This window comes from Hydrotalea sandarakina, from assembly GCF_003254115.1.
Taxonomy (GTDB): Bacteria; Bacteroidota; Bacteroidia; order Chitinophagales; family Chitinophagaceae; genus Hydrotalea; species Hydrotalea sandarakina.
Map to the genome: position 1 here is coordinate 2,501 of NZ_QKZV01000009.1, position 115,343 is coordinate 117,843.

Annotated in this window: 105 protein-coding genes and 1 riboswitch (1 of these 106 cut by a window edge); of the genes, 46 read left to right on the forward strand and 59 right to left on the reverse strand. The window is 36.8% G+C overall.

What is annotated here, in order from left to right:
* On the reverse strand, positions 1-1,327 hold the 5' portion of the coding sequence (locus tag LX80_RS12080; RefSeq protein ID WP_111296814.1) for a Gfo/Idh/MocA family protein. The gene continues 41 nt to the left of window position 1, outside the view; 1,327 of the gene's 1,368 nt are visible here — the first part of the coding sequence; it begins with the start codon at positions 1,325-1,327; its stop codon lies off the left edge, out of view.
* A 144-nt stretch (positions 1,328-1,471) separates the two neighbouring features.
* Between LX80_RS12080 and LX80_RS12085 the strand changes: the two genes are divergently transcribed.
* Both LX80_RS12085 and LX80_RS12090 read left to right on the forward strand, forming a co-directional pair.
* Positions 1,472-2,077 carry a superoxide dismutase gene (locus LX80_RS12085; protein ID WP_111296816.1) on the forward strand — a complete coding sequence of 202 codons (606 nt, stop codon included), beginning with the start codon at positions 1,472-1,474 and terminating at the stop codon, positions 2,075-2,077.
* A 476-nt stretch (positions 2,078-2,553) separates the two neighbouring features.
* On the forward strand, positions 2,554-3,507 hold the full coding sequence (locus LX80_RS12090) for a serine hydrolase (protein WP_111296818.1): 954 nt from the start codon (positions 2,554-2,556) through the stop codon (positions 3,505-3,507).
* Here LX80_RS12090 and feoB read toward each other — a convergent pair.
* The gene (feoB, locus tag LX80_RS12095; RefSeq protein ID WP_111296820.1) at positions 3,504-5,630 is read right to left on the reverse strand and encodes a ferrous iron transport protein B; all 2,127 of its coding nucleotides are present in this window, start codon (positions 5,628-5,630) and stop codon (positions 3,504-3,506) included. The two genes, LX80_RS12090 and feoB, sit on opposite strands and share 4 nt — an antisense overlap.
* Before the next feature lie 120 nt (positions 5,631-5,750).
* Between feoB and LX80_RS12100 the strand changes: the two genes are divergently transcribed.
* The 3 genes from LX80_RS12100 to LX80_RS12110 are packed head-to-tail and all read left to right on the forward strand — an operon-like array spanning position 5,751 to position 7,731.
* Complete coding sequence (locus LX80_RS12100) at positions 5,751-7,025, forward strand: PA domain-containing protein (RefSeq protein ID WP_111296822.1); 1,275 nt, start codon at positions 5,751-5,753, stop codon at positions 7,023-7,025.
* A 22-nt stretch (positions 7,026-7,047) separates the two neighbouring features.
* Positions 7,048-7,485 carry an IPExxxVDY family protein gene (locus tag LX80_RS12105; protein ID WP_111296824.1) on the forward strand — a complete coding sequence of 146 codons (438 nt, stop codon included), beginning with the start codon at positions 7,048-7,050 and terminating at the stop codon, positions 7,483-7,485.
* Between the two features lie 9 nt (positions 7,486-7,494).
* The gene (locus LX80_RS12110; protein ID WP_111296826.1) at positions 7,495-7,731 is read left to right on the forward strand and encodes a 4a-hydroxytetrahydrobiopterin dehydratase; all 237 of its coding nucleotides are present in this window, start codon (positions 7,495-7,497) and stop codon (positions 7,729-7,731) included.
* A gap of 102 nt (positions 7,732-7,833) precedes the next feature.
* Here LX80_RS12110 and LX80_RS12115 read toward each other — a convergent pair whose 3' ends face one another.
* From LX80_RS12115 to carB, 3 genes are all read right to left on the reverse strand, one after another.
* Positions 7,834-8,856, reverse strand: coding sequence for a transketolase family protein (locus tag LX80_RS12115; protein WP_245898058.1), 1,023 nt, complete (start codon positions 8,854-8,856; stop codon positions 7,834-7,836).
* A 90-nt stretch (positions 8,857-8,946) separates the two neighbouring features.
* On the reverse strand, positions 8,947-12,357 hold the full coding sequence (locus tag LX80_RS12120; protein ID WP_111296828.1) for a glycosyltransferase: 3,411 nt from the start codon (positions 12,355-12,357) through the stop codon (positions 8,947-8,949).
* Positions 12,358-12,478: 121 nt separating this feature from the next.
* A complete protein-coding gene (gene carB, locus LX80_RS12125) occupies positions 12,479-14,125 on the reverse strand; it encodes a carbamoyl-phosphate synthase large subunit (protein WP_111296830.1) in 1,647 nt (548 codons plus the stop codon).
* Positions 14,126-14,263: 138 nt separating this feature from the next.
* On the opposite strand from carB, the gene bcp reads away from it, so the two are divergent.
* From bcp to LX80_RS12140, 3 genes are all read left to right on the forward strand, one after another.
* The gene (bcp, locus tag LX80_RS12130) at positions 14,264-14,788 is read left to right on the forward strand and encodes a thioredoxin-dependent thiol peroxidase (protein ID WP_245898059.1); all 525 of its coding nucleotides are present in this window, start codon (positions 14,264-14,266) and stop codon (positions 14,786-14,788) included.
* Between the two features lie 76 nt (positions 14,789-14,864).
* A complete protein-coding gene (locus LX80_RS12135) occupies positions 14,865-15,119 on the forward strand; it encodes a SemiSWEET transporter (protein ID WP_111296832.1) in 255 nt (84 codons plus the stop codon).
* A gap of 272 nt (positions 15,120-15,391) precedes the next feature.
* The gene (locus LX80_RS12140; RefSeq protein ID WP_111296997.1) at positions 15,392-16,093 is read left to right on the forward strand and encodes a GDSL-type esterase/lipase family protein; all 702 of its coding nucleotides are present in this window, start codon (positions 15,392-15,394) and stop codon (positions 16,091-16,093) included.
* Positions 16,094-16,163: 70 nt separating this feature from the next.
* Here LX80_RS12140 and LX80_RS12145 read toward each other — a convergent pair whose 3' ends face one another.
* The 4 genes from LX80_RS12145 to LX80_RS12160 form a co-directional block, all read right to left on the reverse strand.
* The gene (locus LX80_RS12145; protein WP_111296834.1) at positions 16,164-18,785 is read right to left on the reverse strand and encodes an MGH1-like glycoside hydrolase domain-containing protein; all 2,622 of its coding nucleotides are present in this window, start codon (positions 18,783-18,785) and stop codon (positions 16,164-16,166) included.
* Positions 18,786-18,805: 20 nt separating this feature from the next.
* The gene (locus LX80_RS12150) at positions 18,806-19,615 is read right to left on the reverse strand and encodes a glucose 1-dehydrogenase (protein WP_111296836.1); all 810 of its coding nucleotides are present in this window, start codon (positions 19,613-19,615) and stop codon (positions 18,806-18,808) included.
* Between the two features lie 201 nt (positions 19,616-19,816).
* Positions 19,817-21,124, reverse strand: a complete 1,308-nt coding sequence (gene murA, locus LX80_RS12155) for a UDP-N-acetylglucosamine 1-carboxyvinyltransferase (RefSeq protein WP_111296838.1) — start codon at positions 21,122-21,124, stop codon at positions 19,817-19,819.
* Positions 21,125-21,211: 87 nt separating this feature from the next.
* Complete coding sequence (locus LX80_RS12160; RefSeq protein ID WP_111296840.1) at positions 21,212-21,940, reverse strand: DUF4290 domain-containing protein; 729 nt, start codon at positions 21,938-21,940, stop codon at positions 21,212-21,214.
* A gap of 136 nt (positions 21,941-22,076) precedes the next feature.
* Here LX80_RS12160 and pheS point away from each other — a divergent pair, with 136 nt between their 5' ends.
* Positions 22,077-23,105, forward strand: coding sequence for a phenylalanine--tRNA ligase subunit alpha (pheS, locus tag LX80_RS12165; RefSeq protein ID WP_111296999.1), 1,029 nt, complete (start codon positions 22,077-22,079; stop codon positions 23,103-23,105).
* Positions 23,106-23,158: 53 nt separating this feature from the next.
* Complete coding sequence (gene recO, locus LX80_RS12170; RefSeq protein ID WP_111296842.1) at positions 23,159-23,905, forward strand: DNA repair protein RecO; 747 nt, start codon at positions 23,159-23,161, stop codon at positions 23,903-23,905.
* A gap of 9 nt (positions 23,906-23,914) precedes the next feature.
* Here the strand turns inward: recO and LX80_RS12175 are convergent, their stop codons facing one another.
* The gene (locus LX80_RS12175; RefSeq protein WP_111296844.1) at positions 23,915-25,087 is read right to left on the reverse strand and encodes an amidohydrolase family protein; all 1,173 of its coding nucleotides are present in this window, start codon (positions 25,085-25,087) and stop codon (positions 23,915-23,917) included.
* 216 nt (positions 25,088-25,303) lie between these two features.
* Here LX80_RS12175 and LX80_RS12180 point away from each other — a divergent pair, with 216 nt between their 5' ends.
* The 7 genes from LX80_RS12180 to LX80_RS12210 all read left to right on the forward strand — a co-directional run bounded on the left by LX80_RS12180 (position 25,304) and on the right by LX80_RS12210 (position 33,292).
* Positions 25,304-27,532, forward strand: coding sequence for a M28 family metallopeptidase (locus LX80_RS12180; protein ID WP_111297001.1), 2,229 nt, complete (start codon positions 25,304-25,306; stop codon positions 27,530-27,532).
* Positions 27,533-27,968: 436 nt separating this feature from the next.
* Positions 27,969-29,486 carry a hypothetical protein gene (locus LX80_RS12185; protein WP_146250508.1) on the forward strand — a complete coding sequence of 506 codons (1,518 nt, stop codon included), beginning with the start codon at positions 27,969-27,971 and terminating at the stop codon, positions 29,484-29,486.
* A 19-nt stretch (positions 29,487-29,505) separates the two neighbouring features.
* Positions 29,506-30,159: a hypothetical protein gene (locus LX80_RS12190; protein ID WP_111296848.1), complete on the forward strand. Its 654-nt coding sequence runs from the start codon at positions 29,506-29,508 to the stop codon at positions 30,157-30,159.
* Positions 30,160-30,728: 569 nt separating this feature from the next.
* On the forward strand, positions 30,729-31,055 hold the full coding sequence (locus tag LX80_RS12195; protein ID WP_111296850.1) for a hypothetical protein: 327 nt from the start codon (positions 30,729-30,731) through the stop codon (positions 31,053-31,055).
* Position 31,056: 1 nt separating this feature from the next.
* A complete protein-coding gene (locus LX80_RS12200) occupies positions 31,057-31,713 on the forward strand; it encodes a hypothetical protein (RefSeq protein WP_111296852.1) in 657 nt (218 codons plus the stop codon).
* Between the two features lie 9 nt (positions 31,714-31,722).
* Positions 31,723-32,202, forward strand: a complete 480-nt coding sequence (locus tag LX80_RS12205; protein ID WP_111296854.1) for a hypothetical protein — start codon at positions 31,723-31,725, stop codon at positions 32,200-32,202.
* 208 nt (positions 32,203-32,410) lie between these two features.
* Complete coding sequence (locus LX80_RS12210; protein WP_111296856.1) at positions 32,411-33,292, forward strand: hypothetical protein; 882 nt, start codon at positions 32,411-32,413, stop codon at positions 33,290-33,292.
* 524 nt (positions 33,293-33,816) lie between these two features.
* On the opposite strand, the gene LX80_RS12215 is transcribed toward LX80_RS12210, so the two are convergent.
* The 5 genes from LX80_RS12215 to LX80_RS12235 all read right to left on the reverse strand — a co-directional run bounded on the left by LX80_RS12215 (position 33,817) and on the right by LX80_RS12235 (position 40,177).
* On the reverse strand, positions 33,817-34,020 hold the full coding sequence (locus tag LX80_RS12215; RefSeq protein ID WP_111296858.1) for a YgaP family membrane protein: 204 nt from the start codon (positions 34,018-34,020) through the stop codon (positions 33,817-33,819).
* Between the two features lie 26 nt (positions 34,021-34,046).
* Complete coding sequence (locus LX80_RS12220) at positions 34,047-34,355, reverse strand: hypothetical protein (protein ID WP_111296860.1); 309 nt, start codon at positions 34,353-34,355, stop codon at positions 34,047-34,049.
* A gap of 21 nt (positions 34,356-34,376) precedes the next feature.
* Positions 34,377-37,619: an efflux RND transporter permease subunit gene (locus tag LX80_RS12225; protein WP_111296862.1), complete on the reverse strand. Its 3,243-nt coding sequence runs from the start codon at positions 37,617-37,619 to the stop codon at positions 34,377-34,379.
* A 46-nt stretch (positions 37,620-37,665) separates the two neighbouring features.
* Positions 37,666-38,778 carry an efflux RND transporter periplasmic adaptor subunit gene (locus tag LX80_RS12230; protein WP_245898060.1) on the reverse strand — a complete coding sequence of 371 codons (1,113 nt, stop codon included), beginning with the start codon at positions 38,776-38,778 and terminating at the stop codon, positions 37,666-37,668.
* A gap of 61 nt (positions 38,779-38,839) precedes the next feature.
* On the reverse strand, positions 38,840-40,177 hold the full coding sequence (locus LX80_RS12235) for a TolC family protein (protein ID WP_111296866.1): 1,338 nt from the start codon (positions 40,175-40,177) through the stop codon (positions 38,840-38,842).
* Between the two features lie 183 nt (positions 40,178-40,360).
* On the opposite strand from LX80_RS12235, the gene trxA reads away from it, so the two are divergent.
* From trxA to LX80_RS12275, 7 genes are all read left to right on the forward strand, one after another.
* The gene (gene trxA, locus LX80_RS12240) at positions 40,361-40,735 is read left to right on the forward strand and encodes a thioredoxin (RefSeq protein ID WP_111296868.1); all 375 of its coding nucleotides are present in this window, start codon (positions 40,361-40,363) and stop codon (positions 40,733-40,735) included.
* Positions 40,736-40,814: 79 nt separating this feature from the next.
* Positions 40,815-41,414, forward strand: a complete 600-nt coding sequence (locus LX80_RS12245; protein WP_211307766.1) for a class I SAM-dependent methyltransferase — start codon at positions 40,815-40,817, stop codon at positions 41,412-41,414.
* 68 nt (positions 41,415-41,482) lie between these two features.
* Positions 41,483-42,088 carry a hypothetical protein gene (locus tag LX80_RS12250; protein WP_111296870.1) on the forward strand — a complete coding sequence of 202 codons (606 nt, stop codon included), beginning with the start codon at positions 41,483-41,485 and terminating at the stop codon, positions 42,086-42,088.
* A gap of 216 nt (positions 42,089-42,304) precedes the next feature.
* Positions 42,305-42,492: riboswitch (cobalamin riboswitch) on the forward strand.
* A gap of 109 nt (positions 42,493-42,601) precedes the next feature.
* Positions 42,602-43,576, forward strand: coding sequence for a ribonucleoside-diphosphate reductase small subunit (locus tag LX80_RS12255; protein ID WP_111296871.1), 975 nt, complete (start codon positions 42,602-42,604; stop codon positions 43,574-43,576).
* A gap of 33 nt (positions 43,577-43,609) precedes the next feature.
* Positions 43,610-45,994 carry a ribonucleoside-diphosphate reductase subunit alpha gene (locus LX80_RS12260; RefSeq protein ID WP_111296873.1) on the forward strand — a complete coding sequence of 795 codons (2,385 nt, stop codon included), beginning with the start codon at positions 43,610-43,612 and terminating at the stop codon, positions 45,992-45,994.
* 166 nt (positions 45,995-46,160) lie between these two features.
* Positions 46,161-46,637 carry a PAS domain-containing protein gene (locus LX80_RS12270; protein ID WP_111296877.1) on the forward strand — a complete coding sequence of 159 codons (477 nt, stop codon included), beginning with the start codon at positions 46,161-46,163 and terminating at the stop codon, positions 46,635-46,637.
* A 53-nt stretch (positions 46,638-46,690) separates the two neighbouring features.
* Positions 46,691-47,305: an HAD family hydrolase gene (locus LX80_RS12275; RefSeq protein ID WP_111296879.1), complete on the forward strand. Its 615-nt coding sequence runs from the start codon at positions 46,691-46,693 to the stop codon at positions 47,303-47,305.
* Here the strand turns inward: LX80_RS12275 and LX80_RS12280 are convergent.
* Together LX80_RS12280 and LX80_RS12285 are read right to left on the reverse strand one after the other, a co-directional pair.
* Complete coding sequence (locus tag LX80_RS12280; RefSeq protein ID WP_111296881.1) at positions 47,300-49,042, reverse strand: glycoside hydrolase family 13 protein; 1,743 nt, start codon at positions 49,040-49,042, stop codon at positions 47,300-47,302. The genes LX80_RS12275 and LX80_RS12280 overlap by 6 nt on opposite strands.
* A 60-nt stretch (positions 49,043-49,102) precedes the next feature.
* Positions 49,103-49,333, reverse strand: a complete 231-nt coding sequence (locus LX80_RS12285) for a hypothetical protein (protein ID WP_111296883.1) — start codon at positions 49,331-49,333, stop codon at positions 49,103-49,105.
* A gap of 169 nt (positions 49,334-49,502) precedes the next feature.
* Between LX80_RS12285 and LX80_RS12290 the strand changes: the two genes are divergently transcribed.
* From LX80_RS12290 to LX80_RS12320, 7 genes are all read left to right on the forward strand, one after another.
* Positions 49,503-49,973, forward strand: a complete 471-nt coding sequence (locus LX80_RS12290; RefSeq protein WP_111296885.1) for an LSm family protein — start codon at positions 49,503-49,505, stop codon at positions 49,971-49,973.
* A 53-nt stretch (positions 49,974-50,026) separates the two neighbouring features.
* Positions 50,027-51,274, forward strand: coding sequence for a transcription termination factor NusA (nusA, locus tag LX80_RS12295; protein ID WP_111296887.1), 1,248 nt, complete (start codon positions 50,027-50,029; stop codon positions 51,272-51,274).
* A gap of 150 nt (positions 51,275-51,424) precedes the next feature.
* Positions 51,425-54,517 carry a translation initiation factor IF-2 gene (gene infB, locus LX80_RS12300; RefSeq protein ID WP_111296889.1) on the forward strand — a complete coding sequence of 1,031 codons (3,093 nt, stop codon included), beginning with the start codon at positions 51,425-51,427 and terminating at the stop codon, positions 54,515-54,517.
* Positions 54,518-54,715: 198 nt separating this feature from the next.
* The gene (locus LX80_RS12305) at positions 54,716-56,086 is read left to right on the forward strand and encodes a peptidylprolyl isomerase (RefSeq protein WP_111296891.1); all 1,371 of its coding nucleotides are present in this window, start codon (positions 54,716-54,718) and stop codon (positions 56,084-56,086) included.
* Positions 56,087-56,420: 334 nt separating this feature from the next.
* Positions 56,421-57,320: a methylisocitrate lyase gene (prpB, locus tag LX80_RS12310; RefSeq protein WP_111296893.1), complete on the forward strand. Its 900-nt coding sequence runs from the start codon at positions 56,421-56,423 to the stop codon at positions 57,318-57,320.
* Positions 57,317-58,468, forward strand: coding sequence for a bifunctional 2-methylcitrate synthase/citrate synthase (prpC, locus tag LX80_RS12315; RefSeq protein WP_111296894.1), 1,152 nt, complete (start codon positions 57,317-57,319; stop codon positions 58,466-58,468). The genes prpB and prpC overlap by 4 nt, the downstream gene beginning before the upstream one ends.
* Before the next feature lie 31 nt (positions 58,469-58,499).
* Positions 58,500-59,951, forward strand: coding sequence for a bifunctional 2-methylcitrate dehydratase/aconitate hydratase (locus tag LX80_RS12320; RefSeq protein ID WP_111296896.1), 1,452 nt, complete (start codon positions 58,500-58,502; stop codon positions 59,949-59,951).
* A 179-nt stretch (positions 59,952-60,130) separates the two neighbouring features.
* Here LX80_RS12320 and LX80_RS12325 read toward each other — a convergent pair whose 3' ends face one another.
* The 7 genes from LX80_RS12325 to sufB are packed head-to-tail and all read right to left on the reverse strand — an operon-like array spanning position 60,131 to position 66,266.
* Complete coding sequence (locus LX80_RS12325) at positions 60,131-60,619, reverse strand: RrF2 family transcriptional regulator (protein WP_111296898.1); 489 nt, start codon at positions 60,617-60,619, stop codon at positions 60,131-60,133.
* 55 nt (positions 60,620-60,674) lie between these two features.
* Complete coding sequence (locus LX80_RS12330; RefSeq protein WP_111296900.1) at positions 60,675-60,986, reverse strand: iron-sulfur cluster assembly protein; 312 nt, start codon at positions 60,984-60,986, stop codon at positions 60,675-60,677.
* A 12-nt stretch (positions 60,987-60,998) separates the two neighbouring features.
* The gene (locus LX80_RS12335; protein ID WP_111297005.1) at positions 60,999-61,433 is read right to left on the reverse strand and encodes a SufE family protein; all 435 of its coding nucleotides are present in this window, start codon (positions 61,431-61,433) and stop codon (positions 60,999-61,001) included.
* Position 61,434: 1 nt separating this feature from the next.
* Positions 61,435-62,685 carry a cysteine desulfurase gene (locus LX80_RS12340; protein WP_317046484.1) on the reverse strand — a complete coding sequence of 417 codons (1,251 nt, stop codon included), beginning with the start codon at positions 62,683-62,685 and terminating at the stop codon, positions 61,435-61,437.
* A 1-nt stretch (position 62,686) separates the two neighbouring features.
* The gene (gene sufD / locus LX80_RS12345) at positions 62,687-64,000 is read right to left on the reverse strand and encodes a Fe-S cluster assembly protein SufD (protein ID WP_111296902.1); all 1,314 of its coding nucleotides are present in this window, start codon (positions 63,998-64,000) and stop codon (positions 62,687-62,689) included.
* Positions 64,001-64,026: 26 nt separating this feature from the next.
* Complete coding sequence (sufC, locus tag LX80_RS12350; RefSeq protein WP_111296904.1) at positions 64,027-64,788, reverse strand: Fe-S cluster assembly ATPase SufC; 762 nt, start codon at positions 64,786-64,788, stop codon at positions 64,027-64,029.
* A gap of 32 nt (positions 64,789-64,820) precedes the next feature.
* Positions 64,821-66,266: a Fe-S cluster assembly protein SufB gene (gene sufB, locus LX80_RS12355; protein WP_111296906.1), complete on the reverse strand. Its 1,446-nt coding sequence runs from the start codon at positions 66,264-66,266 to the stop codon at positions 64,821-64,823.
* Between the two features lie 186 nt (positions 66,267-66,452).
* Here sufB and LX80_RS12360 point away from each other — a divergent pair, with 186 nt between their 5' ends.
* The 7 genes from LX80_RS12360 to LX80_RS12390 all read left to right on the forward strand — a co-directional run bounded on the left by LX80_RS12360 (position 66,453) and on the right by LX80_RS12390 (position 72,233).
* On the forward strand, positions 66,453-66,911 hold the full coding sequence (locus LX80_RS12360) for a MarR family winged helix-turn-helix transcriptional regulator (protein WP_170120456.1): 459 nt from the start codon (positions 66,453-66,455) through the stop codon (positions 66,909-66,911).
* Positions 66,912-66,963: 52 nt separating this feature from the next.
* The gene (locus tag LX80_RS12365) at positions 66,964-67,677 is read left to right on the forward strand and encodes a pirin family protein (RefSeq protein ID WP_111296910.1); all 714 of its coding nucleotides are present in this window, start codon (positions 66,964-66,966) and stop codon (positions 67,675-67,677) included.
* 10 nt (positions 67,678-67,687) lie between these two features.
* The gene (locus tag LX80_RS12370) at positions 67,688-68,560 is read left to right on the forward strand and encodes a pirin family protein (protein WP_111296912.1); all 873 of its coding nucleotides are present in this window, start codon (positions 67,688-67,690) and stop codon (positions 68,558-68,560) included.
* 38 nt (positions 68,561-68,598) lie between these two features.
* Positions 68,599-69,126, forward strand: a complete 528-nt coding sequence (locus tag LX80_RS12375; RefSeq protein ID WP_111296913.1) for a YceI family protein — start codon at positions 68,599-68,601, stop codon at positions 69,124-69,126.
* A gap of 122 nt (positions 69,127-69,248) precedes the next feature.
* A complete protein-coding gene (locus LX80_RS12380) occupies positions 69,249-69,812 on the forward strand; it encodes an NADPH-dependent FMN reductase (protein ID WP_111297009.1) in 564 nt (187 codons plus the stop codon).
* 55 nt (positions 69,813-69,867) lie between these two features.
* Positions 69,868-71,715: an amidophosphoribosyltransferase gene (locus LX80_RS12385; RefSeq protein WP_111296915.1), complete on the forward strand. Its 1,848-nt coding sequence runs from the start codon at positions 69,868-69,870 to the stop codon at positions 71,713-71,715.
* Between the two features lie 14 nt (positions 71,716-71,729).
* Positions 71,730-72,233, forward strand: a complete 504-nt coding sequence (locus tag LX80_RS12390; RefSeq protein ID WP_111296917.1) for a SixA phosphatase family protein — start codon at positions 71,730-71,732, stop codon at positions 72,231-72,233.
* On the opposite strand, the gene LX80_RS12395 is transcribed toward LX80_RS12390, so the two are convergent.
* Positions 72,193-73,128, reverse strand: a complete 936-nt coding sequence (locus tag LX80_RS12395; RefSeq protein ID WP_111296919.1) for a DMT family transporter — start codon at positions 73,126-73,128, stop codon at positions 72,193-72,195. The two genes, LX80_RS12390 and LX80_RS12395, sit on opposite strands and share 41 nt — an antisense overlap.
* Before the next feature lie 36 nt (positions 73,129-73,164).
* Positions 73,165-74,223, reverse strand: coding sequence for a glycosyltransferase family protein (locus LX80_RS12400; RefSeq protein WP_170120457.1), 1,059 nt, complete (start codon positions 74,221-74,223; stop codon positions 73,165-73,167).
* A gap of 264 nt (positions 74,224-74,487) precedes the next feature.
* Here LX80_RS12400 and LX80_RS12405 point away from each other — a divergent pair, with 264 nt between their 5' ends.
* On the forward strand, positions 74,488-74,736 hold the full coding sequence (locus LX80_RS12405) for a hypothetical protein (RefSeq protein WP_111296923.1): 249 nt from the start codon (positions 74,488-74,490) through the stop codon (positions 74,734-74,736).
* Between the two features lie 104 nt (positions 74,737-74,840).
* Here the strand turns inward: LX80_RS12405 and LX80_RS12410 are convergent, their stop codons facing one another.
* Positions 74,841-76,100, reverse strand: a complete 1,260-nt coding sequence (locus tag LX80_RS12410) for a pyridoxal phosphate-dependent aminotransferase (protein WP_111296925.1) — start codon at positions 76,098-76,100, stop codon at positions 74,841-74,843.
* A 116-nt stretch (positions 76,101-76,216) separates the two neighbouring features.
* Entirely contained in the window at positions 76,217-76,681 is a 465-nt protein-coding gene (gene msrB / locus LX80_RS12415; protein WP_245898061.1) for a peptide-methionine (R)-S-oxide reductase MsrB, read from the reverse strand.
* A gap of 282 nt (positions 76,682-76,963) precedes the next feature.
* Here msrB and LX80_RS12420 point away from each other — a divergent pair, with 282 nt between their 5' ends.
* From LX80_RS12420 to LX80_RS12430, 3 genes are all read left to right on the forward strand, one after another.
* Positions 76,964-77,542 (forward strand): adenylate kinase, encoded by a 579-nt coding sequence (locus LX80_RS12420; RefSeq protein WP_111296927.1) that lies wholly within the window; start codon positions 76,964-76,966, stop codon positions 77,540-77,542.
* A gap of 163 nt (positions 77,543-77,705) precedes the next feature.
* Positions 77,706-79,754, forward strand: coding sequence for a phenylacetic acid degradation bifunctional protein PaaZ (gene paaZ, locus LX80_RS12425; RefSeq protein WP_111296929.1), 2,049 nt, complete (start codon positions 77,706-77,708; stop codon positions 79,752-79,754).
* Positions 79,755-79,764: 10 nt separating this feature from the next.
* Positions 79,765-80,535: an enoyl-CoA hydratase/isomerase family protein gene (locus LX80_RS12430; RefSeq protein WP_111296931.1), complete on the forward strand. Its 771-nt coding sequence runs from the start codon at positions 79,765-79,767 to the stop codon at positions 80,533-80,535.
* A 5-nt stretch (positions 80,536-80,540) separates the two neighbouring features.
* Here the strand turns inward: LX80_RS12430 and LX80_RS12435 are convergent, their stop codons facing one another.
* The 12 genes from LX80_RS12435 to LX80_RS12490 form a co-directional block, all read right to left on the reverse strand.
* A complete protein-coding gene (locus LX80_RS12435) occupies positions 80,541-81,884 on the reverse strand; it encodes a TolC family protein (protein WP_170120458.1) in 1,344 nt (447 codons plus the stop codon).
* Positions 81,885-81,970: 86 nt separating this feature from the next.
* A complete protein-coding gene (locus tag LX80_RS12440) occupies positions 81,971-83,332 on the reverse strand; it encodes an HlyD family secretion protein (protein WP_211307768.1) in 1,362 nt (453 codons plus the stop codon).
* A complete protein-coding gene (locus LX80_RS12445; RefSeq protein ID WP_111296935.1) occupies positions 83,329-85,011 on the reverse strand; it encodes an ATP-binding cassette domain-containing protein in 1,683 nt (560 codons plus the stop codon). The genes LX80_RS12440 and LX80_RS12445 overlap by 4 nt, the downstream gene beginning before the upstream one ends.
* Before the next feature lie 15 nt (positions 85,012-85,026).
* Positions 85,027-85,659, reverse strand: a complete 633-nt coding sequence (gene can, locus LX80_RS12450) for a carbonate dehydratase (protein WP_111296937.1) — start codon at positions 85,657-85,659, stop codon at positions 85,027-85,029.
* Between the two features lie 139 nt (positions 85,660-85,798).
* Positions 85,799-87,373: a SulP family inorganic anion transporter gene (locus LX80_RS12455; RefSeq protein ID WP_111296939.1), complete on the reverse strand. Its 1,575-nt coding sequence runs from the start codon at positions 87,371-87,373 to the stop codon at positions 85,799-85,801.
* Between the two features lie 128 nt (positions 87,374-87,501).
* Positions 87,502-87,798, reverse strand: a complete 297-nt coding sequence (locus LX80_RS12460) for a hypothetical protein (RefSeq protein ID WP_111296941.1) — start codon at positions 87,796-87,798, stop codon at positions 87,502-87,504.
* 93 nt (positions 87,799-87,891) lie between these two features.
* Positions 87,892-88,647 carry a 3-oxoacyl-[acyl-carrier-protein] reductase gene (gene fabG, locus LX80_RS12465; protein ID WP_111296943.1) on the reverse strand — a complete coding sequence of 252 codons (756 nt, stop codon included), beginning with the start codon at positions 88,645-88,647 and terminating at the stop codon, positions 87,892-87,894.
* An 83-nt stretch (positions 88,648-88,730) separates the two neighbouring features.
* Positions 88,731-90,254: a GH3 auxin-responsive promoter family protein gene (locus LX80_RS12470; protein ID WP_111296945.1), complete on the reverse strand. Its 1,524-nt coding sequence runs from the start codon at positions 90,252-90,254 to the stop codon at positions 88,731-88,733.
* A 49-nt stretch (positions 90,255-90,303) separates the two neighbouring features.
* The gene (gene lptB / locus LX80_RS12475; protein WP_211307769.1) at positions 90,304-91,116 is read right to left on the reverse strand and encodes an LPS export ABC transporter ATP-binding protein; all 813 of its coding nucleotides are present in this window, start codon (positions 91,114-91,116) and stop codon (positions 90,304-90,306) included.
* A 142-nt stretch (positions 91,117-91,258) separates the two neighbouring features.
* Positions 91,259-91,633, reverse strand: coding sequence for a DoxX family protein (locus LX80_RS12480; RefSeq protein ID WP_111296947.1), 375 nt, complete (start codon positions 91,631-91,633; stop codon positions 91,259-91,261).
* Positions 91,634-91,750: 117 nt separating this feature from the next.
* Positions 91,751-93,271, reverse strand: a complete 1,521-nt coding sequence (gene lysS / locus LX80_RS12485; protein WP_111296949.1) for a lysine--tRNA ligase — start codon at positions 93,269-93,271, stop codon at positions 91,751-91,753.
* Positions 93,272-93,491: 220 nt separating this feature from the next.
* A complete protein-coding gene (locus LX80_RS12490) occupies positions 93,492-94,085 on the reverse strand; it encodes a pseudouridine synthase (RefSeq protein WP_111296951.1) in 594 nt (197 codons plus the stop codon).
* Positions 94,086-94,573: 488 nt separating this feature from the next.
* On the opposite strand from LX80_RS12490, the gene LX80_RS12495 reads away from it, so the two are divergent.
* Positions 94,574-95,521, forward strand: coding sequence for a UDP-3-O-(3-hydroxymyristoyl)glucosamine N-acyltransferase (locus LX80_RS12495; protein WP_111297014.1), 948 nt, complete (start codon positions 94,574-94,576; stop codon positions 95,519-95,521).
* On the opposite strand, the gene LX80_RS12500 is transcribed toward LX80_RS12495, so the two are convergent.
* From LX80_RS12500 to LX80_RS12565, 14 genes are all read right to left on the reverse strand, one after another.
* Positions 95,522-96,496, reverse strand: a complete 975-nt coding sequence (locus tag LX80_RS12500; protein ID WP_111296953.1) for an NAD-dependent epimerase/dehydratase family protein — start codon at positions 96,494-96,496, stop codon at positions 95,522-95,524. It abuts the gene before it with no gap.
* Positions 96,497-96,574: 78 nt separating this feature from the next.
* Positions 96,575-98,020 (reverse strand): hypothetical protein, encoded by a 1,446-nt coding sequence (locus LX80_RS12505; RefSeq protein WP_146250510.1) that lies wholly within the window; start codon positions 98,018-98,020, stop codon positions 96,575-96,577.
* Between the two features lie 35 nt (positions 98,021-98,055).
* A complete protein-coding gene (locus LX80_RS12510) occupies positions 98,056-98,409 on the reverse strand; it encodes a DsrE family protein (RefSeq protein ID WP_111296957.1) in 354 nt (117 codons plus the stop codon).
* Between the two features lie 39 nt (positions 98,410-98,448).
* Positions 98,449-98,634: a hypothetical protein gene (locus tag LX80_RS12515; RefSeq protein ID WP_211307770.1), complete on the reverse strand. Its 186-nt coding sequence runs from the start codon at positions 98,632-98,634 to the stop codon at positions 98,449-98,451.
* An 11-nt stretch (positions 98,635-98,645) separates the two neighbouring features.
* A complete protein-coding gene (locus tag LX80_RS12520) occupies positions 98,646-98,906 on the reverse strand; it encodes a heavy-metal-associated domain-containing protein (RefSeq protein ID WP_111296959.1) in 261 nt (86 codons plus the stop codon).
* A 38-nt stretch (positions 98,907-98,944) separates the two neighbouring features.
* Entirely contained in the window at positions 98,945-99,157 is a 213-nt protein-coding gene (locus tag LX80_RS12525) for a DUF6132 family protein (RefSeq protein ID WP_111296961.1), read from the reverse strand.
* Positions 99,132-99,389 carry a hypothetical protein gene (locus LX80_RS12530; protein WP_111296963.1) on the reverse strand — a complete coding sequence of 86 codons (258 nt, stop codon included), beginning with the start codon at positions 99,387-99,389 and terminating at the stop codon, positions 99,132-99,134. Before LX80_RS12530 ends, LX80_RS12525 begins: the two co-directional genes overlap by 26 nt.
* Positions 99,390-99,408: 19 nt before the next feature.
* Positions 99,409-99,717 carry a rhodanese-like domain-containing protein gene (locus tag LX80_RS12535; RefSeq protein WP_111296965.1) on the reverse strand — a complete coding sequence of 103 codons (309 nt, stop codon included), beginning with the start codon at positions 99,715-99,717 and terminating at the stop codon, positions 99,409-99,411.
* A 10-nt stretch (positions 99,718-99,727) separates the two neighbouring features.
* On the reverse strand, positions 99,728-100,009 hold the full coding sequence (locus tag LX80_RS12540) for a rhodanese-like domain-containing protein (RefSeq protein ID WP_111296967.1): 282 nt from the start codon (positions 100,007-100,009) through the stop codon (positions 99,728-99,730).
* A gap of 23 nt (positions 100,010-100,032) precedes the next feature.
* Positions 100,033-101,451 carry an MBL fold metallo-hydrolase gene (locus LX80_RS12545; protein WP_111296969.1) on the reverse strand — a complete coding sequence of 473 codons (1,419 nt, stop codon included), beginning with the start codon at positions 101,449-101,451 and terminating at the stop codon, positions 100,033-100,035.
* An 81-nt stretch (positions 101,452-101,532) separates the two neighbouring features.
* Entirely contained in the window at positions 101,533-102,336 is an 804-nt protein-coding gene (locus LX80_RS12550; RefSeq protein WP_211307771.1) for a sulfite exporter TauE/SafE family protein, read from the reverse strand.
* Between the two features lie 169 nt (positions 102,337-102,505).
* Positions 102,506-103,702: an NAD(P)/FAD-dependent oxidoreductase gene (locus LX80_RS12555; RefSeq protein ID WP_111296973.1), complete on the reverse strand. Its 1,197-nt coding sequence runs from the start codon at positions 103,700-103,702 to the stop codon at positions 102,506-102,508.
* A gap of 125 nt (positions 103,703-103,827) precedes the next feature.
* Positions 103,828-104,862 carry a cytochrome d ubiquinol oxidase subunit II gene (gene cydB, locus LX80_RS12560; protein WP_111296975.1) on the reverse strand — a complete coding sequence of 345 codons (1,035 nt, stop codon included), beginning with the start codon at positions 104,860-104,862 and terminating at the stop codon, positions 103,828-103,830.
* Position 104,863: 1 nt separating this feature from the next.
* Positions 104,864-106,243: a cytochrome ubiquinol oxidase subunit I gene (locus tag LX80_RS12565; protein ID WP_111296977.1), complete on the reverse strand. Its 1,380-nt coding sequence runs from the start codon at positions 106,241-106,243 to the stop codon at positions 104,864-104,866.
* Positions 106,244-106,637: 394 nt separating this feature from the next.
* Between LX80_RS12565 and sqr the strand changes: the two genes are divergently transcribed.
* Genes sqr through LX80_RS12580 form a run of 3 tightly spaced genes read left to right on the forward strand, consistent with a single transcriptional unit; the run spans position 106,638 to position 108,712 of the window.
* The gene (gene sqr, locus LX80_RS12570; protein ID WP_111296979.1) at positions 106,638-107,873 is read left to right on the forward strand and encodes a type III sulfide quinone reductase, selenoprotein subtype; all 1,236 of its coding nucleotides are present in this window, start codon (positions 106,638-106,640) and stop codon (positions 107,871-107,873) included.
* Positions 107,874-107,903: 30 nt separating this feature from the next.
* On the forward strand, positions 107,904-108,212 hold the full coding sequence (locus tag LX80_RS12575) for a TusE/DsrC/DsvC family sulfur relay protein (RefSeq protein WP_111296981.1): 309 nt from the start codon (positions 107,904-107,906) through the stop codon (positions 108,210-108,212).
* A 17-nt stretch (positions 108,213-108,229) separates the two neighbouring features.
* Positions 108,230-108,712: a DsrE/DsrF/DrsH-like family protein gene (locus tag LX80_RS12580; RefSeq protein WP_111297016.1), complete on the forward strand. Its 483-nt coding sequence runs from the start codon at positions 108,230-108,232 to the stop codon at positions 108,710-108,712.
* 142 nt (positions 108,713-108,854) lie between these two features.
* Here the strand turns inward: LX80_RS12580 and LX80_RS12585 are convergent, their stop codons facing one another.
* From LX80_RS12585 to LX80_RS12605, 5 genes are all read right to left on the reverse strand, one after another.
* Entirely contained in the window at positions 108,855-110,123 is a 1,269-nt protein-coding gene (locus LX80_RS12585) for a cystathionine gamma-synthase family protein (RefSeq protein ID WP_111296983.1), read from the reverse strand.
* A gap of 84 nt (positions 110,124-110,207) precedes the next feature.
* Positions 110,208-110,903, reverse strand: coding sequence for a GDSL-type esterase/lipase family protein (locus LX80_RS12590; RefSeq protein ID WP_111296985.1), 696 nt, complete (start codon positions 110,901-110,903; stop codon positions 110,208-110,210).
* A gap of 385 nt (positions 110,904-111,288) precedes the next feature.
* The gene (locus tag LX80_RS12595; protein WP_111296987.1) at positions 111,289-111,861 is read right to left on the reverse strand and encodes a YceI family protein; all 573 of its coding nucleotides are present in this window, start codon (positions 111,859-111,861) and stop codon (positions 111,289-111,291) included.
* 192 nt (positions 111,862-112,053) lie between these two features.
* Positions 112,054-112,635, reverse strand: a complete 582-nt coding sequence (locus tag LX80_RS12600) for a Crp/Fnr family transcriptional regulator (RefSeq protein WP_111296989.1) — start codon at positions 112,633-112,635, stop codon at positions 112,054-112,056.
* A 242-nt stretch (positions 112,636-112,877) separates the two neighbouring features.
* On the reverse strand, positions 112,878-114,827 hold the full coding sequence (locus LX80_RS12605; RefSeq protein WP_111296991.1) for a M1 family metallopeptidase: 1,950 nt from the start codon (positions 114,825-114,827) through the stop codon (positions 112,878-112,880).
* Positions 114,828-115,343: the final 516 nt, after the last annotated feature.

Below are 115,343 nucleotides of genomic sequence, written 5' to 3' on the forward strand. Positions count from 1 at the left end.
TTGTTTGTTTAAAATAACTGTCGTTACATAAAAGGGCAGGTGCTGCAGCCCGGTAACCAAATAATGCATCTTCGCGTGAAGTGGTTCCGTTGCGTATGTCCTGAAAGAAATTATAAAAGTGGTCGAAATGAGCCCCCTTATACCCCTCCTCAGCTTTGTACACTATTGTATCGGGGGGTAACATTTTTTTGCGGTCGTAGCCGGAAATATTGGCTGCATTAATTTTTGTTTTCAACAAAGGGTCATCGGCAGGAGCATAACTTTTATTAGTGGTTAGGGTAACTTTATCCCATTCAACAATCATTGAACCTTCATTGCCCACCATTCTTAAATACGTATTATCAGCAGTTCCATCAACAAAATTTACCCTTAAAGAAAGATTAAAAGCGGGATGAGCTGCTGTTTCCGGATAATCAAACATCCCCAACAAAATATCGGGTACTTCTCTTCCGTCTTTCCAATAACGTAATCCGCCGGTTGCCATTACTTTGGTTGGTCCCATTGAATTGGTGATATAATGCAGGCTGGAAAATAAATGCACAAACAAATCGCCGGAAACACCTGTACCGTAATCGCGATAACAACGCCAGCGGAAAAAGCGAAGAGGATCAAAAGGCCGGTCACTATAATTGTGTAAGAAAGTTTTCCAATCAACTGTTTTAGGAGATGCATCGGCAGGTATATCATATTGCCATGCCCCGAAAGGAGAGTTACGTGCCCAAAAACCTTCCGCATAATTCAATTTTCCAATAGCACCGGCAGCCAATAATTCCTTGGCTTTTTCATTCCCTAATGAACTCATCCCTTGGCTTCCAACCTGAAATACAACTTTATTGGCATTTTGAGCCGCCACAACAGCTGCACCTTCTGTAACATCGTGTACCATTGGTTTTTCGCAATACACATGCTTTCCTTTATTCATGGCATCTACTGATATGGTTTTATGCCAATGGTCGGGTGTTGCAACAATTACGGCATCTACATCTTTTCTGTTAATAATTTCCCGATAATCGCGGGTAGTGAAAATATCATTCCCATAATGTTTTTTGGCATCAGCCAAACGACCATCATACAAATCGCAAGCAGCAATTAATTTAATGCCCGGCACTGTTATGGCTGTGTTAGCATCGGCAGTACCCATACCGCCGGCACCAATTAGTGCTATTTGAATATGATCATTAGCACTATATTTTCGTTTAGGCAAAAATGCCATGCGATTATTGGCAGCCCAACCACTTACCGAAGGTAAGAACGCAGCAGCGGCAGCCCCTTTCGTCATTTTTTCAATAAAAATTCTTCGCGATGACATGGTCATGTTTTTTTTCATACAGCTTTAATTATCGAATGAAGGAAATATTATAGCATTCAATTTAAAAAAAATAACCCTTAACACAAAATTTAAGTATTAACCACATTTAATGATTAATTTTGATATCCTATTTCAATTGTTCACCTATTAAATAGTTTAGTTATGTCATTTACATTACCCGCATTACCTTATGCTTACGATGCGTTAGAACCTTATTTTGATACTACTACCATGCAAATTCACCATGGTAAACACCATCAAGCTTATGTTGATAATTTGAATAAAGCCATTGCCGGCACACCTAATGAAGGCAAATCATTAGAGGCTTTGGTGGCTGTTGCCGGAAGTATTTCACCTGCTGTTCGCAATAATGGTGGCGGGCATTGGAACCATAGTTTCTTTTGGGAAATATTAGCCCCCAATGCCGGTGGTGCTCCTACCGGTGCATTAGCTGATGCCATTAATGCTACTTTTGGCTCATTTGATGCTTTTAAAGAAAAATTCAATAACGCCGGCATGACGCGCTTTGGAAGTGGTTGGGCTTGGTTAATTGTAAAGGATGGCAAATTAGAAATTACTTCAACACCGAATCAAGATAATCCTTTAATGGATGTTGCTGAAGTAAAAGGTCAGCCTATTTTGGGCGTTGATGTTTGGGAACATGCTTATTATTTAAAATACCAAAACCGCAGGGCAGAGTTTCTGTCTGCTTTTTGGAATGTTGTTAACTGGCAAAAGGTTGCTGAGCATTACAGCAAGGCAAAATAATACTTTAAAATAAAAGTATTTATAACAGAAAAGTCGGCTATTTCAGCCGACTTTTTTTATTGAAAAAAATTCTTATAAAAGCTTTTCTACAGCAATACCTTGTCGTTATATTCCTACAAGAAGTTGACAGATTATTCTATTGTTGTAAGTTGATGCATTGTTTAGTTTTACATCAGATTCAATATCCATTTTAAACCATGCAATATCCTATAACCATGTTTACCAATTATTTCATTAAGGATGTATTCGTTTGAAGGTGCGAATCATCCTTTTTTTATTACCTATGGATGCACTTGGATATTTAAAATAAAAGGGAAGCCTGTACCAAATCATTTTTTCAGGCAGGGTGAATAGTATAGAACGGCTGATATTTTTATCTGGCCGTTCCTTTTTTTATCCCTCTTCTAACCTAATATTATTGGAATTATTTCCTGTCTTCTGTATTTTTAAGCAGTTATTCACCGCAAAACCAACTTATGCTGCAACAACCCTTTTCATCTGCCTTTCCTTACCAAATACCTTACTTTTTTGCATCGTCTAAAAGTATTCGTTTCTTTTTTCGGTTATTCATAATAGCGATAGTGGTTTCTACTTGCTTTATCAACACTGCTATAGGGCAATCTTTTTCAACCGACAAGAAATTAACCGCAGAATTACAATCCTATTTAAAAAAGTTTCATGGGCAAGCCGGCATTTATGTATATAGCTTTCAACAACACAAACAAGTAGCCATAGCAGCCGACACCGTTTTCCCAACTGCCAGCATGGTAAAAGTGCCTATTTTAATTGCTTTAATGGATAAAATAAAGGCGGGGGAATTGCAGTACCATCAAACTTTTACTTATTACGATTCATTAGCTTACCCCGGGGTGGATATTTTAGCTTCCTTTAAAAATGGTGAAAAAATTGAACTGAGCAAACTAATACTTTTGATGCTTTCATTGAGTGATAATACCGCCAGTTTATGGCTGCAAGCCATTGCCGGTGGTGGCACTCGCATAAACAACCTAATGGACAGTTTAGGCTTTACTCAAACCCGTGTCAATAGCCGAACACCCGGAAGAGAGGCGATTAGATTGCAATATGGATGGGGACAAACAACCCCTTACGAAATGGCTATGATACTGAAAAGAATTGCATCGGGCACCTTATTAGGCCAACCCTACGACGATAAAATGTTAAGACTATTAAGCAGAAATTATTGGGATGAAGAAGCGCTTTCACAAATTCCGGCTAATGTATTTGTAGCCAGCAAAAATGGCGCGGTTGATGCCAGCCGCAGTGAAGTACTTTATGTAAATGGCAAAAAGGGAAGCTATGTGTTTTGCCTTTGTACCAACCATAATACCGACCAAAGTTGGGAAACAAACAATGAAGCGTGGGCGTTGTCACGCAACATATCCAAATTACTTTGGGAATATTATCATTAAAAAATATGATACACAATTAAGCTCATTACATAAGCCAATCCTGTCATATATACAAACTGAATAGCCGGCCATTTCCAACTACGGGTTTCCCGTTTTACCACTGCTAATGTACTCATACATTGCATGGCCAACACATAAAATACCATTAACGACAAACCGGTGGGTAAAGTGTATACTTTACTGCCATCGGCATATTTGGCCTGTTGCATTTTTTCACGAAGTGAAATATCTTCATTTCCCTCTTCAACAGAATACAAAGTGGCCATAGTACCCACAAATACTTCACGGGCTGCAAATGAAGTAATTAAGGCAATACCAATTTTCCAGTCAAAGCCCAATGGTTTTATTACCGGTTCAATTGTTTTACCTAAAATACCGGCATAAGAATGTTGCAGTTTTTGCGAAGCCAACTCACGTTGTAACGCTACTGATTCTGAAGGTTGCTGTTGTATTAATTGTTGGTATTTTGTTTCTATTTGTTGCATTTCTTTACCCGGACCATAGCTGCTTAAAAACCACAGCAACAAGCTAATAACCATAATTACTTTACCGGCATCACGCACAAAAATCTTTGCTTTTTCCACCATGGTAATGCCCACATTTTTCCAACGCGGTGCTCTGTAAATGGGTAATTCCAAAATGAAGAAACTTTTTTCGTTCACTTTTACAAATCGCTTCATTACCGTGCTCACAATTAAGGCCATTACCAACCCCAATAAATACAGCCCCATCATTACCAAACCCTGTAAGCTAAGAAAACCCAGGTAATAAGTATTTTTTATAACCAATGAAATAAGAATGGTGTACACCGGTAATCGTGCACTGCAACTCATTAGGGGAGTAACCATTATGGTCAATAATCGCTCTTTTTTATTTTCAATGTTGCGGGTACTCATTATAGCCGGCACAGCACAAGCAAATCCGCTAATCATGGGCATTACACTTTTGCCGTTCAACCCCACTTTACGCATTAATTTATCGCTTAAGAAGCTAATGCGTGCCATATATCCTGAATCTTCTAAAATGGTAATTAAACCAAATAAAATCATGATTTGCGGTACAAATACCATAATACCGCTCAGCCCTGCCACTAATCCATTTATGAGCAAATTACTCCACCAGGCTTCCGGTAAATTGTTACTTAAAAAATTAGAAAGTTGAGTAAATATCCATTCAATACCATCCATAGGATAACTGGCCAGCCAAAAAATACTTTGAAAAAGAATAAACAATACTGCCAACAAAATAATATACCCCCAAAAACGATGAAGTAAAATATTATCTAACTGATTGGTGAATAATTTCTGCTCCAGCGGATCGGGTTCTACCACATTTTTCTGCAATATTTGGTGTATACGTCGGTAACGATGCAGAATTTCTTCGGCCTGTGTTTTAGTAGGATTAAAATTATTTTCTATTTCTATATTTTCAATAGCAGTTTGTTGCTGCGGCGTTAAAGGAAAGTTTTCATGATTAATTAAGTAATGTATGGCAGCATAATCACTTAACTGCGGAAAAATTTGCTGAACAGATTCAATGGCTTTGGGTGCTACGCTTTTATTATCAACAAAATCGCGTAAAGGAACGGAATTTTGTTTTTTGGCCACCATGCCAATTACCTTTCGCAAATGGGCTAAGCCTTTATTTTTACGAGGATTGACCGGCACTACCGGCACACCTAAATCGGCTTCAATACCTGCCACATCTATTTTAATACCCTTTTTAATAGCCAAGTCGTTCATGGTTAAAGCCACCACTACAGGCCGCTTCAAATCGAGTATTTGTGAGCAAAACAAAAAATTGCGCTTTAAATTACTTGCATCGGCAACCAAAACAATTAAATCAGCATCCACATCTTTATCCGCATTCATCAACACTTTATAAGCTACCCATTCATCTGCTCTGCGCGGATATAATGAATACGTTCCAGGCAAATCAATCAATTCAGCCTTTAAAGTTTCATCAATAGCCAAAATACCGGTTTTTTTATCAACCGTAACGCCGGGAAAATTACCTACTTTTTGATTTAAGCCGGTTAAAGCATTAAACAAAGAGGTTTTTCCGCTATTGGGATTTCCTACTAAAGCTATGCGTAATAATTTTTTTTTGGGCTCCACGTGCATGTATATAAGTGCAAATGTACTATACCCACATTCTACTACAATTACGAGGTTGGGAAAACAATATTTATTCACTTCGGTACGATAATTGAATCGGCCATCTATTTTTGTATAATAAATAATATGATAGCGAATTTAACTATACCCGGGAGCTCTGTTTCAGTAGCCAAGTTGAAAGGGGGTTGCAATAAAACAAGCTTTACCTTACTATGCCTGTTGTTAACCGGTTTGCTATTACAAAGCCATTCAGTATTGAATGCTCAATCAAAAAGAAAAAAAGCCAAAGCCGAAAAAGCAGCCTTAGCCAAACTGAAAGGCGATATTGGTCATCATTTAACCCAACTACACGCTATTGAGCATGAAAATGTTCCTGCTTATTTTCAAATGTTTTTGCAAAAGAACAATATAAGCCCATTAGTTAATGATAGTTTTGTTGATAGTTTTGAAGTAGATGAAGGTTACGATTTTAGGAATAATAACACCAATGTTTCCCTAAACGGCATTCAACTAACTGCCGGAACAGATTTTTATCCATTTTCATTTAGCGGCAATGCCCAAATTAGTGGTGAAGCTGCCCCTGCCTTAAATGAAAAGGGCGCTCCGTGGTTTTATAATTTGGGTGATGTTTGGCATGATCATGCAAAAGACAGTTCGTTTAATTTAACCGATTACTGCTTACAAAAAGCCAAAAGAGCAGCATCCAAAGGTGCTACCGCTGTATTGTTCTATAACTTACAAAACGATATTCCTTCCGAATATATTTTTAGCCCTTTGCATAGAAAAGATAGTTGTTTAATACCCATCGTTTATGTTACCAAGGCCGGATGGAAAAAGTGCAATGCCGATGAAGTAAGCACCATGGATATAGATGTATCCATCAATATTCAGCCGAAAAAATTAAATGGCATTAACTATGCAGGCTTTATTAATCACAGGGCAGATACGACACTTGTATTGTACAGTAAGGTTCCTGTTGAAGGCTTGGCTACCTTACTAAGCATGGCACCAAACCTACATAAGCTTACTCACTTAAACTATGCCATTGTTTACCAACCTCAATCAAACTATTCACTAACACAAAGCAGCTTATTGACACAAATACAAAATATTCATCCGCAGCACTACATTTTGGGAGTTGAAATTTTAGCAGACACTACCCAACAATTGGTCAATACTGATAAGCCAATGCCCTTTCAATTTCGGTTGAATGTTGAAAGTACCAAAAGCAATAATAGCGAAAATAGTTACATACCTTTGTTTAGCACACTTCAATATGTTTTAAACAACACCTGGAGCAATGCTACCATTGAAGAACAAACGAATGCCATTGAAGCATTAATAGAACATTTACAAACTTTACTGGACAATCCTAATCATTATTTGAATACACATCCATAAAAAAGCCCCCGCTGAAATAAACATGATAAAACAAAAGTTAGATATCAGCCAAATGAGTCATGATTATTTTGATGAGACTTTCATCATGGGGATTATAGCACCTATTAAAAATTACTATTTTGTATGGATGTTGAATAATTTTTTGGATCTTGATTTTGCATTATCTACCGAATCGAATATTGTGCTGCACAAAAAAAATCGTATTTATCATTTCAACTTATACAAAGCATTACAACCTGAATTGAATTTAGTGCATTTATTGTTTCATAACCAATGCGATGGCGAACCCTTATTACCCGAATTAAAACATTTTGATTTTATTTGGCTAATGAAGGGCAACGGTATGCAGAACGAACTTGGGGTTGCTATTGCAGAAAAAATAAAACCGCTTAATCAGGTGCAATTGGTTACGGAAATTATTCCCGACCAAATAAAAAACATCAGCAATTTAATTATTTAAATTTTTTTTATGTGGGTAGAAACCAATCATCAGTTATATAAAAAATTTGTTTTTAATGATTTTTCCGAAGCATTTGCCTTTATGGTTAGAGTTGCTTTAATAGCAGAAGGCATGAATCATCATCCGAAATGGACCAATGTTTGGAATACTGTTGAAATATGGTTAAGCACACACGATGCCGGCGATGTGGTTACCGACAAAGATGTACAACTATCTCAAAAAATTGATGCACTTATTTTGCACTAACCCCTAGATTTACAATAAGCATTTATGTAACAGTATAAATTTATTTTCAAGCATAAAAAAGCCCCTTACTGTGTTAAGGGGCTTTTTGTATTGTAGTACTTACTAACCTTTTTTTCTTTGCATTACTTTTTCTACCGCTTCAAAAATATGAGGGGCATCCAAACCATATTTCTGCAACAATTCCATGGGTGTACCACTTTCACCAAAAGTATCTTTGGTTCCTACATATTCAATAGGAATGGGCAAATGCTTAGCGGCAACTTGTGCTATTGAATCGCCTAAACCACCTATAATATTGTGTTCTTCAACAGTAACGGCGCATTTTGTTTTGGAAATTGACTGTAATACAGCAGCTTCATCTAATGGCTTAATGGTGTGTATGTTAATTAATTCAACACTTATGCCTTTATCTTCCAACATTCTGCCGGCTTCAATGGCTTTCCAAACCATGTGGCCGCAAGCAAAAATGGAAACATCGGTTCCTTCACTTAATTTTTGCGCTTTTCCAATTACAAAATCACTGCCATCTACTGAAGTGAAGTTGGGCCATTTAGGACGACCAAAACGTAAATAAACAGGACCCTGGTAATTAGCAATAGCTTTTGTAGCGGCTTTGGTTTGATTAAAATCGCAGGGTACAATAACCGTCATACCGGGCAACATTTTCATTAAACCAATATCTTCTAAAATTTGGTGGGTAGCGCCATCTTCACCCAGAGTTAAACCGGCATGCGAAGCGCAAATTTTTACGTTTTTATTACTGTAAGCCACACTTTGGCGTATTTGGTCGTAAACCCTACCGGTACTAAAGTTGGCAAATGTAGTTGTATAAGGAATTTTACCACCAATGGTTAAACCTGCAGCAATACCAATCATATTCGCTTCAGCAATACCGCATTGAACAAATCGGTCGGGAAAATCTTTTATAAAAGAAGCTATTTTCATGGAACCGGCCAAATCGGCAGTTAAAACAACAATATTTTCATTGGCCTTTCCTGCTTCATAAATACCTTCTCCAAACCCAGCCCTTGTTTCCTTTTCATTCTGAACCTGAATGTCTTTCAATTTCATCGCTTCCTGATTTTGTGTAGTATAAAAATAATTTAACGCTCTCTGCTTATCCATTTTGTGCAACGCAATTTAGTACAATTGCGGGAAGCCATAAAATGAAAAATTTGTCAATATTATTTAATAAGTATAAAAACATTTGTTGCATTATGTTGCATTGGTAACAACAATATCTTTTACATTGCCTGTACGTTTAAGTACACCCCATTGTTGTAATTCGCCTTTTAGCGCTTTTTTAAACGCTCTGAATAAAATAACCAACATAATCCACCTATAAATAAGTCGTTGCGGAATAATCCATAACAGCTTAATGGGTTTTTCTTTTTCAAATGCAAATGCCATGAAGGCAATTAAGGCATCTACCACTAAGAAAATGAGATAATACACGGCAATTTTTCCTCTATTTTCTGACAACAAGCCTAATAACATAAACAAATCACCCAAAGGCGAAAAGAAAGGAACAATGTATTTAAATACCAAAATATCGGGTAATGCTATCCACCCCAACCCTTTATAGCTCACATTGAATAAAGCATCTTTGTTTTTCCAAAATGTTTGCATTACACCAAACGTCCAACGAAAGCGTTGTTTTGAAAATTCTTTCAAAGTTTCCGGGGCTTCGGTTAAAGCAACCGCATTGGCTTCATTTTCAACAATATACCCTGCTCGTAAAATACGAATGGTTAAATCGCAATCTTCGGCTAAAGTATCGGTAGTAAAACCTCCGGCATCTTCAATTGCTTTTTTTCTAAAAGCACCAATTGCACCGGGAACAACGGTTATGGCATTGACGTAGGAGAAAGCTCTTCTATCAAAGTTTTGACTGGTGATATATTCTATGCTTTGCCACTTGGTTAACAAATTAATGGTGTTACCCACTTTAACCGAACCGGCTACGGCACCTACCTTTTCATTGACAAAATGCCACATGAGTTTAGATACCGCATCAGGTAATAATTTGGTGTCCGCATCAATACATACCACAAAGTCAGCATTGGTATTTGCTATTCCAAAATTTAAAGCAGAAGCTTTACCACCATTGGGTTTGGTAAAAATCTTCAATCGTTCATTATTTTGAAATGCATCTACTACTTTTTGATAAGTGCTGTCGGCACTTCCATCATCAACAAACACAATATCAAAATTGGGATAATCGCATTGCAATAAATTTTTCAGTGAACTCACTACGTTTACTTCTTCATTGTATGCAGGAACAACTATTGATACATGGGGACAAAACTGTGTTGATGCAATGGCTCGCTTTTCTTTTTTGCGTTCTAAAATTGTTAGTATAAATAATATTAATAAACGTAAAGCGCCCAATATTAAGAATGTTAAAAACAATATATACAAAATTTGACCTATAATAAAGCCGGCCTCAGCCAAAAAGTAATTAAACTGAATAAGCCTGTAACCGCTACCTTTTGGAACACGAGGCATTAAATCGGAATGGGTTTTATGTAACAGGTCGGCAATAGTTGTAAATGTGTAGCCCCTTGCCTGAAAATAACGAATGATCATTCCAACTGCTTTTACAGTGGCACTTCTATCCCCACCCGCATCATGCAATAAAATAATATTCGAGCTGTCACCATTGGCTATGTGCTGATTGTAAATAGAAACTACCCGATTAAAAATAGTATCCGCATTAAAATGTGGTATTTCTCCCGCCTGCCAGTCTTCAGGGTCAATGCTTTCCCCAACAGTAATATAGTTACGTGTTCTGCTTAATGCCACCGGCGCCATTTCTTCGTATTTTTCGGGATCGCTATCGGCATTAAAAGGGGCTCTGAATAATATGGTACTATGCCCCGTAATACATTCTAACAATAAACGAGTGGCATCCATTTCCAAATACGCTCTTTTCTTACTAACCTCGGCAATGTTGGGATGCGTAAACGTATGGTTGCCAATTTCATGCCCCTCTCTAAATACTCTTTTCACTAAGGGTATATTATTTTCCATGTTAATGCCAATCATGAAAAATGCGGCAGGTACATGGTAATGCGCCAAAGTATCTAAAATTTCCGGCGTGTATTTTGAATCGGGGCCATCATCAAAAGTCAATACTAATTTTTTATCAGATGATTGACCATATTTTCGAACAACATAAGTAGAAGGTAATTTATCATATTGTTCTTCACTGATAAGCATTGCCGAAGAATCTATTTCCGGTGTTATATGGCCATCGGTAGGCGTTGAAACCATGTCTAAAATTTCACCATTCCCAATAAAGTCGGGGGTTGCCATAGAGGGCACATCAGACAAAGCTTTAAAGTCGAAATTTTGTAAAGCAGCCTTCGTCATGGGCTTATCATAAAATTCCCATACACGGCTATCCTCACTACCCAATCGCCAAAGGGCAGTACCGGCTAAACCATACTCCGTTGCAAAACGTAAGGAATTGAAGTTGGTGGCTGCATCGGTAAAATACACTTCATGCAATCGATTTTTTTCGTCGTAATAGCTGTAATTAAGGTTATAAGTATCATTATTATAATCAATGGTAGCATCACTTTCACGGGCAATGGCCAAGGCCTCCTGATAGGTAACGGGAATGGCTTTGCCTTTCTTAGTCCAGTCATATCCAAATGCGGCCAGGTTTAATACAATTTTGGAAGGATCTACTTTTTTTGCTAGGTCATCTACTGCCGACTCTATCCATTTTTGTGAGCAAATAGGCCCCGGTTTCGTATTATCATTGTACTCATCATAAGCCATTAAAAATATATAATCATTATAGTTGGCTAATCCGGCATAATCATAATCTTCATTAAAGGGCGAAACATTTTGTGTTACCACTAAGTTTAAATCGTGCAGCGTTGTATATAGCTTTTTTTCAAAATTGGTGAGTACTTCATTGTTTTTTTCCTTCAAATCTTCAAAGTCAACATTAATACCCGATAAATTGTATTTCACCAAAAAGCGGGCAACGTCTTGTACCAGTCGGTCAGACTTAGCGGGGTCATTTAAAATTCTATGCAAGGCATTACCGGTAAATACACCATTGTAGTTGTTCGATAACATGGGAACAACTTTTACACCCGATGCTTTTATTAGGTCTAATACCCTTGGCTCCATTACCGAAAAAAGCGTATCTGCATTGGGATCAATGAATAGCCATTCCGGCAATATGAGGTTAACTTTTGAAATATTTTTTTTCAGTGAATAGAATGATTGCGCATCCCAGTTTACGAAAAACGCTGCACGAATGCCGAGGCTATCACTAAAGTCGTTGTTTTTAGATAAGTTTAAGGTACTATCGGTTTGCCCGCAACCTCGGCCTTGCGACCACTTTACGTTAATGAGTGACCGGAATCCCTGGTATTTCTTGGCCAACTTACTTTGTTTAAAAGCGGGTGCTTCTCCGGCAAGCACTTTTTTAACAGCTCTACCCTCTAAAGGAATGGTGGGATTTTGTTTACTGATAACGTGAACAGCTATTGAAAAAATAAGGGTTAATATAATGATGATAAACAGCAATAAGCGCCCCAGCCATTTAAAGCGTTGCCAGCGGTATTTATTAGTGGTTTGAAAAACTTGTGCATTTCCTGCCATACAATGTAAATAACAATCGAAAAAAAATTGAAGTACGAAGTTCCTACTAAATCAGCAAAAAAGGTTACTTCGTTAAAAGTAACCTTGAATATATAGAAAATTTTAAGGAAATATAAACGTATTACCCTTCAAAGGTAGAATAGAAGTAGGGCGTTTTTGCTTCAAACTCAGCACTACAGGTATCCACTATTTTATAACTACGGGTAATGCCTAATGCTTTACGTTTTTCATAAACAGCATCATCGGTTGTATTACCTTGTAAAATTTTAGCAATTTGGGCATCACTAAAACCTTCTTTTTTGGCCATACGCAATAAACTTTCCGGCAAGGTTTCCAAATCATAATTGGCTATTTCCTTTTCAATTTTGCATATTTCAGCAATCTGATAAATAAACCAACGATCAATACCTGTAGCCTGTGCAATGGTTTTTACGGTTACCCCTTGCATTAAAGCATCTTTAATTCTAAAAATCCTGTCCCATTTCGGGGTTTTAATGTATTCAATAATTTCCTCGCTTTTCATTAGGCTTTTGCCGTAATAACCAAGCCCAACTGCTTCATTTTCCAAACTTTGACAAGCTTTTTGTATGGCTTCATTAAAACTACGGCCAATGCCCATTACTTCGCCCACACTTTTCATTTGCAAGCCCAATGTATCATTAGCACCTTTAAACTTATCAAAATTCCAACGAGGAATTTTTACAATTACATAGTCTAATGCCGGCTCAAAATAAGCGGAAGTAGTTTTGGTAATTTGGTTTTTTAATTCATCTAATGAGTAACCAATGGCCAACTTAGCAGCAATTTTAGCAATAGGATAACCGGTTGCTTTTGAAGCCAATGCTGAAGAGCGGCTTACCCTGGGATTGATTTCAACGGCAATGATTTCTTCATTATGCGGGTTTAATGCAAACTGCACGTTACAACCACCTGCAAAATTGCCCAAACTACGCATCATTAATATTGCCTGATTACGCATTTCTTGGAAAGCCGTATCGCTTAAAGTCATGGCCGGGGCAACTGTAATGGAATCACCGGTATGCACCCCCATTGGGTCAACGTTTTCAACCGTACAAATAATTACTACATTATCATTTTTATCGCGCAGCAATTCCAACTCATATTCTTTCCAACCCAATACTGCTTTCTCCACCAATACTTCGTGAATGGGCGATGCTTTCAACCCACGTTCCAATGCAGCATCCAATTCATCTTTCGTGTGTACAAAGCTTCCGCCGGTACCGCCTAAAGTAAATGAAGGACGAATTACCAGAGGGAACCCAATTTGTTGGGCATATTCTTTTCCTTCTAAAAAGCTATTGGCTACATGGCTGGGCGCCACTTTAATGCCAATACGACCCATCAACTGCCTGAATTTCTCCCTATCTTCAGCCGTATCAATGGCTGCAACATCCACGCCAATTAGTTTCACACCAAATTTTTCCCATACACCCAACTCATCTGCTTCTTTACACAAATTCAAAGCTGTTTGGCCACCCATGGTTGGCAGTACTGCATCAATTTTATTTTCCGATAAAATTTGCTCAATACTTTCCACAGTCAGTGGCAACAAATAAACCTTATCAGCCATCATGGGGTCAGTCATAATGGTAGCCGGGTTACTATTCACAAGTACCACTTTTATGCCCTCCTCGCGAAGGCTGCGGGCTGCTTGTGAGCCGGAATAATCGAATTCGCAGGCCTGGCCAATAATAATGGGACCAGAACCAATAATTAACACGGTTTGAATAGAGGTATCTTTTGGCATGGTAAAAACAAATTGCGCAAATGTAAGGCATTCAAACCATGCGGTAGTTTAAAATTTGTTTGAAATGAAAAAAATGAAAGCCAAACATTTTAATATTCAATTATGTGTGAATGATTATTGCCCATAAAAATTTATTGAATGCTGCAACATTTTACTGCAAATTGCATTATTGAAAGAAAAATTGATTGTAAGATGACTAAACCGACTATTGGAAAAAAAGCACCCGCATTTAGTGGTACCGACCAAAACAATGAAACAGTTGCATTAAGTGATTTTAAAGGGAAAAAAGTTGTGCTGTACTTTTACCCGAAAGATAATACACCCGGCTGTACGGCACAAGCTTGTAATTTGCGCGATAATTATACCGCATTATTGAAGAAAGGATTTGCCGTAATTGGAATTAGCCCCGATGATAGCAAAAGCCATAAAAAATTTGAAACCAAGTTTAACTTGCCCTTTCCATTAATTGCCGACACTGACCATAGCATTGCAGAAAAATATGGCGTTTGGGGATTAAAAAAATTCATGGGTCGTGAATTCCTGGGCATTCACCGCACTACTTTTTTAATTGATGAGCAAGGCGTTTTAGTACAAATTATAGATAAACCCGACACTAAAAATCATGCTGAACAAGTTTTAGCGGCCTGGAATGCCTTACAATAATCAATTTTGTATGGCATCCTGATAGTTTTAATATAGCCTTCGCAGCAATTTTGTGTATTTTGCTGTAAAAACAGGCATGAACTATATTACCATTATTGGCCTAATTGCTGCATTTGGCACAACAGCATCATTTATACCTCAAGCCATCAAAACCATACAAACCAAAAACACATCGGGTATTTCCTTAGGCATGTATGCCTTATTTACTTTTGGCACTTTGTGCTGGTTAATTTATGGCATTTTAAGCCATAGCCTGCCGGTAACCATTGCCAATGCCATTACCCTGCTGTTTTCCTCCATTATTTTAATTTATAAAATAAGGTACAAATAGGCATACTTAGCCCATACAAATACCTATCAACAGCGTTACGCAACGCTGTTGACTCGAAGCAGTCTCGAAGCAGGGTCGAATGGGTATGTGAAGAAGTAGAACGCATCATTCAATTGAGCAAAGTCAAAAATTGGCCGGTAATAGGCCTTATGTCAAGAAGCCCCGTTTGTTTGCGTAAATTTGAAACCGCTATTTACCGTCATTCCTGTAACAACCATTCAAATACCTATTTGGGCAATCATTCATCAATGCAATCATTTAAAAATTTTTCTATGAAATATGCAATGGCTTTATTACTGTTGGTGTTCCAAAGTTCCGCTTGGGCACAATCGGACAAACCGGTGCAAGATTGGCCTAATTTGCAAAAATATACCCAAGCCAATGCGGCTTTAATGCAACAACCTGTTTCCAAAAACAGGGTAGTATTTATGGGTAATTCCATTTTTGAATTTTGGTCGGTAAGAGATAGTAGTTATTTTGTACAACACCCCAATTACGTTAATCGGGGCATCAGTGGACAAACCACTCCGCAAATGCTGTTGCGCTTCAGGCAGGATGTTATTGATTTGAAACCTGCTGCCGTAGTTATTTTGGCCGGCATTAATGATATTGCCGAAAACACAGGCCCTATTCCTTTAACAACTACCATGGGCAATATTGCTTCCATGGCTGAATTGGCAGGCGTGCATCATATAAAAGTTATTTTATGTTCCGTGTTGCCTACCAACCATTTTCCCTGGCGCCCTTCCATATACCCGGCCGATAAAGTAATTGCATTGAATGCCATGATTAAAGCTTACGCACAACAGCATAGACTTACTTATGTAAATTTTTACGACCCAATGGTGGATGGTGAAAAAGGTTTACAAACGCAATACACGTTAGACGGTGTTCATCCTAACATAACCGGCTATACCTTAATGGGGCAATTGGTAGATAAAGCCATTAAGGCAACATTAGCCAACAAACCATAATTTAACCTAACGCAGATGCATTGATGTAGATAAAAAACCTACATTCCTAATAAGCTGCATAGTGCCAAGTTTATTTAAGCATAGGACGTTTGGGCTGAATAAGTTTGGCAATAAGGCCAGTCCACCCCGTTTGATGGGAAGCTCCCAAACCCTTGCCTGTATCGCCATTAAAGTATTCATGAAACCACCAATAATTTTGGAAGTGTTCATCGGTTTGCAGTTGCACATCATTTCCCAAATAAGGTTTATGTCCATTTTTATCGGGTAAAAACAAGTGCTTCAATCTGTTGGCAATTTCATCGGCCACAGCATCGAGTGAAATAAAATTGTTACTGCCTTTGGGGCATTCTACTTTAAAATCATCGCCATAATAAAAGTGGAAGCGTTGTAAACTTTCAATAATCAAAAAATTCAATGGAAACCATATTGGACCGCGCCAGTTGCTGTTGCCGCCATACAGTCCGCTGGTTGATTCTGCAGGCGAATATTTTACTTCAAAGCTTTTGCCATCTACATAAAAGGTATATGGATTTTGTTCGTGGAATTTAGATAAAGAACGCACTCCGTAAGGACTTAGAAACTCGGTTTCATCCAGCATACGCTCTAATATTTTTTTCATGCGGTGGCCACGCAGCAATGACAATAAATGTTTTTCATCAGCACTTTTATCTTGCCAACGCGAAACCAATGCAGCCAGGTCGGGACGATAATTTAAAAACCAATCTAACCGCTTACTAAAGCCCGGCAAGGCTTCTAAAGTAGCATGGTCTAACACTTCAACGGCAAACAAAGGAATGAGCCCCACAATACTGCGCACTTTTAATCTAATTAAATTGCCATCGGGCAAGTGTAGTGAATCATAAAAAAACTGATCTACTTCATCCCACAATCCATTTTTTTCATCGCCCAAATTATCAATAGCCGCGGCTATGTATAAAAAGTGTTCGAAAAACTTTGTGGCCATATCTTCATACACCGGATTATGCTGCGCCAGCTCTAAGCTAATGCGCAACATATTCAATGAATACATGGCCATCCAACTGGTGCCATCGGCTTGTTCAATAAAACCGCCGGTGGGAAGTGGCGCACTGCGGTCAAACACGCCTATGTTGTCCAATCCCAAAAATCCACCTTCAAAAATATTATTGCCCTGTGCATCTTTTCGGTTTACCCACCAGGTAAAATTCAACAACAGTTTATGAAAAACTGTTTCTAAAAAAGCAATATCGCCTTTGCCATTATTGTTGCGCTGATCAATCGTATAAACTCGCCAGGTTGCCCAAGCATGTACCGGCGGATTTACATCGCCAAAGTTCCATTCATAAGCCGGCAACTGGCCATTGGGTTTCATATACCATTCCTTGGTAAGCAGCATTAATTGTTGTTTGGCAAAGTCTGCATCAATTAATGCAAAGGCTATGGTATGAAAAGCAAGATCCCACGAAGCAAACCAAGGATATTCCCAGGTATCGGGCATGGAAATAATGTCGGCGTTATTTAAATGCTTCCAATCGCTATTTCGGCCTTTTAAACGTTCTATCGGCGGTTTGGGTTCGGCAGGATCGCCATACAACCATTGTGGAATATCGTAATAATAAAATTGTTTATCCCAAATCATTCCGGCAAGGGCTTGCCGTTGTATTAATTTTTCTGTGGGGTTATTAATGGCATGTTGTAACTCATCGTAAAACTGATTCGCTTCATCTATGCGTTGTTGAAATACAGCATCAAAATCGGCAAAAGGCTGGTGTGGGTTTTTAGCAGATAATCGAAGTTTAATCACCACAACACCATTGGCTTTAACCATTGTATTATAATGCAATGCAGCTTTAGTACCCGAGCCATTGCTATTCACTGCATTTTCATTACCCTTCACCACATATTCGTGTATGCCATCTTTGGTAAACGGAACAGTATTAGGCACATTGTATAAGCGTTGCACATTGGTTTCATTATCGCAAAAAAGAATGTCGGTTTTTTGCTGAATATATAATTGATAATTGGGCAACAAATGGTGTTGTATGCTTATTTCTTCGTTGTTGGTTGAAATTAATTGCGGCTTATCATTATTATATCCCCAACTCCAAGTGTTACGAAACCATAAGGTTGGTAATAAGTGTAAAGGCGCATCTTCATTATTTCTATTATGTGCCGTAATTTGAATGAGGATATCATTCACATCGGCTTTGGCGTATTCAATAAACACATCGAAATAGGCATTATTACTAAAAATACCGGTATCGGTTATTTCAAATTCCGGATCGAAGCGGTTACGACTTTGGTTTTGCTGAATTAGCTCCTGATAAGGAAATGCATTTTGCGGATATTTATACAGCATTTTCAGGTAACTGTGTGTAGGCATGGCATCTACATAATAATATAACTCCTTCACATCTTCACCATGGTTACCTTCCTGATTAGTGAGGCCAAAAAAACGTTCTTTTAAAATGGCGTCTTTGGTATTCCATAAAGCCAACGAAAAACAAAGCAATTGTTGGTTATCGGAAATGCCACCAATGCCCTCTTCCCCCCAACGATAAGTTTTACTTCGGGCCATATCATGGGTAATAAAATTCCAGGCATCACCATTGGGGCTATAATCTTCACGAACGGTACCCCATTGGCGGTTTGCAAGGTAAGGCCCCCATAGTTTCCATTCAGCATTCAGCAAACGTTCTTTTTCTGCACTCATAAAACAACATTTTACAGCAGTTAGCCATTGGTAGAAAAGCCGGGGTACAAGGTCATACCACCATCTACAAACAAAGAGGTTCCGGTAACATAATCGCTATCATCGCTGGCCAACCAAACAGCCGCTTTGCCAATATCATCAGGCTCGCCAATGCGTTGATAAGGAATAAGTGTCAGCAATTTTTCCAGGGCTTCCGGTGTATCCCAGGCCGATTGATTAATGGGTGTTTGAATGGCACCGGGACAAATGCTATTAATACGAATTTTCTTCGGCGCATATTCCTGTGCAATACTTTTCATAAGCATCATTATACCCCCCTTACTGGCAGCATAGTTGGCATGCCCTGCCCAGGGTATTACTTCATGTACGCTGCTCATACAAATAATTTTACCGGCCGATTTGCTTTTACCGGCATCAATCCCCCTTCGTAAAAACTCACGAATGGCTTCACGGGCACATAAAAACTGGCCTGTTAAATTAATATTCAAAACAGCATTCCATTGGGTTAATGTCATTTGTTCAAAAGGGGAATCTTTTTGAATACCGGCATTGTTCACTAAAATATCAACGGTACCAAATTGACGAATAACATCGGCAAACATTTGTTGTACCTGTTGTTCATTACTTATATCGCAGCAATAGGTAATGCCTTTGCCACCTTGTTGTTGTATATGATTTAAAACAGCTTCAGCCGCAGGCTGTAAAGCAGGTAAAGGATAATTAATAACAACCGTTGCACCTGCACCGGCTAAAGCAGCCGCTACACCTGCACCAATACCACTATTGGCCCCCGTAATAATGGCCACTTGCTTTTGTAATTTTTGTTCCATTGTACAATGCTTTCAGAAATAATGAATAAGATGTGTGTTTTAAACAAAGCAGTAAGTTAACACATTTACGCAAGGCAATAAAACAACCCGCCAACAATTATAAAAACTTAACAATACATTGTTAGCTACTGTTGGCAAAAATGCAAAATGGAATGTGACTAATTACAATAACTATGAAAACAAAACAGGTATGGCAATGCTTTAACCAATGCGTTGAATTTGGGCACCAATGCTGCGCAAACGCTCATCAATGTATTGATAACCCCTGTCAATTTGTTCAATATTTTGAATAACACTGGTACCTTCTGCACTTAAAGCAGCAATTAATAAAGCTTGTCCTGCGCGTATATCGGGGCTGCTCATGGTTATACCCCGCAATTTATTTTTACGAGCCAGGCCAATTACGGTAGCACGGTGTGGGTCGCATAAAATAATTTGTGCACCCATATCAATTAATTTATCTACGAAAAAGAGGCGGCTTTCAAACATTTTTTGGTGAATTAAAACGCTGCCTCGTGCTTGCACGGCTACTACCAATACAATACTTAATAAATCGGGCGTAAAGCCGGGCCAAGGATGGTCGTAAACAGTAAGAATACCGCCATCTAAATAAGTTTGTATTTCATATATATCCTGTTCGGGAATAATAATATCATCGCCCTTAATTTGTAATTGAATACCCAGTTGTTGAAACTTTTCAGGAATAACGCCCAGGTTTTCAACACCTGCTCCTTTAATGGTTAAAGCACTTTGTGTCATAGCAGCCAAGCCAATAAAACTGCCCACTTCAATCATGTCGGGCAATAATGTATGCTCGGTACCATACAATACATCAACCCCTTCAATTTGCAACAGATTACTGCCAATGCCGGTAATTTTTGCACCCATTCTATTCAACATTTTGCACAACTGCTGAATATAAGGTTCACAAGCAGCATTGTAAATAGTGGTAGTACCTTCAGCCATAACAGCTGCCATAACAATATTGGCAGTGCCGGTAACAGAAGGCTCATCTAACAACATGAAAGTACCTTTTAAACATTGCGTTGCTAATTCAAAGCAACCTAATTTTTCTTGGTATTGATAAGTGGCACCCAATTTTTCAAAACCAATAATATGGGTATCTAATCTTCTGCGGCCAATTTTATCGCCGCCGGGCTTAGGTAAATAAGCCTTTTTGAAACGGCCCAACATGGCACCGGCCAGCATTACACTACCACGTAACTTACCTCCCTTGTTTCTAAACGCTTCTGTAGCTAAATAATCGGTATTAACATTCGCTGCCGTAAAAGTGCAACTATGCCTACCCAAACGCTGTACCGTTACGCCCATTTCGGCTAACAAATCAATTAATACATTTACATCAATTATGTCGGGAATATTGTGAATGGTAACCGGTTCGGCAGTTAATAACGTTGCAGCCAATATTTGCAATGCCTCGTTCTTAGCACCCTGGGGAACTATTTCGCCCTTTAATTTTTTTCCGCCTATTACTTCAAAAGCGTTCATAACATTGTTTTAAAAAAGAAGTTCAAAATAAAAAGAGCCATCATTGACAGCTCTTATTCATACATTCCGTTTTATGATACAAAGCGATTAATAACGTTTTTTAAAATTTCCGTTTCGGTTATCGCGTTGGCCTGCATTGCGTTGGTTATTGTTGCGATTGCCCGATGAGCCACCATTTCTATTACCGCTGCGTTGGTTATTGTTGCGATTGCCGAAGTTTTGTTGTCTTCGATTATTATTTCCTGAACGTCCATAATCATCGCGTTCAAAATTTTGGTTGCGATGTTTAATGTAAGGCGTATTACTAAACTCTAATGCGCCACCGGTTATGCTATCTAATTCGCTGCGAATAGCGTCATCATGAACCAATTCCTTGTGCCAGTTGCTGTAAGCCAGCTTCATATAATAAGCAATGGCATTGGCAAAACCGGCTTTCTTTTCCGGATTTTCTTCTTTCATTGCCTTTTCAATTACCAATTCTATATTTCTGCCCAAGTGCGAGTACTTGGGTTTGTGTTGCGGATAAGGCAAAGGATCAGACTTGGCTTTATAAGTTTCTTTTTGGGGTATAGGGTAAGGACTATCTACGTCTAATTTAAAATCGCTGATAAAAAAGAGATGATCCCACAACATATGTCTAAAGTCTTCTACATTACGCAAGTGCGGGTTTAAAAAGCCCATTAGTTCAATTACGGCTTTGGCTTGTTCATTTCGCTTTTGGCGGTCTTCAATCGTCATTACATATTCAACCATTTTATGAATATGGCGGCCATATTCCCGCATACTTAATAAACTTCGGGTGGTGTTATATTCCATGTTTTTTACTTCAACAATGGCAAATGTAGGTATTTCAATACGTATTTTCTATTTTTTAGCCTTTTGTTCACGGAATGCAGCAGATGAATCAAGCCTTGTTTTGTGGCTTATTCTGCCAATTCTTTATCTTCGCCCAATGGAACAATTAGCAGCACAAATAGAAAATTATAAAAAAGAAGTGTTGGCTTTTACGCCGCAAAATGCCGAAGAAGTTGAGCAGTTCAGAATTAAATATTTAGGAAGCAAAGGGTTGGTTAAAAACCTAATGGCTGAAATGAAAAATGTGCCTGCCGAGCAAAAACGTGAAGCCGGACAATTACTGAATGAATTTAAAACATTGGTTGAAAACCATTTTGAATCGTTCAGCAGTTTACAACAAAACAACCATCATTCAACACAACAAATAGATATTACTTTACCCGGTAATGATATTGCCATTGGCAGTTTGCATCCACTAAGTATTGTGCGCAATAAAATTATTCAAATTTTTCAACGACTTGGATTTGCTGTTGCAGAAGGACCGGAAATTGAAGATGATTGGCACAACTTTGGCGCCATGAATTTACCGGAAGATCATCCGGCCCGCGATATGCAGGATACCTTTTATATAAATCAAAATCCTGCCTGGTTATTAAGAACACATACCAGTAGTGTACAAGCCCGTGTAATGGAACAACAAAAACCACCCATTCGCGTAATTTGTCCGGGACGGGTTTATCGCAATGAAACCATTAGTGCCCGTGCACACTGCTTTTTTCACCAGGTGGAAGGATTGTATGTTGATGAGAATGTAAGCTTCGCCGACTTAAAACAAACCTTGTATTTTTTTGTACAAGAAATGTTTGGACATGGCACTAAAATACGCTTCCGTCCTTCGTACTTTCCCTTTACAGAACCCAGTGCCGAAATGGATATTAGCTGCCTGATTTGTGGCGGAAAAGGTTGTAATGTTTGTAAACATACCGGATGGGTTGAAATTTTAGGCAGTGGAATGGTACACCCCAAAGTATTGGAAAACTTTAATATTGATTCAAACAAATACACCGGCTTTGCTTTTGGCATGGGTATGGAACGCATTTGCCAATTAAAATATCGGGTAAATGATTTACGGCTATACTCGCAAAATGATGTTCGCTTTTTACAACAATTTACGGCTGCATTATAATGTTCCATATTGAAACCAATTTAGTGCAGGGTAATTTTTAATAACATTGCGTTATGGTATTTTCAACAAAGGGCATTGTATTGAAAACTACCCGCTACGGCGATACCAGCATCATTACCCAAATTTATACGGAACTATTTGGCATACAAAGCTATTTGGTAAAAGGGGTTTATCAGGCCGGGAAACGAAAACCCGCACAGAACATATACTTTCAGCCGGCAGCTATTTTGTCGCTTGAAGTATATCATCAACCGCAAAAACAGTTGCAGTTTATTAAAGAATTTAGTTGGGCTTATGTTTATAACCAGGTATTAACCAATGTAAAGCGCCACTCCGTTACCTTGTATGTAGTTGAGCTGTTACAACATTGCTTGCAACAACCCGAAGCACATGTTGAATTGTTTTATTTAACAGAAACTGTATTACAATTAGCCGATACCGGCAGCGAAAAACTGATGGCCAATTTACCTATTTACTATACCCTGCAAACCGCCGCTATTCTGGGTTTTCAAATTCAGGGGAATTATACCGCACATACACCTTTGCTTGATTTGCAGGAAGGCTATTACACTGAAAATTATCCGCAACATGTATATGTTATGGAAACAGAAGCGGCAGAAGCTGTTAGCCAATTTTTACAAATTCCGGCAGAACATATCAATACGATTGAAAACATTAGCCTGAATCATGGTATCAGACGAAATATACTACAATCATTACAAACATTTTTACAGTTGCACATTTTCGGCTATGGAAAGCTAAAAAGCTTGGATATCTTACAAGAAATTTTATCTGCGTAAAACAACCAATTATAGTAACCGCTTTACTTGCGCATGATGCAATTGATTTTTTGGGATATTGATGCCGGTTAATTGCAATACGCCGGGTTGTTTCCCTTGTTCAAAACTTCCTAAATAAGCTTCCATACCCAGCGCTTTTGCGCCATTTAAAGTAGCCCATTGCAATAGAGTAGCAATTGGAATATCAGGGAAAAAAGTTTGTATGGTTTGTAATTCGTGCAAAATACTTAACCGAGTATTACTTGCCAAACTGTCGGTACCAATGGTGATAGGTATTCCCATTTGTAACATTGCACTAACGGAAGGCACTTGCTGTTCAATATAGCGATTGGCATTGACACAAAGTGCGGCATACAATTGCACCTTATTGCTTGCAGCCCAATGCAACAACCATTCCCAATCGTTAGCATGGGTATACGTGTTGTGCACAGCTATCAATGTTGCAGCGCCTGCTAAATGGTGTGCTACCGTTTGTATGCTGCTTTTACCGGAAGGAACAAAATCGGGATTATGAATACCCAGTTGTTGGTAAAATTGTAAAAAAAGGCCTTCCCCTTTTTGGAATAATGCATCCTCATCAGGTGTTTCCTGGTTATGCATGGTAACAATAGCATTGGCAAAATGAGGCGCTATTTTTTCCCACAAAACTTCTGAAACCGAATAGGGTGCATGGGGAACTATGCTTTTAGGTAAAGCAAAACTTTGCAATAAATGTACTGCTTGTTCATAACGTTTTTCGGCCATTGCAGGAATCCAACCGGTCGTTTCAATAAAATTGTAATAGTGTAATTTTTTTTGTTGTTTTTGAGGTATCGTATGTGCCGTATTACAAATATCACCAACGGCAACAATACCTTCCTGCAACATTTCTTTTTCGGCCAGTACAATAGCCTGCTGTATTTGTGCATCATCAGCAGCCCGTTGTGCCATTACCTGCTGTACAAAACCAACCAAACCGGTATATTGGGGTATAGTATTTTTTAAGTGGCTTAATTCTAAATGACAATGGGTATTAATAAATCCGGGGCAAATGATACCTTCTATTTTTTCTACTCCTTCACCTGCTTCATTGGCTGAAACAACTGCTTCAACCAATCCACCATCGTTTAGCAGCAATACCTCACCGTTACTTAGCAATTCCTTCCCCGTGAACAAATAATCGGCTGTTAATTTTTTAAACAAAGCATTTCAATTTGATGGCAAAGGTCAGCATTTTACAATAAATTATCATGCTACAAGCATTAAAGCGGTTTTACGTAGGCTCAAACATAAACCCTTTACCATCAGCATTAAAAAACACTTTAATCAACACCATCCATCAATTAGGCACCCATTTTTCATGCAAAAAAAGTTAAATTGCTACAAGTAATTATTTCTTCAACACACAAAACAACCAACATGAGAAAAACACTTCTGCTACTTGGCATTGGTTTATGTAGTTTACAGCATCCTGTTTTTTCACAAACCGGCACCATTACCGGCTTTACTAAAGAAAGCAGTGCCAAACAACAAGCTTTGGAGCAACAATTTGATGGCTTATTGAATGCAAAAAATGTGGGCAATACCATTCAGGAACTTTCCGCTAAACCACATGCCATTGGCTCACCGGGCAGTAAAGCAGTTGCAGATGCAATATTGGCAAAGTTTAAACAGTGGGGATGGGATGCGCAAATAGAAACATACCAGGTATTGTTTCCTACACCGGTTACACGTGTTTTAGAAATGACATCGCCAACACAGTACACCGCCATTTTAAAAGAACCTGCTTTAAAAGAAGATGGCACCAGTGCTGTAGAAGGGCAACTACCTACTTACAATGCCTGGAGTGCCGATGGCGATGTTACAGCCCCATTAGTATTTGTAAATTATGGTTTACCCAGCGATTATGAAACATTGGCTAAAATGGGTGTTGATGTAAAAGGAAAAATTGTAATTGCAAAATATGGCCGCAGCTGGCGAGGCATTAAACCTAAGGTAGCATACGAACATGGCGCAGTAGGTTGCATTATTTATTCTGATCCTAAAGATGATGGTTATAGCCGTGGTGATGTATATCCCAAAGGCCCTTTTAAAAATGAATATGGGGTGCAAAGAGGTAGTGTAATGGATATGGTTATTTATCCCGGCGATCCCTTAACACCGGGCGTTGGCGCTACTGAAAATGCGCAACGCTTAGACAGAAAAGATGCCACTACAATTTTAAAAATCCCTGTATTACCCATTAGTTATCATGATGCACAACCCTTATTAGCAGCATTAGATGGACCTGTTGCCCCTGCAGATTGGACCGGTGGATTACCCATTACTTATCATGTAGGACCGGGGAAAGCAGTTGTACATTTAAAATTAGCCTTTGATTGGAAGATACGTCCGGCTTATGATGTAATTGCTAAGATAAAAGGAAGCACTTACCCCGATGAATGGGTAATAAGAGGCAATCACCACGATGCCTGGGTATTTGGAGCTGCCGATCCAATTGCCGGCCAATCTGCTATGCTTGAAGAAGCACGCGCCATAGGCGAATTGGTAAAAAAAGGATGGCAACCGAAAAGAACATTGGTGTATTGTGCATGGGATGGTGAAGAACCCGGTTTATTAGGCAGTACCGAATGGGCAGAAGATCATGGTAAAGAGTTACAACAAAAAGCCGTGGTTTACATTAACTCTGATGGTAACGGCAGGGGCTTTTTGAATGCAGAAGGTTCACATGCACTTAATCATTTTATGTATCAAATAAGCGAAACAGTAAAAGACCCTGAAACCGGTGTAAGTATTTTTAAAAGAAGAATTGCAGAGCAAATGGTACATGCAATCTCTGATGAAAAGAAACAAGCTTTAATGAATCAGCACACTTTAGAGCTGGGTGCAATGGGCTCAGGCTCTGATTATTCTTCTTTTATTCAGCACTTAGGCGTGCCTTGTTTAGATTTAGGTTTTGGGGGTGAAGATGCTGGCGGCGAATACCACTCTATTTATGATTCATGGGATATGTACCGCCGTTTTAAAGACCCTACATTTGCTTACGGTGTGGCCTTGGCGCAAACCGCAGGAAGAGCTGCTTTACGCATGGCAGAAGCCGATGTATTGCCTTTTGATTTTAGAAGTTTACACAAAACAGTTGATGGGTACATTAACGAGTTAATGCAAAACGTGCAACAAATGCGCATGAGCACCATGGTAGAAAACAAAATGATTGCTACCCGACAATTTGAATTAGCTGCCGACCCTACAAAGAAAATGGTATTCCCTACTGAAAAACCGGCAGTACCCTACTTAGATTTTTCACCCATACAAAATGCCATTGTTGCCTTAAAAACCGGAAGTGATAGCTTGGCCAAAACCTGGGAAAAAATGTTGAATAATCCCGGTATGCAGGCTAAGTTTAATGAGGCATTATACCGGGCCGAGCAGCAATTGTTATCGTTAAACGGATTACCCCGCCGCCCCTGGTACAAACACACTTTATATGCACCGGGCTTTTATACCGGCTATGGCGTTAAAACCATGCCCGGCATACGCGAAGCCATAGAGCAACGCAACTGGCAGGAAGCACAGGAACAAATTAAAGTAGATGCCGCCGCCATTCAACAATTGGCAGCCTATTTAGCCAAAGCAGCTCAGTTATAATTATCTTATTACCAATTACATTACAACATACAAGGGTTGCCTTTCAACGGCAGCCTTTTTATTTTTATGTCGTATACTCTTATAATAAAGTTTATAAAAACACAAGTTGGCTTGGCGAACAGGTTTCAGACGAATGATGCCATCTACTTTTTTAAGGATTGAAAGAAACCATAATAATATAATTATTTTTAAGTATTTATACACTACTCATTTACATCAAATTTTACCTTTTTTGGTAATAATACACCGTAAAAACACGGTATTTTTAAAATTTAATTAAAATAATTGAATAGTTATTAATTTTATTATTTAATATTGTTGCGTTAAAATAAATTATCATGTAAAACCCTATCCTATTTCTTTTTTTACCCGTTTTCCGGTTTAATAATTAACCTATAAAAATAGTTTTTACATAATAATTTAAAATGTAATGAAAATGAATACAAAAATTATATTAGCAACACTACCGGTTCTTCTATTCATGGCCTCATGTTCTAAAGATTTCCGGGGGATAAACAATTATAACAATTTACTAATTCCAACCATCAGAATAGACAAACACTTTCCCAATGGAATTTTACAATTTGCCAACAAAGAAAGTTTTAAAGCTTTTTATGAAAAAGTAGAACAATCTCCGGAGTATGCTCACCTGGTATTACCCCACTTTAAAAGTTTTAAAACAGTTGTAAACAATTTTGAAGCTAAATCATCAGAGAATAAACATACTGCATTATTAACACAAAATTCAACTCCCAATTCAATAGTGAGTCAGGAAGAGTATTTGATAGACATGAAAATGGAAGCGCTACCCAATGAAACATTACAACAAATTGTTAATGAAGACTTAGATGTAATTATTGAAAACCAGTTATACCAATTTACGCGTATTGGACAGTTTCAGGTTAATATGGATGTTATTGATGCCTATCTGGAATTATTCCAGGATAATGTAGATAATCTATTCTATAATCCAAATTTTTTAGCTATTCCCAATGAAACACCACTAGGCAATAATCAATACGAAGTGATAACAGGTGTTATCAGAGATGAAGCTGCATTAGGCGATGATATATTAAATTTAAATAAAATTATTTATTTACAAGAAATAAACGGTGGCATGCCCGACTTTGGCGGCGGAGGTGCACCGGGTATTAATGGTGTTCCGGATTATTATGTTAATTTCATAAAACCAGATTTTAACAATGATAATTTAGCCATAATATTTAATGACTGGGATAAGAGAAGATTGAATTTTAAAACAAGAAAAATTGAATTTTTAGGCATTTACAATAAAATTGAAATGAAAGCTAAGATACAAAGAGAGAAAAAATTTTTATGGATTACATACTGGGGCGCATCTTACGCTGATGAATTATTTACTGGATTTGATAATATGAGTTTAGAAACCAATTATATAATGCCACATCCAAACTCTTATGCCGTTCCTAGTAAACCAGAAGTAGCAGGTTTTGCAGACTTTAAATTAGGGAATCACTTATTACAGGCATTACATGTAAACATAAGTGTAAGTGCATTACAATATTCACTTACAAATAGTGAAGTTGCAACTTATTTAGATAATGGATTTAATCATCTTGTTGGGAATGTATATACTAATTTATTTAATCAATTTGAGAATAAAATATTAAATCAAATCGATAGATCCTATAGTACAAGATGGGCAGAATATACAAAAGTGATGAATAATCTTGACAATCAGTATAGGTTAAAGTGGCAATTAGGTAAAGGAGAAAAAGCACAAGGATATAGCCACGAAAATACATGGATTTTAGATCAAAATATTGGAGTTACTTATAAAGTTAATGGAGGTGTACCAGGTGGTTACCCTGCTCAGTATAATTACAAATATGAATTGAAAGCTGGAAGTTTTTATGCCAGAGCAAGAGTAGGAAGTAATTGGCATGGCATAAGAGCAATTATACAGAAAAAATAAATGTAATAAAATATATAATATGAAAAAAATTATCTTGTTAACTATATTTTTTATACCTATTTATGTGTTTTGTCAAAAAGGGGGAAACAATGATTTTAATGAAAAGAAACTGAATAGTTCGGATAGTAATGCCTATTTTATACAGAAAAATATTTATAGGTTAACCATAGCAACACCCCTAAAGAATTTGAGCTACTATGTACCTGATATAATGTTACTGGGTAATTATGAACATGCGCTGGATAAAAATGTATCGGTAGCAGTGAATGCGGGGGTAAGAATGTATAATCAATCATTTGGTGTTTATGTGGCAGACCCGGTTACTAGTTATCATTTTACAGGAACTGCGGAAATAAGATATTATTATGCTTTGCAAAACAGAACAAAAAAATTAAGGCATACCAAAAATTATACAGGTGGTTATCTTTCACTCAGTCAATATCTGTTAACCAACCCATTTGCCATTCAAAGCAAATCAAAACAAGTTTCGGAAAAAGATGCAGCACCGAAACAGGCAGGTATTTACCTAAACATAGGCTATCAAAAACAATTTAAACAATTTTATTTTAATGGCTATGGTGGTATTTTGATATTAAATGAAACCAGTACAACAGTATCCGGATTTAATGGGGCGCTGCAAGCGGTTGTTTCAATTGGTTATGTTTTTAAATAAACCATTGTCCACTCGAAACGCAACAATCATTTTAAGCAACTTGTACACAACGAAAAAATAGGAATGGGGGAAATTACACATTGCCCATTCCTTACTTTGTAACCACTGCTACAACTCATAACAATACAAATGATAAGTTATTTAATTTAAAGTTGTTAAACTGCAATTAAATAAAATAATATATTATTTATAATCTACTCATTTACATCAAATTTTACCTTTTTTGGTAATAAAACACCATAAAAACACGATATTTTTAAAATTTAATTAAAATAATTGAATAGTTATTAATTTTATTATTTAATATTGTTGCGTTAAACTTTATTACCATGTATAATTATATCCTATTTCATTTTTTAGCTATATTCAAAATGTATCAATACAATAAAAAAATATTCTTATACATCATCAATTTAAAATTTGTAAGCAACCCTGTTGGACACACCCCAATAATTAAGTGATTGCAGAATAAAACACAATGGTCATGAAAATAAAAACCATCAATTATTAAGGGAGCATAGCCCACTATGCATATAAAAGACTATTTCAAAACAATTAAAAATCTCATTATGAAATTTTTCTTTTTTATTTCCGCAGTTTTGCTGACATTTTTATCGTGTCGTAAAAATTCTCCTGAATTTTTTAAAGGTAGTGTAGATCGAAATATAAACAGCTGTTCAGGTAGTACCGGGTATGTATTTATTATTAAATATATAACTAAAAACAACACAGAAGATAGTTTATCTACTCTTACACTTCCCACTCAATTTAAATTATCAGGTACAAAAATAAATTTTCAAATGAGAAATTTGAGTAACACAGATGAAGTGATGTTTTGCAACACTATGATAACACCACCAAAACAAAAAGTTATTTACAATGTAAAACCACAGTAACATGAAACAAAAGATAACATTAATTATGGGTATTTTTCTTATAAATAGTGTGGTGTTACACGCTCAAAAAAGTAAATTTTCATTAGAAGCGAATTATGGATTAAATGGAAATTTTTTTGTGAGAAGCTATGATGAGCTGGGTGGGCCTAACCCTAAAACCTATTTTTATAAAAAGAATTTTGTGGGTTCAATTGCAGGCTTAGAACTAAAATTTAAAATGGATAGTAGCTCAACATTAAGCATTGCTTACGCCCAATCAATCAATAGTAAGCGAGTTAATTTTGATGGCCCCTTCAACAGCATTTATTTACAAATTAACAATTATTCAATTCGTCACATTAATTATTTTTATCAATTTTCATATGAGGGTACATTTAACAAACGAAAAAACAACTGGAAATATCAGGCAGGTTTGTTCTATTTACGTTCTCGTCAACAAGAAATTCTTCTTGAAAACTTCAATAATTTAATCACCTTAGATGAAAGAGATTACAAACATGATGGATTAGAAGAAGGTGGCATATTTGCAGGGCTTGGATATTTTAAACCAATAGACCGCCACTTTAGTTTAGGAATCCGTTCCAGAGTTTATTTTTTAATCTCTACCGGCACATTTGAAGCAGTTACCTTAACACCAGCATTATCATATAATTTTTAAACCAATCCAATGAAACAAATACTCTTCACTATTCTAATATTAGCTTTTACATTCACCTGCTTTTCGCAAAATTCTTTTAAAAGAAATGATATTTATATAGAAGCGGGTGGTAATAGTTTGTTTGCAGGCATTAACTATGAACGACAATTAACCAAGCAACCAGGCTTAGGCGTTCGTATTGGGGTGGGTATGTATTCAGAGAATGCATTTTATTTAGCTATACCCATCGGCATCAATTATTTATTCACCACCAACAATCCTAAAGGATTTATTGATGTTGGTTTAGGTACCACCTTTGCCCGTGAAAATGCTAAATTATTTTGGGAAAAGAAAACAATTGCTGATGACCATTTTGTAAACTTTATTCCAAGTATTGGTTACAGAAGACATACCACGCAAAACATGCTATGGCGTATAAGTTTCACCCCGGTTATTAATCGTTATGGATTTGTACCCTGGTTGGGCTTTTCAGTTGGAAAACGTTTTTAATGCAAAAAGGCTAACAGCAACCACACTGTTAGCAGAAATAATATCGCAGCACTCCAAACTTCGACAGTTCAAAACAGGACATTAAGAAACCTTGACACATTAAGAACTTCACAAGAATATGTAAGAGCGTAAAAAATTTGCTACAAAATGCAGCAAGTCAAACTGCACAGGGGTATTCCCATTTGACAAAAAATTTAAAATATAACCAATGAAAAAAAATTTCCTATTGCTCGCAGTTACAATTATGTTAGGTTTTATTGCGTGCAATAAAACGACAAAAATGACAATTCCACAAAACAAAGTTTTAAATGCAAAAGACTTCCAAATTTATGGTAGTAAACATAATCAAGAGCTTTCCAATGTATACAATGGATTGCTTAATAGACAAAAAAGCAATTTGACTAACATCAACACTTTTGGAGTCGATAATGTGCTTAATGCTTCTCAAGCATTAGACATCTCACAAAATATAATTCTCAACGATTTAAATAACACTCCAAATATCTCAACACTTGAAAAAGAGTTAGGGTATTATTATGTCAATAATACATTCGCAGGCATACCAATTATGGCCAACACACATCTATTTACTGAGAGTATAGCAAATAACTTGACAACTTCTCAGATTACTTTATTAGATGAATTATATTCCGTTATAGATAATGTTAATATTGACAATGATTTGGTAGTAACAGGAAATAAAATTACTGCAATCGAGAATAAAGTTCCTAATTTAAATCTTACTGAGGTGCAACAAAGTATAATTTATATTGCTACTAACGTTGCAAGAAGTTCTATTACATACTGGAATTCCGAAGGTCCAAATTGGGTAAAATTAAATTCACCAAGTGTAGGTACAACTATTGCTACATTAAACGCACAAGTATCTACCTTTGGGTTTTGGGGTAGTGTTTGGGGCGGTATAAAACAAGCTGCAAAAGGTGATGTTGCTGGTGCAGTGGGTGGTGCAGTCGGTGCAGCTGCAGCTAATATAATTGTTGGACCTGGCACTGTTGCTTACGGTGCAGCAATAGTTTCTGCAAGTGCTGCTGGTTCAGCATATGAAGCTGTAATGTATATCTTAAAATAAAAAACATAATTTTAAATGAAAAATAAAAAATCACTTCTTTTTCTGAAATTATTTCTGATATTTTTAATTTCTTCAATTGCAGGTACATTTACATATTATATACTCTTTAAGGAATTGAAGCCAATAACCTTTATAATTAGCTCAATACCTATAGTTTTACTTGCATACAGTAACATAAAAAAACGATATTCAAATAATAACTAATAAGAAAATTAGGGTTATTGCAAAATTGATAACCCTAATTTTTTTATTAAATTTTATTATAACACCATCTTTTCATTAATAAAACTGTTATGCGACTTCTGCCAACATGGGTTTGCTGCAAGTAAGGCTGGAAGATTTTAGCAGCAGCAGTTCGCAATTTGGCTTCAGTCCGGATTGACGGAAAGCTATTGTACTTTTGGTTTTAAGCTTGCACATTTAGTTCATCAATCAGCAGCGGTTTCGGGGAGACGGAATTTTAATTCCACAACTGGAGCAAGCTTTTCCAGTTAGCCTTACCATCAACCACATTACGCTCTAACTCAACAACATTTTCCATTATTAGAGGGTACACCAAAACCATCTAATATTTTTTCTAAGGGGCAAAAACGGGTAAAGGAAGATTGTAGCAAATTAACCCCTACAAAAACAGTTAACCATATCCAGTTAATGGATACAAAGTAAATTAGTACTACACTCAATAATACGATACTGCCTGCAACGGCACGAACAATACGTTCTCTCATTTTTTTATTTTTTTTATTTTAAAAAATTAATAACTGCTTGCCTCAACCGGCACTATGAATGCACGAATGGGGAATGCACTGGGCGTTTCATTATTAAACTTCTTTACTAATTCCAGTGCCTGTTGTGCTTTATCATCATCAGTAAAACTGAAAAAGAATAGCGCACTGGTTTGCGCATCGCCACTGGCAAACCAATTATTCAACACATAATTATTGTGTTCTGATTTATGGCCAATGGTATCGGTAACACTAAATACCGGCACTTTGGCTTTTTCGAGGATATGGGTTACAGCCAGTAAATCCTCTTTAATACTTGTGATGACTAACATTTTCATATACCATTGTTTTAAAGGTGATTATTGTGTGATGGTATTTTCGCCATCATTATTAGTAGGTGTTGAAGATTCTGGATATTTTTTACGCATCATTTTATAATACAACAAAGGCACTACCAATAAAGTTAAGAAAGTTGATGTAATGGTTCCGCCCATTAATGAAATGGCCAAACCTTGGAAAATAGGATCAAACAATATAACTATAGCACCTAAAGCAACTGCACCTGCTGTTAATAAAATTGGCGTAGTACGCACAGCACCTGCTTCAATAATAGCTTGTTTTAACGGAATACCTTCGCGTAAACGAATATTAATAAAGTCAATTAACAATACCGAATTCCGCACCATTACACCCGCTAAGGCAATAAAGCCAATCATAGATGTTGCAGTAAAGAAGGCACCCATCATCCAGTGTCCAATAATAATCCCGATTAATGATAAAGGTATGGCAGCTAACATAATAATAGGCACGGTAAAGTTTTGGAACCATCCTACTATTAACATGTAAATAATGATAATTACTACTACAAATGCAATACCTAAATCGCGGAACACTTCATAGGTAATCTGCCACTCACCATCCCACTTTAGCGAGAAATGATCTTCTAACCTGGGTGCATGCGTATATTCTTCCTTCAATGTATAGCCTGCAGGCAGTTTAATGCTGTTTAGCTTATCAGAAATATCACTCATTGCATATGAAGGACTTTCTAATTTTCCCGCCATATCAGCCGTTACATAAACCACTCGCTTTTGATTTTTCCTGTAAATACTTTTTTCTTTAATACCACGTGTAATGGTTACTAAATCGCCCACAGGAATAGCCATACCTTGTTGATTGATGATTTTTAAATTTTTCAATGCATTAATATCTGACTTATCAGCATCACTTAACTGCAATGAAATATTAACAGGATCATAGCTTGCCGGAACATGTAACGTTCCCACATTGCTGTTTGACAGTGCTGCATGCATGGTAGCTACTACCTGTGCAGGCGCAATGCCATAACGCATGGCTTTTTCCTTATCAACATCAAACTTATATTCAGTTTGGTCATGCTCTACTCGCCAGTCAACATCAACTACATCGGGCGTTTGGGTAAACAGCTTTTTAATTTGACGGGCAATTTCAATTTGCTGCCTGTAATCGGGTCCATAAACTTCTGCAACCAAAGTAGATAATACCGGTGGTCCGGGTGGAACTTCAACTACTTTAACATTAGCATTGTATTGCTTAGCAATTTCCTGAATACCGGGGCGCATACTTTTGGCTATAGCATGGCTTTGCTCTTTCCTATCTTCTTTTTTAATTAAGTTCACCTGAATATCAGCCATGTTATCGCCTCTTCTAAAGTCGTAATGGCGCACTAATCCATTAAAGCTAATAGGCCCCGAAGTGCCAATGTATTCTTGATAATTCTCAACCATAGGTTGTTGGGAAACATATTCAGCTATTTCTTTAGTAACTGCTGCAGTTTTTTCCAAGGTTGAACCTTCAGGCATATCAATTACAATCTGAAATTCATTCTTATTATCAAAGGGTAACATCTTAACGGCTACTGCCTTTGTGTAGAACATCATCATAGATGCCAGCAATATTACCACTATGCTAATCATGAATGCCCAACGCTTCCAACGGCTTTGCAGCATGGGGTTAATAAAGGATTTATAAATTTTATAAATGCCTGTTTTTTCCAATACTACCGGTGGTTTTTCTTTACCATGCTTTTCTTTTTCGCGTAAGAATAAATAACCGAGGTAAGGTGTTAAGGTTAACGCTACAATTAATGAAAGCATCATGGCAATTGAAGCACCAATGGGCATGGGACTCATATACGGACCCATTAATCCTGATACGAAAGCCATTGGCAATACTGCTGCAATTACTGTAAAAGTGGCCAATATAGTTGGGTTACCTACTTCATTAATAGCATAAATAGCAGCTTGTAAAGGGGGCAGTCGCTTCATTTTAAAATGGCGGTGCATATTTTCAGCAATAATAATAGAATCATCTACTACAATACCGGTAATAAACACCAGCGCAAATAAAGTAATGCGGTTTAACGTATAATGTAAAAAGTAATAAGCAAACAGGGTTAATGCAAAAGTTACAGGTACAGATAAAAATACTACTAAACCACCTCTCCAGCCCATGGCCAGCATTACAAATAAAGTAACGACTACTATGGCAATAAACAAGTGAAACAATAATTCAGATACTTTTTCTGAAGCGGTTTCTCCATAGTTACGAGTAGTGGTAATATGCACATCGGCAGGGATTACCTCCGACTTGATGTGATTTATTTTAGAAAGAATTTCTTCTGAAATCTGCATAGCATCAGCACCCTTTTTCTTGGCAATAGAAAGTGTTACAGCAGGATAAGCTGAAGCATAACGGGCATCTTTTGACGTATCGGCTTTCCCATAACCAAAATACACATACTGACTGGGGGTTTCCGGACCATCCACAACTTTTGCTACCTGACGTAAGAAAACAGGTTGCTGTTGATTAGTACCAATAATTAAATTCGCCACATCATCAGCATTGGTTAAAAAATTACCTGTTTCAACTGCGAATGCAGTATCGCTTTTTAGAAGGTTACCGGAAGCTAATTGCGCATTATTACCCTGCATTTGTTTGGCAATGCTTAAAAAGTCAACATGGTATTCAGCCATTTTATCTTTGTTCAACAGCACTTTCACCTCACGGCTGCGTCCGCCAATAATATTAACAGCAGAAACATCAGGTATCTTTTTTATTTCATTGGTTAAAACCTCACCCATTTGTCGCAGGGCATAATCATCATATTTATTGCTCCACAAGGTTAGGCCTAACACAGGCACATCATCTATGGCACGAGTTTTTACCAACGGCAGTGTTACACCTTGCGGCAACTTGTCCATATTCTTCATTAACTCATTGTACAATTTTACTAATGAGCGCTCAACATCTTCGCCCACATAAAACTGAACAATAAGCATAGCCCTACCTTGCATGGTAGTTGAATAAACGTATTCAACACCTTTTACATTTGAAATAATTTTTTCTAAAGGGGCAGTTACTTTTGTTTCAACTTCTTTAGGTTCAGCACCGGGGAAACCCACCAATACATCGGCCATTGGCACTTCAATTTGGGGCTCTTCTTCCCGCGGAATTAAATAGGTACTGTAAGCACCTATCAATAAAAATGCAATCATTAACAGAATAGTTAGCTTACTCTGTATGAATGCTTTGGCAATATTTCCCGCAAATCCTTTTTCCATAATAATATTTAATAATTTAAAAAACTATTCAATGATTGCTCAATTGTTATTTCATTTCTTTTACCGGAACACCATCGGCTAATTTGCCGTTGGCAGATAGAATAAAGGGTTCATCTTTGCTTAAACCTGACAATACCTCAACTTCATTCCCCATTTGCTTACCCAAACGAACCCAACGCAATAAAGCAGTGTGATTGGCGGAAACAGTATATAAGCCGGTTAATTCATCTTTTGTTACAATAGCAGATACAGGCACCATAACCGCATCACTGCCGGTATTAACAACAGCAACATTACCTTTAATCGGCAACTGTGCAGTAACATACATACCGGCATATAAACCTGCTTTCTCATTTTCGGGTATTGCTACCTTAACCATATATTGACCACCGGTGTATTGCGCACTTTCACTGATTTGTGTTATTGTACCTTTAATACTTTTATTAATGGCTTGAATGTATAATGGTACTACGTTACCCATTTTTACATAATTAATTTGCGATTCGGGAACAGCAATACTAACTTGGAAACTGCCTGATTTTTCAATGGTAAGCAAAGGCATTCCGGGGTTTGCCATACTTCCGGCATCAGCCATTTTTTGAGTTACCACACCACTAAAAGGTGCAGTTAAATTGGTATAAGCCAACATGGCATTTACTTCATTACGCATTTGTTTAGCAGCATCTACTCGTGATTTTGCTGCATTGTATTGCAGGGTTACATTATCCAATTCTTTTGCAGATGCACTTTGTTGTTGGTATAAAGCAGTAAAACGATCGTAATCTTTTTGGGCATTACGCAACGCAGCTTCGGCTTCGGCAATCATAGCATCGGCTTGTGCACGTTTAGCCAATATATCCTGATTACTAATGGTAGCAAGTAATTGACCTTGTGAAACATGGTCGCCCACTTTTACACGCATGGATGTAATGTACCCCATTACCCTTGTGCTAATATTGGCACTTTGTACCGCTTCAATTTGTCCGCCTAAGCTTAATGCATTTTGTGTTGCAGCATTAGGCATAGAAAGTTTTACCTCAATAGGAGTAACAACAGTAGTTGTTTCAGCTTTTTTTTCATTGGAAGAACAGGCAGTTAATAATATACCTGTTAATGCCAACATAACGGTAGTGGTTTTTACATTTTTATTCATCTGCATAATTTTTTAGTTGTATAAAACCTGATTGTATATTTTATTCTCAGGCAGGTTAAATTGTTGATTAATATTTAGTGTTATTGGAAGTTTGGGTTAAAAATTGTAAATAAGCTTGCGTAGTTTGATAATTAAACTGTGCTTGGGCTAAGCCTAATTTTTGTTGTGCCAACTGTGTTTCGGCCATTAGCACATCGGTAGTCTTTACCAATCCTTGTTCGTAGCGATTTTGCAAAATTCGCAAAGCCTCACTTGCTTGTTGTATGGCAGATTGTTGTTGAGTAATTTGATAGCCTGCATCATGCAAATCGCGATATGTCTTATTCAACTCAAGTTGGCTTTGTTCTTTTTGTTGAGATAATTGCTGTTGCAGCTTATTACGTTCAAGCGTTTGTGTTACTATAGTATTTTTAGTTCGGTTACCATTAAATAAATTCCATGATAATTGCACACCTGCTAAATAAGCATTGGCACCAAAGCCAAACATACTTTTGTCATTAAGTTGATAATTGCCAAATGCGTTTAGTTTTGGCAGATAACTCATTTTACTGCTTTTAATCATTAAGTTACTGGCTTCAATAGCTTTTTGCATGGCCATAAAATCGGCACGTGCTTCAGGAACTTTAGTAATAGAATCACCGGATAATGTATTATCAAATACAACTTTATCAATGGTATAGGTAGTTCCGGTTGGGGCGCCCATTAAAAAACTAAGATAATCGCTGGCATTTTTAATATTGCTTTTAGCATTAGCCAATTGTGTAGTTACCATGTTTTCATGTACCTGTGCATTCAACAAATCAGATTTTTGTACCAATCCCTGATTAAAATAGTTTTGTGTTAATTGGTACATAGCATGCGCCGTTTGCTGCGCTTCTTGCAACACTTTTACGGCATCGTATGCCAATTGTAATTGCAAATAGGCTTTTTGCACTTCAAAAGCAATATATTCTTTAGTGCGCTTTGTTTTAAACTGATAAAGTTCTGTTTGCTTTTCGGCACCTTTACGCATATAAAGCATATCTAAATTCACCAATGGCTGCTGCACAGATAATTGCGTAGAAAAATCAGGTGTGCCGGAAGGATGATTCAATAAATCCGGATTAAAATCAGCTTGTGTAATAGTTTTTTGTTGTAACTTAAAACCAAAGGCATTTAAAGGATTATTGGTACTCATGGCTGTATAGGATACGCCAACCTGGGGTAAGAATATGGCCGATGTTTGCTTGTAATTACTTTGAGCAATTTGTTCGTCAATACCGGCCAGTTGTATAGCTTTATTGTTGGCTTCAGCCCGTGCAATAGCATCGGAAAGTGTTAGCTGTTGGGTACTATCCTGTGCTAATACCGTTTGCTGAAATAAAAGAAAACATAGGCCAATAAAGGCATTTAATAAGTACTTCATTCTGTTCAATCTTAGCATTGCGTTAAAATTTATTGCAAAATTATTCTGCGCAATTAGCCTGTACTGTGACATATATCACCCTTAAACGCCAATCATTATTCAACAAAAAAGTAATAGGGCTTATGTGATAAACATCACTAAAACATTCTAATAAATGAAGTAAGTTTGCATAAAATTGATACAATGGCAACAAAACACTTAACTACTCAAGAATTTAAAGATCAAATTTTTGATTATACAAAAGAGCAGGAATGGAAATACCAAGGAACATTACCTGCAATTATTGATTTTTATGCCGATTGGTGCGGTCCTTGTAAAATGGTAGCACCTGTATTGGAAGAATTATCTGATGAATATGCCGGAAAATTGAATATCTATAAAGTAGATACCGAAAAAGAACAAGAATTAGCTGCAGTATTTGGCATTCAAAGTATTCCAACTTTTTTATTCATTCCTGCACAAGGTCAACCCATGATGCAGCCTGGTGCATTACCTAAAAAAGTATTTAAACAGGTAATTGATGAAGAGTTATTACCTGTAACACAAGCAGAAAAATAGCAAGCAAAAACCCGGTTGATTAATAAGCATTGTGCCCGACATTTATTTGTATTGAAGCATTCGTTTAAACAGTTAAGCTATGATAAAAAATTTTTGGGATCAACGTTATAGTGAAAATGAAACCGTGTATGGTGATGAACCCAATTTATTTTTTAAATCATTTATCGATACAAACAAACCGGGCACAATATTATTACCCGCCGAAGGAGAAGGCAGAAATGCCATTTATGCCGCACAGAAAGGGTATACCGTTGATGCCTTTGACTATAGCGAAGTAGCGCGGAATAAAGCACTAAAAAAGGCTGAAGCATTGGGATTATCTAATATTCATTACGAAGTAAAAGATATTGCCGATTTTGAACCAACAAAACAATATGATGCAGTGGCACTTATTTACGTGCATTTACCCGAACCGCTTCGAAAAGCCTTTCACAGCAAAATAGTAAACGCCATAAAGCCGGGCGGCTACTTGGTTTTAGAAGCGTTTAGCAAAGAACAAATTCAATTTAAAAGTGGCGGCCCTGCAGACCCTGCTTTATTATATGATGCACCATCCTTATGCGCCGACTTTCAATTATTACACATTATTAGTTGCGGCCAAAAACAAATTCATTTGTCTGAAGGAAAATTTCACAATGGCACGGCTGATGTACTTAGGCTTATAGCCCAAAAGTTGTAAATTGTTTTACCGGCCCAATAACGTTATTTTATTGCCTTACTTTTGAAATAGAACTGTGGCCGGTCATTATGAGCAGTAAAAAAATATTGGTTATTTACATTTTATTATTGCTTTATTCCTGCAATAATCATTCACAACAAATCAAAGGGATTGATGCAGATACTATCATAGCCAATACCATACCTACTGATGAAGCGCAACAAGCTCAGCCATCTGTATTTGAAAGAGTAACCGCATTAAAAAAACTAACTCCCTTTTCCCCGGCACAACTAAAGAATATTTTACCCAAGCAATTATTACAATATCATCAAACAAATTTTGAGATCACTAATCAAAATGGTTACTCAACTGCTAAATATGTTTACCATAATCTCAATCAAAACAAATCATTTCAATTTACGATTATTGATTGCGCCGGCGAAACAGGTGCCAACATTTACTATTTGCAATATTTAACCCGGTTAAATATTCAATCTGAAACAAATCAAGGCTATACCAAACAAATTGACTTATTAGGCCAAAAAGCCATAGCAACCTATCAAAAAAAATTAAATCAACACGAGCTAACTTTTTTCAATAACGACAGGTTATTAATTCAAATGTCAGCAACACATCTTGACATTAATGAAATGAAGCAAATAATTGGTGCATTAGAACTTAGTTTGCCTTCTTAACCCTCTTTATATACATTTTTTTTAATCAGCACCTTAAAAAAGCATCTTGTTTTTTTCACAAAACACTCACACTAATACAATGTTGAATAAAATTCATGCATTAGTATGATTATCATTTAACAAAAAAACATAAGAGTATTTTTTTCATAACCGAAAAAAATATGTTTTCAACATAGGGTTAATAACAATTTTGTACTTCATGCAAAACCTTAATTATTTTGCTGCCCGGTTTAAGGTTTCCTTTGATATGGAATGAAAAGGGAATCAGGTGCAAATCCTGAACTATCCCCGTAGCTGTTACCCAATTATACATGCTTTGGCGTTTTAAAACCACTGTTTTAAAAAAATGGGAAGGTTGCCAATTCATGGGAAGTCAGAAGACCTGCCTTTTACCAATAAAACAAATCGCTTTCGGGCGAAAAGCGGGTGTAGCAAAGTATACTACAAAAACGTAATATACCTTACCCTCTCCAGCCCCAACTTAATATAAAATGTAAAAAAAAATTGAATACTATGGACAATAGTAATGAAGTGTTATTGAAAGAAAACAAAGACAGGTTTGTTATTTTACCTATTAATTATCCCGCTATTTGGGAAAAATACAAACAACATGAAGCCAGTTTTTGGACAGCAGAAGAAATTGACCTAAGTGCTGATTTAAAAGATTGGGACAGTTTAAATGATGGTGAAAAACATTTCATATCGCATGTACTAGCCTTTTTTGCTGCGAGTGATGGTATTGTGAATGAGAACCTGGCTGTAAATTTTATGAGCGAAGTACAATTACCCGAAGCAAGATGTTTCTATGGCTTTCAAATTATGATGGAAAATATCCATTCTGAAACCTATGCTTTGTTAATTGACACCTACATCAAAAATCCGGAAGAAAAAAACCGTTTATTTCATGCCATAGATACCGTACCTGCCGTAAAGAAAAAAGCAGAATGGGCATTACGTTGGATAACCAATGGCAGCTTTGCTGAAAGGTTAGTTGCTTTTGCAGCAGTTGAAGGGATTTTCTTTAGTGGCAGCTTCTGCTCTATTTTCTGGTTGAAAAAGCGCGGACTAATGCCGGGATTAACCTTCAGTAACGAATTAATATCACGCGATGAAGGCTTACACTGTGAATTTGCTTGTTTGTTATACAAAATGCTTACCAACAAATTAACCGAACAACAGGTTAAAAATATTATAACAGATGCCGTAAGCATTGAAAAAGAATTTATTACAGATGCCTTACCGGTTGATTTAATTGGCATGAATGCCAAACTAATGCAGCAATACATTGAATTTGTTGCCGATAGATGGTTGGTTGAATTAGGCTATTCAAAAGTTTACAATGCCACCAACCCATTCGATTTTATGGAAATGATTTCACTGCAAGGCAAAACCAACTTTTTTGAAAAAAGAGTGGGTGATTATCAAAAAGCCGGTGTTATGAGCAGCAACATCAATGCTCAAGCTTTCAAGTTAGATGAAGATTTTTAATATCCTTTTGAAAATAATTAAAATATTATATATATGCATGTAATTAAAAGAGACGGAAGAAGAGAAACCGTTAAGTTTGATAAAGTAACAGCTCGCATCCAAAAACTTTCCTATAGCCTTAGCCCTATGGTGAATGTAATTGATGTGGCCAAAAAAACCATTGAAGGCATTTATGATGGTGTAAGAACAGAAGAGTTAGATAATTTAGCTGCCGAAACAGCCGCATCGCTTACCATTACACATCCTGATTACGCAATTTTAGCCTCACGCATTGCTGTAAGTAACTTACACAAGAATACCATTAAAAGCTTTTCGGCTACAATGCGTTTATTGTACAATTACACCGATAGTCACTCCGGTAAAAGAATGCCATTAATTGCCGATGATGTGATGGAAGTAATTGAAGCCAATGCCGAATTGCTAGATAGCACTATAATATATGACAGAGATTTCGCTTTTGATTATTTTGGCTTTAAAACATTAGAAAAATCATACCTGTTAAAAATAAACGGTAAAATTGCTGAACGTCCTCAACATATGTACATGCGTGTTGCTTTGGGCATTCATAAAAATGATGTAGAAAGTGCTATTAAAACTTATCATTTATTAAGTGAACGTTGGTTTACCCATGCAACACCCACCTTATTCAATGCCGGCACACCCAAACCACAAATGAGCTCGTGCTTTTTGCTAACCATGAAAGAAGATAGCATTGATGGCATTTACGATACTTTGAAACAAACAGCAAAAATTTCACAAAGTGCCGGAGGTATTGGCTTAGCCATTCACAACATTCGCGCTACCGGAAGTTATATTGGCGGCACTAATGGTACCAGCAATGGCATTGTTCCCATGCTTAGGGTGTTTAATGATACAGCCCGTTATGTTGACCAGGGCGGTGGTAAAAGAAAAGGCGCGTTTGCTGTTTACCTGGAACCTTGGCATGCCGATGTGTTTGAGTTTTTAGAATTAAAGAAAAACCATGGTAAAGAAGAACTAAGAGCCCGCGATTTGTTTTATGCACTATGGATTCCTGATTTATTCATGAAACGCGTTGAAGCCAATGAAACATGGAGCTTATTCTGTCCCAATGAAGCTCCGGGCTTAAGCGATTGCTGGGGTGAAGAATTTGAAAAATTATATACGCAATATGAAGCAGAAGGGCGTGCACGTAAAACCATAAAAGCACAGGAATTATGGTTTAAAATAATGGAGTCACAAATTGAAACCGGCACCCCTTACATGTTGTATAAAGATGCTGCTAATCGTAAAAGCAATCAACAAAATTTAGGCACCATTAAAAGCAGCAACCTATGCACTGAGATTATTGAATACACAGCACCCGATGAAGTGGCCGTTTGTAATCTTGCCTCATTAGCATTACCTCGTTTTGTAGAAAATGGTCAGTTTAATCACGATAAACTATTTGAAGTTACTTATACTGCTACCGTTAACTTAAACAGAATTATTGACCATAATTATTATCCTGTTGAAGAAGCGCGCAATTCCAATTTAAAACACCGACCCATTGGTTTAGGCGTGCAAGGTTTGGCAGATGTATTTATTTTATTACGATTACCTTTTGAAAGTGAAGAAGCGAAAAAATTAAATAAGGAAATTTTTGAAACTATTTATTTTGCTGCCATGACGGCTAGCAAAGATCTGGCTATTAAAGAAGGTAGATATGCCACTTATGAAGGATCACCACTATCAAAAGGAATTTTCCAATTCGATATGTGGAATGTTACACCTTCTAACCGCTGGAATTGGGAAGAACTAAGGCAACAGGTTAAACAACATGGTGTTCGCAACTCATTATTGGTGGCACCCATGCCTACAGCATCTACTTCACAAATATTAGGAAACAATGAATGTTTTGAACCCTATACTTCTAACATTTATACCCGCAGGGTATTAAGCGGTGAATACATTATTGTAAACAAGCATTTGTTGAAGGATTTAATACAACTGGGTTTGTGGAACAACACCATGAAAAATAAAATAATTGCCAATAACGGTTCTATTCAAAACATTCCTGAAATTCCGGCGAACATTAAAGAATTGTATAAAACTGTTTGGGAAATAAAACAACGTACCATTATTGATATGGCTGCCGACCGTGGCGCTTTTATTTGCCAATCACAATCGCTTAATTTGTTTGTTGATGCACCGAATATGGCAAAACTAACATCTATGCACTTCTATGCATGGAAAAAAGGATTGAAAACAGGTATGTATTATTTGCGTTCACAAGCAGCCACACAAGCAGTACAATTTACCGTTGAAAAACAGGCCGAAGTAACTGCACAGCCCGTTATACCTGTTCAAGAAAATACAACAGAATTAGATGTTACAGCTACTGTAACAGAAGGTGCCGTTTGTACTATGCAAGAAGGTTGTATTACCTGTGGTTCATAAACCAATATTTGGCAGATAATAAAACCCGTTGTAATTACTACAGCGGGTTTTTTGTTCATACAACTTCATTTGTTCAATTATTTAAAATATTTAGCCTGTTTAGCACAAACAAAGCATACAGAATAGAAAAACATACAGCAACTTTACTTGTAACAAACTGTAAGCAATGAATTATTCTAACGCAGCGCATCCATTATTATGCTGGGATATAGTAGTAGAGGGCATGGCACGTCGCAATCAATTACACAAAGATTTACAGGCTTTGAACAAAATACACAGGCTAAACAATTGGGGGTACATTCAATTTGCTTACCACGAGGCATTGATATGGGAAAACAAAACCATTATTGTTACCAATACCCAACTTCAAATCATTTACGCTACTGAAAATTTATTGGCCATGAATGGATACCACCCATCAGAAGTTATTGGTAAACGTCCGGCCATTTTTCAAGGTCCTGAAACCTCAGTAGAAACTCGCAAATTCATTAAAAGTGCCATTCAGGCATTGCAGCCATTTAATACAAGCATTATTAATTACAAAAAAAATGGCAGTATGTACACTTGCCATATTGAAGCTTTTCCAATTTTTGATATCAATGGCAAATTGGTTAACTTCATGGCTATTGAAAAAGCAGCTTAATTCCCTAGTTGCTAACAATTAACGAAGCGCAGATTTTATTGTAATATTGTAGCATGAAAAAAGTGCACAATATCATTTTCGATTTGGGAGGTGTTTTTATTAATCTTGATTTTCAGAAAACAACGCAAGCTTTTCAACAATTAGGTATTCAAAACTTCCAACAATTTTTTTCACAAAATCATTCTAATGATTTGTTTATAGCCTTAGAAACGGGCAAAATTACGGCGAATGAATTTTTTGAATTGCTTAGAAAAACAACCGGCATTAATGCTGACAATCAAACTATAACTGACGCATGGAACGCCATGCTATTAAACTTTCCACCGGAAAGAATTGAATGGCTGAATAAAATAAACAAACAATATCCCGTTTATCTGTTTTCAAACACCAATATTATTCACTACAATTGTTTTATGCAGTTGTTTCAACGCGATGTTGGAATGCAGAACTTTAATGAGCAATTTTTAAAAGCCTATTATTCCCATGAAATGGGCATGCGAAAACCCGATGCAGATGGCTTTGAATATATTTTGCAACAAAACAATTTAAAACCCGAAGAAACTTTGTTTATTGATGATACCTTAGCCAATATTAATACCGCCAAGGCTTTAGGCTTCCAAACCATTCATTTAACGGCACCACAAACGGTACTGGATTTGCGTTTATAATTCTATAACCATTGCTTCATATGGACGTAAACTTATCTTAGGCTGTAAGGTTATCGTTTTTCCTACATCGGTATAATTAGCCAAAGCCACTTTTCCCTGTCCTTTCATATGGTTGTTATTAAACGTAGCATTCTTGGTTGAAAAATTAAGTAGTATTAAAAATTTACCGGCTGCATCTTCACGAGTGTAGGCATATACTTGGTCATTGTTTTTATCCAATAAAGTATATTTCCCATATACCAAAGTTGTATGAGTGTTTCGAAGCTGTACAAGCTTTTTAAAATAATTCAAACAACTGTTAGGGTCTTTTTCTTCAACAGCAACATTAATGGTTTTGTAATTTGGATTTACATTAATCCATGGTGTGCCGGTTGTAAAGCCGGCATTTGGCGAAGTATTCCACTGAAATGGCGTTCTGCCGTTATCGCGGGCACCAAAGGCAAAATTTTTCAGCAAATCTTGTACATTCCCTCCGGTTAAAACGGTATGCTTGTATTCATCTAAAATAACTTTATCGCGGTAATCATTTATGGAAGTAAAATTAGGATTCGTCATGCCCAGCTCATCTCCGTTGTAATAAAAGGGAGTTCCACGCATGGTTAAAATAAAGGTTGACAACATTTGCGAAGAATGCGTACGAAAAGCAGGGGCATCATTTCCAAAGCGGCTAACCATTCTTGCCTGGTCGTGGTTGGCTAAAAATATTGCTAACCATCCGCTATGTTCAAAAGCACTATCCCATTGCGAAAAAACGGTTTTGAAATGCAGCAAGCTGTATCCGTTAGGTTTTGCTATATCTACTCCATTAAAAGCATAAGCTAAATTCAATTCGTGGCGATTACTATCTACCAAATTGTGTGCATCTTCAAATGTATTACCGGCCCCTTCTGCAACACTCATTACATCATACTTGCTAAAAATTTGTTGATACATTTGTTGCAGGTATCCATGTAAGTTTCCTTGCATAGCATAGTAACGAGTAAAATCTTTTTCAAAACCCTTGGGAAACATTGGAAAGGTGGTATCTTTTGCCACAAACTGAAATGCATCTAACCGAAACCCATCAATACCTTTATCAGCCCAAAAGCGCATAATATCATAAACTTCTTCACGTACTTTCGGATTTTCCCAATTTAAGTCGGGTTGTTTATCGGAAAAGTAATGTAAATAGTAGGCATTGGTTAACGAATCATATTTCCATGCATCATGGTTAATATCAAACAAGCTAAAACGATAGGGCGGCTTTCCGTTTTCCGCATTCCACCAATGATAATAATTACGATAAGGGTTTGTTCGCGAACTGCGGCTTTGTTTAAACCACTCATGTTCACTGCTGCTATGGTTTACTACCAAATCCATCACCAATTTAATACCACGGCGATGCATACCGCTTAAAAGAGAATCAAAATCGGCCATGGTGCCATACTCCGGATCTATTTTTCGGTAATCACTAACATCATAGCCATTATCAAAATTAGGCGATTGGTATATGGGGTTTAACCATACAACATTAATACCTAAACTTTTTAAATAATCTAATTCCGAAATAATTCCTTTTAAATCGCCAATGCCATCTCCATTACTATCCTTGAAGCTGCGCGGATAAATTTGATAAACTATTGCACTCTTCCACCATTTTGGGGAATTTGATTCATTTTTATTTTCAGCTTGTGCTTTGGTTTGGTTGGCCAATAAACAGGAAAGGGAAAGTGCTATAGCGGCAATATAATTTTTCATATTAGCAGAAAAGTAAAAGTGTTAGTGAATTGTTTGAAAAAAACAATGATAAACTTTGATCTATTTTTTAACCTCTTCAAAGTCAATGTATTCGCCCTCTTCGTTAGATGTATTGTGTTTGGAGCCGGAAGCGGATTGATGGTTATTGGAACTAAATTGCTGTTGCTCTTGTTGCATGGCATTAATTTTTTGTTTCATTTCTGAGGTTGCTTTGCCAATGGGCACAACCAAATCAAAAACAAATTTGTACAGCAAATAAAGTACACAGCCCCAAATAATAATTTTAAGCATAATGGCAAAATTACACGAATGATTGTAATTTTTAAAAACAGCAGCATTTTTTAACCATTTGCATTTTAACGCTTACTTATTTGGTGAATAAACAATTTATCCATTACATTTGCATTGGAAAAAAGAACAAAAGGAAGGGAACGAGCACGTTCCCTTCTGCTTTATAGGTATGTTAACAGAATCACCCATAGAACAAATTACCGGCATTGTAAACCAGATGCTGGAATCGGAACCCGGTTTTTTTTGTGTATCGGTTAAAATAAAACCTACACAAAACATAAAAGTGTATTTAGATGGCGATAACGGATTCCCTATTGAGAAATGCGTTTATTTTAACAGAAAACTGTATCAGTTAATAACGGAAGCCGGCATTTACCCTGAAGGTGAATTTAGCCTGGAAGTTTCCTCGCCCGGCGTTGGCGAACCGCTACAGTTGCATCGGCAATATGTAAAAAATATTGGCCGAACTGTTGAAGTGGTTTTTAAAGATGATACCGTTAAAACAGGCACTTTATTGGCCGTTACGGATAATGATATTTTATTAGAACAAACCATTGGTAAAGGTAAAAAAGCCACAACGCAACAAGTTTTAATTCCATTTAATAATATAAAAACAACAACCGTTCAAATTAAATTTTAACCACCATCGGGCTTAAAGGCTTATTGCCTGAAGCAACACAAAATCATTGAATTATGGCAAGTATTAACCTCATTGACGCATTTCAGGAATTTAAAGACACTGAAAACCTTGACAGACCCACGTTAATGAAAGTGGTAGAAGATGTTTTTAAAACCTTACTTCGAAAAAAATATGGTAGCGACGAAAACTTTGACGTTATTGTAAATGCAGAAAAAGGCGACTTAGAAATTATTCGTCGCAGAATGATTGTTGAAGACGGAGAAGTAAATGACCCACTTGCCGAAATTAGCTACTCTGAAGCTGTTAAAATTGAACCCGACTTTGAAGTAGGCGAAGAATTATATGAAGAAGTTGATATGCTTGACTTTGGACGCCGTGCCATTTTAGCCGCTAAACAAACCTTAGCCAGCCGTATTAACGATTTAAAAAAGAATATTCTTGTTAAAAAATACAGCGACCGCATTGGCGAAATCATTTCTGCCGATGTACACCAGGTTTGGAAAAAAGAAGTTTTATTAATGGACGAGGAAGGTAATGAGTTAATTCTACCCAAATCAGAACAAATTCCGCAAGACTTCTTTCGCAAAGGCGAAACCGTTCGAGCCGTAGTAGCAAGAGTTGATTTAAAAAACAATTCACCTGTTATCATTCTTTCACGTACCAGTCCCTTGTTTTTGGCTAAACTGTTAGAAATAGAAGTACCGGAAATTTTTGATGGATTAATTTCTATTAAAAAAATTGTTCGTGAACCGGGTGAAAGAGCCAAAGTAGCTGTAGAATCATACGATGACAGAATTGATCCCGTTGGTGCTTGTGTGGGTATGAAAGGTAGCCGTATTCATGGCATTGTTCGCGAATTAAAAAATGAGAATATTGACGTAATTAATTACACCAACAATATTCAATTATTAATTCAACGCTCTTTAACACCTGCTAAAATCAGCTTCATGAACATTGACTCTGAAAAGAAACAAGCCGATGTTTATTTGAAGGCCGATCAGGTTTCACTGGCCATTGGGCGCAGAGGCGTGAATATTAAATTAGCATCTGAACTTACCGGTTATACCTTGGATGTATTTAGAGAAGATGAAGAGAAAACCGATGAGTTTGATATTGACTTGGAAGAATTTAGCGATGAAATTGAACCTTGGGTAATTGAAGCATTTAAAAAAGTTGGATGCGATACTGCCCGCAGTGTGCTTAACTTAAGCAATGATGAATTGGAAAGAAGAACCGATTTGGAAAAAGAAACCATTGAAGAAGTTAGGCAAATTTTACAAGCTGAATTCGATAATGAATAAAAGCATAAACAACCCCATTTATGCCAACAAACAAACTTTAAGTAAAAACAAGGGGTATTTTAAAGCAATATATTAGGCTATAAACAGTCTTATGTATACATTTGAGCGTTGCCTTTTAACAAAGGGAACAGATGGATTAAATAAAACGGAATGTCAGAACTGAAATTACCAAGATTATTAGCAGCCGCAAAAGAGTTTAATGTTGGCCAGGAAACCATTATTGAATTTTTAGGCAAGAAAGGTTTTAATAAAGATGAGTTAAAACCTACCGCCAAACTTACAGCCGAAATGTACCTGGCACTTCAGGCAGAATTTCAAAGTGATAAACAGGCTAAAAACAAAGCCGATCAGGTTGAAATTCCAAAAATTATTCCGCCTGATGCCCGTAAAAGAAAGGACAAAGAGGAAGAAGAAACAACTGCTAAAAAAGAAGATAAAAAAGCATCCAAGGAAGAAGTAAAAGAAGTAGTAGAACCGGAAATTACTGTAACAACAAATGAATCGGTTACTGCTATTGAAAAAGAAGAACCGACTATTTCAAACCAACCTAATGACATTCCCGAACCTTCTGTTGCAGAAAAATTTGTTGAACCGGAGAATACAAGCACCCCGGCAACTCCTGCAGAACCTGATTTTATTAAATTAGAAGTTCCGGAAATTGAAGGGCCGAAAATTATTGCCAAAATAGATATTGATGCAATAGAAAATTCAACTCGTCCTAAAAAACAAGTAAAGAAAAAAGAGGAGCCAACGGCACAAAAATTAGAAGAAGAAAACACTCCTTCAACAACTGCAACACCGGTACCTGAAGTAGCAGCACCTGTTGCTGAAACCTTACCGGAAGATACTTCATCCAACACAGAAACTAAGGAAGAGCCAACAGAAAGCTTAACCGAAAGCAATACCCCACAAGAAAACGGTAACCCTATTATAGAAAATATTGAAGTAGAAAAATTGACAGGGCCTAAAATATTAGGTAAAATTCAATTACCAATTGATAGTGATACAAGACCTAAACCCACTTCTCGCGATGAAAATCGCAAACAACGCAAACGCATTCCATTGAATAAGGTGGGTGGTAATCAACCCGGTGGTCAATTTAATCGCGAACCCAAGACAGGCAATCCACAACAACGCCACGGCAACAATGCACCTGGAGGTAATGCCCCGCTTACCGGTCCTAACAGACCTGTACAGCCTGCCAACAACCGCAACAACCAACAACAAAATGGGCAAAACCAACAAGGGGGCAATCGTAATAATTTACGCAATTCACCACATCCTAAACACGGAGGTCGTGATCATAGAAAAGAAGAGAAAGAAATAGACGCAAAAGATATTCAAGAAAAAATTAAGGAAACACAAGCCAAATTGGCCGGTGCCGGTGGTAGAGGTAAAAGTTTAAAAGCCAAATACCGCCGTGCTAAACGCGATGAGGCAGCCGAATCAATGGGCGAAGCCACTGAAAACAATAAGTTACAGGTTACAGAATTTATTAGCGTTAGTGAATTGGCCAACTTAATGGATGTAAGTTTTGCCGATGTTATTGCAAAATGTATGAACTTAGGCATCATGGTTTCAATTAATCAACGCCTTGATGCGGAAGTAATTGAATTAGTGGCCAGTGAGTTTGGATATGAAGTTGAATTTATTGGCATGGATGATGTAGATGAACTAAACGAGGATGAGGAAGAAGAAGATAGCCAAAACCTGGAAACCCGTCCACCCATTGTTACCATTATGGGGCATGTTGACCATGGTAAAACTTCATTGCTCGACTACATAAGAAATTCCAATGTTGTAGCCGGTGAGGCCGGAGGCATTACACAACATATTGGTGCTTATGAAGTTACCTTACCCGAAAGTGGAAAGCACATTACCTTTTTAGATACGCCTGGTCACGAAGCTTTCACAGCCATGCGTGCCCGTGGTGCAAAAGTTACCGATATTGCGGTAATTGTAATTGCTGCCGATGATGCAGTAATGCCCCAAACCAAAGAAGCAATAATCCATGCTCAAGCAGCAAATGTACCCATGATATTTGCTATTAATAAAATTGATAAAGAAGGTGCTAACCCCCAAAAAATATATGAACAACTATCGCAAATGAACATTTTGGTGGAAGAATGGGGCGGCAAATATCAAAGCCAGGAAATTAGTGCGAAAAAAGGCTTAAACGTTAATTTATTGCTGGAAAAAATATTGTTGGAAGCTGAACTACTCGACCTAAAAGCCAATCCCAAAAAAGAAGCATCAGGTTCTATTATTGAAGCTACTTTAGATAAAGGGCGTGGTTATGTTGCCACAATTTTAGTACAAAATGGAACTTTAAGACAAGGCGACATCATAGTAAGTGCCCAATACCATGGACGCGTTAAAGCCATGTTCAATGAACGTAATCAACGAATAAATGAAGCACCCCCTTCAACCCCTGCCGTAATATTGGGATTGAATGGTGCACCGCAAGCCGGCGAAAAATTTAAAGTATATTTAGATGAATCCGATGCAAAAGAAGTAGCCAATAAACGGGCTCAATTAATGCGTGAACAAGGATTAAGAACCCGTAAGCACATTACCTTAGATGAAATTGGCCGACGCCTTGCATTAGGAAATTTCAAAGAGCTTAACATTATTATTAAAGGTGACGTGGATGGTTCAATTGAGGCATTAAGTGATTCCTTACAAAAACTTTCTACCGACGAAATTGCCGTAAATGTGGTTCATAAAGCTGTAGGACAAATTTCTGAAAGTGATGTACTATTGGCTACCGCTTCCGATGCCATTTTAATTGGCTTCAATGTTCGCCCATCGGCTCAAGCAGCCAAATTGGCTCAAAATGAAGGTGTTGAAATAAAAATGTACTCTATTATTTACAATGCCATTGAAGAAGTAAAAAGCGCTATGGAAGGTATGCTGGAGCCAAAAATTCAGGAAAAAGAAGTGGCAACTGTTGAAGTACGTGAAGTATTTAAGTTCGATAAAGCAACTGTTGCAGGCTGTTTTGTTGTAGAAGGCCGCATAAAACGCGATGCCAAAATACGTTTGTTTAGAGATGGCATTCTTATTTACCCACGCCAGGAAGGTGCTTTTGCAGAATTAGGAAGTTTAAAACGGTATAAAGATGATGTAAAAGAAGTACCCTCTAACATGGAATGCGGCTTAACCATTAAAAACTATGCCGATTTGGCAGTTGGCGACACTATTGTAGCTTACGAAGAATTAGAAATTAAACGTACACTATAACTAACCCTTAATAAAAAATTTGCTTCAGAATAGGTTATTAACCCACACCCTGAAGCAAATTTTTTTGTTAAAAGCTTATTCGGCTTAAAGTTTGCAAAAGTTTAGAAGTACATTTGAAATACTTTTTTGTAAAAAGTAATTGGCCCTTTAAAAGGAATTTCCTTCGGCTTTATTGCAGATTACAAGCATATTTAACTTATGAAACATTTTTTATTTTTTAGTTTGATTGTATGCACATCCTTAACCTCATTAAACGCACAGGTTCAAAAGGTTGTGGCAGATAAAATTGTGGCGCAAGTAGGCGATAAAATTATTTTACGTTCCGATGTGATGAATGCTATTTCCGATGCTAAAAGACAAGGACAAGAGGCTTCCTTACCCCCACATCCGGAATGCGCATTTCTGGAAGCACAACTTATACAAAAAGCATTGGTTCTACAAGCCGAAAAAGACTCTCTAACTGTATCTGACGAAGATTTGGATGCTGCATTAGACAACCAAATAAGAGGCTTTATACGCGAATATGGTTCAAAAGAAGTATTGGAAGAAATTGCCGGTAAAACCATTTATCAAATTAAAGAAGACTTTAGACCCGCTTTCCGCGACCGTAAATTGGCCGACCAAATGCGCAACAAAATTTTGGATAACGTAAAAGTTACCCCTAATGAAGTAAAAGCCTATTTTGATAAAATTCCAAAAGATAGCTTACCCTTCTTTGAAAGTGAAATAGAAGTTAGTCAAATTCTAATTCAACCAAAAGCCAATAAAGAAGTGGAAGACTATGTATCGAAAGATTTATACAGTTACAAAAATCAGGTGGAAACAGGTCAAAAACGATTTGATCAATTAGCTAAATTATATTCTGACGACGTTGAAACGGAAAAACAAGGTGGCTTATTGCATTTAAACAGAAACGATAAATTCTGGGACCCTACCTTTTTATCTACCGTATTTAAACTGAAAGAAGGCCAAATTTCACCGGTTATCAAATCAAAATTTGGATTGCACATTATACAATTGGTTAGCCGTTCCGGTGATGATGCAGTGGTTCGCCATATTTTAAAAATTCCTCCCGTTACACAAACCGAAATTAATTTAGCAGTAAATAAGTTAGATTCTATCAGAAATTTAATAGAAACCAAACAAATTACTTTTGGTGAAGCTGTTAACCGCTTTAGCGATGACGAAAACAGCAAATTCACCGGAGGCCAAATTCAAGGAAGAGATGGCAGCTCATACATTACTATTGACCAATTACCGGATAAAGATTTAATTCCCTTACTCAAAAATTTAAAACCGGGCGATATTTCTAAGCCTCAGGTTTATACCGATGACAGAGGAAGAAAAATGGTACGGTTGGTTTATTTGAAAACCAGAACCGAACCCCATCGCGAAAACTTAAAAGAAGACTATAATAAAATTGCACAACAAGCCCTTGAAGACAAAAAACAACAAAAATTGGAACAATGGTTCAATGATCATTTGCCTTCATTTTATATCACCATTGATAAAGAATTCAAGGGATGCAAAACATTAAACGAATGGTGGAAATATGCCGCTAAAAATTAAATCCGTATAGTTCTTTAAGAGCCCCTCATCTAAAAATCAGGGGCTTTTTTATTGCATTATCCAAAATCTTTTACCAGCAAAATGTATGATTTCATAGGCATGGTAAAAATTAAACATACTTAATTCAGTCAACACATTACCCAGTGAAATCGTGCAATAATCCTCGTATTAACTTCAAACCAAAAAGCCTAACAAATAGGTAAAATTTTAAATAAAAAATAGGCAAATAAATATTGTTTGCCAAAACATTATAAACGCATCAGGCTGTACTTTTGTGGCTGCATAAATTATTATTTAATGCTTGTCTTTTATACATTTTTTTAAATCGTTCATCATGCAGCAGTCAATTGTATCAGGTTCGCCCGGCTTTAGGTTTAAAGAAGCCATGCAAAACGAAAAACCGCTTCAAATAGTGGGCACCATTAATGCCAACCATGCTTTACTGGCTACCCAAAGCGGATTTAAAGCTATTTATTTGTCAGGTGGTGGTGTAGCAGCCGGTTCTTTGGGCATTCCCGATTTAGGCATTACCACATTAGAAGATGTTTTAATTGATATAAACAGAATTACCAATGTTACCGATACCCCGCTATTGGTAGATGTAGATACCGGATTTGGATCATCTGCTTTTAATATAGCACGAACCGTAAAATCGCTTATCAAAGCAGGAGCCGCTGCATTGCATATTGAAGACCAGGTAGGTGCTAAACGTTGCGGACATCGCCCCGGTAAAGAAGTGGTAAGCAAGGAAGAAATGGTTGACCGTATAAAGGCGGCTGTGGACGCTAAAACCGATGAGCACTTTGTAATAGGTGCCCGTACTGATGCTTTAGCCAATGAAGGCTTAGAAAAAACTTTGGAAAGAGCTGTTGCTTATAAAGAAGCAGGGGCTGATTTTATTTTTGCCGAAGCAATAACAAACATTAGTTATTATCAGAAATTTGTAGATGCAACCGGCATTCCGGTATTGGCCAATATTACAGAGTTCGGAATGACCCCATTATATACCGTTCAGGAATTGCGCGATGCAGGGGTTGGCTTGGTATTATATCCCTTATCTGCATTTAGAGCAGCAAATAAAGCAGCTTTGAATGTGTACCAACATATTCGTACCGATGGTACACAGAAAAATGTTTTAGATACCATGCAAACCCGTGAAGAACTTTATAAAAGCATTGGCTATTATGAATATGAACAAAAAATTGATAACCTTTTTAAAAAAAATAAACAATGACAGAAAATACAACACCCACACCAAAGCCCAAAAAAAGCGTAGCGCTTTCCGGTATTGTTGCCGGTAATACGGCTCTTTGCACAGTTGGTAAAAGTGGTAACGATTTGCATTACCGCGGCTATAATATTCTTGACTTAGCCGAAAAAGCAGAATTTGAAGAAGTAGCTTATTTACTGATTCACGGCGAATTACCCAATAAAGCACAATTAGCTGCCTATAAAACTAAATTAAAGTCATTAAGAGGTTTGCCTGTAGTGGTAAAACAAGTGTTGCAACATATTCCTGCCGCCGCACACCCAATGGATGTGTTACGTACAGCCGTATCCGTTATGGGAACCATATTACCTGAAAAAGAAGACCACAATGTGGCAGGAGCGAAAGATATTGCTGATAAATTGTTGGCATCACTCAGTTCTGCATTATTATATTGGTACCACTTTTCACACAACGGTAAACAAATTGATGTAGAAACAGATGATGATAGCATAGGTGCACATTTTTTACATTTATTACATGGCAAAAAACCAAGTAAATCTTGGGAAAGAGCCATGCATACTTCATTAATTTTATATGCTGAACACGAATTCAATGCATCTACTTTTACCGGACGCGTAATTGCTGGAACTGCCTCTGATTTTTATTCGGCCATTACAGGAGCTATTGGCGCATTACGTGGACCCAAACATGGTGGTGCGAATGAAGTAGCTTATGATATTCAAAGCCGCTATACCTCGGCCGATGAAGCAGAACAAGACATTAAAAAAAGGTTGGAAAATAAAGAAGTAATCATTGGCTTTGGCCACCCTGTTTACACCATTTCCGACCCGCGTAATGTGGTAATTAAAAAAATTGCTCACGACCTTTCAAAAGAAGCCAATGACATGCAACTATATCAGGTTGCAGAACGCATTGAAACCATAATGTGGAATGAGAAAAAAATGTTCCCCAATCTCGATTGGTTTTCAGCAGTATCTTATCATTTAATGGGTGTACCTACTGCCATGTTTACCCCTTTGTTCGTTGTTGCAAGAGTTACCGGTTGGAGCGCACATATTATTGAACAAAGGCAAGATGGAAAAATCATTCGTCCAAGCGCAAACTACACAGGCCCTGAAAACAGAGATTTTGTACCCATAGAAAAACGTTAATCCTATTCGTAATAAATAAAATAATTTAAGAATGTCACAACACATTAGCAATGAACGTCCCCAACCTGATACAGTTTTAACCGACATAGTTGATTATGTATTGAATTATGAAATTAAAAATGAACTTGCTTGGAAAACTGCACATTACTGTTTGCTGGACACTTTAGGTTGTGGATTTGAAGCGCTCACTTATCCTGCCTGTACCAAATTATTAGGTCCCATTGTACATGGCACTATTGTTCCCAATGGCGCAAAGGTTCCGGGAACTCAATTTCAGTTAGATCCGGTTCAGGCAGCATTCAATATTGGCGCCATGATTCGGTGGCTTGATTTTAATGATACCTGGCTGGCTGCAGAGTGGGGACACCCATCTGATAATTTAGGAGGCATTTTGGCAACAGCCGATTGGCTTTCGCGCACTTATGTTGCAGCCGGCAAACCTGCTTTATTAATGAAAGATGTATTAGATGCCATGATCAGAGCCCATGAAATTCAGGGAGTCTTGGCATTAGAAAACTCATTTAATAAAGTGGGATTAGACCATGTCTTATTAGTGAAAGTGGCTTCAACAGCGGTAGTGGGTAAACTCATCGGTTTAACCCGTGATGAATTAATTAATGCTGTTTCCAATGCGTTTCTCGATGGTCATTCTTTACGCACCTATCGCCATGCTCCCAACACCGGAAGTCGAAAATCATGGGCAGCGGGTGATGCTACGTCAAGGGCTGTACGTTTAGCATTAATTGCTAAAACCGGCGAAATGGGATATCCTTCCGTGCTTACAGCGCCCAAATGGGGCTTTTACGATGTGCTATTCAAAGGAAACACTTTCCAATTTCAACGCGATTATGGCTCGTATGTAATGGAAAATGTTTTATTTAAAATATCATTCCCTGCTGAGTTCCACGCCCAAACTGCGGTTGAAGCTGCAATGACTATACATAAACAGTTACAAGCAATGGGCAAATCATCCAATGATATAAAACACATAACAATTCGCACGCATGAAGCTGCCATTCGCATTATTGATAAAAAAGGCCCATTGAATAATCCGGCCGATCGTGACCACTGTATTCAGTACATGGTTGCCATACCGCTTATCTTTGGTCGCCTAACAGCTGCCGATTATGAAGACAATGTGGCTGCTGATAGCCGAATTGATGCTTTGCGCGAAAAAATTACTTGTGTTGAAGACCCTCAATTTACCAGAGATTACCACGATCCGGAAAAACGCTCAATTGCAAACGCGCTTACAGTTGAATTAAATGATGGAACTCAATTAAATGAAGTTGTGGTAGAATACCCTATTGGCCATAAGCGCAGAAGAGAAGAGGGTATTCCGGAATTATTGAAAAAGTTCAAAATTAATTTGGCACGCAAATTCCCTGAGAAACAACAGCAAAACATTTTGAACATTGCATTAAACTACAACACGCTTATCAATACTCACGTAGATGAGTTTGTTGATTTAATGGTAATATAGTTTAGTACAGTAAACAAACAGCATGAATCATTTTTGCTGTATTTGTTTTCTGAAAATATAAAGAGGCTGTATGAACTAAATACAGCCTCTTTTTTTTACTTGAAATAGTTTGATTTAAACAGCACAGTAAGATGCTGAATATACAAGTGTGTTACCGTTGTTTATATTGATTAAATAAACTAAGCGGGTTCTGCCTCTTTCAATAATTGCAAATGCGCCTGAAAAAGATTGCTGAGCAGGTTTTCTGAGTTTTGCTCACTTCCAATTAAATCTTGTAAGCTCACTTTATCTAATAGTTGATCAATTGAAAACTGTACCATTTGCCATAATGAACGAACAGAACAATCAACCGAATTATTACAAAAACGCATGGCACCACTGTAATCACCGCAAAACTCTTTTGAAAACAAAGCACCACCTAACGATTTAAGTACCTGGTTTACATTAATTTCTTTAGCAGGTCGGGCTAACACATAGCCACCTACGTTACCGGGTGTACTATTTATGTAACCGGCTTTCCGTAACAAACGGGTTAGCTTTGCTATATATGCTTTCGTTAAGCCTTCTGCCTGGCTTAATGCAAGAATGCTCAGACCCTCGTTGTCTTTGCAACGTGCAATGCGTATTAATATTCTTAAACCATATTCTTCCTGTGCAGTTATTTTCATGTTGATTGATTTAATTTTTCAATTAACAGAATATTTTACGGATAAATCATTAGAATTATAGGAAACCCAATGTTAATTGGGCAGCTTCGCTCATCATACTTTTATCCCAAGGTGGATTCCAAACCACAGAAACATGTACATCATTTACCCCTTCAATTGCTCGCACTTTTTGGTCAACCTCAATAGGCAATTCCTGTGCAGCTGGGCAACTTGGTGCGGTTAATGTCATTACAATTTGAACATTATTAATCGGCAATACTTTCACCTCATAAATCAATCCCAACTCATATATATCTACCGGAATTTCCGGATCATAAATTTGATGGAGTACTTCAATTACTTTTTCCCGCAATACTTCAGGTTCCATGTGTATTCAATTTTAAGAATGTATTGATTGAAAAGCCAAAGCATAATTTTTCATTTGCTGAATCATAGCCCTTAAACCGTTTGAACGAGTTTGTGCCAAATGCGACATCATACCAATATCTTGCAAAAAGCCCAACTTAGCTTGTAAAATTTCATCAGGTGTAAGTCCCGATAATACTTTAATTAACAAGCTTACCAAACCTTTTACAATAACGGCATCACTATCCGCTTTAAAATACACTTTACCATTTTCAAAGTTGGCCACTAACCAAACAGTTGACTGACAACCTTTAATTATATTTTCTTCCAGTTTGTATTTTGCATCAAGGGGTGGCAGTTGTTTACCCAACTCAATAATATATTCATATTTTTCTTCCCAACTGTCTAACAACGAAAAAGCTTCAACAATCTCTGCTTCTCTTGCCGCTATGGTATTGGATTCACTCATACTATAAAAGCATTTTAATTGATTTTTCAATTCCTTTCACTAAAGCATCAACCTCTTCAAAAGTATTATACATGGCAAATGAAGCACGAACGGTACCGGGAATACCAAACCGATGCATTAAAGGTTGTGTACAATGATGACCGGTACGAACTGCAATTGCCTGATTATCTAATAAAACCCCCATATCTTGTGGGTGAATATTTTTTACCAGAAATGATATTACGCCGGTTTTATTTTGGGCTGTACCATAAATACGTAGATCATCTATTTGCAACATTTTATCGGTTGCATAAGCCAATAACGCATTTTCGTGCGCCTGAATTTTTTCAATACCGGTTTGCTGCATAAAATCAATAGCGGCTTTCAAAGCAACAGTGTCAGCAATATTAGGCGTACCGGCCTCATATTTGTAGGGCAGAACAGCATAAGTAGTTTTTTCAAAACTCACTTCCTTAATCATTTCCCCACCGCCCATAAAAACCGGCATGCTTTCAAGTAATGCTTTTTTGCCGTATAGTACACCCACTCCGGTTGGCCCGTAAATTTTATGGCCTGAAAAAGCATAGAAATCGCAATTTAGTTGCTGCACCTGAATATTTAAGTGAACAGTTGCTTGTGCACCATCAACTAACACCAATGCACCTACGTTATGTGCCATAGTTATAATATCGCTTATGGGATTGATAGTACCTAAGCTATTAGACACATAAGTAATTGCTACCAGTTTTGTTTTAGGCGATAACAGCTTTTCAAATTCTTCCATAATTAGTTCACCGGCATCATTTACGGGAACTACTTTTAAAACAGCTTTTTTTTCAGCACATAAAATTTGCCATGGAACAATATTAGAGTGGTGTTCCATAGCAGAAATTAAAATTTCATCACCTTCATGTATATTTTGCTTACCCCAAGTATTGGCAACCAAATTAATTGACTCAGTTGTGCCACGGGTAAAAATAATTTCCTCGGGTGCTGCTGCACCAATAAAAGATTGAACCGCCAAACGGGTAGCTTCATAAGCTGTGGTAGCTTCTTCAGCCAAAGTGTGAATGCCGCGATGTATGTTGGCATTCGTATTCACATAAAAATCGCGCAAAGCATTAATAACTGCCCAAGGCTTTTGTGTAGTTGCCGCATTATCTAAATAAACTATGGGCTTGTTGTTTATAGTACGCTGTAATAAAGGGAATTGTGAACGAATTTCACTAACAGGTAACGTATTGAATATTGCACTTGCGGTTTCCATAATCATATTAACTGGTTTGCACAGCCAGCCTGTTTACAATAATATCTTCAATGTGCTCACGTAACGATTCTATATTTATTTTATCAATTACATCATTGGCAAATGCTAACAACAACATGGCTTTCGCCTGTGCTGCATCAATTCCACGTGAACGCAAATAAAATAAAGCTTCTTCATCTAACCTTCCCACTGTACATCCGTGTGAGCATTTTACATCATCGGCAAAAATTTCTAATTGTGGCTTAGTGTTTACAGAAGCATTATCACTCAGTAAAATATTTTTATTGCTTTGGTAAGCATTGGTTTTCTGCGCTTGAGGTCTTACATAAATTTTACCGCTAAATACACCGGTGCTACTTCCGTCTAAAATTCCTTTATACAATTCGTTACTAAAACAGTTGGGCTCACGGTTATCTACCAAGGTATGATTGTCGGCATGTGTACTTCCATTTAACAAATACAAACCATACATGTGGGCTTCATTACCGGCTTTTTCCATTATTATATTGGTATTATTTCGCAACATACCACCGGTTAATGTAGCTACTACCGTGTGTACAAAGCTTTTACCAATTTGACGAATATGTGTGGTATTCACCTGATTGGCGTTTGCAACATCTGCTTGCAACTTGTAATATTCAAATTGTGCATTTTCAGCTACTACTACTTCCATTACTTCATTAATAAAACTATCGGTATTTCCTATGGTAGCATAATGTTCAACAATTTTTAATGAAGCAGACTCTGAAATATATACCAAACTACGCGGTTGCGCTAAAACCGGATTTTTTTGTGTGTTACACAAATGATAAACATAAAACGGTAAATCTATTTGTGCATTTTTAGGAACATACACAAACACACCACCGTTAATAAAGCTGGTATTTAAAGCATGTACACCATCTTTAATATACAAACTGCTTTTACCTAAATGTGCTTTTACCAACTCGGCATATGTGGAATCAGACAGTGCTTTTTCCAAAGGCAGCACCACCAACTCTTTTGAACGAATGTTTGAAAGTGAAGCATCATAAACACCATTTACAAATATCAACTCATTAGCTTCGTTACTATTAGGCAAACGTGTCTGTTGCAAAAATTGCTGTTCAATCGAAACAGTATTTTCACTTAATTCGAAGGGCTTTTTGAACAACTGGCTAACAGGTGTATAACGCCATTCTTCATTTTTATAAGAAGGAATACCATTTACCTGAAAATTTTCAAATGCCTTTAAACGAATTTCGTTTAGTACAGCATCTGCTTGCTGCGTTTGCAATGCACTAAACTTTTCCTGTATATATGCCGATTCTGAAATTGCCATATTCTTTTAAAAATTTAAAATCAATGTTATTGAGCGGTAGCACCGAATGCTTCTTTTATGTAATCGTATCCTTGGTCTTCTAAAGTAAGTGCCAAATCTTTGGTACCCGATTTCACAATGCGTCCATTATACAATACGTGTACAAAGTCAGGCTGTAAATAATCCAACAAACGCTGGTAGTGGGTAATAACAATAATGGCATTTTCGCTGCTACGTAATTTATTAACGCCGCTGGCAACAATACGTAAAGCATCAATATCCAAACCCGAATCGGTTTCATCTAATATAGTTAATTTAGGTTCGAGCATGGCCATTTGAAAAATTTCATTTTTCTTTTTTTCACCACCCGAAAAACCTTCATTCACTGAACGGGTAAGTAAGGCTTTATCTATTTCAACCAACTGCATTTTCTCTTTCATCAATTTCAAAAAAGCAACAGCATCCAAAGGTTCTAAACCATGGTATTTTCTTTTTTCATTCACTGCTGTTTTAATAAAATTGGTAGTGCTTACACCGGGAATTTCAACAGGGTATTGAAAAGCCAAAAACAAACCTTCGCGGGCTCTATCTTCGGGCGATAGTTCTAACATATTTTTTCCCAAAAAAGTAATAGAACCATCCGTTACTTCATATTCTTCCCTACCGGCTAAAACTGATGCCAAAGTACTTTTTCCGGAACCATTGGGACCCATAATAGCGTGTACTTCACCGGCTTTAACTTCCAAATTAATTCCCTTTAAAATCTCTTTTCCTTCAATAGCAGCATGAATGTTGTGAATAGATAACATATTAATAAAATATAATTAATGAAAAATTTAATTTAACCTACACTTCCTTCCAAACTAATAGCTAAAAGTTTTTGTGCTTCCACAGCAAATTCCATGGGCAACTGGTTCATTACCTCTTTGGCAAAACCGGTAACAATTAATGCAACAGCAGCTTCCGTGTCAATACCACGTTGGCGGCAATAAAACAATTGATCTTCACCGATTTTAGATGTAGTAGCTTCATGTTCAATAATTGCAGAAGGATGAGAAGCCTCTATATATGGGAAAGTGTGTGCACCACATTTATCGCCCAACAACAAGGAGTCGCATTGCGAAAAGTTACGAGCATTGATAGCATTTTTGGCCACTTTTACCAATCCACGATAACTATTTTGGCTTTTTCCTGCAGAAATCCCTTTCGATACAATTCGGCTGCGGGTATTTTTTCCAATATGAATCATTTTGGTACCGGTATCGGCTTGCTGTAAATGATTGGTAAGTGCTACTGAATAAAATTCTCCGACAGAGTAATCGCCTTTTAAAATTACACTGGGGTATTTCCAGGTAATAGCAGAACCGGTTTCTACTTGCGACCAAGAAATTTTTGAACGTTCGCCTAAACAAATACCCCTTTTGGTAACGAAATTATAAATACCTCCTTCGCCATTGGCATCGCCGGGGTACCAGTTTTGCACTGTTGAATATTTGATTTCTGCATCCTTATGTGCCACCAATTCTACTACTGCTGCGTGTAATTGATTTTCATCACGTTTGGGTGCAGTACAACCTTCCAAATAACTTACATAGGCGCCTTCTTCCGCAACAATTAAAGTACGCTCAAATTGTCCGGTATTTTCAGCATTAATACGGAAATAGGTAGATAGTTCCATTGGGCAACGTACCCCCTTGGGAATGTAACAAAATGAACCATCAGAAAAAACTGCACTATTTAAAGCAGAAAAGTAATTATCAGTCATGGGCACAACAGAACCCAAGTACTTTTGTACCAAATCTGGATGATTTTGAATAGCCTCACTCATAGAGCAGAAAATAATACCCACCTCGGCAAGCTGTTGCTTAAATGAAGTAGCTACAGAAACACTATCCATCACCACATCAACCGCTACACCTGTCAAACGTTTTTGCTCGGCAATAGAAATACCCAACTTTTCAAAGGTTTTCAAAAGTTCCGGATCAACTTCATCCAAGCTATTTAATGCCTTCTTTTTTTTGGGAGCGGCATAGTAAATAATATCCTGAAAATTAATAGGCGGATATTTAATATTGGCCCAATCAGGCGCTTCCATTTTTAACCAATGAGCATAGGCTTTCAGGCGCCAATTCAACATCCATTCAGGCTCATTTTTCTTTTGCGAAATAAGCCTTATAATGTCTTCATTTAATCCTTTGGGAACTGTTTCCGTTTCAATGTTTGTAACAAATCCATACTTGTATTCAGAACCTATGGCTTGCTCCAGCACATCAATTTCTTCTTTCATTCTGCTTATTTTTTGTGAAATGCAATTCAATTTCAGCCACAAAGGTAACTGCTTTTTTCTGTTTGTACAAAATAGTATAAACAGAAAGCTTTTTTTCCTTTTGTCGTAACAGCCTTTTCCGGCACAAGTTTTATTAAACTTTAAAAAAAATTTGGAAAATTACATGTATATACATACATTTGTGTTGTGAAATTAGAACAAGCCATAAAAAGTGAAAATTTTAAGAGTGAAGTGCACAAGGCAACATTAAACATTTTATATACCGCCTGGTGGCTTAAAACCCAAGGTGCAACTATTTTAAAACAATACGGAATTACCCACGAACAATTTAATGTTTTAAGAATTTTAAAGGGCAAACATCCGGAATCCATGTGCGTTCGCGATATAGCAGGAAGAATGATTGAAAGAAATTCAAACGTACCCAGAATTGTTGACCGCCTGGAACTGAAAAAATTGGTAGAACGCAACCAGTCACAAATTGACAAAAGGGAAACTGTTATTCATTTAACTCCCCTGGGTATTGATTTATTGGAAAGAAGCAGGCAAGCTATGGATGCATATCACGAAGCCGAAATTATACTCAGCAACGAAGAAGCCCAGCAACTCAATGCATTGCTTGAGAAAATACGACTAAAAGAAAAATAATTTTTTTAACCAAATACATGTATATACACCTAACATTATAAACAGTAATTTTATGAAAACAATCATACATACAGCAAATTCAAGAGGCATAGCCCAACATGGTTGGTTGTATAGCCGCCATACATTTAGCTTTGCTGATTATTACAACCCCGAAAGAATGCACTTTGGTGCATTAAGGGTATTGAATGATGATACAGTTGCACCCGGCATGGGGTTTTCTGCACACCCACACCGCAACATGGAAATTATTTCCATTCCGCTTTCAGGTGATTTGCACCACAAAGACAATACCGGACGCGATGCCATAATAAAAGAAAACGATGTACAAATTATGAGTGCAGGCAGCGGTATTGTACACAGTGAAACCAATGCTAACCACAACAGGCAGGTAAAGTTCTTGCAAATATGGGTTTTACCGAAAGAATTAAATATTACGCCTCGCTACCAGCAAATAACGTTGAATAGTGATAGTTTAAAAAATCAATTAGCAACTGTTGTTGCTCCCGATAACGACAAAGCTTTGTGGATTAATCAGGATGCATGGTTTAGTTTGGGTAAATTTGATGCTGCCACTAACATAAATTATCAACTTCACCAACCGGGTAATGGGGTTTATGTTTTTGTGATTGAAGGAAGCGCAACAATCAATAACACTACTTTAAATAACCGTGATGCCATGGGCATTACAGAAGCTTCTGAAATACCCATTCACATTGAAGCCGGATCGCACATTTTATTAATGGAAGTGCCCATGATAACTGAATAAAACGAAAAAAATGTCATTAAAAAAAATACAAACCATCATTGCAGGTTCGCCCACTAAAGTGGGAAGTATTGATGTACAGGAATTATTACCTTATGAGAAAGGCTTTTACGATCCATTCTTGGTTTTTCACCATGGCATAGCTAAAGCCGATCCCAATATTCCCATACATATACAAGGTGTAGGCCCTCATCCCCACCGCGGATTTTCAGCCATCAGCTTTATTTATAAAGGTGGTATTCATCATCAAGATAGCAGAGGCAATAACCATATTGTTTATGAAGGTGGAACACAATGGATTCATGCCGGAATGGGCATTATTCACAGCGAACGCGTTCCCGCCGACATTTTTGAACATGGAGGTGTACAGGAATTACTGCAAGTTTGGGTAAATACGCCGGCTGCACATAAAATGGACCAACCACATTATTATCCGGCTACAAAGGCCGATACGCCAACTATTACAACGGAAGACGGATTGGTAGAGATTTTAGTGCCTGCCGGTGAATTGGATGGTACAAAAGGAATAATTCCAACATTTACCCCTGTAAATACTTTTATGGTCAATATGAAAGCGGGTGGAAAATATACTTTCCAAATTCCGGTTACACACCAATCACTTGTTTACGTTTTAAGTGGGCGTGTTTTGTACAACAATGAAACAACTATTACAGCAAAGCACATGGCATTATTGGAAAAACAAGGCAACGAGTTTACCATAGAAGCTTTAGAAAATAGTGCATTGTTTATTGGCAGCGGCGAACCCTTAAATGAGCCTATTGCCGCACACGGACCATTTGTAATGAATAACCAAACAGAAATTTTACAAGCTTTTAGAGATTACCAAATGGGTAAAATGGGCGTATTAATTGAAGAAACAAATTAAACTAAACAAATATTCATTCAACATTAAAAAACAAAAAAATGGCAACTTACAAAATTGATGCTGCACACAGCGAAGTAACATTTAAAGTAAAACATTTAATGATTGCCAGTGTAACAGGGCAATTTAAAGAATTTGATGGATCAATGACAGCAGAAAAAGCTGATTTTACTGATGCATCTATTAATTTCGAAGCGTTGGTCAATAGCATTACTACCGGCAATGATCAAAGAGATGGACATTTAAAAAGTGATGACTTTTTTGCTGCAGAAAAATTCCCAAAGCTTACATTTAAAAGCACTGCTATTCAAAAATTAGATGAAGAAACTTACAATTTAACAGGTAACCTAACCATTAGAGATGTAACCAAACCCGTTACATTAAAAGTTACTTATGGCGGACAAATCATTGACCCATGGGGACAAACTAAATTAGGTTTTGAAATTGAAGGTAAAATCAACCGTAAAGATTTTGGTCTTACCTGGAGCGCAACTACCGAAACAGGCGGTATTGTGGTAAGTGATGACGTAAAACTTCATTTAAATATTGAATTGACTAAGCAAGCATAGTTGTATTTTCAAGCGGGATGTAGGCATTTCAACCAAAAACCATCCCGCTTTTTCCCAAATTCAACAACACTTTAGGCAACCATTTTATGCCTTTGGTGTTGTACAATGAACATATTAATAGCATGAATATTGAAATTATAGCAGGCAGCCCAAGAAAAAACAGCGTTACACAACGATTAGCTATTTTCTTAAAAAATTATTTAAGTACCCATACTGCACACCAAGTACAAATTATTGACGTTAAGGATTGGGAAATTGGTTTATTGCAACAAGTTTTTACCAGTGAAGAACACGCACCGGAACATTTAAAGCCATTAGCCAAACGAATGTTTGCTGCCGATGCTTTTATTTTGGTTACACCGGAATACAATGGCAGTTATTCTGCAGCATTGCAAAATTTATTAGATCATTTCCCTAAGCAAACACATAAGCCATTTGGTATTGTAACGGCCTCAACAGGTGCGTTGGGCGGTATGCGTAGTGCACAGCAACTATTACTTTTAGTAGCCGCATTATTTGGTATTGCTTCACCCTATTTATTAGTAACTCCTTTTGTTGATCAAAAATTTAGTGCCGAAGGAGAACTATTAGACCCTGCATTCCAGAAAAATATTGACATTTTCATTAAGGAATTCCTTTGGTTAGCAGAAAGTTTGCATCCGGAACAAGTAACTTCCTATAATTAACCTTTCAATACAGTGGCGGAGTTGTAACTTCGCCACTTCTTTTTATACGCATTACATGAGCGACGAAATAAAACATGAATGTGGCCTGGCTTTTATTCGCTTACGCAAGCCATTGCCTTATTATTTAGAAAAGTACGGTACGGCATTATATGGCCTTAACAAGTTGTACCTTTTAATGGAAAAGCAACATAACCGTGGACAAGATGGTTCCGGCATTGCTTCCGTTAAACTAAATGTACCCAATGGTTACGCATTTTTAAACCGAATGCGCAGTGCAGTTCCCCAATCAATAGCCGAAATTTTTCAAAAAATTGGTTTAGAAGTTAAAGAACTTGAAAAATACCAGAAAGACATTAGTCAGCACCCCGAATTATTAAAAGGTCATTTGCCTATGTTGGGCGAATTAATGTTGGGACATTTACGCTATGGCACACAGGGGAAAAACAATGTTGAATTTTGTCATCCGTTTATAAAACGCGATTTAATTCCAGCTCGTAACCTGGCTTTGGCCGGCAACTTTAATTTGGTCAATACAGATGAATTATACCAACTACTAAACATTGAGCCCGGCGAATTTCAAAAGCAAAGCGATTTAGCGGCCATGATGGAAGTAGTGCATCATTTTTTAGTAAAAGAAGATGAACTAAACCCCAACAATGCATCTATTGTGCATGTGCTGCAGAAAGCCACACCTTTATTTGATGGCGGCTACACCATTGGCGGCTTAACCGGTAATGGCAATAGTTTCGTAATGCGCGATGCACATGGCATAAGACCGGCTTATTATTTTGCCAATGATGAGTTTATTGTTGCTGCCAGTGAAAGAGCAGCCATTCGAACTACATTTAATGTCGGTGAAAATGAAGTAAAAGAATTAATGCCCGGTTGTGCTTTAATTGTAAACGAAGAGGGTGCATTTCAAATTCACCAAATTTTACCGCCAAAAGAACGCAGAGCATGTTCGTTTGAACGTATTTATTTTTCTCGCGGCAGCGATGAAAAAATTTACAGAGAAAGAATTGCTTTGGGGCATCATTTAAGTAAAACCGTTTTAGAAGCTATTGATTACAACTTAAAACAAACCATTTTTTCTTACATACCCAATACCGCCGAAGTGGCCTTTTATGGTTTAGTAAAAGGTATGGAGGAATATTTAAACCAAATTAAAATTCAACGCATTTTAAGCTGGGGAAACGACATTACGGAAGAGAAGTTGCAAGAAATGATTAACCGTAAAATTCGACAGGAAAAAATAGCCATTAAAGATGTTAAGTTGCGCACTTTTATTACGGAAGACAATAACCGGAATGAAATGGTGCAACACGTTTACGATATTACTTATGGCACCGTTAAAAAAAATGAAGACACCCTGGTTGTTATTGATGATAGCATTGTTAGAGGTACCACTTTAAAAGAAAGCATCATCCGAATGTTAGCCAGGTTGGAGCCTAAAAAAATTATTGTTGTTTCTTCAGCACCGCAAATTCGTTACCCAGATTGCTATGGTATTGATATGAGCAAAATGGGCGATTTCATTGCGTTTAAAGCAGCGCTTTCTTTACACAAAAAAAGAGGTATGGAAGGCAATTTAATAGAGTTGTTTAATACCTGCAAAGAAATGGAACGCAACAACCAGTTGCATACTGAAAATATAGTTAGGCAAGTATATAAACCTTTCACTACAGAAGAAATATCAGCTGAAATTGCGCAATTAATTACACCGCCTGAATTAAACCTTTCGGTTGAAGTTATTTTTCAAACCATTGAAGATTTACATGATTCATGCCCAACCAATACCGGCGACTGGTATTTTACCGGTAATTATCCAACTCCCGGTGGCAATAGAGTTTGTAACAGGGCATTTATGAATTACATGGAAGGTAAAAACATTCGAGGATACTAAACTATACCAATACTATGAAACAACTCATCATTGTAAGGCATGCAAAAACCAACATTGATGCCCCAACAGATTTTGAAAGAACCTTAACAGAAAAAGGGCACAACGAAGCGGATGAAATGGCGCAAAAATTATTGCATGAAAATATTAAGCTCGATGCTATAATATCCAGTAATGCAGTAAGGGCTTTAAGTACTGCAAAGCATTTTTTAAAGGCATATCAACACAATGGAATGTTGTTAAATCAATCCATCATTGAAGCACCGGAGTTGTATAATGCAGATGTATCTACATTTTTTGAAGTAGTAGAAGGGTTAGATGACAGCATACAATCCATTGCGCTTTTTTCACACAATAACGGTATATCAGAGTTTGCATACAAATGCTCGAACTATAGAAATGACATTGTACCGTTACCAACATGTGGTATGGTAGGCATTCAAGTGAATACGGAAAGTTGGCAGCAATTTGGAACGGCAACTAAGCAATTTTTGTTTTTTTACGCCCCCCAAAAAAATTAAATATATTTTTTTTAACATTCACCAAAAACACGCCGGCAAAAATGCAAATTCCGGCAAACAATTTTACTAAGGTAAATTGTTCACCCAAAAGCCATACAGCAATAATAGCGGCAAATACAGGTTGCGTATATATATAACTGCCGGTAGCCGATGCACCTATTTTCGAAATGCCATACACATTAAACAAGTAGGCCACAAAAGTTGCTCCTACACAAATCAATGCCAGCATTAACCATTCAAAAGCACCAAACAATTGCCAATTGGTTTTAAAAAAATCGTTCCAACAAAAGGGTATTAAAAAAATTGCACCAAACGTAAATACCCAGCGCATTACATGCAATGGTGAATAATTTTGCATTAATGGTCTTACCCAAACCATATAAAAAGCATACGAAATTGCATTGATGAGAATATACATATCACCTAACAAACTATCTTGCTTGTTAGGTGTATTTTGTTTTAACACTATCAGCATGGCTGCGCCACCAACCCCTAAAATCAATCCTAAAATTTTAACAAGCGTTAACCGTTCTTGCAAAATCCAGGCAGCAATGAATGTAATAAAGATAGGTGTTGCCAGTGCTAATAAAGAAGCATGAATAGAAGAAGTTAGTGATAAACCTTTTATAAAAAACAACTGATTAATAGTTACCCCGGTCAGTCCGCATAACATAAACAAAGGCACATGCTTGCTTTGAATACCGGCATTTCCAACAGGTTTAATAATGTACAACAACCAAAACAATAGCAATGCAGTAACTACCCTTGCAAAATTCAATCCAAAAGGTAAAATATATTGTGGCGTTATGTGTTTAACAGCCGCATAATTTACACCAAATAATAAATTGGTAATAATTACCGCAACGTGCGCTTTCCATTTGTTGTTCACAAACATATTGCAAATATAACGGTATGGGTATTGCTTATTCCATTAATTAGGCAACAGGTCAATTAATTTTTGCGGGGTAAAGACTTCGGGTTGAATGGCAGCAAAATCATATTGCTCTAACATGGGCAAATGTTTGCTTAAATTAAGGGAGTGTTGTGGCACCATTAAACCCATTTTTAATGCATGTAATCTCTCAGCCAAATACACTTGTTCTGTTTGTCCGGGTGTTGGAATAAATAAACATTTTTTTTGAAGACATAGTAATTCCATTACCGAAGTGTAACCACTTCGTGCAATTACAAAACGACTTGATTGTATAATCTGTTGCAAGTCATTTTGTGATGCATGGTTTAAAATGTGGTGCTTTGAACGAATTAATGTACTTGACATTTCGGGCTGCCCTAATAAAATAATAATTTGTGCATGAATGTTTTCTGTTTGCTCAATTATCATTTTCTGCAACAAACTGCGTTGCGGTTCGGGCCCTGATAATAAAAAACAATAATCATATTGATATTTCGGTTGCTGTGGTACTGCCAAATTAAACCTGCATAACAAACCCAAATAACTAACAGGCACTTTAGGAAATTGATTTGGATGTGATAAGATACCCGCAATGCCACCATTCAAACCCATATCGGGCACCCAACATTCATTAAACCTTTGAATATAATTGTAATTAATACGCTGTAACAAAGAGCGCATCCAATTGTATGGCGCCATAATGGTTAACTGATGCGTGATGAATGTACAATGTATTTGTGGATGATACATTCCAAAACGGTTATCACTAATTACCCAATGAATTTGGTATTGTTTTACCAGTTTTTTAAGTATTTGGTTTTCATGTCGAATAGCCCTTAATATTTTAGGCACTTGCAACATTAATTTAAAGGGAAGTGCAAAACCACTTTTAGCGTATTGTACGGAATAACCGGGAATAGGCACTATTGTAATTTCAGGAAATTCGGTTTTTAATAATTGTATTGATTTTCCTGAAGCTGCCACAGTTACATCATATCCATTGATTATCAATGCTTTAATAATCGGAATACAACGGGTTGCATGCCCCAACCCCCAATCGAGGGGGGTTACCAGCACATTTTTTCCATAAATTTTCACCGAATAATTGTTAAGGCTGTTTTTTTTTCCCAATTTATACCGTATTTTTATTTTTTCACACCTAGATGTTAACTTATGTTTCAACAGCGCAACAAAATACAACTTGTTCTGTTAATACTTATGATGATGGCTTTAGCATCGTGTGGAATTTTAGGAAAATCAAATTATAAAAAGCACTGTATGTGTCCGGTTTATAAACCCGTATAAATATTTCTTTTAACCCCCCAAACGAATGAAATAAATATGAAAAACGGTAGTAGAGATCTTTTAGTACTTTCTAAAAGTGAATTTATTGGCCCCGATGACTTTGCCAATGAAGTTGCACAGTTAAACCTATTGTTACATCGTGCCGAAAATTTTAGAAATTATTGTATAGCCAACGAATTAATTGATCTTAACCGATCGAAAATTATTCGTTCGCAACATTTAATGCAACAAGCTATTAAAGATCGTTTGCACAAACCTTTTGTATTTATTTGCAATAAAAACTAGTTTCGCTTCATTCATTTCTGCAACTTAATTATATTTTCCTAACATAATACATTTTAAAAAGGCTGCATTGATTGCAGCCTTTTAATTGGTTTTAAATTTTTCATTTATTGAAGAGAAGCCAAAGCTTTTTCTAACCCGGAAAGCATTGGTTCAATATCAGCTTCACGACAAGTTCCTACACTTAATCTATACCAATTACTATTTACATCGGCTCCAAATGCATAAAAAGGAACAATGGCAATTTTAGCCTCCGACAAAATGTAATGAGTAACTGCTTCCTGATTATTTAACACTTCACCGTTAGGTGTTTTTTTGCCAACTAAATTTATTTGAACCGTTAAATAAATGGCAGCCTGTGGCGCAATTGCATCAACGGCATACCCCTTGCGTTGCAGAGATTTTACACCTTCATATATTCGGTTTAACCTTAATGCCAGGGCTTGCTTGTATTGGCGCAAATATTTTTCAATAGCTTCATGTTGAAGTAAGTACTTGGCAACAGCTTGTTGCTCAGCCATGGGTGCCCATGCACCCAAGTGACTTAAAATAGCTTTCATTTTAGCTATGATGGCAGCAGGACCAAATGCCCAACCAACTCTAACACCTGTAGCGGCAAATGCTTTTGAAATACCATCAATAAATATGGTATAGTTTCGCATTTCAGGTCTTAATGTAACGGGGTTATGATGATGTATGGAACCATAAGTAAGTGTCCAATACATTTGATCGAACATTACATATAATTTTTTTGCATCATCAGGTCTGCTGTTATTCTCAGCTATTACCAAATCACATATTTTTTCAAGTTCTTCCTTTGATAATGTTGTACCTGTGGGGTTTTGAGGTGTACACAAACAAAGTAACGTAGCCCCCTTTATGTGTTTAGCAATATCCTCGGCCGTAGGCATAAAATTATTTTCAGGAGTACAATAAATTGTACAATGCTGGCCGCCGGTTAAATGCACATAATGATTATTATTCCATGATGGCACACCATAAATTACCTTATCACCTGCATCAACCAATGTTTGAAACAAAGCATAAATTAAAGGGCGTCCTCCCGATGCAATTTGTATTTCGTTATCATTATAGTTTAACCCCTCATACTTAGCAATAAAAGCAGCAACCGCTTTCCTTAAAGAAACTATACCATCGGCAGGCGGGTAGTTGGTATATTTTTGTTGATAACTTTCTATAATCAGTTGTTCCAATTCAATCGGAATAGGAAATACAGAAGAATCAAAATCGCCTATAGTAAAATTGTATATTTTTTCGCCTTGCTTAATTCTTTGGCTAATGGCATTTCCCAACTTAACTATTTCGCTTCCAATAAGGCTTTCAGCCAGTTTACTCACTCTTGTCATTACTATTGTTTTATTGATAAAAACTTACAATTGTTAGTAAAATTAAGGTTTTAGCCCCGGTTAGCCATAAAAAAAGGCTCCGATAATGGGAGCCTTCATACTAATTTTCCGTTCAATCAATGATTGGCATTGTATTTTTTTTCTGCCTCTTGTGCTTTTTTAAAATCAAGTACAACACCATTAATGCAGTAGCGCAAACCGGTGGGCGGCGGACCATCTTCAAAAACATGTCCTAAATGCGACTTACAACGCCCACATTCCACTTCAGTTCGTTTCATGCCATAACTGTTATCGGGTAAATAAATCACCGATGTTTTACTGATTGGCTCATAAAAACTAGGCCACCCGCAACCACTGTCAAATTTAGTATCACTTCTAAATAAGGGGTTACCGCAAACAGCACAATAATAAGTGCCCACTTCATGAAAGTTTTCAAACTTACTTGTAAAAGGCCGCTCCGTTCCTTTTTGGCGAGCAATATAATACAGTTCAGGCGAAAGAATTTTTTTCCATTCAGCATCGGTTTTTATGTAATTATTAGTACCACCACCTTGCTGCGATTGGTTTGTTACGCTATCCATATGATTAATTTTTGTTTTTGGTTGCCCTGAACAACTCAGCATGCTTGATAAAAGCAGCAACAACACTGCAAACGATAAAAAGGGCTTCATTCGATAAATTTTTTAAAAAACATTCAATTCCAAACAAATGACATATAAAGTTACGAAAAGCTGCTGGTATTGGATTTTGTATAATACTTAGCAAATTTTAATAACAGCTATTCAATATCATTGTTCAATTGTTAAGGAAATGTAAAGTGCAACACTTATATTTGTTCCTCACAATAAATTGAGTGCGAGGCTATGTTTAATATTATTCTGTTTGGCCCTCCCGGTAGTGGAAAAGGTACACAAAGTGAAAAGTTAGTGGCGCAATACCAATTAAAACATTTAAGCACCGGCGATTTACTGCGAAGTGAAATTGCAGCCCAAACCCCCTTAGGTTTAGAAGCGAAAAGTTTAATGGATAAGGGCCAATTGGTACCGGATGAAGTAGTGGTTGGAATGATTAGTTCCGCTTTAGAGCAAAATCCCAATGCCAAAGGTTTTTTATTTGATGGTTTTCCCCGAACCAAAGCACAATGTGAAGCATTAGATGCTTTATTGCAACTAAAACACACACAAATAAACGTTGTATTAGCCTTAGAAGTAAGTGAAGGCGAATTGATAAAACGCCTGTTAAACCGTGGTTTAACCAGTGGCAGAAGCGATGATACCAATGAGGCTGTTATTAAAGCACGTATTGAAGAATACAATAAAAAAACGGCTGCTGTAAAAGACTACTATGCCAGATTTAAAAAAGTAGTAGACGTGAAGGGTGAAGGAACTGTTGAAGAAATTTTTAACAGTTTGTGCAGCGAAATTAACAAACGCTTGTCTTAATACTACGATATTAGCTACCAAAACCAACTGCTAACCCGCTTGAGTATAATAATCTTAAGCGGGTTTTTTTATCTTTCTTACAAAAACTAACATCCATTAGTATTAAAACTGCTTTTTACTTATTTTTGAAGCACTCATTTCATTACATTTCACAATTGTTCACATGATAATAGAAAGTTATGTTTTAGGCCGTTGGATGACAGGCAAAGGGGAAGGTCAACCTTTGTACCATGCAGTTACAGGAGAATATATTGGATCAGCCAGTACCGAAGGGTTGAATATGGGTGAAGTGCTTGACTTTGCTCGCCAAAAAGGAAATAAAGCATTACGCAAAATGACCTTTCAACAACGTGGCTTAATGTTAAAAGCACTGGCTTTACATTTACAGCAACACTTACCTGAATTATATAGTTTAAGTTATAAAACAGGGGCAACCAAAGCCGATAGTTGGGTTGATATTGAAGGGGGTATTGGCAATCTTTTTTCGTATGCCTCATTACGCCGAAAGTTACCCGATTTACCCTATTGGCCTGAAGGCGAAGCACATCTATTAGGTAAAGCCAAAACTTTTATGGGCCACCATTTGCTGCTGCCTAAAGAAGGAGCTGCCATACACATTAATGCCTATAACTTTCCTGTTTGGGGAATGCTGGAAAAAATTGCGGTTAATTTTATGGCGGGTGTACCTGCTATTGTAAAACCTGCTACAGTGGGCTGCTATTTAACTCAGGCTGTTGTAAAGCATATGGTGAATTCAGGAATACTACCCGAAGGGGCTTTACAATTATTATGCGGTAGTACAGGCAATTTATTAAATGAAGTAAATGCACAGGATACCATTACGTTTACCGGTAGTGCACACACAGGTCTTCAGTTAAAAAGTAATCCTACCATTTTGCAAAACAATGTTTCTTTTACAATGGAAGCCGATTCACTCAATGCCATTGTTTTAGCTGAAGATGTTGAACCCGGTATGCCGGAATGGGATTTATTTATTAAAGAAGTTAGACGAGAAATGACTTTAAAATGTGGGCAACGTTGCACGGGTGTTCGCCGTATTTTAGTTCCTGAAAATAAAATAGATTTAGTACAAAATGATTTATCCAAAGCATTATCACAAACTGTTATCGGCAATCCGCTGAATGAAAAAGTGAGAATGGGTAGTTTAGCCGGAAAAACACAAAAAGCAGAAGTACTAAAACAAGTTAGCCTATTATTGAAAACAAGTGAATTGGTATATGGCAATTTAGAAACAGTTGAGGTAGTAGATGCAAATGCGCAAGCCGGCGCATTTATCAGCCCTTTATTATTGCGTAATAACCAACCTTTACATACTTCAGAAGTACATAATATTGAAGCTTTTGGCCCTGTTTCCACTTTAATGCCTTACCGAAATTTAGAAGAAGCAATTACCATTACTAAATTAGGCAAAGGCTCATTGGTATCTACCATTGTAACTGCTTCCCGAAATACGGCAAGAGAATATGTATTAGAAGCCGGTACTTACCATGGAAGAATTTTAATATTGAACCAACAATGCGGAAAAGAAAATACCGGACATGGATCACCATTACCAATGCTGGTACATGGCGGACCCGGCCGTGCAGGTGGTGGCGAAGAGATGGGTGGTTTAAGAGGTATTCACCACTACATGCAACGTGTTGCACTACAGGGCTCACCCGACATGCTAACCGCTGTATTACAGCAATATCAACCCAATGCTACCGGAATTCCGGCTACCATTCATCCTTTTAAAAAACATTTCGAAGAACTGGAAATAGGATATCAACTCATTACCAAAAGCATTACCATGACTTCGGAATTAATTGATGCTTTTGCCAATCTTTCCGGCGATCATTTTTATGCCCACTTACGAAATACCGATTTTGAAGGAACCATGTTTACACAGCAAGTTGCACATGGTTATTTACTATTAAGTTTATCGGCTGGTTTATTTGTAGATAGTTACGAGAAAAATCCGGTATTGTTGAATTATGGAATTGACGAACTTCGTTTTACTAAACCGGTATATCCGGGCATGAGTTTTCATGTTCGCTTTACTTGTAAAGAAAAAATTAGTCAGGATAAGAAAGAACCTACTGACATTGCACGTGGCATTGTGAAATGGCTGGTTGAAATGATTGATGATGAAAATGATGAACTTATTGGCATTGCTACAATACTTACTATGGTAAAAAAATTAGAACAATAAAACAGGTTATATGAATAACGAGCAAGGATATGTACATGTACATCACAGCAATGGCATTAGCATGATTGAATTTTTTCATCCACAAAGCAATGCAATGCCCGGTCATCTTTTAAATGAGTTAGCCGAAGCCATTCATAACGAAAGTATTAATGCAGATATTAAAGTTATTGTACTCCGTTCAGGCGGTGAAAAAGCCTTTTGCGCCGGGGCTTCATTTGAAGAATTAGCAGCCATTCAAAATGAAACAGCCGGCCATCGTTTCTTCAGTGGCTTTGCACATGTTATTAATGCCATGCGTAAAGCACCGCAATTAATTATTGCCCGCATTCAAGGTAAATGTGTAGGTGGAGGAGTAGGCATTGCAGCCGCTGCCGATTATGCCATTGCCACTTCGGGTGCTGATGTTAAATTAAGTGAATTAGCAGTTGGCATTGGACCTTTTGTAGTTGGGCCGGCTGTTGAAAGAAAAATTGGATTATCAGCCTTTTCACAATTAGCCATTGATGCCACCAACTGGCGTCCGGCAGAATGGGCCAAACAAAAAGGGCTTTATGCTGAATTACATGCCGATAAAGAAGGTATGGATGAAAGTATTCATCGCTTAGCTAATTTTTTGGCTCACAGTAATTTTGATGCTATTAAAGAATTAAAACATATTTTTTGGCAAGGCACTTCACATTGGGATGAACTATTGCACCAACGCGCTGCCGTTAGTGGGAAATTAGTATTAAGCGAACATACCAAACAATTCATTCAACATTTTAAAAACAACAAAAAATAATAGCATTATTGAATAATACCGGCTGCCCACTCAGTTTCATATTTTGAGGTAATTAACTTGGTTTGAAGTTCAATTAATTTTTGTTTGGTTTCCAATAATTTGGACTCACGAGCATTGATTAAAAACAAGGAACTTTCACCGTTATTAAACTTCAATAATTCATTACGAAGTAATATTTCAAAACTATTTACCAAACTATTTATTTGCTGCAATTGCGCGGCATATAAATGGTTTTGGTTATAGTACATGCTTATTTTGTTTTGCAATTGCCATTTTTTAGCAGTTACATTTAGTTGCGTTTGTTCAATTTTTATTTGTGTTTTTTTGTAATCACCACGGGCATTCCGTAAAAATAAGGGTACTTTAAAATCAATTCCAAACTTATAGTTGTTTTCCAAAAAAGCCACATCATTCACTTTGTATAATGCATTATAACCTTTATTCAACAAGTTAGCTTTTAAGTTAAGTGTAGGCAAAAAATTCTGCCATTTTAATTTTCGTTCAACTTCCAAGCCATCTAACTTAAATGCATATGCTCTAATTTCCGGATGGTTATTAATAGCGTTAGTAATGAGCTCAGGTAAATTTACAGTAACATTATAATCAAGTAATGCAGTGGTATCGGGCACATAATTTTGCGGCAGTACATAAGGCATTTCGTTTTCATCCCATAAATAATCGGTTAGCTGCAATATGGCTTTATTCAGTTTTACATCTGCATCATTTAGCAAAGCAATATAATTGAGCACTTGTGCATTCGCTTCAATTGTATCAGCCAAGGCTTTATCGCCTTGCTGGTAAGCAATGACCATTAAATGCAATCGGTTTTGAGCAATGTTCAAAAATTTTTCATACAATTTTTTTTGTGCAAACGCCGAATACCATTGCCAATATTGTTTTACAGCATCCAACAACAAATCATTGATGGCAGCATTGCGTTGTTGTTGTGTTTGTTTAGCGGCAATTTTAGCTTGCTGTAAAGCGGCTCGGCGCTTATCCATCAACATTCCTTTTAGTACAGCTACCTCTACACCTAAATAACTGGTTTGGCCGGTAGTAACTTCACGGGTAATGTAATTACCGCCATTATCTTCAGCACCTGCTTTTATGTCCATACCTATAGGCAGGGGCACTTTTAATTCAGCATTGTTATAATAATAATAGTTGGTATTATTAAATGTTTTTTGATGGTTGTTGTATTGAATAACAGGATCAAACTCACCTCTGGCACTTGTAATTTCTGCTTCTGCTCCGGTTACCGAAAGTGAAGCAACCTTTGCCAAAGGATGATTCTTTTTTACTGATTGTAAATAATCGTTTATAGAAAACACAGTTTCGTTTTGCGCCATAAGACTCAATGGCGAAACTATGATACAACACACCCAAAATAAATATGATTTCATACGCATGGGGCTACCTTTACATTCTACTCTTTTTATTTTTTATAATTATCGGTATTGTTTTCAGCGGTATAATATTCCGGTGGAAATCCATTAATCGTCCGCCACAATTCATAATAAACGGGTACATTTTTAAGCAATGCAATACACTTGGCTCCGCCTCCCAATTTTAATTGGGCCGGCCACTTTCGCTTAGTAGTATCGGGGGCAATGAGCACCCTGAAATTGCCATTTGTATTAATGTTGTTTTCAATAGCAGCAACTTTACCTGTAAAAGTACCATAGGATGATTGCGGCCAACCACTGAAAACAATGGCCGGGAAACCGTCAAAAATGAGTGCAACTTCTTGCCCTTTAGAAATTAGTGGAATATCGGTTGGTGAAACAAACATTTCTACTGCATAATTTCGAATAGCCGGAACTATTTCAACAATCATATCGCCTTCTTTTACCACTTCATCAATACCTGCTTTTTTAGCTTTGGTAATTTGCCCTGATTGTGGAGCAGTAATATAATACAACTTATTTCTTATATCATAATTTGCATAAATATTTTCTAACTTACTAACATCGGCTTGTGTTGATGCCGCTTGCGAAAGTGCGCTAAATTTATCACCTTCAGCCTTTGAAATTTTATCGGTATAATCTTGAACCGTACTGTTTTTCTCAATTTTAAGATTCAACAACTCCTGTTTACTTTGCAGAAATTTATTTTCAGCACTGGTTTTTTTGGCAAGTGCGGTTTGATAGTTGGCTTTACGTTTTTCAAATTCTGTTAAGGCAATAACGCCGCTGTCTAACATTATTTTAGCAGCTTCAATTTGACGCTTATAAATGTTTAAGTCGTTAATAGCAGCCAACACATCCATACTATCACTAACAATTTTTAGTTGTTGCTGATTTATTTTATTATCCAGCGAAGCCAACTTTAGTTGCATGCCCTCACGTAAAGCATTCGCCTGCGTAGTAGCGGTAGCCGCTTTTTCATTATACGCATCAATACTTTGTTTTTTAGCAATAATTTGTTGCTGGGTTCGTTCCAACAATTGAGGATCGAAGTATTCAGATTTTACCTCACCTAATTGCAAAATAGTATCGCCCTGCTGAACCATATCACCTTCTTTTACATACCACTTTACAATTTTACCGGATATAATGGTATTCAGTTGTTGTGGCCTTGCTTCCTGGCGAAGCGTAGTGATTTTGCCTTTGGTACGAATGTTTTGTGTCCACGGTAAAAAAAGCACAATTATGCAAAAGGCTAAAATACCTAAAATCCATTTTTTTATATATTTCCTTTTGTGAATTTTATAAATGGCATTAAACGCCTCAAAGGGATGTTGTGCTAATTCACGTTCTATCTCAATATTTAAGTAGGTTGATTTTTGATTGTTCATTTCACTTCGTTTAAAACAATTTCACCATTTTGTAAAACAATAAACATGTCGAATAAATGCTTCATCACTTCATGTTCCGTAGTAATGATAATGGTTGCATTTTGTTTTTTATTTCGTAAAAATTCAATTAACATTTGTATTTCTTTTTCAGAGCGGTGCGAACAGGGCCCTTCCAATAACAACAAACGAGAATTACCAATTAACGAACGCATTAATAAAATGTCTTTTCTTACTTTTTGCGAAAAACGTTTACCGATTGGATCAATTTGTGTGTACAAACCATTAGACAATTCATTAATATATGTATGGAATCCAATTTGTTCAGCTAACTGTAAAACACTTTGTGGTGTAATACTATCATCACCCATTGTTATGTTTTCAAGTAATGTACCCTTAAATACTTCTTGTCGGCCGAATAATATGCCCGTTTGTCCACGCAAATCAGCCAGCAAATAATTGTGAATGGGCATATCATCTACCAAAACATTTCCCGAATAGTTATTAAAAGCACCTGTTAATAAGCGCAAAAAAGATGATTTACCGGAACCCGATGCACCTGAAAGTTGCACCAATGCCCCTGCAGGTATATGCAGATTAATATTTTTCAAAGCCAATTTACCATCAACATAATGGAAATTAACCTGCTTCATATCTATTTGCATACCCTTATTGGTATTGGGTAAATGCACAGATCCGTCGGTTTCAATGGGTGCATTTACAACTTTACTTAATTTTTCAACCGATGTAAGCGTGTCATACACTTTATCGAATGATTGAATCAATTTTTCTATTGAATTAATAATTAAGATGATTACAATATCCGATGCAATGAACTGCCCAATATTGATTTGTTGGTTCACCAACAAAATAGAACCCACAATTAACATGGTAGCAATAATGATAATTTTAAAGGATATAAAACTCCAATATTGCATTACTAAAATTTTAAAATGATTTGTACGAGCAACAAGATAACCGGTTACATCTTCATCCGTTTTATGAATATGAATATTGGTTTTTCTGGCATACTTAAAAGTTTTTATTTCTGCAGCTATTTCCTGCAACCATGCAGCAATACTATACTTGTGATCGCTGGCAGTTAAACTGGTTTCAAAACCACGTGGCGATGTATATTTAATTATAATAGCCAATACAATTACCAATAAAGCACCAAATGCAATAAACACCGGATGATAAAACGACAATAACACCAGCCCAAAAAATATTTGAATAATGGCTGCGGGAATGTCTAATAAAATTTTTTCGATACTTTTTATTAATGCGGTACTATCAAAAAATCTGTTTACCAATTCGGGTAAATGGTATTGGTCTAATTGCTCCACATCAAACTTGGGAATGCGGTCAGCAAATTCAAAGGCATAACGAACAAAAATTTTTTGTTCAATTTTTTCAATAATTTCCATTTGTCGTATTTGTAATAAACCATTTACAAATACGCCAATCAATACAATTGAAATTAATACAACTATTGAAACAGAAATACTGTTTGCCTGTACAAAGGTGATAATGTATTGTATGCCTAATGGCAATGAAAGCGCAATTAAACCGCCCAAAATGGCAAAAAAGTAAATTGCGGAAATATCTTTTCTATCAAATTTTAAAATTTCAAAAAATTTTTTTACTGCACTTAATATTGAAATGTTTACGTTGCTTGCCATGCTTTTTTAATTTATTTACAAATCGTCATATTCATATAGTGGATCAATATGTGTTCCGGCGGGCATTTCAAAAATGGGATGTATAATACCATCTGCTAATCCATAAACCCATCCATGCAAATGAGGCTTTTGTTCATACTTCCAAGCTTTTTGGATAATTGAAGTTTTAGCCAGATTCATTACCTGTTCACGTACGTTTAATTCGGTAAGTCGGTTTGCACGTTCATCTTCACTAGTTATAGCATCCAACTCTTCTCTATGAAACCGATACACGTCTTTAATATTACGCAACCATTTATTAATTATGCCCAGGCTATGATTAGTCATGGCTGCTCTTACACCACCGCAACCATAATGGCCGCACACAATAACATGTTTTACCTTTAATTGGTTTACCGCATATTCCAATACACTTAGTAAGTTTACATCGGTATGTATTACCATATTGGCAATATTCCGATGTACAAATATTTCGCCGGGTTGCGTGCCGGTAATCATATCAGCAGGCACACGGCTGTCGCTGCAACCAATCCATAAAAACTCCGGTTTTTGTATATGAGCCAAACGGGAAAAAAACTCAGGATCATCTTCTACTCTTTTTTTTGCCCAGGTTTCATTATTATTCAGTAGTTGTTGATAAGCTTGCATATACTTATGTTTTTAAGGGTTGAAATAATGATTTTGTTAAAGATATATATTGATTGTTACAACACATAATTGTTTTCAATACCTATTCGTATTAAAATTACCTATAAAATAACTCATAAATTATTTTTTCAACTATTTGTTACACAACTGATAACTGTGAGCTGTTAGGCGTTTTAAATAGTTGGTGCATACTTTTGTGTTTACTTTTCTTCACTTCAACCTTTACTTGTTTAAGATGTGCATGTTGCATAAAATGATTGATTTCTTCAATAACATCCTTATCAATGAAATCAGCACGTGTCACATCAATTAATACATAAGCATTTTCAGGTATTTCTTCCAACTTACGTTTAATTATAGGTTTGTTTAAATAAGACACATCTTTTCGTAAACGTATTAAATAATTATTGGTATCATTCACTACCATAACTGCAGAGCGAAAGTTGCTGCTGATTAAAGAGAATAGAGCTACTACACAACCAATTAATATTCCCACCAATAAATCGGTTAACAATATTGCAAGAATGGTTACTACAAAGGGTATCAGTTGATCCCATCCTTTTTTATAAAATTGTTTAAACACACCGATACTAGCCAATTTATAGCCTGTAAAAATTAGAATGGCAGCCAAAGCACTTAAAGGAATTCGATTAATTATTGCGGGGATAAACAATACAAATAATAATAACATACAACCATGCAAAATGGTTGAGGCTTTAGTTTTAGCACCTGCATAAACATTAGCCGAACTGCGCACAATTACCGAGGTTACGGGTATTCCACCTATTAATCCGGAAATAAAATTTCCAACACCTTGTGCTTTCAGTTCACGATTGGTAGGTGTTGCTCTTTTTAGGGGATCTAAATTATCAACAGCTTCAATACTCAATAAGGTTTCTAATGACGCTACAATAGCCAATGTAACGGCAGCTATCCAAACTTGTTTATTTCCAATAAACGTAAAATCGGGAAAGGTGAAAAATGTAAGGAAGCCTTTTTCTTCAGTGCTGATAGGCAATGATACCAAATGGTTGGGTTGTAAAGCAATACTCGGTAATGCTGTTTTAAAATATTCGTTTAAAAATGTAGCCACCACAACAGCAATTAATGCCCCCGGCAGTAATTGAATTTGTTTAATTTTTTTGGTAACCCATCCATCCCAAACAATTAAAATGGTTAATGAAATTAAACCTATAAATAATGCCCCTTCATTAATTTTAGCAGCAAAATGTTCAAATGCAGTAAAAGTATTTTCTGCATTTTTTTCTTTGAATGATTCATTGCCCATGAAGTTGGCATCATAACCTACTAAGTGTGGTAGTTGTTTTAAAATAAGTAACAAGCCAATTGCTGAAAGCATTCCTTTGATGACCGCATTTGGTACATAGTCGCCTAAAATTCCCGCTTTTAAAAAACCAAATAACAATTGCAACAAGCCTGCTATTACTACTGCCAGTAAAAAACCTTCATACGATTGAATTTTAGCAATTGATGCAGCAACTATTACTGTTAATCCGGCGGCCGGACCACTTACACTTAAATGCGAGCCACTTAATGCGCCCACTACAATTCCACCAACAATACCGGCAATAATGCCGGAAAATAAAGGCGCACCGGAAGCCAAAGCTATGCCTAAGCATAACGGCAAAGCAATTAGTACTACTACAATAGCAGCAGGGAAATCTTTCCCTAAGGAATGAAATAATGTTTTCATACTGAAAACTTTTAATGTTTTAAAAGCGTTTATAATGGTTGTTGCGAAATATTATGTGCACACATCAAAATGATGCACCCAATTGGTTATAATTGGAAAATGGTATTAAGAAAAGAATGGTATGCTTATTAAGCATTGGGGGGAGGCACTAATATATCAGCCTTAAAACGAATGGGTAATTTTTCTGAACGGGCAATGTAAACGTTTAAAGCATTAAACGATAAAATAGAAATATGTTGATTGGGATTGCATAAAAGATTATAAGGCGAATTGAACTTTTTTATGGTATCCTTTTCAACTCCATGCCCATGTGCCAACTCTTCAGTGATTACATTATTAAACAAAAGCGCACCCACCTGCTTAATAGGTAATATTTGCAGGGATATGGTAAATAATAAAAAAGCAGCGATGAGTGATTTTAACATCGCTGCGAAAATAGTGTTTATTAAAAAGAAATTAAAAAAAGAATGTGTTGAAAAATTCCTAAAGTTTTAAATAGTCGGTTGCAAATGAGAGAATTATATATTCAACCCACCACAAACACTAATTACCTGCCCGGTAATATAGCTACTTAAATCGCTGGCCAAAAATAAAGTAGTATTGGCAATTTCTTCGGCTTTACCAAAACGACCTAAAGGTATTTTGCTTAAAAAAGCATTACCGGCATCGCCTTCTTTTAAATAAGCGGTCATATCGGTTTCAATAAAACCGGGTGCTATAGCATTGCAGCGAATATTTCTGCTACCTAACTCGGCAGCAATTGATTTTGTAAACCCAATAATACCGGCTTTACTGGCAGCATAACTGCTTTGTCCGGCATTGCCGCGAATGCCAATGATTGAACTCATATTAATAATGCTTCCGGCTTTCGCTTTCATCATGGGCTTTATGACTTGCTTGGTTACATTGTAAACGCTGTTTAAATTGGTATTAATTACATCATTCCATTGTTCAGCACTCATGCGTAACAACAAATTATCTTTAGAAATACCGGCATTATTAACACATACATCAATATTGCCAAAGTCACTTAACACACTATTGATGAATGCTTCTGTTGCAGCATAATCAGCCGCATTGGTTTGGTAAGCTTTAGCTTGCACACCCATTGCCTGTATTTGTTGAACTAACAAGTTAGCTTTATCAGTGCTACTATCGCTAACATAAGTAAAAGCAATATTACTGCCTTGCTCGGCCAATTTTAAAGCTATGGCTGCACCAATGCCACGAGCCGCACCAGTAACAACAGTTGTTTTCCCTGCTAATAATTTCATTGTATTTTATGGTTTAAAATTTAAAGATACCATACCCAAGTGGTACTGTATGTTTTAATAAAGATGTTGGGGTAAAAATAAGGTTATTGTACAAATGAATACTGCATAAATTTTAATAACTCATCTACATACATTCTATTATTTGCCAGGCGAGGCACTTTGTGCTGCCCGCCTAATTTTCCTTTTTGCCTTAACCAATTATTGAATATGTTTTTTTGAACTATACGAATAATAGGCATTCGCAGTGCAATATCTTTCTGGCGTTTTGCTTCATAATCGCTATTGAGCGATTTTAAAGCACAATCTAATTCAAAGGCAAAATAATCGAGATTGGCCGGGGGTTTCTCAAATTCAATTAACCATTCATGTGCACCATTTTGTGCATCACTAAAATAAACCGGTGCGGCTGTATATTCATTAATAATACTTTGTGTTTTTTGTGCGGCAATTGCAATGGCTTTATCCGTATTATCAACGATTAGTTCTTCACCAAAAGCATTAATGAAATGTTTTAAGCGACCGCTTACCTTAATTTTAAATGGATTTAAGGAAGTGAACTGTATGGTATCGCCGGTAAGGTAACGCCATAAGCCTCCGTTCGTTGATATAACAGGTGCATAATTTTTGCCTATTTGAACTTGCTGCAAACCTATGGTTCTGGGTTGATTTGTGCCATATTCTTCCACCGGCATAAATTCATAGAAAATACCATGATTCAAAAACAGCAGCATTCCTTCATCATTGGCATCATTTTGTGCGGCAAAAAAACCTTCGCTGGCATTATATAAATCAAAGTAATAAATATCCTTCCCAATCAATTTTCGGAATTGTTCCTGATAGGGAATAAAAGAAACACCACCATGAAAATACAATTCTAAATTCGGCCAAACCTCACTCAAACTATTTTTACCGGTTATTTCTAATATTCGCTTTATAAGAATCAAAGTCCAGGTTGGTACTCCGGAAATAGAAGTTACATTTTCTTGTATTGTTGACTGAGCCAACTGTTCTATTTTTTGTTCCCATTCATCCATTAAGGCAATAGAGAGCTCGGGTGTACGAATAAAAGAAGCCCAAAAGGGTGTGTTTTGTAAAAGCACGGCACTTAAATCGCCATATTGTGCTTCATCATTTATTGGGCTAATTTGATGACTTCCGCCTATAACCAATCCCTTGCCGGTTAGTAAATCGCTATCAGGATTGAATTTATAATAAAGGCTTAAAACATCTTTAGCAGATTGATAATGACAATTTTGTAAACTTTCCTCGGTAATGGGAATGAATTTACTTTTATCGCTGGTAGTGCCACTGCTTTTGGCAAACCAAGTAACAGGTGTATTCCACAACAAATTTTGTTCGCCCTGCATTAAGCGTTCAATGTAGGGTTTTAAATCATCATATTCGTTAACCGGAATTCGATTTTTGAATTCTTTAATGGTGAATAGATTATTCATTCCATATTTACGCCCAAATTCAGTAAACTGCCCGTGGGTAACCAAATCTTGTAAAACATCGCGCTGAGTAGCAATGGGGTTTTGCATCCATTGTTCAATACGCCAATTGCGTAATCGGGCAAATCGTGATATGGCAGGACTAAGTAACTTCATTGAAATTGGGGTGATAGCAATTTAAACAAAAAATTACATATACAAAAGATTATTCTTCCACCCCATTTGTGTACCCTTCATTGGTATTTTGTTTCAGTGCATTTTCTCTTTCCATTTCAATAATCCAATCTTTACGGCGCAATTCGAAATTGGTACCCAGGTATAAGCGCCTTACTTTTTCATCTTGTGCCAGCTCTTCCGCAGTACCATGCTTAAATATTTTGCCTTCTATAAGCAAGTAAGCTCGGTCGCAAATAGAAAGGGTTTCATTCACATTATGATCGGTAATTAAAATGCCAATATTTTTATATTTTAATTTGGCTACTACAGTTTGAATATCTTCTACTGCTATGGGATCAACCCCTGCAAAGGGTTCATCCAACAAAATAAATTTCGGATCTACAGCCAATGCCCGGGCAATTTCTGTTCTTCTGCGTTCACCACCACTTAAACTATCGCCATTGTTATGGCGCACATGGTGTAAATTAAACTCGTTTAACAGTTGCTCTAATTTTTCCTGACGTTGCGCTTTTGTAAGCTTAGTCATTTCCAGCACTGCCATAATATTATCTTGCACACTTAATTTTCTGAACACACTGGCTTCCTGAGGCAAATAACCGATACCCATTTGTGCACGCTTATACATGGGTAATTTAGTAATATCAATCGTATCAAGAAATACCTTTCCTTCATCGGGTTTTATTAACCCAACCACCATGTAAAAGGTTGTGGTTTTTCCGGCGCCATTCGGACCTAATAAACCAACAATTTCGCCCTGTTGTACATTCACACTTACATTACTAACAACGGTACGCCCCTTGTAGCTTTTAACTAATTGTTCGGTATGTATGGTTAAACTCAATATGAAAGATTTTACGCAAAAATAGCGGCTGTATGATAAACTAACATATAAATTAGAGATTTAGTGAAAGATTATGATTCAGCTTTACATAAAAAAATTCCCGAACAACTTGTCGGGAATGAAGAAACAGAAACAAAGCACCTTATTCATTATGCGAGCCAATATAAAATGCACCAGCAGCTAAACCAAGGTCTTTTAGAAACATGGTCATTGACATTCCTTGCATTTGCGCATCGGTAGCATGAAGCATGCCGGGCAAATGCAATAGCAGTGCAAATAATACCAGCATTAATCCCAGCAAATAACAAGCTAATCGGGTTACTTTATTAATTATTATGGCAATTGCAGCCAATATTAATGCAACACCCACTAAATAAACCCAAAATATAGGTGCAGGAAAATAGGAAGGTATATAACCTTTCATAGCTTCGCCCATACGAAAATGGTTAATACCAAATATGGCCATGATGATGGCATACCCTATGCTGGAAATGCGGGAAACAAAGTTTTTGTTCATATAGATAACGATTTTGGTGAAGTAGAAAAGGTACAATAATTTTTAGATATATTGTATAATAAGCACAAAAAAACACTTCTCCCTAAACAGAAGTGTTTCCTTTACAATGGTTTTAAACTAGCTGTTTTTTTCAGGCCGCATTTGCGGAAACAACAATACATCTTGTATAGAAGGTTGGTTGGTCATTAACATACAAAGCCTGTCAATACCAATACCAATACCTGAAGTAGGTGGCATACCATATTCCAATGCTCTTAAAAAATCATAATCAATATACATGGCTTCCTCATCGCCGCGCTGCATTAACTTCAGTTGCTCTTCAAAGCGTTCACGCTGATCGATGGGATCATTTAGTTCACTATAAGCATTGGCTATTTCTTTTCCATTTACCATTAATTCAAAACGCTCTACCAAACCTGCTTTGCTGCGGTGCTTTTTAGTTAGTGGGCTCATTTCAACCGGATAATCAATAATAAATGTGGGTTGCACATATTTGTGTTCACTTGTTGCACCAAAAATTTCATCAATTAATTTACCTTTTCCCATATTATCAGCCACCTCAATATGTAATTGTTTACATACATTACGTAAACCGGCTTCATCTAAATGACTTATATCAATGCCGGTATTTTCCTGAATGGCATCAAAAATACTAATGCGTTTATAGGGTGCTTTAAAATTAATGGTTGTGTTGCCAACCTGAACTTCGGTAGTACCATGCAATGCCAGCGCAATTTTTTCCATAAGCTGCTCCGTAATTTCCATCATCCAGAAATAATCTTTAAAAGCAGTGTACCATTCCAATACCGTAAATTCCGGATTATGGGTTCTATCCATACCCTCGTTTCTAAAGTTGCGGCTAAACTCATATACCCAATCAAACCCACCTACAATTAAGCGTTTTAAATACAATTCGTTGGCTATACGTAAATACAAAGGAATATCCAAAGCATTGTGATGCGTAATAAAAGGTTTGGCAGCAGCACCGCCCGGTATAGGTTGCAACACAGGCGTATCTACTTCTAACGCTCCACGTTCATTTAAAAATGCACGAATGGTGTTAATTAGTTTTGTTCGCTGCTCAAAAGTTTCTTTAACTGATGGGTTTATAATTAAATCAACATAACGCTGGCGATATCTAAATTCCGGATCAGTTACTTCATCATATACATTTCCCGCTTCATCACGTTTAACAACCGGTAAAGGTTTCAATGATTTTGTTAGTAGGGTAATGGTTTGTGCATGCAGTGAAATTTCACCGGTTTTTGTTATGAATACAAAACCGGTAGCGCCAATAATATCTCCTAAATCAATACCATGTTTAATTACATGGTCCCAAAAACTTTTATCATCGCCCGGGCAAATATCATCGCGCTTTACGTACAATTGAAAAAGTCCTTTACTATCCTGAATTTTAATAAAGAAAACTTTTCCTTTATCGTTAATGCTCATGATTCTTCCGGCAACGCAAACTTGTTCGAATGCTGATTTATTTTCTTCGGTAAAGTTGGCTTTTATATCGGCTGAATAATGGGTAACAGGATACAATGCTGCAGGGTAAGGCTCAATACCTGCTGCTTTTAATTTGGCTAATTTTTCGCGTCGAATAATTTCTTGTTCACTCAGGTGTGTATTCATTTTATATACAATTAATGGTTGCAAAGATAAGTGCTAAGTACAAAGCTGCTATGCATTTTACGCTTATTGCAAATGTTAGGATATTTTGAATGACACTGCATAAAAATCATAAGCACAAAAGGGGTACTTTTTGGTAAACATATAAACGGTTTTAAAAATCCGGAATCAATTGATTTAATAACAATAGATATTGTTTATTTAAACCTGAATATTGCACTGTTTATTGTAAAAGTTGAGTTACTTCCGCATGGGTTAATTCACGCATATCACCCGGCAAAAGTTTATTTAAAGTTATAGTGCCTATTCTGTAACGCAATAACCGCAATGTTGGAAAACCAACCGCAGCAGTCATTTTACGAACCTGTCTATTTTTCCCTTCAGATATAATTAATGACAACCATGAAGTTGGAATGTTTTTTCGAAATCGAATTGGCGGTATGCGTTCAGGTATGTCAGGAACCTGCTGCATTAATTTTGCTTTGCATGGTTGGGTTGTATATTTAGAACCATCCACACTAATAGAAACCCCCTTTTGCAATTGTTGAATAGCTGCTAAGGTGATGGCGCCATCAACTTGTACCCAATATTCTTTTTCTAATTTTGATTTTGGGTTTAAAATTTTTTTATTCAAACTTGCATCATTGGTTAACAATAATAAACCTTCGCTATCATAATCTAACCTACCTACCGGATATACATTTTGAGGAACCGAAAAAAAATCTTTCAAACACAACTTCCCTTCGGTTGAAGTAAATTGACATAATACCTGAAAAGGTTTATACACAATGAAATATTGATGAACAGTAGGTTTCATGAGTTTTAAAAAATGAATTTTACATTACTAACAATAACAGTTTATACAATTTATATTATGGCAAACAATACAATAAAAAAAATCCCGCTGAAGCGGGACTTTATATATGGATGGGTTAGTAAGTACGGGAATACAAAATTCCCACCACAATATTATAAAGAGTTTTTTCCAATACAAAAAAAAATGCAAACTATTTTATTCACATTTTTTTAAAAATTGTGAATAGTGAAATGCTTAAACAAGATGTTTTAATGCATGATAACAATTTTCAGTTTCGCAACTATTTCACAATTAATATTTATTGATGCGCTGAAACATTGATAAACAGTGTATTTTAAAGCATTTAGATTTTTAGTAATTGAAAATTTTACAAATTAAAAAAAAGAATTTTAGACCTTTGATTGCAGATTGCAGCAGCATTTTTTGCAATAAAATTTTTTTTTAAGAAACGGAAACTACCTTTGCTTTTTACCCAAATTACAGTAATTATGAAATTTCCTACGCCTGTTACGTTACAATGGATGGCTAATTTAATTGAAGCAGAAATTGTTGGCGATACTTCAATTACACCAACCGGTATTAATGAAATACACAAAGTTGAAGCGGGCGATATTGTATTTGTTGATCATCCAAAATATTATAACACCTGTTTACAAAGTGCTGCCAGTGTCATTATTATTAATAGCAAAGACGTTACCATTCCCGAAGGAAAGGCTTTACTTTTCACTGAACAACCATTTGAAGCATATTTAAAAATTGTAGATTACTTTAAACCTTTTACACCTTCTGCAAAACCCATTAGCGACTCTGCAAAAATTGGTGAAGGTTCAATTGTTATGCCTAATTGCTATATTGGTAATAATGTTGTAATTGGCAACAACACAATTATTCATCCTAACGTTACCATTGGCGATGATTGTATAATCGGTAATAATGTTGTTATTCAGGCAGGCACTGTAATTGGCAGTGATGCATTTTATTACAATACCAAAAAGAACAGACCAGCTTGGTTTAAACGAATGAAAAGTTGTGGAAACGTTGTTATTGAAGATTATGTTGAAATAGGCGCAGGGTGTACCATTGACAGAGGCGTAACCGGCGAAACACGTATTGGCATGGGTACCATTATTGACAACCAAGTGCATATTGGACATGATACAACTGTTGGTAAAAACTGTTTATTTGCTGCGCAAGTTGGTATTGCCGGTGCTGTTGTTATTGAAGATGGAGTAACCTTATGGGGACAAGTAGGTGTAAGCAAAACATTAACCATTGGTCAGAATGCAGTAGTGCTGGCACAAGGTGGTGTACCGAGCGATTTAGAAGGCAACAAAGTATATTGGGGAACGCCAACACAAGAAGCATCTGTTAAACGTAGAGAATTGGTATGGATTAAACGCATACCGGAATTATGGAAAAAAGTAATGGAAAGCTAATTATGCTAAATTGTATTTTTCTTTTAGCTCAGCGCAAATACGTTCAATAGTTTTATCAATTGGTGTGTACTCAAAATTTACTGCATAGGTTAAAAAGCGAAAATTATCGAAACGAACTTTCGTTAAAGCCGTTTTTGCTGTTTCTTTTGTAATCATAGGTTCTTTTCTGGTAAACAAAGCTTTCAAAGCTTCAACCCGCCAAACTACTTCTGCAATAAAAGGGGTTACCTTTAAATGTGGTGGCTTTTTGCCAAAGCAATGGGCAATAGTGGTAAATACTTCTTTATAACTTTTATTTTCACTGCTGATAATAAACCTTTCTTTGTTGCAGGTTCCGCGCATACAAATCAACATTGCTTTTACAACATCTTTCACATCAACAAAACCACTGGTGCCATCGGTGTACCAAGGATACCCCTCGTATATTTTTTTGAAAAAAGCAGTAGTGCCAGTATTCCAATCGCCTGCACCCAATATCATAGAAGGATTTATAATAACTGCATTCAAGCCTTCACCAATACCACGCCACACTTCCATTTCACCCAAATATTTTGTTTTGCCATATTCGCTGTTACTAGTGGCCATGCTCCATTTCATTCTTTCAGAAATCAATTTACCTTCGCGCAATCTGCCTAAAGCAGCAACAGAACTAACATGTACTAACTTTTGCACTTTCTTCTCAATACATACATTTACCACATTGGCTGTTCCTTCAACATTTACCTTGTGCAACATTTTTTTCATAGCAGGATTAAATGAAACCAAGCCGGCACAATGATAAACCTGATCAACATTTTCCATAGCAGCTTCTAAAGCGGGCACATCTAAAATATCGGCTTTTACCCATTCTAATTTATTGGCTAAATGTGGTGGTATATTTTTATGATAAATAGCTTTTACAGAAAAATCTCTGCGCAGTAACTCTTCAATTAAATGCGAGCCTAACAGGCCCGAACCTCCGGTTACTAAAATCATAGCAGCTTTTATTAATTAGAAAAAATTACATTTTATTGAAAAGGAAAAGTACAAAAATTTTTTTTCCCCGAACAAATTTTAGAAAGAATAATTGAGAATTAGATTAAGCAGCGACATGTTTACTTTGTTAATGACATATTTGGGATTGTTGTAGGTATTACCATAACCCTTTTTATAAACATACAGGAACTCTGCATTAAAACCTGAAAGCTGTTTGGTAAAATGATATTTCACATCAATATTCAGTTGTGCATAAGAAGGCATACCATATTTGTTATCCGCCACATTTTTTACATCGGGTAAGGAAAAATATCCCAGTTGCGTTTCTACTTTTAAAGGTTGTTTTTTCATTTGCCACTGCATATTCCACATAACCGCATTTACATTGGCATTGCCTTCATTCCTTTCGCGATACATGAAGGTATAAAAAGGTTCTATTCCCCACTCTCGCGGATTTAAATACCGGCCATTATTGGTAACACGCGTATAGTTGAGTGCAGTGTACCATTGTGCATTTTTCATTCCTAGCCTTGCAGAAATTACATAAGCCTTATTGTCCTTTTGCATATAAGTATAATGGGGATTAGCATTTCCGCCATCATGAACAGCTTGTTGTGCTATCAACCGCAATCCTGCTAAGGGAATAAATGATGTATTTGTAGTATGAGTTGTGTTATTATAATTCAACTCAAGCATAGATGAATTAAATATATTTTCTACAAACATATTCCAACCTTTTATGGAAAATGCAGTATTGAATTGATGTGTATATCCCAATAATCCAATGCCGGCAGAAGATAAATTACCATGATAGTTAGCCGCTGTTCCATCGGTATTTACACCTTGTGCATACCAACCCATTGAGTTGGCTACCGTAAACCATTCAATGGTGCTGCGTGGCGACATATTGTAAAGCCAACCACCCTCCCATTTATTTTTTGGTGTGCTCCATTCAACATACAAACCATCCTCAAAGCTCGGTCGCATACGACCATCCTGTGGATTAATGAAGGGGGTTTGTAATAATTGTTTGCCCAGCACAGCGGTAAAATTTTTGTATTGATAGCTGAGATTAAAGTATTCCAGCTTATACAAATTATTTGTTTTGGAAGGGTTTTGAATATTAAACAAACCTATTTCATAACGGTTAGGTGAGCCGGTTATTGAATCGGGTTTGGCTAAATTAGAAGAGCCTAAATTAAAAGTATAAAACCCGCCCAATGCCATTTGAAAATGATGGAATGGGGCTGTTTGGTATTTAATACCACCGCCAAAAGCATTGGCATAATAATCTGTTAATTGGCCTTCATTTAAGGCCGACATAAAAAAATATCGAAACCTGCCTTCAACTGTACCCTTTTTAAAAGCCTGCAATAGATTAGATGTATCTTTTTTATCAACAGCTAAGCCGGTTGTATCATCATCAGCCCACAATAAACTTGCATCTGCAGTTGGCACAGCTGCAGTTGCCATTACTAATTGCGAGAAACAAAATCCGACAATAGCATATAATTTTTTAAACATATTATTATTGAATCATCAGCCGATGAATGCTTTCACTAAAATCCGGCTTTAATATACGCCCATCCTTCGTGCTGGCGCTTTACTAACTCAGCAATTCCTGCAGGAACAATGTTAATTTGCGGAATGATTTGCTGTGGATTTATGCCATTAGCGTGCAGCATATTTTGGCATACTTTTATTTGTACACCTTTTTGTATTAATGCAAGTATTTGCGGCACAAACGAATTATTTTCCTGAACACAAAAACTACTGCTACGCCCATGGCAAACCACTTCTACAGCCACATCATTGGGCATAGCATTTAGTAAATTATTAATTTGAGAAATCAAACTTTTATATACATCAACCTCATTCGAGGTTAATTGAAAAACTACTTTATAGGTTTGCATGAGGGCATTTAAACATTAGAAAAGATATCAAATAATGCTTTACTTCGGTAAAGCATTTAACTGTTGTTGCATTTTTTGCAACTGCTCTTCAATTTGCATTAACTTATTAATGATAAGAATATGCGTATGTACGGCATCAATACCTACCACACTATCTTTACTGGTAATAGCAGCTTTAATTTGTTGGTAGGTAGTAGTATCTATTTGATTAATATTCATTTCCATAATAATGCGTTTTATTGTTTAAATGCACATTGAATGCTGGTCTTCAATTTTTTAAATAAATTATTTTCTTCTTCAGGCGGATAGCCTAATGCAGCTAATTTTTCTTTTAATTCCTTTGGGTTTAATCCTACACCTGTTATAGATACCATGCCGGTTGCCTGACTCACTGAAACATGCTGTACACCCGGCATAGCACCTATGTTTTTTTCAATAGTGTTAACACAACCACTGCATTTAATATTTTGTACTCGAGTATCAAAAGAGGTTAACATACTACAAAAAATAAAAGTTAAAAAAATTACCGATTGGCTTATGCTTTTGTGGTTTTAGCTGTTGGCTTTTTAAACATACCAAAAACAAGTGCCCCCATCATTGCAAAATACAAGGTACTATTTATGGGTTTAGAAGTAATTAGGCAAGTGCCTGAAGCACAACCAATAAAATAATAATACAAATAGCCAGCAACACCACCTACAATAGCACCGACAATGTGAAGCTTATTTTTGCGCATCCAATTCTTCATAAATCACCTCCTCGGTTTTATTTTGTGCAATAGGTTTGCGTTGCGTAAAATTGGTATTACAGCCACCAACTCCACAACAGCCAATATTAGCCAAAGCCATATAAGCCACAACACCGCCAAAAATGCCTAATAACCAATCGTGCGATATAAACGCTTGTACTATTGCAAAACCTGCAATAACCAAGCGAATAATGCGCATGAAATTCCAACCGTATTTTAATTGTTCTAGCATGACAAAAAGTTAAAGAGCACTATAATTTTTTTTCTAACATAAACCAAGCACCACCATTATACACTTCAACACCTGCAGCAGCTAAAACAGATTTAGCCATACCGCTGCGGGCACCACTGCGGCAACAAGTAATAATCGGTTTATTTTTCTTTTTTAATTCAGCAGCCTTTTGTTTAATCTGATCAACCGGAATATTAATAGCACCTTTTATGTGGCCTGTTTTAAATTCCGCGGGTGTTCTTACATCTACAATAATTGCACCTTTGCTTTGCAACTCCCGAAAATCAACTTTTTTTCCTGAAAAAATTTTCTTTAAGAATGATAACATAATTTCAATTTTAGTTTAATAGCATTTGCATATCAGCCAATCCACCACCGTTATATACTTCATTAATACCTGATTGTTTTAAAATAGACATAGCCATTCCGCTACGTGCACCACTGCGGCAATAAACCACTATGGGTTTAGGCATTTTTTCAAATTCGCTAATTCTGCTTTGCACTTCGTCTAATGGAATATTAACTGCTCCATCTATATGTCCGCTTTGGTATTCCATTACGGTACGCACATCTACTATACTGGTTTGTGCTTGATTAACGATTTCTTTTAAAGACGACATAATTGTTGTTGTTATTTTATGTTTTATAATAAAGTACTTGGACAAACGTAATCTGTAATTGGGAATAAGCCGGTGGCTTTGATAGCAGAAAATCCTCCTTTTACGTCAATTAAATTATCAAATCCGCGAGCTCTTAGTATAGAATTAAAAATCATGGAACGATATCCGCCTGCACAATGTACATAGTAGGTTTTATTTTTATCAATTAAGCTCATGCTGTCGTTAATAAAATCGAGTGGTGCATTTTCTGCATTAATAATATGTTCACTTAAATATTCGCTGTTTTTGCGAACATCTAAAATATTTACCTCTTCCTGTTTCATTTTCTCAGCCAATTCTTCGGGAGTAACAGATACAATTGTATCAATTTCTTTACCGGCAGCTTTCCAGGCATTAAATCCACCTTTCAAATAACCAATGGTATAATCATATCCTACACGGGCTAAGCGAGTTATAACTTCTTCTTCTCGTCCTTCATCGGTTACCAATAATATTTCTTGTTTAATATCTGGAATCATAGCACCCACCCATGGCGCGAAGTTACCATCAATACCAATGTTAATAGAATTCGGGATAAATCCTTTTGCAAAATCTTGTGCATTACGGGTATCTAACACAATAGCGCCGGTTTCATTCGCTGCAGTTTCAAAAGCCTCCGGTGAAAGTGCATGTTGACCACGTTCCAACACTTTATCAATGCTTTCATAGCCTTGAATGTTCAACATTACATTTAAAGGGAAATAAGCAGGGGGCGCTACTAAGCCATTTGTTACTTCTTTTATAAATTCGGCCTCGGTCATATCAGCACGCAAAGCATAATTGGTTTTCTTTTGATTACCTAACGTATCGGTAGTTTCCTTGCTCATGTTTTTTCCACAAGCACTGCCGGCTCCATGTGCGGGATATACCACTACATCATCGGGTAAAGGCATAATTTTATTACGCAATGAATGAAATAAATGAGATGCCAGTTTATCTTGTGTTAAATCGGCTTTTACTTTTTGAGCTAAATCGGGGCGGCCTACATCACCAATGAATAAGGTATCACCACTGAATAACGCGGTAGGCTTTCCGTTTTCATCTTTTAACAAATAACAAGTGCTTTCCATAGTATGCCCCGGTGTATGCAACACTTGTATGGTTACTTTACCTACTTTTAATTCCTCGCCATCTTTGGCACTGTAAAAGTCAAAAGCAGGTTGCGCATTTGGGCCATAAACAATAGGGGCACCGGTTTTTTTAGAAAGATCTAAATGCCCAGAAACAAAATCGGCATGAAAGTGGGTTTCCAAAACATATTTAATTTTGGCACCATTTCTTTCTGCTTTTTGAATATAGGGTTCTACTTCGCGAAGCGGATCAATTATTACCGCTTCACCATCACTTTCAATATAGTAAGCACCTTGTGCTAAGCAACCGGTATAAATTTGTTCAACTATCATAAGCGCATTTTTTAGAATGATAAAATTAGTAAATTGATTTTATGCTATTGGTGATACAAATCACACACATCAGTTAATTTTTTAGTGTAACCACAATTCTTTAACAATGATATAAATACCCATAATTAAAACAAACCAACCAAAGCCCTTTTTTAATTTATCGCCATGAATTTTTTTCCCTAACCATCCGCCAATAAAAATGCCAATTATGGCAATGAGGGTTACGACAATTAAAAATTTCCAATCTATTTCAAAGTGTCCCAAGTCGCCGGTAAATCCTATTAATGAATTCAATGCAATGATGAATAATGATGTTCCTACAGCTTCTTTCATGGGCAATCCTACCAACAATACCAGTGTAGGTATTAACAGAAATCCACCGCCGGCACCTAACAAGCCGGTAATAAATCCAATGCCAATTCCGTAAACCAATAATTTGGGAATATTTATTTTTTTGTCAGAAACAACATCAGAGGTTTCTTTCTTTTTTCCGCTGCGCATCATTGACAAAGAAGCCATTACCATTAAAATGGCAAACAATACCATTGTCATAATATTTTCAGTAATGACAAATGAGCCAATGGTGGCAATTTTTTTAGGTATGGCCGGAATGAAATATTTGCGGGTTAGGTAAACGGTTGCGATAGATGAAATGCCAAACAATAAGCCTGTTTTAATGCTTACCAAACCGCGTCTGTAATTATTGTAAGCACCTACTAAACTGGTTGAGCCAACCACAAACAACGAATAAGATGTGGCCAATAAAGGATTAACACTAAACAAATATACCATAACCGGTACCGTTAGTATAGAACCGCCACCACCAATTAAACCTAGTGATATGCCTATTAATGCTGAAGCTAAATAACCAAAAACAGGATGCATTGATAAAAAATTTATGGTAAAATTGCTTATTAGGCGGCTTATATACAGTGACATGTATCACACTTATCCGCAATTGGAATAAAATAAAAATATTTTTAACTTGTTGTTTTGATTAAAACCAGGAGCCTACAAAAAATACAATGAGGCTCCTAGTTAAAAACGTGAATAATTATGCTGTACCGGGTAAAATTTTATGCCAGTACATCCAAGGAAGAATTTTTGTTTTTAAAATCCACATTGTCCACCTTTCTTTACTTTGGTCAAACGGAAAAGTTTCCATGGGTTGATTATTGTAATCAAATTCAGCTAATACCAATTTGCCGTAACCGGTTACCAACGGGCATGAAGTGTAACCGTTATAAGATGCTGTCATCGGTTGTGCATTAATCAACGACAACAAATTCTGCACCAATACGGGTGCCTGCTTCCGAATGGCTGCACCGGTTCGTGAAGTGGGTAAACTGGATGCATCACCTAATGAAAAGATATTGGCATACTTTACATGCTGTAATGTGTTTTTATCTACATCAACCCATCCGGCAGCATTGGCTAAAGGACTATTACGCACAAAATCAGGAGCGCTTTGCGGAGGCGTAACATGTATCATATCAAAATTTACCCAATATTCCTGATCTTTATTTTGCTCACCAAAGCCTATGAATTTTGCTTTTTTTGCAGGGCCATCAATCTCATCTAATCTAACAAAAAACTGAGTTTTAATGTTGCCGCGAGCAGCCACTTTTTTTAAAGTATTTTCATATTTTTCTACTCCAAATAAACGGGTTCCACCACTCCAGTACTCTACTTGAGTTTTATCCAGTAAGCCATGTTTTCTAAAATAATCGGTAGCTAAAAACATAATTTTCATGGGTGCGCCACCGCATTTCACCGGTGTGTTTGGATTAGTAAAGATGGCACGTCCGCCTTTGAAGTTTTTAATGCACTCCCAGGTATAATTAACGGTTTGAAAACTGTAATTAGAACAAACACCATTTTTTCCCAGCGTTTCGGGCAAGCCTTTAATAGCACTCCAGTTTAATTGAATACCCGGTGCCACTACTAAATATTCATATTCCACTTCCGATCCATCGGCTAACGATACCTTATTGACGTCGGGTAAAAAACCACTCACTCTTTGTTGAATCCAATGCACTTGCTTGGGCATTACCGAAGCTTCAGACCTAACCGTATCGTTAATATTAAATGCACCACCGCCTACCAGTGTCCATGCGGGCTGGTAATAATGTTTTTCAGCGGGGTCAATAATAGCAATATCTAATTGCTTATTTTTTAGCAATAATTTACTGGCAACAGAAATGCCCGCATTTCCGCCGCCAACAATTACAATTTGATGTTTTACTGGCATAGCAATGTTATTTTAAGTGGAAAATAATACAATACAAGATAACAATATGTGACTAAAATCACATAAAATATTTTTTTTATTAGTCTATTTACTCTATAGGGTTTAAATACAACCACCCAAATGGATTAGTAGCTATTTTCATCAAGTTTAACCTTACCCTTAAATGTCCAAAACACAAAGCTGGTATATACTGCAATAATAGGCACCCCTATAGCTGCAATGATGAGCATAATGGTGAGAGAACGTGATGATGAAGCTGCATTATGTACGGTTAAAGAATAAAGCGGATTGATGTTGGAACGTACAATATGCGGATATAAGTTCATGGCAAAAGTAATGAGCAACAATGCCACTGTAAGTGCCGATGAAAAAAAGGCAGCCAGGTATTTTCCCAACTCTAACAAACGCCTTGTGTTAATGGTATTAAACACCGTAATAACCGGAACAGCTATTAAAAAAGGATAGCGTTTGATGGTGTTGGCCATATGAGGATAATAAACCAAAGTAACTATGGTTAGCAACATATAAAAAACAACAAACACCCTACTGGTATCATGCACCATTAATGATAATTTGGTGTACAATCGTTTTTCTGTTTTCATAACCAAATAAATGGAACCGTGCATGGCAAATAATGATAAAGTAGTAGCACCCGTTAACAGTGCGTAGGGATTTAACAACTGCAAAAAGTGCCCGGTATATTCATAATGTGAATCAATAGGCAGGCCGATTATTAAGTTGCCTAAAACAACACCCAATAAAAAGCCAATTAAAGCACTGGAAACGGAATACAACACATCCCACATTTGTCGCCACCAACGCATTGGCTCCTTACTGCGAAATTCAATAGAAATTGCCCGCAGAATTAACAACACTAAAAACAACATAAATGGAATATAGAATGCCGAAAAAATGGTTGCATACACATCGGGAAAGCCTGCAAATAAAGCACCGCCCCCAATTACCAGCCAAACTTCATTCCCATCCCAAACCGGGCCAATGGCATTAAGCGCAATGCGGCGACTTTCTTCTTTTTTAAATAACAGGTGAATAGCACCGGCGCCTAAATCAAAACCATCTAATATGGCATAACCGGTAAAAACGGCGCCAACAATGGCAAACCACCAGGTTGAAAGTTCTATTCCTAAAAAAGTTTCCATATTATGAATGCATTATAGGGTTATCGCGTTTAGTTGTGGGATTTTCGTCTGCAACAATTGCAAAATCATCCAAGCCATGTTTAATTTTTTTGTTCAACATATAAATGAACAAGGTAAACAACAGCACATACAATACCGTAAATAATATTAAGGAAAACAATACTTCATTCTGTTTCACTGCTTTTGATAAGGCATCGCTGGTGCGCAATAAACCATATACTACCCAAGGTTGGCGTCCTACTTCTGCAGAATACCAACCCAATTGGTTGGCCAGTTCAGGTAACAAAACCGCAAATGCAAATACCAGCATTAACCATTTTTGCTGAAACAATTTTTTTCGCCACAACAAATAACTTGCATATAGGGTTAAGGCAATTAGCAGCAATCCAATAGCTACCATAAAATGGTAGGTTTGAAAAACAAAGTTTACAGCGGTAGGGCGGTCTTCCGGTTTAAAATAACGCAGTCCTTTTATTGGACTTGAGAAATTACCATCTACTAAAAAAGATAAACCACCCGGAATTTTAATACCCGAAACTTGCTCGGTTTTATTGTTCACATAACCCACCAAATACATATCGGCAGCAGCCAAGCTATCATAGTGCCCTTCAAAAGCAGCCAATTTAGCCGGTTGATTAACGGCCACCCCTTTAGCAGAATGATGCCCCAACAATAACTGCAGCAAAGCCGATACCGTTGCCACGGCTAAAGCTACTTTAAAAGCTTTTTTAGAAATTTCAACATACTTGTTTTTATATATGTAATAAGCATGCACACTTAACACTAAAAATGAACCGGCTAAAAATGCACCCACCCAAACATGTAATAGCCTATCAACAGAAGATGGGTTAAATACCATAGCCCAGAAATCGGTTATTTCGGCACGAACAGCTAAATCGTGGCCTACTAAATGATAACCTGCCGGTGTTTGTTGCCAAGAGTTTGCTACTACTATCCAAACTGCAGAAAACATGGAACCCAAGGTTACCAACAAAGCAGAAATAAAATGCATGGTAGGCGATACTTTGTTCCATCCAAACAAAAGAACACCAAGGAAACCGGATTCCAGTGCAAAAGCAAAAATACCTTCAGCGGCCAATGCACTTCCAAATATATCGCCCACAAAACGCGAATAAGTAGCCCAATTGGTACCAAATTCAAATTCCATTACAATACCGGTTGCAACACCAATTCCGAAAATAAGCGCAAATATTTTTATCCAAAACCGGGCAAGTTGGGCATACTGCGGATTTTTTGTTTTTAAATACAATCCTTCAAAACCTACCAACACAACACCCAAGCCAATGCTTAATGGCGGATAGATATAATGAAAGGCAACCGTAAAGGCAAACTGTATTCGGGAAAGCAATTCTAAATCCATATTATTAAAATAATTTATGAAATTAACTGAATGCAAAACCCTTTCACAAACGCAGGGTATAACAATATAGCAAAGTTATTGAACACGAACAACAGGAATGTGATTTTAATTACATTTCAAATTTTATTCGTTTAAAACACTGTAGTGTTATTCCGTTTATCAAATCATAAATTTCAGTACCTATTGAATAAACAAAACCTAATTTCAATGATGCCATGTCAATAATTAAAAAAAAGCATCTATAATAATGAAGTTGAATATATTAAATTGAATGTTAATCCAATATTTTATTTAAATATTGCACAGCTTATGATTAAAATCATATGCACCACTAACAACTATCATAATCCGGCCCAATTGGCGTAAGTAATTTTACATCGTCAAAGCAAAGCATATGAAACACATTGTAATATTAGGTGCCGGCACTGCAGGCACTATGATGGCCAACCACCTGAAACACGAACTAAATTTGCATGAATGGGATATTAGTATTATTGATGAACGAAAAGAACATCACTACCAACCCGGTTATTTATTTTTACCATTTGACATTTACAGTCCTGAAGATATAATAAAATCTATCACTGAATTTATACCCAAAGGTGTAAACTTTATTAACGAAAGTATTGATAAGGTAGTTGCCGAAAAAAATACCGTGCTTTTAACTAACGGTACCGCCATTCCGTATGATATATTAATTATTGCTACCGGCGCAAAAATAGCACCGGAAGAAACAACCGGTATGAAAGGTCCGGAATGGCATCGTTCAGTATTTGACTTTTACACATTTGAAGGGGCATTAGCACTCCGCAATAAATTAAGAGACTGGACAGGTGGAAACCTGGTAGTACATATTACCGAAATGCCCATTAAATGTCCGGTGGCACCTTTGGAATTTGCTTTCCTGGCCGATTCTTATTTTAAACATAAAAACATGCGTGACAAGGTAAATATCACCTTTGTTACACCTTTAAGCGGTGCTTTTACCAAACCCAAAAGTACTGAAGCATTACAGCATTTATTAGATGAAAAACATATTAGCATTGTAAGCGACTTTGCCATTCAGGAAGTTGACAACGAAAACAAAAAAATAATTGATTACAGTGGTAAAGAAGTACCCTTTGATGTATTAGTTACCGTACCCACTAACAAAGGCGATGCAGTAATGGAACGTTCCGGTTTGGGCGATGAGTTGAACTATGTACCAACCAACCGTGCCACATTACAATCAAAAGAACACGAAAACATTTTTGTAATTGGCGATGCTTCCAATATTCCCGCTTCAAAAGCAGGTTCTGTGGCACACTTTGAAGCAGAAATTTTAACTGAAAATATTTTGCATTACATAAAAGGCGAACCCTTAAAAGAAGAGTTTGACGGCCACGCCAACTGCTTTATTGAAACAGGTAACGGTAAAGCATTGCTGATAGACTTTAACTACACGCATGAACCTGTTGAAGGCACGTTCCCATTCCCCGGCGTTGGTCCGCTAAGGCTTTTAAAAGAAAGCCGTATGAACCATATGGGCAAATTAGCTTTTAGATGGATTTATTGGAACATGCTTTTGAAAGGAACGCATATACCCTTTGTTTCAGCTACCATGCAGGAAGCAGGTAAACACTTTGATTAAACAACATTTTTCACCATAAAATAAAACACAATGGAAACACAATTAGCCAACACCACTGTTGATGTAAACGAAGAAGGTTACTTAACCAATTTTGCACAATGGACTCCTGCCGTTGCAGAAGCTATTGCCAATAGTTTGAATATTACTTTAACACCAAGACATTGGGAAGTAATTAAATACTTACAAAACGAGTACAAAAATGATAGCCCGTTAAGTATTAGAAAAATAGGTAAAAGCGGTGTAGTGGATATAAAAGAATTTTATCAGTTATTTCCAAATGCCCCTTTGAAAGCCGCCACAAAAATTGCCGGCATACCTAAACCTGCCAGTTGTATTTAACTTTTAAAAAAAATGATATGAGCGAATTTAATGGCGAAATAAGAAAGATGATGATCATACTTTCGAAAGCCTCACTTGAAAATGTTTATGCCGCCTTTGTTTTAGCCAATGGTGCCCGTATGGAGGGCATTGAAGCGGAAATATTTTTTACCTTTTTTGGTTTAGAAGCTGTACATAAAGGTAAACTAGAACATTTACATACTGCCACCGTTGGTAACCCTGCTTTAAATATTCCTACCCTGTTAGGTGGTTTACCCGGAGTAGAAGCACTAGCTACCAGCATGATGAAAAAAGAAATGGAAAGAATTGACATGCCCGATGTGCTGGAATTTTTAGATATTTTAAAAGCTTCGGGTGTTAAACTTTGGGCCTGCAAGTTAGCCATGGATATGTTTCACTACAAGAAGGAAGACATTTACGATGATTTAGATGGCATTATAACTGTAGGCGATTTTTACAAACAAGGTTCCGGATTAGGAACACATATGCTTTTCGTTTAAATTGGTTGGCAAACCATTGATTGTGGTACTATACGGGTTATTTCCATAACCCGTATTTTTTTATATGTTATAATTCTTACCACAACATAAACCTATCACAAGGCCTGTCAACCCTTCCATTTACTTGCGCTACATCACGAAATTATCCGGTAATGCTATTCAATGCCTGCTGTAAATCGTAAATAATATCTTCATAGTATTCCACTCCAATAGAAAGGCGAATCATTTTTTCGGTAATACCTAATTCCTTTCTCAAATTGGCATCCACATCCACATGCGTCATCGTAGCCGGATGTTCGGCCAAGCTTTCTGTACCGCCTAAGCTCACTGCCAGTTTAATGAGCTTTAAAGCATTCAAAAACTGAAAAGCTTCTTTTTCACCCCCTTTAACATCGAAGGAAATCATACCTCCGTTGCTTAAACATTGCTTTTGTTTAATAGCATATTGTTCGCCATTTGCTTCGGTAAGGTTACCAATAAAATAAACTTTTTCAACTTTGGGATGGGTGTTTAAAAACGCTGCCACTTTATTGGCATTCAACGCTTGTACATCCATTCTGGGTTTTAATGTTTCCAAACTGCGCAACAATAACCAACCGGTATTAGGGCTAGCCATATTACCCAAAAAAGTGCGTAAGCCTTTTACCCGTTTCATTAAAGCTTTTGAGCCCAAACAAGCACCGGCAATTACATCACTGTGTCCACCAATGTATTTGGTGGCAGAATACAAAACCAAATCGGCGCCATGCTTTAACGGATGTTGCCATATTGGACCCATGTAAGTATTATCAACTGCTAAATACACTTGTTTATCGGGCGTTGAAAAATGTTGCGCAATGGCTTTGCTGCCGGCAATTTCAATCAAGTCGTTAGTAGGATTGGCAGGTGTTTCAATATAAATCAGTGCCAACTTATGGGCTAAGCCGGTTTTTTCAACAATAGCAATAATTTCTTCCCTGCTTTGCCCTACTCTGAATTCGGCTACCTGAATGCCAAACTTGGGAAGAATTTTTTTAATGAAATGATCACTACCTCCATACAAAGGATTGCTCATCAGCAATAAATCACCCGGCTGCAAAAATTCTAACAATACTGTTGTTATAGCCGACATACCACTTTCAAACACAGCACAGTCTTCTGCACCATCCCAAAGCGTGAGCCGATTCTCTAAAATTTCTAAATCGGGGTTATTAATGCGGCTATAAATCAACCCTAACTCCTCACCTTCGTTTTGTGCCCTGTGGCCATAGGCAATTTCAAAAAAGGCTTTGCCTTCTTCTGCACTTTTAAAAACGAAAGTAGAGGTTTGAAAAATAGGGCATTTTACTGCACCCTCAGACAATTCGGGTTTGTAACCATACGACATCATGAGGCTTTCCGGCCGCATGTGTTTCAACATTTCGGAATCCATATAGCAAGTTTTATCAATAAAAAAAATAGGGTTTACAATATTGTTCCGCCAAAGTCAATGCCTATGCGTTAGCAATATTTACCACTACAAATATCCGCCTTTCTTTAAAAAGGCAATCCATTTTTCATAGCCGCCACCGGTTTGTGTCAGGTGTAGTCCATCGGCTGTGTATTTCGCATTTAATCTGCCTTGGGCATCGGTAAATAAATCGTGAATATTAATAAATGGCACTTGCAATGGCTGCATGGCTGCCTTAATTAATTTATTGGCATTTAAAATATATCCCTGTTTATCATAGTGTTGCGGAAAATTAGGTACATCGGGATTAACGGGCATAATACTTTCAACGTAAATTTTGGTATGAGGACTACCTTCTTTCAATTGTTTTACGATGGTTGCAATGTTGTGGGCAATAACAGTACCGGGAATATCTTTTCCAATATCATTAATACCAATCAGTAAAAATACTTTTGCCGGTTGCATGGCAATAATTTCCGGTAAGCGATGCAACACACCATAGGTATTGTCGCCACCAATACCGCGATTCACCACGTTAGAATCGTTTAATAATTTTTGCCAATTGCCCATTTCTGTTATGCTGTTTCCAAGAAAAACAATGGGATTTTTTGGCAGTTTTTGCGTAGCAAACAAAGCCATGCGCTGGGCATAATGTTCAGGCATAAAATTGGCCGTATCAAACAAACGTTGATTGGTTACCTGTGCTTTTGTGATAGCAGGTAATGTAAAAGCAACGAATAAAAACACTAATAATTTTTTCATATTTTATAATTTTGAATTACCCACATGCTTTATTAATGCATAGTACAAACACCCTGTTTAAAACAAAGTTTTACTAGGAACTGTAATGCATACCCAACAAAGCAAGGAGGAAAAATGTGAACGAGATTGGCGTAATTCGCTTTAATAATTTTACTAAAAATACAACCACAAAAAGGCGAAAACAAATATTTTTAAAACATATATTTACAATTAGTTCCCTGCCTATCATACAATTAAAAAAAATATATGTCCATATTGAAGTATTCCATTTTTTGGCGCCAAAGGATGAAAGTAATAGCATGATCATTACTTTCATAACGAGTTAAGTACAAAAAAATAGCAGGCTCAACACCTGCTATATCAGCAAAAATTGATGATAAAAAATCTAATTAACCTTAGCAAATTCGCCATCGGCTTTAATGGTTACCTCATCGCTTATCATAGCAGACGGATATTTACTACCAATATTAAAATCTGTACGATTAATAGTACCTGTTAATTTAAAACCGGCATCGTCTTTTTTCGTCATAGGGTTAACAATGGTACCACGATACAACAAATTCATGGTTACCGGTTTAGTAATTCCATGCATGGTTAAATTACCGATTAATTTGTATTGGTTGTTACCCAATGGCTGAATAGCAGTGCTTTTGAAAGTAATCAACGGAAATTTTGCTACATCAAAAAAGTTGGGACTTCTCAAATCATTATCACGCATTTCTACCTCGGTATTAATTGATGCAGCCTCGGCTGTTAAGGTAAATACGGCATCACTAAAATCGGGTTTAGCAGCCTGAATAGTTACATCAAAATTTTTCAACAATCCATCTACATCAGATACCATTAAGTGTGTAACGGTAAAAGTTAACTTAGAATGTGCTTTGTCGTTTTTCCAGGTGGTTTGCGCAAAGGCAGCCGATTGAATGAAAAGCAAGGCTGCTACAAACATTTTTTTCATTGTTGAATTGGTTTGGTTTTATAAAAATACTTGTATGAATGTATTGTTGTTGCTACGCTGATACCAAAAATATAAACGTAGTTGTTACCATTAAAATACCGCAAAATTACCCCCAATCAAGATTTTGGCACAATGACAAAAAGCAAAAAAAAACGTTGATTTGAATCAATAAAAACAATAAGGCAGGTGCATTTATTTAGGTTGTTGTAAACGCTTACGTACCCTGCTTAATGTTTCGGGGGTAATGCCCAAATAAGCAGCAATCATACGTTGAGGCACTCTTTTAGGTAATGTAGGATATTGTTGTAATATATTTTGGTACCGCTCATCAACGGTTAAATGCGGAATAGCGTTGAAGCGTTTTTGTAGGGCTATATAGGCATTGGTAATTACTTGCAGCATAAAAGTTTGATAGTTGGGGCATTGCTGCAACAGCAAATCGTTAGCAGGTTTTGAGATTAATACAAGTTCTGAATCTTCAATCGCTTCAATATTATACACAGCAGGTTCGCCTGATAAAAAACTATATAAATCGGCTATAAACCATCCTTCCATTGCAAATTGAATAATGTGTTCATTGCCATTATTATGAAGGGTGTATGAACGTAACAATCCTTTTTCAACAAAAGCAGTGTATTTACAAACATCACCTTCTTGCAAAAAATAGTGCTTTTTTCGAATTTTTTTATGCACTATATGTTTTTGAATTAATACCACTTCAGCTTTGCTAAGTTTTACTTTAGAGTTGATGTGCTGAATGTAGGTACTGTTCATAATAATGTTGAGTATTACAATGTGCCGATTTTAAAATAGGAAACCCAATTTTAATTGTTGCAAATTAATTCAATTGAACGAATCAACTCGTTCCATTATTCGAAACGCATGTAGATACTAAAAGCACATACACTTCGCAAAGCATCATTCAATTATTGTATATCTACACCAATAAAAAAAATTCCGGATGGGTATTTTAAAATACTCCATCCGGAAATTATTGTGTAAAATAACTAAGCTAATTATTCTGCTTTCCAGGTATTATTAGCCGGGTTGAAATCGGGTATTTTGTTGTTTGGATCAAGTACTATTTTGGTAATTTTATCGGTTGATGGATAACGGAATTTCCAGGTAGCACCATGTTGCCAAACTTCAACCGGTAAATGAACGGTACCTACTTTACCATTGGCTTCGGTAATTTGTACGGTAACCGGCATAGGTAATTGTCCTAAATTTTCAATCGTAATGATACTTCCATCAGCAGGATTATTATCGTTATAAGTAACGCCTTTCACTGCCTGATCAATGCGCCAGTTATACATGAACCAACCGCGCCAGAACCAATCGAGGGTTTCACCTGTATAGTTTTCAATACAATGGAAGAAGTCCCATGGAGTTGGATGTTTGAATGCCCATTGGTGAACATAATAACTAAAGGCACTATCAAAACGACCGGGGCCTAAAATTTCTTCACGCAATAATTGCAAGCCCATTCCGGGTTTATAGTATGCATATATGCCTAAGTTTTGGGGTTGAATAACATCAGGAATCGTGAAAATACTTTCGGTGCTATCTCTAAAGACATAACGGGCAGCCATATGGCGATTTTCCATACGATGATCTAAAAATTCGCCATTATTAAAGTGGGCATCGGCCATGGTATTAATAAAGGTATTAAAGCCTTCGTCCATCCATGGGAATTTGCGTTCATTGCTACCCACAATCATGGGGAACCAGTTATGACCAAATTCGTGTGAAGTAACATTCCACAAAGCGGGCCCGCTTGAACGATAGCTACAGAACACAATACCGGGATATTCCATACCCCCTACAATACCGGCTACGTTAGTGGCAGTAGGGTAAGTAAACTCGTACAAATATTTTGAATAATATTCAATAGCACCTTTTACAAATTCGGTAGAACGTTTCCAACTACTATCGCCATTGCTTTCAACCGGATAAACACTCATAGCCAGCGATTTTTTACCACTGGGCAAATTAATACGGGCAGCATCCCAAATAAAAGCACGTGAAGCAGCCCAAGCCACATCGCGGGTATTAAGGCATTTGAATTTCCAGGTTAACATTTTTGTAAAGGGGCGACTGGCGGGGTCGGTTACTTCAGCAGCAGTGCGCAACATAACTGTTTTATCACTTTGTGAAGCTTCTTTCCAACGCTTTAATTCCGTAGCGGTTAAAACTTCTTGCGGGTTCATTAATTCACCGGAACCAACTACAATTAAATTACCGGGTACCGTAACGTTATAATCAATGTTACCATATTCCAAATAAAATTCACCCTGGCCTAAGTAAGGCAAAGTATTCCAACCATATACGTTATCATACACGCACATACGGGGATACCATTGTGCTATTTCATAAATCCAACCGTTTTTAGTATTCAATCTACCCAAACGGTCGGTACCATATTCAGGAATTTTAAAGCTGTAATTAATTTTCAACTGAATTTTTCCGCCTTGCGATTTCAATAATTTGGCCAATTTAATTTGCATGCGGGTATCATTAATTAAGTAGTTGGCTTTTTCGGCTTTGCCTTCAACTATTACTTCAACCGATTCAATATTATAACCTCCATTAAAATTGTTACGATTAGCCCAACGCCCACCTGTAACTGCGGTAGTAGCCACACCGCGAGAAGATTGGTTATAAATATTTTGATCTAACTGCAACCACAAAAACGACAAGTTTTGCGGGCTGTTATTGGTATAATTAATAACAACGGACCCTTTAATGCTTTGATTCAGGGTATCTAATGTGGCATTAATAGAATAGTCGGCGCGATTTTGCCAATATTCCGGACCGGGGGTACCATCAGCAGCCCTTACTTTATCGCCAAAAGCGGGATAAAACATAGGCGCAAATGCCTCGTGTTGATTGTAATTACCGGTAGTTTGTGCCTGAGCACCCATGGCCATAGCCAGCACCAGTAAAAGAGAACTCCATTTCTTCATGTGCTAAAATTTGAATGAATAATTAAAGATGCTAAAAAAGAGCATCTAAGGTAAGCAAGGTAGGCATGTATTAAAAAAAATATTGGATGATTGGTGGCCATTTTAGGTAAAAATTAATTCCCCTGGAAAAAAATGCAGCAATGGTGGGCATTTGAGAAGATTTGTTCGACAGGTGTTCGACTCATTTTATGCAAACCCCATATTTTTTCGGCATTTGCCGAAACTGTATCGAACTTGTATCGAATCAGTCTCGAAGGAGGTAGGGAGCCCAGCGTATGCATGGAAATTTTAGCCAGCATTTTGCAAGAAAATACATTAAACAAAATAACTATTCCAATACGTAGAAATACGTTTTTGCAGATAATTCGAATTCCCTATTTTAGCGTCCCCTTAAAAAAAGATTAAACTGCTTGCTGATGGGAAAACAACCCGTGAGTGAAGTTGGCGAAGCTTTAAATAAAGTGATTTGTTTAAAGTTATTTGTTTGTTTTTCAATGAAATTAAACATAGTTGTTT

What these genes read in the sequence shown, in the direction of transcription:
- LX80_RS12085 (WP_111296816.1), top strand. Translation starts at nt 1,472, where the DNA reads ATGTCATTTACATTACCCGCATTACCTTATGCTTACGATGCGTTAGAA.
- LX80_RS12090 (WP_111296818.1), top strand. Translation starts at nt 2,554, where the DNA reads ATGCTGCAACAACCCTTTTCATCTGCCTTTCCTTACCAAATACCTTAC.
- feoB (WP_111296820.1), bottom strand. Translation starts at nt 5,630, where the DNA reads ATGCACGTGGAGCCCAAAAAAAAATTATTACGCATAGCTTTAGTAGGA.
- LX80_RS12100 (WP_111296822.1), top strand. Translation starts at nt 5,751, where the DNA reads ATGATAGCGAATTTAACTATACCCGGGAGCTCTGTTTCAGTAGCCAAG.
- LX80_RS12105 (WP_111296824.1), top strand. Translation starts at nt 7,048, where the DNA reads ATGATAAAACAAAAGTTAGATATCAGCCAAATGAGTCATGATTATTTT.
- LX80_RS12110 (WP_111296826.1), top strand. Translation starts at nt 7,495, where the DNA reads ATGTGGGTAGAAACCAATCATCAGTTATATAAAAAATTTGTTTTTAAT.
- LX80_RS12115 (WP_245898058.1), bottom strand. Translation starts at nt 8,856, where the DNA reads ATGGATAAGCAGAGAGCGTTAAATTATTTTTATACTACACAAAATCAG.
- LX80_RS12120 (WP_111296828.1), bottom strand. Translation starts at nt 12,357, where the DNA reads ATGGCAGGAAATGCACAAGTTTTTCAAACCACTAATAAATACCGCTGG.
- carB (WP_111296830.1), bottom strand. Translation starts at nt 14,125, where the DNA reads ATGCCAAAAGATACCTCTATTCAAACCGTGTTAATTATTGGTTCTGGT.
- bcp (WP_245898059.1), top strand. Translation starts at nt 14,264, where the DNA reads ATGCTGCAACATTTTACTGCAAATTGCATTATTGAAAGAAAAATTGAT.
- LX80_RS12135 (WP_111296832.1), top strand. Translation starts at nt 14,865, where the DNA reads ATGAACTATATTACCATTATTGGCCTAATTGCTGCATTTGGCACAACA.
- LX80_RS12140 (WP_111296997.1), top strand. Translation starts at nt 15,392, where the DNA reads ATGAAATATGCAATGGCTTTATTACTGTTGGTGTTCCAAAGTTCCGCT.
- LX80_RS12145 (WP_111296834.1), bottom strand. Translation starts at nt 18,785, where the DNA reads ATGAGTGCAGAAAAAGAACGTTTGCTGAATGCTGAATGGAAACTATGG.
- LX80_RS12150 (WP_111296836.1), bottom strand. Translation starts at nt 19,615, where the DNA reads ATGGAACAAAAATTACAAAAGCAAGTGGCCATTATTACGGGGGCCAAT.
- murA (WP_111296838.1), bottom strand. Translation starts at nt 21,124, where the DNA reads ATGAACGCTTTTGAAGTAATAGGCGGAAAAAAATTAAAGGGCGAAATA.
- LX80_RS12160 (WP_111296840.1), bottom strand. Translation starts at nt 21,940, where the DNA reads ATGGAATATAACACCACCCGAAGTTTATTAAGTATGCGGGAATATGGC.
- pheS (WP_111296999.1), top strand. Translation starts at nt 22,077, where the DNA reads ATGGAACAATTAGCAGCACAAATAGAAAATTATAAAAAAGAAGTGTTG.
- recO (WP_111296842.1), top strand. Translation starts at nt 23,159, where the DNA reads ATGGTATTTTCAACAAAGGGCATTGTATTGAAAACTACCCGCTACGGC.
- LX80_RS12180 (WP_111297001.1), top strand. Translation starts at nt 25,304, where the DNA reads ATGAGAAAAACACTTCTGCTACTTGGCATTGGTTTATGTAGTTTACAG.
- LX80_RS12185 (WP_146250508.1), top strand. Translation starts at nt 27,969, where the DNA reads ATGAATACAAAAATTATATTAGCAACACTACCGGTTCTTCTATTCATG.
- LX80_RS12190 (WP_111296848.1), top strand. Translation starts at nt 29,506, where the DNA reads ATGAAAAAAATTATCTTGTTAACTATATTTTTTATACCTATTTATGTG.
- LX80_RS12195 (WP_111296850.1), top strand. Translation starts at nt 30,729, where the DNA reads ATGAAATTTTTCTTTTTTATTTCCGCAGTTTTGCTGACATTTTTATCG.
- LX80_RS12200 (WP_111296852.1), top strand. Translation starts at nt 31,057, where the DNA reads ATGAAACAAAAGATAACATTAATTATGGGTATTTTTCTTATAAATAGT.
- LX80_RS12205 (WP_111296854.1), top strand. Translation starts at nt 31,723, where the DNA reads ATGAAACAAATACTCTTCACTATTCTAATATTAGCTTTTACATTCACC.
- LX80_RS12210 (WP_111296856.1), top strand. Translation starts at nt 32,411, where the DNA reads ATGAAAAAAAATTTCCTATTGCTCGCAGTTACAATTATGTTAGGTTTT.
- LX80_RS12215 (WP_111296858.1), bottom strand. Translation starts at nt 34,020, where the DNA reads ATGAGAGAACGTATTGTTCGTGCCGTTGCAGGCAGTATCGTATTATTG.
- LX80_RS12220 (WP_111296860.1), bottom strand. Translation starts at nt 34,355, where the DNA reads ATGAAAATGTTAGTCATCACAAGTATTAAAGAGGATTTACTGGCTGTA.
- LX80_RS12225 (WP_111296862.1), bottom strand. Translation starts at nt 37,619, where the DNA reads ATGGAAAAAGGATTTGCGGGAAATATTGCCAAAGCATTCATACAGAGT.
- LX80_RS12230 (WP_245898060.1), bottom strand. Translation starts at nt 38,778, where the DNA reads ATGCAGATGAATAAAAATGTAAAAACCACTACCGTTATGTTGGCATTA.
- LX80_RS12235 (WP_111296866.1), bottom strand. Translation starts at nt 40,177, where the DNA reads ATGAAGTACTTATTAAATGCCTTTATTGGCCTATGTTTTCTTTTATTT.
- trxA (WP_111296868.1), top strand. Translation starts at nt 40,361, where the DNA reads ATGGCAACAAAACACTTAACTACTCAAGAATTTAAAGATCAAATTTTT.
- LX80_RS12245 (WP_211307766.1), top strand. Translation starts at nt 40,815, where the DNA reads ATGATAAAAAATTTTTGGGATCAACGTTATAGTGAAAATGAAACCGTG.
- LX80_RS12250 (WP_111296870.1), top strand. Translation starts at nt 41,483, where the DNA reads ATGAGCAGTAAAAAAATATTGGTTATTTACATTTTATTATTGCTTTAT.
- LX80_RS12255 (WP_111296871.1), top strand. Translation starts at nt 42,602, where the DNA reads ATGGACAATAGTAATGAAGTGTTATTGAAAGAAAACAAAGACAGGTTT.
- LX80_RS12260 (WP_111296873.1), top strand. Translation starts at nt 43,610, where the DNA reads ATGCATGTAATTAAAAGAGACGGAAGAAGAGAAACCGTTAAGTTTGAT.
- LX80_RS12270 (WP_111296877.1), top strand. Translation starts at nt 46,161, where the DNA reads ATGAATTATTCTAACGCAGCGCATCCATTATTATGCTGGGATATAGTA.
- LX80_RS12275 (WP_111296879.1), top strand. Translation starts at nt 46,691, where the DNA reads ATGAAAAAAGTGCACAATATCATTTTCGATTTGGGAGGTGTTTTTATT.
- LX80_RS12280 (WP_111296881.1), bottom strand. Translation starts at nt 49,042, where the DNA reads ATGAAAAATTATATTGCCGCTATAGCACTTTCCCTTTCCTGTTTATTG.
- LX80_RS12285 (WP_111296883.1), bottom strand. Translation starts at nt 49,333, where the DNA reads ATGCTTAAAATTATTATTTGGGGCTGTGTACTTTATTTGCTGTACAAA.
- LX80_RS12290 (WP_111296885.1), top strand. Translation starts at nt 49,503, where the DNA reads ATGTTAACAGAATCACCCATAGAACAAATTACCGGCATTGTAAACCAG.
- nusA (WP_111296887.1), top strand. Translation starts at nt 50,027, where the DNA reads ATGGCAAGTATTAACCTCATTGACGCATTTCAGGAATTTAAAGACACT.
- infB (WP_111296889.1), top strand. Translation starts at nt 51,425, where the DNA reads ATGTCAGAACTGAAATTACCAAGATTATTAGCAGCCGCAAAAGAGTTT.
- LX80_RS12305 (WP_111296891.1), top strand. Translation starts at nt 54,716, where the DNA reads ATGAAACATTTTTTATTTTTTAGTTTGATTGTATGCACATCCTTAACC.
- prpB (WP_111296893.1), top strand. Translation starts at nt 56,421, where the DNA reads ATGCAGCAGTCAATTGTATCAGGTTCGCCCGGCTTTAGGTTTAAAGAA.
- prpC (WP_111296894.1), top strand. Translation starts at nt 57,317, where the DNA reads ATGACAGAAAATACAACACCCACACCAAAGCCCAAAAAAAGCGTAGCG.
- LX80_RS12320 (WP_111296896.1), top strand. Translation starts at nt 58,500, where the DNA reads ATGTCACAACACATTAGCAATGAACGTCCCCAACCTGATACAGTTTTA.
- LX80_RS12325 (WP_111296898.1), bottom strand. Translation starts at nt 60,619, where the DNA reads ATGAAAATAACTGCACAGGAAGAATATGGTTTAAGAATATTAATACGC.
- LX80_RS12330 (WP_111296900.1), bottom strand. Translation starts at nt 60,986, where the DNA reads ATGGAACCTGAAGTATTGCGGGAAAAAGTAATTGAAGTACTCCATCAA.
- LX80_RS12335 (WP_111297005.1), bottom strand. Translation starts at nt 61,433, where the DNA reads ATGAGTGAATCCAATACCATAGCGGCAAGAGAAGCAGAGATTGTTGAA.
- LX80_RS12340 (WP_317046484.1), bottom strand. Translation starts at nt 62,685, where the DNA reads ATGATTATGGAAACCGCAAGTGCAATATTCAATACGTTACCTGTTAGT.
- sufD (WP_111296902.1), bottom strand. Translation starts at nt 64,000, where the DNA reads ATGGCAATTTCAGAATCGGCATATATACAGGAAAAGTTTAGTGCATTG.
- sufC (WP_111296904.1), bottom strand. Translation starts at nt 64,788, where the DNA reads ATGTTATCTATTCACAACATTCATGCTGCTATTGAAGGAAAAGAGATT.
- sufB (WP_111296906.1), bottom strand. Translation starts at nt 66,266, where the DNA reads ATGAAAGAAGAAATTGATGTGCTGGAGCAAGCCATAGGTTCTGAATAC.
- LX80_RS12365 (WP_111296910.1), top strand. Translation starts at nt 66,964, where the DNA reads ATGAAAACAATCATACATACAGCAAATTCAAGAGGCATAGCCCAACAT.
- LX80_RS12370 (WP_111296912.1), top strand. Translation starts at nt 67,688, where the DNA reads ATGTCATTAAAAAAAATACAAACCATCATTGCAGGTTCGCCCACTAAA.
- LX80_RS12375 (WP_111296913.1), top strand. Translation starts at nt 68,599, where the DNA reads ATGGCAACTTACAAAATTGATGCTGCACACAGCGAAGTAACATTTAAA.
- LX80_RS12380 (WP_111297009.1), top strand. Translation starts at nt 69,249, where the DNA reads ATGAATATTGAAATTATAGCAGGCAGCCCAAGAAAAAACAGCGTTACA.
- LX80_RS12385 (WP_111296915.1), top strand. Translation starts at nt 69,868, where the DNA reads ATGAGCGACGAAATAAAACATGAATGTGGCCTGGCTTTTATTCGCTTA.
- LX80_RS12390 (WP_111296917.1), top strand. Translation starts at nt 71,730, where the DNA reads ATGAAACAACTCATCATTGTAAGGCATGCAAAAACCAACATTGATGCC.
- LX80_RS12395 (WP_111296919.1), bottom strand. Translation starts at nt 73,128, where the DNA reads ATGTTTGTGAACAACAAATGGAAAGCGCACGTTGCGGTAATTATTACC.
- LX80_RS12405 (WP_111296923.1), top strand. Translation starts at nt 74,488, where the DNA reads ATGAAAAACGGTAGTAGAGATCTTTTAGTACTTTCTAAAAGTGAATTT.
- LX80_RS12410 (WP_111296925.1), bottom strand. Translation starts at nt 76,100, where the DNA reads ATGACAAGAGTGAGTAAACTGGCTGAAAGCCTTATTGGAAGCGAAATA.
- msrB (WP_245898061.1), bottom strand. Translation starts at nt 76,681, where the DNA reads ATGGATAGCGTAACAAACCAATCGCAGCAAGGTGGTGGTACTAATAAT.
- LX80_RS12420 (WP_111296927.1), top strand. Translation starts at nt 76,964, where the DNA reads ATGTTTAATATTATTCTGTTTGGCCCTCCCGGTAGTGGAAAAGGTACA.
- paaZ (WP_111296929.1), top strand. Translation starts at nt 77,706, where the DNA reads ATGATAATAGAAAGTTATGTTTTAGGCCGTTGGATGACAGGCAAAGGG.
- LX80_RS12430 (WP_111296931.1), top strand. Translation starts at nt 79,765, where the DNA reads ATGAATAACGAGCAAGGATATGTACATGTACATCACAGCAATGGCATT.
- LX80_RS12435 (WP_170120458.1), bottom strand. Translation starts at nt 81,884, where the DNA reads ATGGCGCAAAACGAAACTGTGTTTTCTATAAACGATTATTTACAATCA.
- LX80_RS12440 (WP_211307768.1), bottom strand. Translation starts at nt 83,332, where the DNA reads ATGAACAATCAAAAATCAACCTACTTAAATATTGAGATAGAACGTGAA.
- LX80_RS12445 (WP_111296935.1), bottom strand. Translation starts at nt 85,011, where the DNA reads ATGGCAAGCAACGTAAACATTTCAATATTAAGTGCAGTAAAAAAATTT.
- can (WP_111296937.1), bottom strand. Translation starts at nt 85,659, where the DNA reads ATGCAAGCTTATCAACAACTACTGAATAATAATGAAACCTGGGCAAAA.
- LX80_RS12455 (WP_111296939.1), bottom strand. Translation starts at nt 87,373, where the DNA reads ATGAAAACATTATTTCATTCCTTAGGGAAAGATTTCCCTGCTGCTATT.
- LX80_RS12460 (WP_111296941.1), bottom strand. Translation starts at nt 87,798, where the DNA reads ATGTTAAAATCACTCATCGCTGCTTTTTTATTATTTACCATATCCCTG.
- fabG (WP_111296943.1), bottom strand. Translation starts at nt 88,647, where the DNA reads ATGAAATTATTAGCAGGGAAAACAACTGTTGTTACTGGTGCGGCTCGT.
- LX80_RS12470 (WP_111296945.1), bottom strand. Translation starts at nt 90,254, where the DNA reads ATGAAGTTACTTAGTCCTGCCATATCACGATTTGCCCGATTACGCAAT.
- LX80_RS12480 (WP_111296947.1), bottom strand. Translation starts at nt 91,633, where the DNA reads ATGAACAAAAACTTTGTTTCCCGCATTTCCAGCATAGGGTATGCCATC.
- lysS (WP_111296949.1), bottom strand. Translation starts at nt 93,271, where the DNA reads ATGAATACACACCTGAGTGAACAAGAAATTATTCGACGCGAAAAATTA.
- LX80_RS12490 (WP_111296951.1), bottom strand. Translation starts at nt 94,085, where the DNA reads ATGAAACCTACTGTTCATCAATATTTCATTGTGTATAAACCTTTTCAG.
- LX80_RS12495 (WP_111297014.1), top strand. Translation starts at nt 94,574, where the DNA reads ATGAAATTTCCTACGCCTGTTACGTTACAATGGATGGCTAATTTAATT.
- LX80_RS12500 (WP_111296953.1), bottom strand. Translation starts at nt 96,496, where the DNA reads ATGATTTTAGTAACCGGAGGTTCGGGCCTGTTAGGCTCGCATTTAATT.
- LX80_RS12505 (WP_146250510.1), bottom strand. Translation starts at nt 98,020, where the DNA reads ATGTTTAAAAAATTATATGCTATTGTCGGATTTTGTTTCTCGCAATTA.
- LX80_RS12510 (WP_111296957.1), bottom strand. Translation starts at nt 98,409, where the DNA reads ATGCAAACCTATAAAGTAGTTTTTCAATTAACCTCGAATGAGGTTGAT.
- LX80_RS12515 (WP_211307770.1), bottom strand. Translation starts at nt 98,634, where the DNA reads ATGGAAATGAATATTAATCAAATAGATACTACTACCTACCAACAAATT.
- LX80_RS12520 (WP_111296959.1), bottom strand. Translation starts at nt 98,906, where the DNA reads ATGTTAACCTCTTTTGATACTCGAGTACAAAATATTAAATGCAGTGGT.
- LX80_RS12525 (WP_111296961.1), bottom strand. Translation starts at nt 99,157, where the DNA reads ATGAAGAATTGGATGCGCAAAAATAAGCTTCACATTGTCGGTGCTATT.
- LX80_RS12530 (WP_111296963.1), bottom strand. Translation starts at nt 99,389, where the DNA reads ATGCTAGAACAATTAAAATACGGTTGGAATTTCATGCGCATTATTCGC.
- LX80_RS12535 (WP_111296965.1), bottom strand. Translation starts at nt 99,717, where the DNA reads ATGTTATCATTCTTAAAGAAAATTTTTTCAGGAAAAAAAGTTGATTTT.
- LX80_RS12540 (WP_111296967.1), bottom strand. Translation starts at nt 100,009, where the DNA reads ATGTCGTCTTTAAAAGAAATCGTTAATCAAGCACAAACCAGTATAGTA.
- LX80_RS12545 (WP_111296969.1), bottom strand. Translation starts at nt 101,451, where the DNA reads ATGATAGTTGAACAAATTTATACCGGTTGCTTAGCACAAGGTGCTTAC.
- LX80_RS12550 (WP_211307771.1), bottom strand. Translation starts at nt 102,336, where the DNA reads ATGCATCCTGTTTTTGGTTATTTAGCTTCAGCATTAATAGGCATATCA.
- LX80_RS12555 (WP_111296973.1), bottom strand. Translation starts at nt 103,702, where the DNA reads ATGCCAGTAAAACATCAAATTGTAATTGTTGGCGGCGGAAATGCGGGC.
- cydB (WP_111296975.1), bottom strand. Translation starts at nt 104,862, where the DNA reads ATGGAAACTTTTTTAGGAATAGAACTTTCAACCTGGTGGTTTGCCATT.
- LX80_RS12565 (WP_111296977.1), bottom strand. Translation starts at nt 106,243, where the DNA reads ATGGATTTAGAATTGCTTTCCCGAATACAGTTTGCCTTTACGGTTGCC.
- sqr (WP_111296979.1), top strand. Translation starts at nt 106,638, where the DNA reads ATGAAACACATTGTAATATTAGGTGCCGGCACTGCAGGCACTATGATG.
- LX80_RS12575 (WP_111296981.1), top strand. Translation starts at nt 107,904, where the DNA reads ATGGAAACACAATTAGCCAACACCACTGTTGATGTAAACGAAGAAGGT.
- LX80_RS12580 (WP_111297016.1), top strand. Translation starts at nt 108,230, where the DNA reads ATGAGCGAATTTAATGGCGAAATAAGAAAGATGATGATCATACTTTCG.
- LX80_RS12585 (WP_111296983.1), bottom strand. Translation starts at nt 110,123, where the DNA reads ATGGATTCCGAAATGTTGAAACACATGCGGCCGGAAAGCCTCATGATG.
- LX80_RS12590 (WP_111296985.1), bottom strand. Translation starts at nt 110,903, where the DNA reads ATGAAAAAATTATTAGTGTTTTTATTCGTTGCTTTTACATTACCTGCT.
- LX80_RS12595 (WP_111296987.1), bottom strand. Translation starts at nt 111,861, where the DNA reads ATGAAAAAAATGTTTGTAGCAGCCTTGCTTTTCATTCAATCGGCTGCC.
- LX80_RS12600 (WP_111296989.1), bottom strand. Translation starts at nt 112,635, where the DNA reads ATGAACAGTACCTACATTCAGCACATCAACTCTAAAGTAAAACTTAGC.
- LX80_RS12605 (WP_111296991.1), bottom strand. Translation starts at nt 114,827, where the DNA reads ATGAAGAAATGGAGTTCTCTTTTACTGGTGCTGGCTATGGCCATGGGT.